The 113,960-nt window shown below is 70.4% G+C and carries 100 protein-coding genes and 4 pseudogenes (2 of these 104 cut by a window edge); 57 read left to right on the top strand and 47 right to left on the bottom strand.

All coding sequences use genetic code 11. The features are described 5' to 3' along the window. On the bottom strand, positions 1-2,764 hold part of the coding region annotated (locus ABZ624_RS03540) for a type I polyketide synthase (RefSeq protein ID WP_360082091.1) (this coding region is incomplete at its 3' end). 6,199 nt of the annotated region lie to the left of the window's left edge; 2,764 of 8,963 annotated nt are visible. Between the two features lie 258 nt (positions 2,765-3,022). Here ABZ624_RS03540 and ABZ624_RS03535 point away from each other — a divergent pair. The 3 genes from ABZ624_RS03535 to ABZ624_RS03525 all read left to right on the top strand — a co-directional run bounded on the left by ABZ624_RS03535 (position 3,023) and on the right by ABZ624_RS03525 (position 6,292). Beyond that, positions 3,023-3,415, top strand: a complete 393-nt coding sequence (locus ABZ624_RS03535; protein WP_351249016.1) for a nuclear transport factor 2 family protein — start codon at positions 3,023-3,025, stop codon at positions 3,413-3,415. A gap of 48 nt (positions 3,416-3,463) precedes the next feature. Next, a complete protein-coding gene (locus tag ABZ624_RS03530; RefSeq protein ID WP_360082089.1) occupies positions 3,464-4,642 on the top strand; it encodes an acyl-CoA dehydrogenase family protein in 1,179 nt (392 codons plus the stop codon). Positions 4,643-4,813: 171 nt separating this feature from the next. After that, positions 4,814-6,292, top strand: coding sequence for an NAD(P)/FAD-dependent oxidoreductase (locus tag ABZ624_RS03525; protein ID WP_360082087.1), 1,479 nt, complete (start codon positions 4,814-4,816; stop codon positions 6,290-6,292). Positions 6,293-6,518: 226 nt separating this feature from the next. Here the strand turns inward: ABZ624_RS03525 and ABZ624_RS03520 are convergent, their stop codons facing one another. Beyond that, positions 6,519-7,775, bottom strand: coding sequence for a cytochrome P450 (locus tag ABZ624_RS03520; protein WP_360082085.1), 1,257 nt, complete (start codon positions 7,773-7,775; stop codon positions 6,519-6,521). Between the two features lie 120 nt (positions 7,776-7,895). Then, positions 7,896-8,357 carry a MerR family transcriptional regulator gene (locus ABZ624_RS03515; protein ID WP_360082082.1) on the bottom strand — a complete coding sequence of 154 codons (462 nt, stop codon included), beginning with the start codon at positions 8,355-8,357 and terminating at the stop codon, positions 7,896-7,898. Positions 8,358-8,416: 59 nt separating this feature from the next. Here ABZ624_RS03515 and ABZ624_RS03510 point away from each other — a divergent pair, with 59 nt between their 5' ends. Beyond that, positions 8,417-9,361, top strand: coding sequence for an NAD(P)-binding domain-containing protein (locus ABZ624_RS03510; protein WP_360082080.1), 945 nt, complete (start codon positions 8,417-8,419; stop codon positions 9,359-9,361). 154 nt (positions 9,362-9,515) lie between these two features. Here ABZ624_RS03510 and ABZ624_RS03505 read toward each other — a convergent pair whose 3' ends face one another. Continuing rightward, the gene (locus tag ABZ624_RS03505) at positions 9,516-10,010 is read right to left on the bottom strand and encodes a flavin reductase family protein (protein ID WP_360082078.1); all 495 of its coding nucleotides are present in this window, start codon (positions 10,008-10,010) and stop codon (positions 9,516-9,518) included. 162 nt (positions 10,011-10,172) lie between these two features. On the opposite strand from ABZ624_RS03505, the gene ABZ624_RS03500 reads away from it, so the two are divergent. Then, positions 10,173-11,765: an aminotransferase class III-fold pyridoxal phosphate-dependent enzyme gene (locus ABZ624_RS03500; RefSeq protein ID WP_360082076.1), complete on the top strand. Its 1,593-nt coding sequence runs from the start codon at positions 10,173-10,175 to the stop codon at positions 11,763-11,765. 14 nt (positions 11,766-11,779) lie between these two features. Further along, positions 11,780-12,541, top strand: coding sequence for an alpha/beta fold hydrolase (locus tag ABZ624_RS03495; RefSeq protein WP_360082074.1), 762 nt, complete (start codon positions 11,780-11,782; stop codon positions 12,539-12,541). An 88-nt stretch (positions 12,542-12,629) separates the two neighbouring features. Here ABZ624_RS03495 and ABZ624_RS03490 read toward each other — a convergent pair whose 3' ends face one another. After that, complete coding sequence (locus ABZ624_RS03490; protein WP_360082072.1) at positions 12,630-15,191, bottom strand: BTAD domain-containing putative transcriptional regulator; 2,562 nt, start codon at positions 15,189-15,191, stop codon at positions 12,630-12,632. Between the two features lie 466 nt (positions 15,192-15,657). On the opposite strand from ABZ624_RS03490, the gene ABZ624_RS03485 reads away from it, so the two are divergent. The 6 genes from ABZ624_RS03485 to ABZ624_RS03460 all read left to right on the top strand — a co-directional run bounded on the left by ABZ624_RS03485 (position 15,658) and on the right by ABZ624_RS03460 (position 22,775). Next, positions 15,658-16,056 (top strand): nuclear transport factor 2 family protein, encoded by a 399-nt coding sequence (locus tag ABZ624_RS03485; RefSeq protein ID WP_360082070.1) that lies wholly within the window; start codon positions 15,658-15,660, stop codon positions 16,054-16,056. A gap of 213 nt (positions 16,057-16,269) precedes the next feature. Then, on the top strand, positions 16,270-18,090 hold the full coding sequence (locus ABZ624_RS03480; RefSeq protein ID WP_360082068.1) for a fatty acyl-AMP ligase: 1,821 nt from the start codon (positions 16,270-16,272) through the stop codon (positions 18,088-18,090). Further along, complete coding sequence (locus ABZ624_RS03475; RefSeq protein WP_360082066.1) at positions 18,087-19,091, top strand: beta-ketoacyl-ACP synthase III; 1,005 nt, start codon at positions 18,087-18,089, stop codon at positions 19,089-19,091. Before ABZ624_RS03480 ends, ABZ624_RS03475 begins: the two co-directional genes overlap by 4 nt. Positions 19,092-19,135: 44 nt before the next feature. Then, the gene (locus ABZ624_RS03470) at positions 19,136-20,713 is read left to right on the top strand and encodes an acyl-CoA carboxylase subunit beta (protein WP_360082064.1); all 1,578 of its coding nucleotides are present in this window, start codon (positions 19,136-19,138) and stop codon (positions 20,711-20,713) included. Next, a complete protein-coding gene (locus ABZ624_RS03465; RefSeq protein ID WP_360082062.1) occupies positions 20,710-20,940 on the top strand; it encodes an acyl-CoA carboxylase epsilon subunit in 231 nt (76 codons plus the stop codon). The genes ABZ624_RS03470 and ABZ624_RS03465 overlap by 4 nt, the downstream gene beginning before the upstream one ends. 80 nt (positions 20,941-21,020) lie before the next feature. Then, entirely contained in the window at positions 21,021-22,775 is a 1,755-nt protein-coding gene (locus tag ABZ624_RS03460; RefSeq protein ID WP_360082060.1) for a biotin carboxylase N-terminal domain-containing protein, read from the top strand. Positions 22,776-22,940: 165 nt separating this feature from the next. Here the strand turns inward: ABZ624_RS03460 and ABZ624_RS03455 are convergent, their stop codons facing one another. After that, on the bottom strand, positions 22,941-23,864 hold the full coding sequence (locus ABZ624_RS03455) for an NAD(P)-binding domain-containing protein (protein WP_360082058.1): 924 nt from the start codon (positions 23,862-23,864) through the stop codon (positions 22,941-22,943). Positions 23,865-24,326: 462 nt separating this feature from the next. Between ABZ624_RS03455 and ABZ624_RS03450 the strand changes: the two genes are divergently transcribed. Together ABZ624_RS03450 and ABZ624_RS03445 are read left to right on the top strand one after the other, a co-directional pair. Next, positions 24,327-24,674 carry a helix-turn-helix domain-containing protein gene (locus ABZ624_RS03450; RefSeq protein WP_351248982.1) on the top strand — a complete coding sequence of 116 codons (348 nt, stop codon included), beginning with the start codon at positions 24,327-24,329 and terminating at the stop codon, positions 24,672-24,674. Between the two features lie 245 nt (positions 24,675-24,919). Beyond that, a complete protein-coding gene (locus ABZ624_RS03445) occupies positions 24,920-26,059 on the top strand; it encodes an acyl-CoA dehydrogenase family protein (RefSeq protein ID WP_360082056.1) in 1,140 nt (379 codons plus the stop codon). Positions 26,060-26,137: 78 nt separating this feature from the next. Here the strand turns inward: ABZ624_RS03445 and hemA are convergent, their stop codons facing one another. Beyond that, the gene (gene hemA / locus ABZ624_RS03440) at positions 26,138-27,379 is read right to left on the bottom strand and encodes a 5-aminolevulinate synthase (protein WP_360082054.1); all 1,242 of its coding nucleotides are present in this window, start codon (positions 27,377-27,379) and stop codon (positions 26,138-26,140) included. Between the two features lie 245 nt (positions 27,380-27,624). Here hemA and ABZ624_RS03435 point away from each other — a divergent pair, with 245 nt between their 5' ends. From ABZ624_RS03435 to ABZ624_RS03415, 5 genes are all read left to right on the top strand, one after another. Further along, positions 27,625-29,208, top strand: a complete 1,584-nt coding sequence (locus ABZ624_RS03435) for an AMP-binding protein (protein ID WP_360082052.1) — start codon at positions 27,625-27,627, stop codon at positions 29,206-29,208. 8 nt (positions 29,209-29,216) lie between these two features. After that, a complete protein-coding gene (locus tag ABZ624_RS03430; protein ID WP_360082050.1) occupies positions 29,217-30,749 on the top strand; it encodes a long-chain fatty acid--CoA ligase in 1,533 nt (510 codons plus the stop codon). Positions 30,750-30,985: 236 nt separating this feature from the next. After that, positions 30,986-31,513 (top strand): GNAT family N-acetyltransferase, encoded by a 528-nt coding sequence (locus ABZ624_RS03425; protein WP_360082048.1) that lies wholly within the window; start codon positions 30,986-30,988, stop codon positions 31,511-31,513. An 84-nt stretch (positions 31,514-31,597) separates the two neighbouring features. Then, positions 31,598-32,254, top strand: coding sequence for an SUMF1/EgtB/PvdO family nonheme iron enzyme (locus tag ABZ624_RS03420; RefSeq protein WP_360082173.1), 657 nt, complete (start codon positions 31,598-31,600; stop codon positions 32,252-32,254). A 321-nt stretch (positions 32,255-32,575) separates the two neighbouring features. Continuing rightward, positions 32,576-33,814, top strand: a complete 1,239-nt coding sequence (locus ABZ624_RS03415) for a hypothetical protein (RefSeq protein WP_360082046.1) — start codon at positions 32,576-32,578, stop codon at positions 33,812-33,814. Here the strand turns inward: ABZ624_RS03415 and ABZ624_RS03410 are convergent. From ABZ624_RS03410 to glyA, 7 genes are all read right to left on the bottom strand, one after another. Beyond that, positions 33,798-35,615 (bottom strand): asparagine synthase-related protein, encoded by a 1,818-nt coding sequence (locus tag ABZ624_RS03410; RefSeq protein WP_360082044.1) that lies wholly within the window; start codon positions 35,613-35,615, stop codon positions 33,798-33,800. The two genes, ABZ624_RS03415 and ABZ624_RS03410, sit on opposite strands and share 17 nt — an antisense overlap. A 1-nt stretch (position 35,616) precedes the next feature. After that, the gene (locus ABZ624_RS03405; RefSeq protein WP_360082042.1) at positions 35,617-36,240 is read right to left on the bottom strand and encodes a lasso peptide biosynthesis B2 protein; all 624 of its coding nucleotides are present in this window, start codon (positions 36,238-36,240) and stop codon (positions 35,617-35,619) included. A 239-nt stretch (positions 36,241-36,479) separates the two neighbouring features. Next, positions 36,480-37,088 carry a sarcosine oxidase subunit gamma family protein gene (soxG, locus tag ABZ624_RS03400; RefSeq protein ID WP_360082040.1) on the bottom strand — a complete coding sequence of 203 codons (609 nt, stop codon included), beginning with the start codon at positions 37,086-37,088 and terminating at the stop codon, positions 36,480-36,482. After that, positions 37,081-39,939 carry a sarcosine oxidase subunit alpha family protein gene (locus tag ABZ624_RS03395; protein WP_360082038.1) on the bottom strand — a complete coding sequence of 953 codons (2,859 nt, stop codon included), beginning with the start codon at positions 39,937-39,939 and terminating at the stop codon, positions 37,081-37,083. Before ABZ624_RS03395 ends, soxG begins: the two co-directional genes overlap by 8 nt. After that, a complete protein-coding gene (locus ABZ624_RS03390; protein WP_360082036.1) occupies positions 39,936-40,232 on the bottom strand; it encodes a sarcosine oxidase subunit delta in 297 nt (98 codons plus the stop codon). The genes ABZ624_RS03395 and ABZ624_RS03390 overlap by 4 nt, the downstream gene beginning before the upstream one ends. Before the next feature lie 10 nt (positions 40,233-40,242). Then, a complete protein-coding gene (locus ABZ624_RS03385; protein WP_360082034.1) occupies positions 40,243-41,463 on the bottom strand; it encodes a sarcosine oxidase subunit beta family protein in 1,221 nt (406 codons plus the stop codon). Then, the gene (gene glyA / locus ABZ624_RS03380; protein ID WP_360082032.1) at positions 41,460-42,764 is read right to left on the bottom strand and encodes a serine hydroxymethyltransferase; all 1,305 of its coding nucleotides are present in this window, start codon (positions 42,762-42,764) and stop codon (positions 41,460-41,462) included. Before glyA ends, ABZ624_RS03385 begins: the two co-directional genes overlap by 4 nt. 96 nt (positions 42,765-42,860) lie before the next feature. Here glyA and ABZ624_RS03375 point away from each other — a divergent pair, with 96 nt between their 5' ends. After that, positions 42,861-43,541, top strand: coding sequence for a GntR family transcriptional regulator (locus tag ABZ624_RS03375; protein WP_360082030.1), 681 nt, complete (start codon positions 42,861-42,863; stop codon positions 43,539-43,541). 237 nt (positions 43,542-43,778) lie between these two features. Here the strand turns inward: ABZ624_RS03375 and ABZ624_RS03370 are convergent, their stop codons facing one another. Beyond that, positions 43,779-44,486 (bottom strand): SGNH/GDSL hydrolase family protein, encoded by a 708-nt coding sequence (locus ABZ624_RS03370; RefSeq protein WP_360082028.1) that lies wholly within the window; start codon positions 44,484-44,486, stop codon positions 43,779-43,781. Between the two features lie 223 nt (positions 44,487-44,709). On the opposite strand from ABZ624_RS03370, the gene ABZ624_RS03365 reads away from it, so the two are divergent. Beyond that, positions 44,710-45,933 carry a glycosyl hydrolase family 28-related protein gene (locus ABZ624_RS03365; protein ID WP_360082026.1) on the top strand — a complete coding sequence of 408 codons (1,224 nt, stop codon included), beginning with the start codon at positions 44,710-44,712 and terminating at the stop codon, positions 45,931-45,933. Positions 45,934-45,982: 49 nt separating this feature from the next. Here ABZ624_RS03365 and ABZ624_RS03360 read toward each other — a convergent pair whose 3' ends face one another. The 5 genes from ABZ624_RS03360 to ABZ624_RS03340 all read right to left on the bottom strand — a co-directional run bounded on the left by ABZ624_RS03360 (position 45,983) and on the right by ABZ624_RS03340 (position 49,062). Further along, a complete protein-coding gene (locus tag ABZ624_RS03360) occupies positions 45,983-46,492 on the bottom strand; it encodes a DinB family protein (protein WP_360082024.1) in 510 nt (169 codons plus the stop codon). Positions 46,493-46,610: 118 nt separating this feature from the next. Continuing rightward, positions 46,611-47,048: a TIGR03618 family F420-dependent PPOX class oxidoreductase gene (locus ABZ624_RS03355; protein ID WP_360082022.1), complete on the bottom strand. Its 438-nt coding sequence runs from the start codon at positions 47,046-47,048 to the stop codon at positions 46,611-46,613. A gap of 94 nt (positions 47,049-47,142) precedes the next feature. Continuing rightward, entirely contained in the window at positions 47,143-47,667 is a 525-nt protein-coding gene (locus tag ABZ624_RS03350; protein ID WP_360082020.1) for a transglycosylase SLT domain-containing protein, read from the bottom strand. 353 nt (positions 47,668-48,020) lie between these two features. Continuing rightward, complete coding sequence (locus tag ABZ624_RS03345; protein ID WP_360082018.1) at positions 48,021-48,821, bottom strand: thioesterase family protein; 801 nt, start codon at positions 48,819-48,821, stop codon at positions 48,021-48,023. A 118-nt stretch (positions 48,822-48,939) separates the two neighbouring features. Next, positions 48,940-49,062 (bottom strand): hypothetical protein, encoded by a 123-nt coding sequence (locus tag ABZ624_RS03340; protein WP_360082016.1) that lies wholly within the window; start codon positions 49,060-49,062, stop codon positions 48,940-48,942. 163 nt (positions 49,063-49,225) lie between these two features. On the opposite strand from ABZ624_RS03340, the pseudogene ABZ624_RS03335 reads away from it, so the two are divergent. Then, positions 49,226-49,363: pseudogene (locus ABZ624_RS03335) on the top strand (LuxR C-terminal-related transcriptional regulator); the annotation flags it as partial. Between the two features lie 105 nt (positions 49,364-49,468). Next, a complete protein-coding gene (locus ABZ624_RS03330; protein ID WP_360082014.1) occupies positions 49,469-50,092 on the top strand; it encodes a histidine phosphatase family protein in 624 nt (207 codons plus the stop codon). A gap of 98 nt (positions 50,093-50,190) precedes the next feature. On the opposite strand, the pseudogene ABZ624_RS03325 reads toward ABZ624_RS03330, so the two are convergent. Further along, positions 50,191-50,554 (bottom strand): annotated as a pseudogene (locus tag ABZ624_RS03325) (hypothetical protein); the annotation flags it as partial. A 101-nt stretch (positions 50,555-50,655) separates the two neighbouring features. On the opposite strand from ABZ624_RS03325, the gene ABZ624_RS03320 reads away from it, so the two are divergent. From ABZ624_RS03320 to ABZ624_RS03305, 4 genes are all read left to right on the top strand, one after another. Beyond that, a complete protein-coding gene (locus ABZ624_RS03320; RefSeq protein WP_360082012.1) occupies positions 50,656-51,084 on the top strand; it encodes a hypothetical protein in 429 nt (142 codons plus the stop codon). 599 nt (positions 51,085-51,683) lie between these two features. Continuing rightward, positions 51,684-52,391 (top strand): hypothetical protein, encoded by a 708-nt coding sequence (locus ABZ624_RS03315; RefSeq protein WP_360082010.1) that lies wholly within the window; start codon positions 51,684-51,686, stop codon positions 52,389-52,391. 155 nt (positions 52,392-52,546) lie between these two features. Beyond that, positions 52,547-52,801, top strand: coding sequence for a helix-turn-helix domain-containing protein (locus ABZ624_RS03310; RefSeq protein WP_360082008.1), 255 nt, complete (start codon positions 52,547-52,549; stop codon positions 52,799-52,801). 212 nt (positions 52,802-53,013) lie between these two features. Beyond that, the gene (locus tag ABZ624_RS03305; RefSeq protein WP_360082006.1) at positions 53,014-53,451 is read left to right on the top strand and encodes a hypothetical protein; all 438 of its coding nucleotides are present in this window, start codon (positions 53,014-53,016) and stop codon (positions 53,449-53,451) included. Between the two features lie 71 nt (positions 53,452-53,522). Here the strand turns inward: ABZ624_RS03305 and ABZ624_RS03300 are convergent, their stop codons facing one another. Together ABZ624_RS03300 and ABZ624_RS03295 are read right to left on the bottom strand one after the other, a co-directional pair. Continuing rightward, on the bottom strand, positions 53,523-53,915 hold the full coding sequence (locus tag ABZ624_RS03300; RefSeq protein WP_360082004.1) for a hypothetical protein: 393 nt from the start codon (positions 53,913-53,915) through the stop codon (positions 53,523-53,525). Continuing rightward, complete coding sequence (locus ABZ624_RS03295; RefSeq protein WP_360082002.1) at positions 53,915-56,410, bottom strand: DUF4132 domain-containing protein; 2,496 nt, start codon at positions 56,408-56,410, stop codon at positions 53,915-53,917. The genes ABZ624_RS03300 and ABZ624_RS03295 overlap by 1 nt, the downstream gene beginning before the upstream one ends. A gap of 167 nt (positions 56,411-56,577) precedes the next feature. Between ABZ624_RS03295 and ABZ624_RS03290 the strand changes: the two genes are divergently transcribed. Next, on the top strand, positions 56,578-56,853 hold the full coding sequence (locus ABZ624_RS03290) for a hypothetical protein (RefSeq protein ID WP_360082000.1): 276 nt from the start codon (positions 56,578-56,580) through the stop codon (positions 56,851-56,853). A 278-nt stretch (positions 56,854-57,131) separates the two neighbouring features. On the opposite strand, the gene ABZ624_RS03285 is transcribed toward ABZ624_RS03290, so the two are convergent. Beyond that, entirely contained in the window at positions 57,132-57,884 is a 753-nt protein-coding gene (locus ABZ624_RS03285) for a transcriptional regulator (RefSeq protein WP_360081998.1), read from the bottom strand. A 121-nt stretch (positions 57,885-58,005) separates the two neighbouring features. Between ABZ624_RS03285 and ABZ624_RS03280 the strand changes: the two genes are divergently transcribed. The 3 genes and pseudogenes from ABZ624_RS03280 to ABZ624_RS03270 all read left to right on the top strand — a co-directional run. Continuing rightward, on the top strand, positions 58,006-58,554 hold the full coding sequence (locus ABZ624_RS03280) for a DUF2231 domain-containing protein (RefSeq protein WP_360081995.1): 549 nt from the start codon (positions 58,006-58,008) through the stop codon (positions 58,552-58,554). A 74-nt stretch (positions 58,555-58,628) separates the two neighbouring features. Next, positions 58,629-59,105: a hypothetical protein gene (locus ABZ624_RS03275; protein WP_360081992.1), complete on the top strand. Its 477-nt coding sequence runs from the start codon at positions 58,629-58,631 to the stop codon at positions 59,103-59,105. Between the two features lie 45 nt (positions 59,106-59,150). Further along, positions 59,151-59,500, top strand: a pseudogene (locus tag ABZ624_RS03270) (GTP cyclohydrolase I); the annotation flags it as partial. Between the two features lie 20 nt (positions 59,501-59,520). Here ABZ624_RS03270 and ABZ624_RS03265 read toward each other — a convergent pair. Beyond that, positions 59,521-60,435 carry a GNAT family N-acetyltransferase gene (locus ABZ624_RS03265; protein ID WP_360081990.1) on the bottom strand — a complete coding sequence of 305 codons (915 nt, stop codon included), beginning with the start codon at positions 60,433-60,435 and terminating at the stop codon, positions 59,521-59,523. A 41-nt stretch (positions 60,436-60,476) separates the two neighbouring features. Beyond that, positions 60,477-60,740 (bottom strand): hypothetical protein, encoded by a 264-nt coding sequence (locus tag ABZ624_RS03260; protein WP_360081988.1) that lies wholly within the window; start codon positions 60,738-60,740, stop codon positions 60,477-60,479. Positions 60,741-60,903: 163 nt separating this feature from the next. Here ABZ624_RS03260 and ABZ624_RS03255 point away from each other — a divergent pair, with 163 nt between their 5' ends. Further along, positions 60,904-61,662: an IclR family transcriptional regulator C-terminal domain-containing protein gene (locus ABZ624_RS03255; protein ID WP_360081986.1), complete on the top strand. Its 759-nt coding sequence runs from the start codon at positions 60,904-60,906 to the stop codon at positions 61,660-61,662. Between the two features lie 99 nt (positions 61,663-61,761). Continuing rightward, positions 61,762-62,943 carry a PP2C family protein-serine/threonine phosphatase gene (locus ABZ624_RS03250; RefSeq protein WP_360081984.1) on the top strand — a complete coding sequence of 394 codons (1,182 nt, stop codon included), beginning with the start codon at positions 61,762-61,764 and terminating at the stop codon, positions 62,941-62,943. Between the two features lie 115 nt (positions 62,944-63,058). Here the strand turns inward: ABZ624_RS03250 and ABZ624_RS03245 are convergent, their stop codons facing one another. Beyond that, positions 63,059-63,484 carry an ATP-binding protein gene (locus ABZ624_RS03245; protein WP_360081982.1) on the bottom strand — a complete coding sequence of 142 codons (426 nt, stop codon included), beginning with the start codon at positions 63,482-63,484 and terminating at the stop codon, positions 63,059-63,061. A 195-nt stretch (positions 63,485-63,679) separates the two neighbouring features. On the opposite strand from ABZ624_RS03245, the gene ABZ624_RS03240 reads away from it, so the two are divergent. From ABZ624_RS03240 to ABZ624_RS03230, 3 genes are all read left to right on the top strand, one after another. Then, the gene (locus tag ABZ624_RS03240; RefSeq protein WP_360081980.1) at positions 63,680-64,447 is read left to right on the top strand and encodes an IclR family transcriptional regulator; all 768 of its coding nucleotides are present in this window, start codon (positions 63,680-63,682) and stop codon (positions 64,445-64,447) included. A gap of 44 nt (positions 64,448-64,491) precedes the next feature. Beyond that, entirely contained in the window at positions 64,492-66,024 is a 1,533-nt protein-coding gene (gene glpK, locus ABZ624_RS03235; protein WP_360081978.1) for a glycerol kinase GlpK, read from the top strand. 66 nt (positions 66,025-66,090) lie between these two features. Then, positions 66,091-67,335 (top strand): DUF2993 domain-containing protein, encoded by a 1,245-nt coding sequence (locus ABZ624_RS03230; RefSeq protein WP_360081976.1) that lies wholly within the window; start codon positions 66,091-66,093, stop codon positions 67,333-67,335. Between the two features lie 291 nt (positions 67,336-67,626). Here the strand turns inward: ABZ624_RS03230 and ABZ624_RS03225 are convergent, their stop codons facing one another. Then, the gene (locus ABZ624_RS03225; RefSeq protein ID WP_360081974.1) at positions 67,627-68,472 is read right to left on the bottom strand and encodes an SDR family NAD(P)-dependent oxidoreductase; all 846 of its coding nucleotides are present in this window, start codon (positions 68,470-68,472) and stop codon (positions 67,627-67,629) included. Positions 68,473-68,556: 84 nt separating this feature from the next. On the opposite strand from ABZ624_RS03225, the gene ABZ624_RS03220 reads away from it, so the two are divergent. Then, on the top strand, positions 68,557-69,063 hold the full coding sequence (locus ABZ624_RS03220) for a MarR family transcriptional regulator (RefSeq protein WP_360081972.1): 507 nt from the start codon (positions 68,557-68,559) through the stop codon (positions 69,061-69,063). A gap of 113 nt (positions 69,064-69,176) precedes the next feature. Beyond that, the gene (locus ABZ624_RS03215) at positions 69,177-69,734 is read left to right on the top strand and encodes a pyridoxamine 5'-phosphate oxidase family protein (protein ID WP_360081970.1); all 558 of its coding nucleotides are present in this window, start codon (positions 69,177-69,179) and stop codon (positions 69,732-69,734) included. A gap of 216 nt (positions 69,735-69,950) precedes the next feature. On the opposite strand, the gene ABZ624_RS03210 is transcribed toward ABZ624_RS03215, so the two are convergent. Then, a complete protein-coding gene (locus ABZ624_RS03210) occupies positions 69,951-70,790 on the bottom strand; it encodes an MBL fold metallo-hydrolase (protein WP_360081968.1) in 840 nt (279 codons plus the stop codon). A gap of 146 nt (positions 70,791-70,936) precedes the next feature. Beyond that, positions 70,937-71,272, bottom strand: a complete 336-nt coding sequence (locus ABZ624_RS03205; protein WP_360081966.1) for a hypothetical protein — start codon at positions 71,270-71,272, stop codon at positions 70,937-70,939. A gap of 143 nt (positions 71,273-71,415) precedes the next feature. On the opposite strand from ABZ624_RS03205, the gene ABZ624_RS03200 reads away from it, so the two are divergent. Both ABZ624_RS03200 and ABZ624_RS03195 read left to right on the top strand, forming a co-directional pair. Then, positions 71,416-72,159 (top strand): beta-phosphoglucomutase family hydrolase, encoded by a 744-nt coding sequence (locus ABZ624_RS03200; RefSeq protein ID WP_360081964.1) that lies wholly within the window; start codon positions 71,416-71,418, stop codon positions 72,157-72,159. Then, positions 72,156-74,552, top strand: a complete 2,397-nt coding sequence (locus ABZ624_RS03195; protein ID WP_360081962.1) for a glycosyl hydrolase family 65 protein — start codon at positions 72,156-72,158, stop codon at positions 74,550-74,552. Before ABZ624_RS03200 ends, ABZ624_RS03195 begins: the two co-directional genes overlap by 4 nt. 44 nt (positions 74,553-74,596) lie before the next feature. Here the strand turns inward: ABZ624_RS03195 and ABZ624_RS03190 are convergent. Together ABZ624_RS03190 and ABZ624_RS03185 are read right to left on the bottom strand one after the other, a co-directional pair. Then, positions 74,597-74,707: pseudogene (locus tag ABZ624_RS03190) on the bottom strand (sugar ABC transporter substrate-binding protein); the annotation flags it as partial. 91 nt (positions 74,708-74,798) lie between these two features. Then, the gene (locus ABZ624_RS03185) at positions 74,799-76,187 is read right to left on the bottom strand and encodes an AMP-binding protein (RefSeq protein ID WP_360081960.1); all 1,389 of its coding nucleotides are present in this window, start codon (positions 76,185-76,187) and stop codon (positions 74,799-74,801) included. Between the two features lie 336 nt (positions 76,188-76,523). Here ABZ624_RS03185 and ABZ624_RS03180 point away from each other — a divergent pair, with 336 nt between their 5' ends. From ABZ624_RS03180 to ABZ624_RS03125, 12 genes are all read left to right on the top strand, one after another. Continuing rightward, positions 76,524-77,591, top strand: coding sequence for a glucose-1-phosphate thymidylyltransferase (locus ABZ624_RS03180; protein WP_360081958.1), 1,068 nt, complete (start codon positions 76,524-76,526; stop codon positions 77,589-77,591). Continuing rightward, positions 77,588-78,667, top strand: a complete 1,080-nt coding sequence (gene rfbB / locus ABZ624_RS03175) for a dTDP-glucose 4,6-dehydratase (RefSeq protein ID WP_360081956.1) — start codon at positions 77,588-77,590, stop codon at positions 78,665-78,667. Before ABZ624_RS03180 ends, rfbB begins: the two co-directional genes overlap by 4 nt. A 49-nt stretch (positions 78,668-78,716) precedes the next feature. Continuing rightward, positions 78,717-79,610 (top strand): dTDP-4-dehydrorhamnose reductase, encoded by an 894-nt coding sequence (rfbD, locus tag ABZ624_RS03170; protein ID WP_360081954.1) that lies wholly within the window; start codon positions 78,717-78,719, stop codon positions 79,608-79,610. Further along, positions 79,607-80,206 (top strand): acyltransferase, encoded by a 600-nt coding sequence (locus tag ABZ624_RS03165; RefSeq protein WP_360081952.1) that lies wholly within the window; start codon positions 79,607-79,609, stop codon positions 80,204-80,206. The genes rfbD and ABZ624_RS03165 overlap by 4 nt, the downstream gene beginning before the upstream one ends. A 268-nt stretch (positions 80,207-80,474) precedes the next feature. Beyond that, positions 80,475-81,647 carry a hypothetical protein gene (locus ABZ624_RS03160; RefSeq protein WP_360081950.1) on the top strand — a complete coding sequence of 391 codons (1,173 nt, stop codon included), beginning with the start codon at positions 80,475-80,477 and terminating at the stop codon, positions 81,645-81,647. Beyond that, positions 81,644-82,414 (top strand): WecB/TagA/CpsF family glycosyltransferase, encoded by a 771-nt coding sequence (locus ABZ624_RS03155; protein WP_360081948.1) that lies wholly within the window; start codon positions 81,644-81,646, stop codon positions 82,412-82,414. Before ABZ624_RS03160 ends, ABZ624_RS03155 begins: the two co-directional genes overlap by 4 nt. After that, positions 82,414-83,673 (top strand): nucleotide sugar dehydrogenase, encoded by a 1,260-nt coding sequence (locus ABZ624_RS03150; protein WP_360081946.1) that lies wholly within the window; start codon positions 82,414-82,416, stop codon positions 83,671-83,673. Before ABZ624_RS03155 ends, ABZ624_RS03150 begins: the two co-directional genes overlap by 1 nt. 3 nt (positions 83,674-83,676) lie before the next feature. Further along, on the top strand, positions 83,677-84,792 hold the full coding sequence (gene wecB / locus ABZ624_RS03145; RefSeq protein ID WP_360081944.1) for a UDP-N-acetylglucosamine 2-epimerase (non-hydrolyzing): 1,116 nt from the start codon (positions 83,677-83,679) through the stop codon (positions 84,790-84,792). A 51-nt stretch (positions 84,793-84,843) separates the two neighbouring features. After that, a complete protein-coding gene (locus tag ABZ624_RS03140; RefSeq protein ID WP_360081942.1) occupies positions 84,844-85,671 on the top strand; it encodes a Wzz/FepE/Etk N-terminal domain-containing protein in 828 nt (275 codons plus the stop codon). Further along, positions 85,634-87,121 (top strand): oligosaccharide flippase family protein, encoded by a 1,488-nt coding sequence (locus tag ABZ624_RS03135; protein WP_360081940.1) that lies wholly within the window; start codon positions 85,634-85,636, stop codon positions 87,119-87,121. Before ABZ624_RS03140 ends, ABZ624_RS03135 begins: the two co-directional genes overlap by 38 nt. After that, positions 87,118-88,059, top strand: coding sequence for a hypothetical protein (locus ABZ624_RS03130; RefSeq protein ID WP_360081938.1), 942 nt, complete (start codon positions 87,118-87,120; stop codon positions 88,057-88,059). Before ABZ624_RS03135 ends, ABZ624_RS03130 begins: the two co-directional genes overlap by 4 nt. Before the next feature lie 11 nt (positions 88,060-88,070). After that, positions 88,071-88,862, top strand: coding sequence for a glycosyltransferase (locus ABZ624_RS03125; protein ID WP_360081936.1), 792 nt, complete (start codon positions 88,071-88,073; stop codon positions 88,860-88,862). A gap of 3 nt (positions 88,863-88,865) precedes the next feature. On the opposite strand, the gene ABZ624_RS03120 is transcribed toward ABZ624_RS03125, so the two are convergent. Next, the gene (locus tag ABZ624_RS03120; protein ID WP_360081934.1) at positions 88,866-89,765 is read right to left on the bottom strand and encodes a glycosyltransferase family 2 protein; all 900 of its coding nucleotides are present in this window, start codon (positions 89,763-89,765) and stop codon (positions 88,866-88,868) included. Beyond that, a complete protein-coding gene (locus tag ABZ624_RS03115; RefSeq protein ID WP_360081932.1) occupies positions 89,762-91,777 on the bottom strand; it encodes an O-antigen ligase family protein in 2,016 nt (671 codons plus the stop codon). Before ABZ624_RS03115 ends, ABZ624_RS03120 begins: the two co-directional genes overlap by 4 nt. Before the next feature lie 70 nt (positions 91,778-91,847). On the opposite strand from ABZ624_RS03115, the gene ABZ624_RS03110 reads away from it, so the two are divergent. After that, positions 91,848-92,504, top strand: coding sequence for a hypothetical protein (locus tag ABZ624_RS03110; protein ID WP_360081930.1), 657 nt, complete (start codon positions 91,848-91,850; stop codon positions 92,502-92,504). A gap of 26 nt (positions 92,505-92,530) precedes the next feature. Here ABZ624_RS03110 and ABZ624_RS03105 read toward each other — a convergent pair whose 3' ends face one another. The 8 genes from ABZ624_RS03105 to ABZ624_RS03070 are packed head-to-tail and all read right to left on the bottom strand — an operon-like array spanning position 92,531 to position 103,657. Beyond that, complete coding sequence (locus tag ABZ624_RS03105) at positions 92,531-93,577, bottom strand: glycosyltransferase (RefSeq protein WP_360081928.1); 1,047 nt, start codon at positions 93,575-93,577, stop codon at positions 92,531-92,533. Further along, positions 93,574-97,185 carry a DUF4082 domain-containing protein gene (locus ABZ624_RS03100; RefSeq protein ID WP_360081926.1) on the bottom strand — a complete coding sequence of 1,204 codons (3,612 nt, stop codon included), beginning with the start codon at positions 97,183-97,185 and terminating at the stop codon, positions 93,574-93,576. Before ABZ624_RS03100 ends, ABZ624_RS03105 begins: the two co-directional genes overlap by 4 nt. Then, positions 97,182-98,315 carry a DegT/DnrJ/EryC1/StrS family aminotransferase gene (locus ABZ624_RS03095; protein ID WP_360081924.1) on the bottom strand — a complete coding sequence of 378 codons (1,134 nt, stop codon included), beginning with the start codon at positions 98,313-98,315 and terminating at the stop codon, positions 97,182-97,184. Before ABZ624_RS03095 ends, ABZ624_RS03100 begins: the two co-directional genes overlap by 4 nt. Next, positions 98,312-99,001 (bottom strand): acetyltransferase, encoded by a 690-nt coding sequence (locus tag ABZ624_RS03090; protein WP_360081922.1) that lies wholly within the window; start codon positions 98,999-99,001, stop codon positions 98,312-98,314. Before ABZ624_RS03090 ends, ABZ624_RS03095 begins: the two co-directional genes overlap by 4 nt. Then, positions 98,998-100,137: a DegT/DnrJ/EryC1/StrS family aminotransferase gene (locus ABZ624_RS03085; protein WP_360081920.1), complete on the bottom strand. Its 1,140-nt coding sequence runs from the start codon at positions 100,135-100,137 to the stop codon at positions 98,998-99,000. Before ABZ624_RS03085 ends, ABZ624_RS03090 begins: the two co-directional genes overlap by 4 nt. Continuing rightward, the gene (locus ABZ624_RS03080) at positions 100,134-101,108 is read right to left on the bottom strand and encodes an NAD-dependent epimerase/dehydratase family protein (protein ID WP_360081918.1); all 975 of its coding nucleotides are present in this window, start codon (positions 101,106-101,108) and stop codon (positions 100,134-100,136) included. Before ABZ624_RS03080 ends, ABZ624_RS03085 begins: the two co-directional genes overlap by 4 nt. 30 nt (positions 101,109-101,138) lie before the next feature. Continuing rightward, positions 101,139-102,218, bottom strand: coding sequence for a Gfo/Idh/MocA family oxidoreductase (locus ABZ624_RS03075; protein WP_360081916.1), 1,080 nt, complete (start codon positions 102,216-102,218; stop codon positions 101,139-101,141). Beyond that, positions 102,218-103,657: an exopolysaccharide biosynthesis polyprenyl glycosylphosphotransferase gene (locus tag ABZ624_RS03070; RefSeq protein ID WP_360081914.1), complete on the bottom strand. Its 1,440-nt coding sequence runs from the start codon at positions 103,655-103,657 to the stop codon at positions 102,218-102,220. The genes ABZ624_RS03075 and ABZ624_RS03070 overlap by 1 nt, the downstream gene beginning before the upstream one ends. A gap of 277 nt (positions 103,658-103,934) precedes the next feature. Between ABZ624_RS03070 and ABZ624_RS03065 the strand changes: the two genes are divergently transcribed. The 3 genes from ABZ624_RS03065 to ABZ624_RS03055 are packed head-to-tail and all read left to right on the top strand — an operon-like array spanning position 103,935 to position 107,125. Next, positions 103,935-104,783 carry a glycosyltransferase family 2 protein gene (locus ABZ624_RS03065; protein ID WP_360081912.1) on the top strand — a complete coding sequence of 283 codons (849 nt, stop codon included), beginning with the start codon at positions 103,935-103,937 and terminating at the stop codon, positions 104,781-104,783. A gap of 27 nt (positions 104,784-104,810) precedes the next feature. After that, complete coding sequence (locus tag ABZ624_RS03060; protein ID WP_360081910.1) at positions 104,811-106,070, top strand: MFS transporter; 1,260 nt, start codon at positions 104,811-104,813, stop codon at positions 106,068-106,070. 32 nt (positions 106,071-106,102) lie between these two features. Beyond that, a complete protein-coding gene (locus ABZ624_RS03055; RefSeq protein ID WP_360081908.1) occupies positions 106,103-107,125 on the top strand; it encodes a TolB-like translocation protein in 1,023 nt (340 codons plus the stop codon). A 120-nt stretch (positions 107,126-107,245) separates the two neighbouring features. On the opposite strand, the gene ABZ624_RS03050 is transcribed toward ABZ624_RS03055, so the two are convergent. From ABZ624_RS03050 to ABZ624_RS03035, 4 genes are read right to left on the bottom strand one after another with little or no spacing between them, the layout of a single operon-like run. Further along, on the bottom strand, positions 107,246-108,919 hold the full coding sequence (locus tag ABZ624_RS03050; protein WP_360081906.1) for a glycoside hydrolase family 13 protein: 1,674 nt from the start codon (positions 108,917-108,919) through the stop codon (positions 107,246-107,248). A 42-nt stretch (positions 108,920-108,961) separates the two neighbouring features. Beyond that, positions 108,962-109,795: a carbohydrate ABC transporter permease gene (locus ABZ624_RS03045; RefSeq protein WP_360081904.1), complete on the bottom strand. Its 834-nt coding sequence runs from the start codon at positions 109,793-109,795 to the stop codon at positions 108,962-108,964. After that, on the bottom strand, positions 109,792-110,847 hold the full coding sequence (locus ABZ624_RS03040; protein WP_360081902.1) for a sugar ABC transporter permease: 1,056 nt from the start codon (positions 110,845-110,847) through the stop codon (positions 109,792-109,794). Before ABZ624_RS03040 ends, ABZ624_RS03045 begins: the two co-directional genes overlap by 4 nt. Before the next feature lie 10 nt (positions 110,848-110,857). After that, positions 110,858-112,156, bottom strand: a complete 1,299-nt coding sequence (locus ABZ624_RS03035; RefSeq protein WP_360081900.1) for an ABC transporter substrate-binding protein — start codon at positions 112,154-112,156, stop codon at positions 110,858-110,860. Between the two features lie 240 nt (positions 112,157-112,396). Here ABZ624_RS03035 and ABZ624_RS03030 point away from each other — a divergent pair, with 240 nt between their 5' ends. Beyond that, a complete protein-coding gene (locus ABZ624_RS03030) occupies positions 112,397-113,458 on the top strand; it encodes a LacI family DNA-binding transcriptional regulator (RefSeq protein ID WP_360081898.1) in 1,062 nt (353 codons plus the stop codon). Between the two features lie 25 nt (positions 113,459-113,483). Here ABZ624_RS03030 and ABZ624_RS03025 read toward each other — a convergent pair whose 3' ends face one another. After that, a protein-coding gene (locus ABZ624_RS03025) for a nitroreductase family protein (protein WP_360081896.1) crosses the window boundary here: on the bottom strand, positions 113,484-113,960 show its 3' portion. Its footprint extends 168 nt past the window's final position; only the last 477 of its 645 coding nucleotides appear in the window; its start codon lies beyond the right edge, outside the window; it ends in the stop codon at positions 113,484-113,486.

Genomic DNA, 113,960 nt, shown 5'->3' with positions numbered 1-113,960 from the left:
CCGTGCCTTGGTCCGGTCGTGCGCCGGAGTCCGAGGTGGCGTCGGGCTCGGCGCCGGGTGCGTCGGAGGCCACCGGGAGGGCCCTTCGCGCGCTCGTGTCGAACCAGTGCCGCTCACGCTGGAAGGCGTACGTGGGCAGCTCGGCCCGGCGCGCGCCTGTGCCCGCGTACGCGGCGGTCCAGTCGACGTGTCCGCCCCGTACGAACACGGTCGCCAGCGCGCCTACCAATGTGCCGGGCTCGGACCGGCCCGCCCGCAGGGCGGCGACGGCGGCGGCCCGTTCGGGGTCGAGGACCGCATCGGCGACCATGGCCGCGCACACGCCGTCCGGGCCGAGTTCGAGGTACGTGGTGACGCCCTCGGCCTCCAGCGTCCGTACCGCGTCCAGGAAGCGCACCGGGCGTCGGACCTGGTCCACCCAGTACTCCGGGGAGCACAGCTGCTCGGCGCCGGCCGAGCGGCCGGTGACGGTGGAGACGATGCCGATGTCCGGCGGGCGGAGGTCCAGCGTCTCCACGACCGCCCGGAAGTCCTCCATCATCGGCTCCATGAGCGGCGAGTGGAAGGCGTGGGAGACGGTGAGGCGCTTGGTCCGGTGCCCCGACGCGGCGAGCCGGGCGGCGACGTCGGCTGTGGCCTCCTCCTCGCCGGAGATCACCACGGCTTCGGGGCCGTTGACGGCGGCGACGGCGACCTCGTGCTCGCGACCGGCCAGCAGCGGCAGTACCCGGTCCTCGGCCGCCGCGACGGCGATCATGGCACCGCCGGCGGGCAGTGCCTGCATCAGCCGGCCGCGGGCGACGACGAGCGCGCAGGCGTCCGCCAGCGAGAGCACCCCGGCCACATGGGCGGCGGCGATCTCGCCGATCGAGTGCCCGGCGAGGAGGTCGGGGCGTACGCCCCAGGACTCGGCAAGGCGGAACAGCGCGACCTCGACGGCGAACAGGGCGGGCTGTGTGCAGGCGGTGTCGTCGAGTCCGGCGCCGGAGGCGATGATGTGGGCGACATGCCGTTCGAGGAGCGGGTCCAGCTGGGCGCAGACGTCGTCGAAGGCGGTGGCGAACACGGGGTAGGCGGCGTACAACTCGCGGCCCATGGCGATGCGTTGGCTCCCCTGGCCGGTGAACAGGACGGCGAGGCGTCCGGGCCTGGCGCTGCCGGAGACGACGTCGGGGGCGGGGCGGCCGGAGGCCAGCGCGTCGAGGCCGCGGAGCAGTGCGTCACGCACGGCGTCACGGCTCGGGGTGTCTTCCCCGGGGCCGCCGCTGCCGGCGGCTTCGCCCGGACCGCCGGTCGTGGCCGTCGCGTGGCGGGATGCGTCGACACCCGGCGTCAGCACGACGGCCCGGTGGTCGAGGACCGCTCGTGTCGCGGCGAGCGACCAGCCCACGTCGACCGGGTCCTGGGCGGGTTCCGTCTCCCGTACGGCGTCACCCAGTCGTGCCGCCTGGGCGCACAGCGCGTCGGCTCCCCGCCCGGAGACGATCCACGGCAGTACGGCCGGGAGTTCGGCCCGCTCTCCCGGCACCGGGTCGGCCGAGGGCCCTTCGCCGACGACGACATGGCAGTTCGTGCCGCCCATGCCGAAGGAGCTCACGCCTGCGAGCAGCGGTCGGTCCGGGTGCGGCCACGGCGTCACCGCGCGCTGTACCGCCAGGCCGAGCGCGTCGAAGGGGATCGCCGGGTTGGGCCGTTCGAAGTTGCGGCTGGGCGGCAGCTCCCGGTGGTGCAGGCTGAGGAGCGCCTTGAGCAGGCCCACGATGCCCGCCGCGCCTTCCAGATGGCCGACGTTGGTCTTGGCCGAGCCGATCAGCAGCCGGTCCCCGCCGGACCGTCCCGCGCCCAGTGCCGCGCCGAGCGCCGCCGCCTCGATCGGGTCGCCGACCGGCGTTCCGGTGCCGTGCGTCTCGACGTACTGCACGCTGTGGGGGTCGATGCCGGCCTGCTCGTACGCCTGCCGGAGCACGCTCTCCTGCGCGTCCTGGCTGGGTACGGTCAGCCCGGGCGTGGCTCCGTCGCTGTTGACCGCGCTGCCGCGGATGACTCCGTAGACGCGGTCGCCGTCCGCGAGGGCGCGGTCCAGGGGCTTGAGGATCACCGCGCCGCCACCCTCGCCGGGCACGAACCCGTTCGCCCTGGCGTCGAAGGCGTAGCTCTCGCCGTCCGGGGACAGGCCACCGAACCGCTCCTCGGTGACGGTGTGTTCGGCGAGAAGGTTGAGGTTCACTCCGGCGGCGATCGCCGTCTCGGCCTCGCCGGACCGCAGGCTCTCGCAGGCGAGGTGGACGGCGACGAGCGACGAGGACTGCGCGGTGTCCACGGTGAGGCTGGGCCCGCGCAGGTCGAGGTGGTACGAGACCCGGTTGGCGATGACTCCGCGGTTGAGGCCGGTCATCGTGTGCTGGGTGATCGCCGCGGCGCCGTGCTGGTAGAGCAGGCTGGTGTAGTCGTCGCGCAGGGTGCCGACGTACACGGCGGTACGGCTGCCGGCGAGCGTCGTGGGCACGATGCCCGCGTCCTCCAGCGCCTCCCAGGCGAGTTCGAGGACGAGCCGCTGCTGCGGGTCCATCGCGGCAGCCTCTCGGGGCGATACCCCGAAGAACGCGGCGTCGAATTCGCCGACGGAGTCCAGGAATCCGCCGCGGCGGCCGCCCGGCCCCTCGGTGACGGCGCTCCTGCCCGCGCGCAGCAGCTCCCAGAACGCCCGGGGCCCCGAGACCTTCGGCAGTCGGCAGGACAACCCGACAACAGCGATTTCCTTCATGGCCGAGCGATTCCCTTCTTCGCCGACTCAAGTCGACAACCACAGCCCAAGTAATTTCGGGAATGTGGTCAACAGTCTGACTATGCGGGGCCCAGTGGTCAGTAATGTGCCGGTAACTCCCCTCTGACCAGCATCGCGGTGAGCTGCCCGTTGCCTGGCGATGAGCCCCCGGTGAAGAGCGTTCGGCTACCTTCGGGCCACGTTCAACCGCCACGCCCAACCGCCGGCCTCTACAGCGAAAGTGGGAGCAGCCTCGACATGGCAAACACTCTCGAAAACACCGACCTCGCCAGCGACCCGGAAGAGCACGGAAAGCTGTATGTGCAGGCTTTCAATTCCGGTGACATCGAGACGCTCGACCGTATGTACACCGATGACGCGATCTCCGTCTGGGAACCGGGAAATCCGCTGTCCGGGCAGGCACGCAAGGACGCACTGCGGGAGTTCATCGCGCTGAAGCCGAAAATGACCGCCAGCCTGCGCGAGTCGCACGTCACCGGTGACACGGCGCTGCTGGTCGTCGACTGGACGATCGACGTGACCGACCCAGAGGGCGAGCAGCACCTGTCGGGCACCGGCCTGGACGTGCTGCGGCGCGGCCGGGACGGCAAGTGGCGCTTCGCCGTGGACAACCCCTTCGGCGAGGGCTAGTCCGGGCGATTGCCGCTCAGTTACCAACCATCGGAAAGAGGAGAGACGATGACGACGCCCGACGTCGAAGTGGCGTCCGTACTGGACGCGGTGAAGGCGATCGTTCCGAAGCTCCGGGAGAACGGCACCGAGGCCGAGGACCGGCGCTGGATACCCGACGAGAGCATCGAACTGCTTGAGAAGGCCGGTGTGTTCCGGCTGGCGGTGCCCCGCAGGTTCGGCGGGCTCGAGGCCTCGCTCGCCGACCAGATCGCGGTGGTGGAGGAGATCTCCCGGGGCTGCGGCTCGACGGGGTGGGTGGCCGGGGCCTGGGTGCAGGGCGCCTGGGTGGCCTCGCTCTACCCGGACGAGGTGCAGGAGGAGATCTTCGCGAACGGTGATGTCCGTATCTCCGGAGGGCTCGCTCCCACCGCGACCGCCACCCCCGCCGACGGCGGCTATGTCCTCAATGGCAGCTGGAACTTCAACACCGGCTGTCGCGGCGCGCAGTGGAACTTCGTGGCCGCGATCGTGGAGCACCCGGACGGGACGCCCGAGCCGGTGTACGCGCTCGTACCGATGGACGAGCTGGACATCGCCGACGACTGGCATGTCTCCGCGGCCATCGGCACCGGGAGTTTCACCACGACGGCCACGAACGTGTTCGTCCCGGCGCGCCGTGTCGCCGGCGCGGCCGAACTGGTCACCGGCACCACCGGTGACCGCTCCAACTCCGGTGCGAGTGGCCGCAATTACGGGCTGATCACCTATGTGTCGGCCGTGTCCCTCGCCGTGTACCTCGGCATCGCCGAGGGTGCGTACGAGTCGTTCGTCGCGCGCGTTCCGGGGCGGGGCATCACGTACACGAACTGGACCGACCAGGCCCAGCACCCGCTCACCCAGATCAAGGTGGCCTCCGCGGCCAACCGGATCACCGCGGCGAAGGCTCTCGTCGACGGCTATGTCCAGGTCCTGCAGCAGCGTGCCGACGCCGGGGAGCACCCGTCGGTGGAGGACAGCGTCACGGTGCGCGGCCGGTCCGGCTTCGCCATCCAGCTGGCGAAGGAGGCCGTCGAGGAGCTCCACGATGTCACCGGCGCTTCCGCGCTCGCCCGCAAGGAGCCCTTCCAGCGCTTCTACCGGGACATGGAGGGTCTTTCGCGCCACGGGATGATGACGCCCTACACCAACCTCGAACTGCACGGACGTTTCCTGCTCGGGCTCGACCCGGACACGCTCTTCCTCTGACGTCCTCGGTTCCGCCGCCGCACCCCGTACACCGCACGTCATCCATGCACGTACTCATCCGATCCATGCACGTACTCATCCGGCACGATCCGCGGACGGCTTCACAGGGCGACCGCCCCTGGGAGCCGTCCGCGCACAGCATCTGCACACCGGAATCCTGATGGGGGAATTGTGAACAACAGCACCAACCGGCCCGCTCGTAGTGCACCGGCACACGCACTGCCCCGGCGCAGGGTTCTGAAGGTCGCGGGGGCGACCGCGCTCGCCGCGTCGGCGGGAGCGGTCGGCGCGAACCTCGCGTCGGCAAGCGGCTCCTCGGACGACGCCGCTTCGAAGGGCTCGTACGACGCGATCGTCATAGGCGCCGGTTTCGCCGGCGTGACGGCGGCCCGTGAACTGCGGGCCAAGGGTCTGAGGCCGCTGATCCTCGAGGCGCGCGACCGGATCGGCGGGCGCACCTGGACGGCCGACTTCAACGGGGTCGACGTCGAGATGGGCGGCGAGTCCGTCGACGAGAAGCAGCCGTACGCCTGGAACGAGGTCAAGCGTTACAGCACCGAGCTGGCGACGGGCCTGGGGGCGGACCGCTACTACTTCCCCAAGGACGGCGGGTTCGCCCCCGTTCCGACCGCAGATGCCATTCCGCGGCTGAAGAGCCTCTTCAGCCCGATGTTCGACGGATCCAAGGACTACTTCCCGCGCCCGTACGAGCCGCTGTACCGGGCGGACCTGCTGCAGGAGCTCGACAAGCTGTCGATGCGTGACCGCCTCAACCAGCTCAGGCTCTCACCCGAGGACGAGAGCTGGATCAGCGGCGCCACGGGCGGGCTGTCCGGCGGCTCCAGCACGCGCGGGGCGTTCACGATGCTCGCGCAGTCGTGGGCCCTGTCCGGGTACACCTTCGAGGGCTACCTGAGTATCAACACGTACCACCCGAAGCTGGGCACCGGCCAGCTGATCCGGAACATGCTGAAGGACGCGTCGGCCGAGCTGCGGCTCGCGTCGCCGGTCACCAAGATCGAGCAGAGCAACGGCCGGGTGCGCGTCACCATCCGCAGTGGTCAGGTCTTCACGGCGCCGGTCGCCGTCCTGGCCGTGCCGGTCAACGTCTGGAAGACCATCTCGTTCAGTCCGGCGCTGCCCAGCGAGTACCAGAGCGTGTCCAAGGCGGGCATAGGCGTTCCCAACGTCCAGAAGCTCTGGCTGCACGTCAAGGGCAACACCGGCCTGTTCGCGACGAACCCGGCGGAGGGCACCAGGCTCGGCGCGGTCCGCCCGCACGCGGCACTCCCCGACGGCGGCACGCTGATGTTCGGCTTCGCGTACGACCCCACGCTCGACTGCTCGGACCGTGCCGTGGTCCAGAGCGAGCTGCGGAAGATCGTGCCGGAGGCCGAGGTCGTGGCCGTCAAGGCGCAGAGCTGGGCAGCCGATCCGTTCTCCCTGGGCGGCTGGGCGTGCAGGCATCCCGGGACGCTGACCGGCCCGTTCCGCGCGATCCAGCAGCCGCAGGGCAGGATCGCGTTCGCCGGCAGTGACATCGCCAACGGCTGGAGCGGCTACATCGACGGGGCGATCGAGTCGGGCTTCACCGCGGCGAAGCAGGCGGTGGCCATCGCCGCGGGCACGACCGCGGCGGCGGCCCGGTAGCCGCCGGCCTTCTCATCGTCACCGGGCAACCGGTCGCCGACGTGGTCGGCGACCGGTTGCCCGTGTGCCTCCCGCCGCTTTCCCCACTGTGGCCGGGCCCTGGACCGCTCGACGAGATACGGGCCGTCGGTCTCGGCCGAGCAGTACGAACGGGTCCGCGGCTACAGCCGCGGGGCGCCCGCCGGAACCGTCCGGCGGGCGCCCCTGTGCGCGGGAAGCAGCCAGGTCACCTGCGCGCGGCCGTGAGCCCGAGGTGGACCGGCAGCTCCTGGTGGCCGTTGGAGATGAACGACTCCAGGGGCAGCAGTGCGTCGGCCGGCTTGGCCAGGGTGAGACCCGGGAACCGCGCGAACAGCGCCGGCAGGGCGATCTCCGCCTCCAGGCGCGCGAGCGGCGCGCCGACGCAGTGGTGCACGCCGTGGCCGAAGCCGATGTGGTCACGACGGGTGGCGCGCGTGACGTCGAAGCGGTCGGCGTCCTCACCGTGCACGAGCGGGTCCCGGCCGGAGGCGGCAAAGGAGATGATCATCGCGTCGCCCTGGGGGATGGTCACGCCGTCGGCGATCTCGATGTCCTCCACCGCATAGCGCATGGGCAGATTGGCGAAGGGGGCCTCGAGCCGCAGCGTCTCGTCGATCACGTCCTCCCACGATGCCGCGCCGCTCCTGACCAGCTCCAATTGCTCGGGGTGGCTGAGCAGGGTGTAGACGGCCTGGTCGAGCAGGTTGGCGGTGGTCTCGTGCCCGGCGGTGAACATCAGCAGGACGGTGTCGACCAGCTCCTGCTCGGACAGTCCGGCGCCCGCTTCGTCGTCACGGGCCGAGATCAGGGCGCTGACGAGGTCGTCCGCGGGCTCGGCGCGCTTGAGGGCGATCAGCTCGACCAGGAGCTCGTATCCGCGCATCGCGTAGCGGGCCGCGTCCTCCGGCGAGTCCTGGCTGGTCATCCAGGCACCGATGACGCCCAGCAGCTCATCGCGTATCCGGTCGGGAACGCCGAGGAGTTCGGAGATCACCTGAGTGGGCAGGGCATAGGCCAGTTCCATGCGCAGATCGACGGGCTGCCCCTGGCCCTTGGCCTCGATCTCGTCCAGGAGAGCCGCCGTGATCGCCTCGATCCGCGGGCGCAGGGCCTGGGTTCGGCGCGCGGTGAAGGCCTTGGCGACCAGCTTGCGCAGCCGCCGGTGTTCGTCGCCGTAGGCCGTGATCATGTTCCGGTCGGCCATCCACATGGCCATCGACCAGTTCTTGGCCAAGTCCCCCTCACCGTTCTCCCAGGCGGGCCAGTGGCGGTAGGCGTCCCGGGACACTCGGGGATCGGTCAGCAGCCGTTTGATCAGGGCGGTGTCGGTGACCGCCCAGACGACGACGCCTCCCGGCAGTTCCACCTGCGTCGCGGGTCCCCTCTCCCTGAGCAGAGCCGCTTCGCCCTGGATGTCGCGGCCGGCGGGGTCCATGGTGTACGGGCAGGATTGACTGGTCATTGCTGACTCCCACGGGATGAGCGACCTGGATTCCCCGGAAGACGCCGGGGCTCGTCCAGCGTAGGGACGCACCTGTAATCGCCGGCTCACCAGCCGCTCTGCGCCCCCGGCCGACCGCGGTCATGTCGCGGCGAGTTGTGTCCCGAGCGCACGGCAGTGACGATTCTGCAGTGACCCCAGAACCCGTCCGGACACCGGCTGGCCCACTGGCGAGCGCTCCGGCGACCGCAGCCGCAGCGGTGTTTCGATCACGGAGTCCAGCATGGCGAGCGCCGATCCCAACTCGCTGATCTCACCGCTGATGCGGGTGCGCTCCTCGTCCAGAATGGCCCGCAGCTCGGGCCCGTGCACGGCGTGGTCCGCGTGCTCCCCGACCAGCCAGGGCAGCACGTCGGCGATCGTGGCGGTGCTGAGCCCGGCGGCCAGCAGCACGCGGATGCGGCGCACGGTCAGCACATCGGCCTCGCAGTACTCGCGATACCCGCTCGGCCGGCGCAGCGGACGCAGCAGCCCTTGCTCCTCGTAGTAGCGCAGCGCCCGATGGCTGATGCCGGTCCGCCGCGACAGCTCACCGATGCGCATGTGACCTCCACCACACAGGATTGACTCTCGCATCGACGTGAGGGTCTAGCTTTTGAGACATGGTGGATCATCAACTCCCTTATGACGAACGGCCCTTGCCCGTCACCGTGCTGGGGCTCGGTCCGATGGGCCAGGCCCTCGCCGGAGCATTTCTGGACCATGGCCATCCCACAACCGTGTGGAACCGCACGCCGTCCAAGGCGGACTCCCTCGCTGCACGGGGCGCGGTACGCGCGAGTTCGGTCGCCGAGGCGGTCGCGGCGGCACCGCTGACGGTGGTGTGTGTGATCGACTACGCGGCGGTGCACGCGATCGTCGACCCCGCGGTCGGCGCGCTGCAGGACCGTACGCTGGTGAATCTGACCGCCGACTCCCCCGACCAGGCCCGCGCCATGGCCGCGTGGGCCGCAACGCACCGCATCGACTACCTCGACGGCGCCGTCATCACCCCGACCGACACCATCGGCGCGCCGGGCGCCGCGATCCTCTACAGCGGTCCCGAAGACGTGTACGCGCGCCATCGCACGACGCTGGAGGCGCTCGGCGGAACGGGCCTGCACCTCGGGACGGATCCTGGCCGGGCGGCGGCGTTCGACGTGGCTCTGCTGGACATCTTCTGGACCTCCATGAGCGGTGTGGTCCATGCCTTCGCCCTGGCGCGGGCGGAGGGCATCGAGCCCACCGCGCTGGCCCCGCTCGCCCAGGCCGGCATGGGGGCACTGCCGGGCATCGTCGGCGGCTACGCGGAGCGGATCACGTCCGGCGAACACCCTGGCGACCGGTCCAGCATTCGGTCCGCGTCGGCGGGGATGGGGCATGTCGTACACACCGCCCGTGCGCTCGGGATCGACACCGGCGTGCTCGGCGCCGCCTGGGACATCGCGCGCCGTGCGGTGGACGCGGGCCACGGGGGCGAGGGATTTTCCCGGATTTCGGAACTGCTCATGAATGACACGAATCACCTCCCGGTCGGACGTCCTGGGAAATTATCCCAGGTGCCCTGACCCCTCAAGTACTTACTTCAAGGTTCGCGGCGCACACCCGGCGGTCATCGTCCGGTCATCGGCAGACATGGAAACGGCCCCCGGTAGCGAGTGGAATTCACCCGGCACGAGGGCCGTTCCCGTTGTCCGGCACGTCATCAGTTGTTCAGCAGTGTCAGGATGCCGTTCGCCGGTACTTTCCGTCGAAGAACAGCAGCCCGTCCTCACCGGAACCCCGGGACGAGCTCAGCACCGTCCCGATGAAGATCGAGTGGTCTCCGGAGTCGTGCGACTCGGTGAGCTCGCACTCCAGCCAGGCCAGCGCCCCGTGCAGGAGCGGAGCTCCCGTGCGGGGACCCGGCCGCCAGTCGACCGTGTCGAACTGGGCGGGTCCCAGGGGACGTTCCTTGTCTGCGAAGTACCGTGCCAGTGGCTCCTGGTCCGCCCCCATGATCGACACGGCGAAACGCCGCTCGGACGAGACGGACGTGTGCATCACGGCACTGTGGGACACACAGCAAAGCAGAAGTGGCGGCTCCAGGGATACCGAACTGAACGCGTTGGCCGTCATGCCATGGATGTGCTCACCGCCGACGGTGAGCACGATGACACCGGTCGCGAACCGGGACATCACCTCGCGCATCGAGGCGGGCGCAAGAGTTGGCGTCATTCGCCCGTTGCTGGACATGCGGCCAACGTATCCACGCCCCGGGCCGGACTGCCCATCGCAAGGTCATGCATCGCTAACCGAACCCGCCCGCCCTCGTCTCGCTTACCGCTCCATGACCGCACACTGGCACGCGAATTCACGCGCGCCCCCTATGGTCGGCCCATGGCCTCACAGACTTCTGAGCTCGAACTCGCCGATCCGATGATGCTGCAGTGGCTGTCCATGCTCGGCGTCGACGTCGAGTACGTGCAGGGCGAGGGAAACACGCTCCACTACATCGACGACAAGGGCGAGCGGATATCCGTTCTCGACTACGCGGGCGGCTACGGCGCACTCATTCTCGGGCACAACCACCCGGAAATCGTCACGGCCGCCAAGGAATTCCTGGACGCCCGCACGCCGGTGCTGGCACAGGCGTCCCGGCAGCCCGCGGCGAGCAGTGTCGCCACGACTCTCAACACCATCCTGCACCGTGAATTCGGCGTCGACGAGCCCTATTTCGCGGTGTTCTCGAACAGCGGCGCAGAGTCCGTCGAAGTGGCGCTCAAACACGCCGAGTTCGACCGGATCCTGAAGATCCAGGCGCTCGTCCAGGAGATCTCCGCGCACGTCGACGCCGCGCGCGCCGCGGTCCAGGACGGCACCGCGAAGGTCGCGGAGTCGGCGTACGTCGTGCTGGGGATCGCCGCGGCCGACCGTTCGAGCGACGTCCGCGGCTTCGAGCGGCTGGCCGCCGGCCTCCAGCGGGAGAACGCGCAGCGCACGGCCCGGCCCCCGCTGTTCCTCACGCTGGAGGGCTCCTTCCACGGCAAGCTGGTCGGAAGCGTCCAGCTGACACACAACGCCTCGTTCCGTACGCCGTTCACGGCGATGGCCCCGCAGGCCCGGTTCATTCCCTTCGACCAGCCCGAAGCCCTCGCCAAGGTCTTCGAGGAGCAGCGGGGCACCGTCTTCGACATGGTCGTGGAGGCCGGCGAGATCAAGGTCGTGAAGCGGGACTTCCCGGTGTTCGGCGCGTTCGTCTTCGAGGTGATCCAGGGCGAGGGCGGCATCAAGGTGGTCGACCGGGAACTCGCCGCCGAGATCGAGCGGGCCTGCGCGACGGCCGGCTGCCCGATCGTGATCGACGAGATCCAGAGCGGCATGGGCCGCACCGGCGCCTTCTTCGCCAGCTCCCTCATCGGGCTGCGGGCGGACTACTACACCCTCGCCAAGAGCCTGGGCGGTGGCATCGCCAAGACGGCCGTGACCCTCGTACGCGGCAGTCGGTTCCGCCCCGAATTCGACCTGGTGCACAGCTCGACGTTCGCCAAGGACACCTTCTCCTCCACGCTTGCCCTCAAGGTGCTGGAACTCCTCGAGGCTGAGGACGGCCGGGCATACCGGCTGGCGCGGGAATGGGGCGAGCGGCTGACCGCCCTGTTCCGGGCGCTGCGCGAGGAATTCCCCGATGTCGTCAAGGACGTGCGGGGGAAGGGGCTGATGCTGGGACTGGAATTCCATGACCAGTCCGGATCGAGCGTGGCGGGAATCCGGGACGCAGCCGTCACCGACACCTTCGGCTATGTCATCTCCGGCTATCTGTTCCGCGCCCACCGGATCCGGACGTTCCCGACCGCCAGCGCCGTGAACACCCTGCGGTTCGAGCCGTCGGTGCTGCTGACCGAGGCCGAGGTGGACCGGCTCGCCGTGGCCCTGCGGGAGCTCTGCGAGATCCTGCGGGACCAGGACGAGCAGCGGTTCTCCGGTTCGTGACAGGGGGGCAGGTCATGCGTGGCGCATGGTTCCGGCGGTTCGGCACGGCCGACGCCGGGGCGCGGCGGCTGTTCTGCTTCCCGCACGCGGGCGGTGCGGCGAGCGCGTACCTCCGCCTGTCACAGGCGCTGCCACCGGCGGTGGAGGTGCTGTCCGCGCAGTACCCCGGGCGGCAGGACCGCCGGCTGGAGCCGGGGGTCGAGGACATCGGTGTGCTGGCCGATCTGCTCGCGGAGCAGGTGCGGCGGGAGAGCGGTGGGCGGCCGTACGCCTTCTTCGGACACAGCATGGGGGCGGTCGTCGCGTACGAGACGGCGCGTCGGCTGAGGAGAAAGGCGGGTTCTGGACCCTTCCATCTCTTTGTGTCGGGGCGCAGCGCACCGTCCACCGGCCCGCGTCGCAGCGACCAGTTGCTCGGGGACGCCCAGCTGCGCGCCGAGATCCGCAGGCTCGGCGGCACGGGCAGCCGGGTGCTCGACGATCCGGAGCTGATGGAGATGATCATGCCCGCGCTGCGTGCCGACTACCGGGCGCTCGCAGGCTACGCGTGGGAGCCGGGGCAGCCGTTGGACTGTCCGCTGACCGTGCTCGTCGGTGACGCGGATCCGGTCGTCACCGTCGAGGAGGCGGCCGCCTGGGAGGGCCTGTCCACGGCTTCGACCGCGGTACGCGTCTTCACCGGCGGTCACTTCTATCTCGACGACCGTACGCAGGACGTCGCCGAGGCGATCGTGTCCCGTCTGGGCGCCGGGGCGCGCGGCGAGTCGGCTGCCTGAGAGGCCGGAAACACCTGGTCCGAGTCACCCCCAGGGGGAGGACTCGGACCAGGTGACAACGTTTCCATCGACTGCTGCTACGGCCTTGCTAGATCCGCCCGGTGCCGGAAGAGAGCAGCGGGCCTCCCGAGGTCACACAACGGGAGCTGTGGTTCGCGGTGAAGAACCGCCCCGGTGCGCTCATGCTCAGCAGATTGCGGACGTACGTGCGCCGCTCGTCGGGCCGGTCACCCGCCGTGGCACACAACCGCTTGCGGAACCAGCGCGTCAGTCCCTTCTGTTCGCTGGGTGCGGGCGACAGCATGAAGTCGATCAGCTCGTCCACCGCGGCGTCCGAGAGCGCTTCCAGGGTGATCGTGGTGACATGACGCTTGCCTCCGCCCCACTCGGGCCGGCGCTCCAGCAGCTCCGGCCGGGCCGAGGCCACCACGAACACCGGCACCCGTGACAGATCGGCGAAGCCCGAGACGAAGTCCAGCAGACTGTCGTCGGCCCGGTGCAGATCGTCGACGACGAGGACGAGCGGCTTGTCGAGCGTGTTGCGGTCCAGGAACTGCTGCCAGGCGATCAGCTCCAGTTCCGGGTCGTGCAGGGCCAGTTCTCCCGCCTCGGGGTCGATGTACGGGGCGAGGCACTCCAGCAGCCGGCCCACCCGGGCCTCGTCGTCGACGAGCCGCCGCAGTGTGCCGACGAGCTTGTCCATCGCGGCCCGGGTCGAATCGCCCGGCTGGATCGAGCAGATGGCGCTGACCAGCTCACGCTGCACCGCGTGCACGGGGCTCAGGTCGGTCACGGCAGTGGACGACACCCGGACGCCCCCGGAGAGCTCGCGGAACCGGGCCAGATACGACCGGTCGCTGTTCTGACGCTCGAACTCGGTGAGGAAGCGCGTCTTGCCGGTGCCCGCGTCACCGAGGACGGTCACCAGGTGGGTGGTGGACCGGTGCCGGGTCCGCTCCACCAGACCGTGCAGCAGCTCCAGTTCGAACTCCCGCTCCACGGTGGGCATCGAGTCGTGTCCCATGCTCTCCTTGCTGACGTCCTGGACGGTCCACTCGCCGAGGTCGTCGCTGCGGGCGTAGGCGACCGAGGGCTCGGTGGCCCTGCGGGTGACGTCGCAGGCCCGTATCTCGCCCGCGCCGGCGTGCGAGAGCAGCGCGTGGCCCCGGTCGAACAGCGTCCCGGTGATGGACAGCGTGTCGCCGTCGGGCTGGTAGCGCACCAGCGCCTCTCCGGTGACGATGGCGGCGTGGAAGGAGAGGCCCTTGGCCAAGGATGGCGTGCGGGCGAGGGCACCGGAGCCCGCGCGGAGTTCTTCGCGGATGGTCACGGACGCCAGCACCGCGCGCTCGGCGGCGTCCTCGCACTCTCCGTGGGCTCCGAACAGCGCCATCGACACGGATCCGATGCTCGCGCTGACGGTCCCTCCGAAGTGCTCGATGCTCTCCCGGATCCGGTGGGCGACGTCCTCGAGCGTCTCGTCGATACGCAGGGGGTCGATGTCGGCCGCCTCCGGGCCGAGTTGGGTGCGCACCAGCAGGGCGCTGACGGACTTGCGCCGCCCGTTCCCGGTGACGGAGCGTGGCTCCACGGTCAACTCACGGTGTGGTAACGGTTCGTGAGAGCGTGCTACCGCCTCGTGCTGCTCGGCGATAGCGTGAGCCATGCCACCCGGGTCGTACACAGAGGTGGCATCGCCGACCTGTCCGCTCCTGAGCCCGGCTTCACGTACGTCGGCCGGCCCTTCGGGCCTGACGGCCGGGTGCGGCTCGGCGGAGGCCCGCGTCTCGGACGTGGAGGCCTTCGTGAAGGGCGTTTCTGCCACGGCGGGAGTCCGGTCGGTGGGTGGCGCCTGAGGTGCGCGGGGTGCGCTGTCACGTACGACCGCCGTTTCCCCGTGCCCCGCTCCCCTGGGCGGGATCAGGGACGGGTCGTGCGCGAGGATCGCTTGCTGCAACAGCTGGAGATCCCGGCCGGGCTCAAGGCCGAGTTCCTCCACCAGTGCGGTACGCACCCGGCTGTAGACGCTGAGCGCGTCCGCCTGCCGTCCGCTGCGGTAGAGCGCGAGCATCAGCTGGCCGGAGGACCGCTCCCGCAGGGCCATGCTCTCCACCATGGCCTCCAGCTCGCCGAGCACCGCGAGATGGCGTCCGCAGGCCAGCTCCGCCTCGAAGTAGTCCTCCATGGCGTCCCATTGGGCGTTCTGCGCGGCGGACAGCTCGGGCCAGTTGATGCCCGCCTCCACCAGGTCGGCGAGGACGGGACCGCGCCAGAGGGAGAGCGCGCCCTTGAGGAGCCGTGCGGCCTGTTCCGGCTCACCAGCCGCGAGTTCGTCCCGCCCGGCGTCCACCTGACGCTGGAAGCGGAACAGATCGATGTCGTTGGCGTCGACACTCAGCTTGTAGCCGGGCGCCTGGGTCACCAGAGCGGCGTCCGTCGACTCCCCCCTGGTCAGTACACGCCGTAGCCCCCAGACGGCGTTCTGCAGTATCTTCCGCGCGGAGATGGGGGCGTCGTCGACGGACCACAGCGCGTTCAGCAGTTGACTGGTCGCCACCACGCGGTTCGCCTGCAGCAGCAGATAACCGAGAGTCGCTCTTTGCTTGGTCCCGCCTAGCGCCAGGGAGCAGCGGTCGTCGAACACTTCCATAGGCCCCAAGATCTGAAATTGCACAGCTTCCCCCTAGTGCGGTACAGAATCATGCAACCATAACATTCGGCATGAATTGGGTAGAAGTGAGGGAAATGTCGGAGATGACGCAATTAAGGACGCCATAAAGAGAGATGTGATCAGTCCACGAAGGACGAACGGGATCCCCTCGCATCCGCTCCCCCCACGGCCTCTCCAGCGCCCCACGCCTCGGCGACATTCCCGACCGGCCCTCAGGTATGGGCCAACTTCAGGGTAAGTACTGACTTTGAGGAAAGCAATTGGCATGGCCGAAACTCGCCGGGGGTGCGATCGAGCGGACAGCACCCACCCACAGGTAACCCTTGGCTCACCATTGATCCGCAGAATGCCAGGTTACCGGTCCGTGACCGGGGCACGAAGATCCTCTGCGATGCTCTACGACAGCCTTTGCACGGTTCACCGGAGAGTTGGGAGCAGTTACCGCATGAGTGGCAGCCTCGGTTTCGAAATCCCCGAAGACCCCCACCAGCAGAATGATCTCTTCGTCCGCATTTTCAATGAGGGCGACGGGGCGTTGTACGACTCGATGTACACCAGCGACGCGATCTCCAACATCTCCGGCAGCCCGCTCACGGGCGCCGACCGTACGCAGTTCTTCAAGGACTTTCTGGCCCTGGGTCCGAAGATCAAGTCCAGGGTGCTGCAGACCTACACGACCGGCGACACCTCACTGCTCATCGTGGACTACAGCCTGGACATCCCGAGTCCGGACGGCGAGGTCACCCACGTCGACGGGACGTGCACCGACGTTCTGGTCCGGGACGAGAACGGCGAGTGGCGCCTCGCGATCGACCGTCCCGTGGCGGACGTTCACGCGGCATAACGCCTTTGCATTTCGTCCTCTCCGCCCCTGTACCGGCGAAGTAATTCCCGCCGGTGCAGGGGCTTCTTGTCGATCCCTCCAGAACACACGGTTACCGCGCCATGAGTAAGTTTTGGAGAGTGCATACGGATCTCCGGGTAAGGTCGCTCCGGCAGCTTGAGATCCAGCACCGCACCGCTGTTGCACCGCACATTCCACGGAAAGGGCGTGCCCATGGATCACATATCCGAGGCCGTGCTGGCGAGCACGGCCGCACCCGACGGCCACATGGCCGAGATTCGCACCCTTCCCGACGCACTGCGGCTGCGCAGCGTGAAGCAGCCCGACGAGACGGCGTATGTGTTTCTGCGCAATGGCGAGGAACCGGAAGAGTCCCTCACCTATCGGGAACTCTACGACGACGCGCGCGTCCGGGCCGCAGCGCTCGAGTCGGCCGGGCTGACCGGAAAGAGCGCGGTGCTGCTCTACCCCTCGGGGCTGGAATTCATCCGCGCCCTCCTCGGCTGCATGTACGCGGGAGTGGCCGGCGCTCCCGTCCAGGTGCCCCGGCGCCGCCAGGGCGTCGAGCGGCTGCGCCGCATCGCCGACGACGCCGGCACGTCCACGGTGCTCACCACGGCGGAGGTCAAGCGCGATCTCGAAGAGCGGTTCGGCGGTCTGCCGGAACTGGCCGGACTGACCCTCCTCGACACCGGGACACTCGCTCCCCCGCCGTCCGACGTCCTCGTCTCGTACGCCCTGCCGGCCGCCCACCCCGACGGCATCGCGCTGCTCCAGTACACCTCCGGTTCCACCGGGGACCCCAAGGGCGTGATGGTCACGCACGCCAACTTCCTGAGCAACGCGGTGGAGACGGACGAGCTGTGGCCGTGTGAGCCGCGGGGGACGTTCGTGTCCTGGCTGCCGCTCTTCCACGACATGGGGATGCTGTTCGGCGTGGTGCTCCCGCTCTGGGCCGGTGTGCCGTCGTACCTCATGGCGCCCGACGCCTTCATCCGCCGACCGGCCCGCTGGCTGGAGGCGATCTCCCGGTTCCGCGGCACCCACGCGGCGGCCCCCAGCTTCGCCTATGAACTCTGCGTCCGGGCCGCCGAGGAGGGCAGGACGGCGGACGTGGGCGACCTCTCCAGCTGGCGGGTCGCCGCCAACGGCGCCGAACCCGTCCGCTGGGGGACCATCCAGGCCTTCGCCACGGCATTCGCTCGGTACGGCTTCGACCCCCGTGCCATGGCACCGGGATACGGACTCGCCGAGAACACGCTCAAGGCCACCGGCAGCCCGCAGGACCGCGAGCCCTCCGCGCTGTGGCTGTCCGCCCGCGCTCTCGGAGAAGACCGCGTCGAGATCGTGGACGAGGTCACCGAAGGGGCAACCCCTGTCGTCAGCAGCGGTGTTCCCGTCCTCGGCACGCGGGTGCGCGCCGTGGACCCGAACACCCTGGAGCCCTGCCCGCCCGGCCGGGTCGGCGAGATCTGGATCAGCGGGCCGTGCGTCGCCGACGGGTATCTCGGCAGGCCCGGCCTGAGCCGGGAGACATTCCGCGCCCGTATCAGGGGCGGTTCGGCCGGGACCGCGGAAGAGACCTATCTGCGCACCGGTGACCTGGGCTTCGTACACCAGGGCGAGCTGTATGTCACGGGGCGGCTCAAGGACGTCATCATCCGCCGGGGCCGCAACTACTACCCGCAGGACATCGAGTTGTCCGCGGAGTCGTCGGTACCCGGGCTGCACCCCAACTGCTCCGTCGCCTTCTCCGTCGACGACGGCACGCAGGAACGGCTCGTGGTGGTCATCGAGGCCGACGGCAGGGTCATGCGGACGCCGGGCGAGCGGAGGCTGCGCGAGCGCGTGCGGGAGGCGATCCGCGAGAACCACCGGCTGGACGCCGACGACATCCTCGTCGTGCGCCGGGGCGCGCTGTCCAAGACCTCCAGCGGCAAGGTGCAGCGCCGGGCCTGCCGACAGCGGTACGAGGACGGCTCGTTGGGTGCCTTCGCCATGGCCTCGGCCGGATCCGAGCAGGTGCAGCGATGACCGCGAAGGCGTTACGCACGGCGCGAGGCCCGGCCGGCTCCCGCATCCTGGGCATCGGCGTCTACCGGCCGACCAGGGTGGTGGACAACGACGAGGTGTCTGCCCGCATCGACTCCTCCGACACCTGGATACGCCGGCGCTCGGGGATCGCCACGCGGCGCTTCGCCGGGGAGGAGGAAACGGTCGTCACCATGGCGGCCGAGGCGTCCGTCAAGGCCCTGGCCCACGCGGGTGTCGACCCGGCGGTCGTGGGCATGGTGCTGCTGGCATCGATGTCCCATCTCGAGCAGGCGCCCGCCGCCGCGCCCCGGGTCGCCCATCTGATCGGCTCGGGCGCCGCCGCGGCCACCGACATCGGCGCCGCCTGCGCCGGATTCTGCTACGCGCTGGCCCTGGCCGACTCCCTCGTACGCTCGGGTTCAGCCGGCCATGTCCTGGTCGTCGGGGCGGAGAAGATGAGCGACATCATCGACCCCGAGGACCGGGGAACGGCATTCCTGTTCGGCGATGGAGCGGGCGCGGTCGTCGTGGGTCCCGCCGAGACGCCCGGTATCGGCCCGGTCGTCTGGGGCTCCGACGGGGAGCGGCACAGGCTCATCGCCCACGACCGGAGCTGGCTGGCCACCCGTGACGGCTCCACTCCCTGGCCGGTGCTGCGCATGGCGGGCCCGGAGGTGTTCCGCTGGGCGACCCGCAGCGTGCCGGAGGTCTCCCGGCAGGCACTCGACGCGGCGGGCATCGACGCCACCGATCTCGCCGCGTTCATCCCTCACCAGGCCAACGCGCGGATCGTGGACTCGGCGGCAAAGGCGCTCGGACTCCCCCCGCATACCGCCGTGGCCAAAGACATCGCCGAGTCCGGCAACACGTCGGCGGCCTCGATTCCGCTCGCCATGGACAGCCTGCTGTCCCACGGCGCCGCGCCGTCCGGCGGCCACGCACTCCTCGTCGGTTTCGGCGCCGGCCTGGTGCACGCGGCCCAGGTGGTGACCCTGCCATGACTGATACCGAAGAATCCGCGCACACCGCACGTACAGGAGAGGCGATGCCGGGCGAAGGCGGCGGTACGACACAGGAGCGGATCGCCGAACTGGCGCGGCGCAGGGCCATTGTGGCCGAGCCGTACGACGCCAGAGCGGTCGAGCGCCAGCGCGCCAAGGGGAAGCTGACCGCACGCGAGCGCGTCGAGGCGCTGCTCGACCCGGGGTCGTTCGTCGAACTGGATGCCCTGGCCCGGCACCGCAGCCACAACTTCGGCATGGAGCGGGAGCGTCCCCTCGGCGACGGCGTGATCACCGGCTACGGCACGGTCGACGGCCGCCAGGTCTGCCTCTTCGCCCAGGACTTCACCGTCTTCGGCGGCTCCCTCGGCGAGGTGTACGGCGAGAAGATCGTCAAGGTGCTCGACTTCGCGATCCGTACGGGCACCCCGATCATCGGCATCAACGACTCGGGCGGTGCGCGCATCCAGGAGGGTGTGGTGTCCCTGGCGCTCTACGCCGAGCTGGTCAAGCGCCATGTGGAGGCATCGGGGGTGGTCCCGCAGATCTCCCTGATGACCGGCCCGTGTGCCGGAGGGGCCGTCTACGCGCCCGCGATCACCGACTTCGTGGTCATGGTCGACGGCATATCCCACATGTTCGTCACCGGCCCCGAGGTGCTGCGCACGGTCACGGGCCAGGCCGTGGACCGGGAGGCACTGGGCGGCGCCCGCAGCCACAACACCGTCTCCGGTAACGCCCATTACCTCGCGCCCGACGAGAAGGACGCGTTCGAGTACGTGCGGCAACTGCTCGGCTATCTGCCGTCGAACAACATGGAGGACCCGCCCGTCTATGCGGGCAGCGGGCAGAAGAACGTCGTCACCGAGGCGGACCTGGCGCTGGACAGCCTGATCCCGGACGATCGCAACCAGCCGTACGACATGCTGCGCCTCGTGCACACCGTGCTCGACGACGGTGAACTGCTGGAGGTCCAGCCGCTGTTCGCCCGCAACATCATCTGCGGGTTCGGCCGTGTCGAGGGCCGCAGCGTGGGCGTCGTCGCCAACCAGCCCACCTTCATGGCGGGCGTGCTCGACATCGACGCCAGCGAGAAGGCGGCCCGCTTCATCCGCATGTGCGACGCATTCCACATCCCGATCCTGACGTTCGTGGACGTTCCGGGATTCATGCCCAGTCTCGAACAGGAGCAGGGCGGGATCATCCGCCGTGGCGCGAAGCTGATCTACGCCTACGCGGAGGCGACCGTCCCCATGGTCACGGTGGTCACCAGGAAGGCGTACGGCGGCGGATACGGCGTCATGGGCTCCAAACACCTGGGCACCGACGTCAACCTCGCCTGGCCGACGGCCGAGATCGCGGTGATGGGCGGCGAGAGCGCGGTGAGCGTGCTGCACAGGCGCACGCTCGAGAAGTCCGGTGACCCGGAGGCCGAGAGAAAGCGGCTGCGCGCGGAGTACGAGAGCGCGCTGTGCAATCCGTACGTCGCGGCCGAGCGCGGCTATGTCGACGTGGTGATCATGCCGCACGAGACCCGGCAGCAAGTGGCGAGCGCCTTGTGGGCGTTGCGCGACAAACGCGTCACCCGGCTGCCCCGCAAGCACGGGAACATCCCCCTGTGAACCCGGCCGCCGGCAGTGAGGTGCACGTGGTCCGCGGGCGTCCGACGCCGGAGGAGCTGGCGGCCGCGCTGGTGGCCCTGCGCGCACTCGCCGCCCAGCGCGCCGGACAGGGCCCCTCGCCCGGCGAGCCGGATGGGCGCCGCCGACGGTACACGTCCGGGCTGCGGGCCCAGCCGACGCAGCGCGGTCCCGGGGTCTGGCGCCGAAGCGCCTGGGGGCAGCCGTAGTCCCCCCGGGCGCAGTCAAGCCACAGCCACGCGAGCCACGGAGCCCGCGATCATCAGGACACGAAGGGAAAAGGATCGTCGTGCGCAAGGTGCTCATCGCCAACCGTGGCGAAATCGCTGTCCGCGTTGCCCGTGCTTGCCGTGATGCCCGGATCGCGAGCGTAGCCGTCTACGCCGACCCGGACCGGGACGCTCTGCATGTCCGCGCGGCCGACGAAGCGTTCGCCCTGGGCGGTGACACCCCGGCCGCCAGCTACCTGGACATCGCCAAGGTGCTGCAGGCCGCCAGGGACTCCGGCGCGGACGCCATCCACCCCGGATACGGCTTCCTCTCGGAGAACGCCGAGTTCGCCCAGGCCGTCATCGACGCCGGCCTGACCTGGATCGGCCCCCCGCCCCAGGCCATCCGCGACCTGGGCGACAAGGTCGCCGCCCGCCGCATCGCCCAACGCGCCGGCGCCCCCCTGGTCGCCGGCACCCCCGACCCCGTCTCCGGCGCCGACGAGGTCGTCGCCTTCGCCGAGCTGCACGGCCTGCCCGTCGCCATCAAGGCCGCCTTCGGCGGCGGCGGACGCGGCCTCAAGGTCGCCCGCACCCTGGAGGAAGTGCCCGAGCTGTACGACTCCGCCGTCCGCGAGGCGGTCGCCGCCTTCGGCCGCGGCGAATGCTTCGTCGAGCGCTATCTCGACAGGCCCCGCCATGTGGAGACCCAGTGCCTGGCCGACTCCCACGGCAACGTCGTGGCCGTCTCCACCCGTGACTGCTCCCTTCAGCGCCGCCACCAGAAGCTGGTGGAGGAGGCCCCGGCGCCGTTCCTGTCCGCGGCGCAGAACGCCCAGCTGTACGCCGCCTCCAAGGCCATCCTCAGGGAGGCCGGCTACGTCGGCGCCGGCACGGTGGAGTTCCTCGTCGGCATGGACGGCACCATCTCCTTCCTCGAGGTCAACACCCGCCTGCAGGTCGAACACCCGGTCACCGAAGAGGTCACCGGCATCGACCTGGTCCGCGAGATGTTCCGCATCGCCGACGGCGAACCCCTCGGATACGACGACCCGCCGGTGCGCGGACACTCCTTCGAGTTCCGCATCAACGGCGAGGACCCCGGCCGCAACTTCCTGCCCGCTCCCGGCACCGTGACCGCCTTCACCCCGCCCACCGGCCCCGGTGTCCGCCTGGACGCCGGTGTCGAGTCCGGCTCCGTGATCGGGCCGGCCTGGGACTCCCTGCTCGCCAAGCTCGTCATCACCGGCACCAGCCGGGAGCAGGCGCTGCAGCGCGCCGCGCGTGCGCTGGCCGAGTTCCAGGTCGAGGGCATGGCCACCGCCCTCCCCTTCCACCGCGCGGTGGTCGCCGATCCGGCCTTCACCGCCGAACCGTTCCGGGTGCACACCCGCTGGATCGAGACCGAGTTCGTCAACGACATCAAGCCGTTCGCCGCGCCCGCCGCCGAGGACACCGAGGACGCGCCGGGCCGCGAGACGGTCGTGGTCGAGGTCGGCGGCAAGCGCCTGGAGGTCTCCCTGCCCTCCTCGCTCGGCATGACTCTGACCCGTACCGGCCCGGCCGGCGGCGCCCGGCCCAGGCGCCGGGCGGCGAGGAAGCCCACCGCCGCCGCTTCCGGCGACACCCTCACCTCCCCCATGCAGGGCACCATCGTCAAGGTCGCCGTCGAGGAGGGCCAGGAAGTCAAGGAAGGCGATCTCGTCGTCGTCCTGGAGGCGATGAAGATGGAACAGCCGCTGAATGCCCACCGCTCCGGCACCATCAAGGGCCTCGACGCCGAAGTCGGCGCCTCCCTCTCCTCCGGCGCCACCATCTGCGAGATCAAGGAGTGAGAGCGGGTCAGGCCGTCCGCGGCGTGCGGCGCGCGGATCGGGATGCCCGCGCCCTCGAAGTCCAAGGACTCCTGGCACACAAGAACGCCTGGCACGGGAAGGGGCTCTCCGTGCCAGGCGTGCAGGGCGGCCCACAGGAGGATGACGGCCGGCCGACCGCGCCCCTTACTCGGGGTTCTTGATGACCTCGATCATTCCGGCGATGGCCTCGTCGCCGTGGCCGTCGGCCACCCGCTTGGCGAGGAACTCCCTGATCGGGATCATGAGGTCGGGCCGGATGCCCTGGGCCTTGCTCGCCTCGACCAGCTTCGCCAGGCCCACCGCGTTGAGGTCGGTGGTGGAGAACGCCGTGCCGTACTGGCCCGCGTCGACCATCTGGGCCGCGCCCTTGACGCTGGGCAGCACCACATGGGTGATCCACGCCTCGGCGTACGGCGCTAGCGCCGCGGCCGGGACCTTCTCGCTGCCGACCAGGGCGTAGCCATGCAGCGCGCTGGCCAGGGAGGACCACAGGATGCCCAGCAGCGCCAGGTCGTAGAGCGAGGCGATGCCCGCGTCGGTCCCGAGGAAGACGCTGTTGCCGCCGAGGACCTTCAGCGTCGACTCGTGGGCCTCGAAGGTGGCCTGCGAGCCGCCGTAGAAGAGCAGCGTCTGCGGCAGCCCGACCGCCGGGGGGACCGTCATGATGTAGCCGTCAAGGTACTCGGCGCCGACCTCGTCGGCCCACTTGGCCGCGTTGCGGGCGTCCGCGGGGACACCGGAGGTGAGGTTGACGATGACCTTGCCGGACAGCGAGTCCTTGACCGGGTCGAGGATCGTGTACAGGGCGTCGTAGTCGACGACACAGATCACCAGGATGTCGCTGGCGGCCACCGCCGCGGCGACGTCGTCCGCGCGCACCGCGCCCTGCTCGACGAGTGCGTCCGCCTTGCCGGCCGAGCGGTTCCACACGGTTGTCCGGTGACCCGCCTTGAGGTACGCACCGGCCAGCGCGGCTCCCATCATGCCCAGACCTAAAACTGATACAGGTGCACGATTCGCATCGGCCACCACAACCACGCTCCTTCTGGCATTTATCTTGGCTTGCATACGGGTGCACCTCGGCAACGGCCGTCATGGTGCCCCCTGTTAAGTACACCCTTGGAAAGCTATACCGATACCTGCGGCCGCTCAAGTACTTACTGCAAAGTACGTACCCGAGCCACCCCGCGCGGTAATCAGCGGGGAATCAAATGCCCCAGGGGGCCTTGATTACCGGAGAATTACCGGGCACGGAGGGAGTTCCATCGCTCTCCCCGACCGGCCCCGATAGAATCGGCGCGGGTTTGCCGGAGGGCGGTCGCCTCCCCCACTCCACGGTGTCGAGGGCGCGGGTCCGCGACCGCGGAGCGATCCGTCTCGGCCATGCACCCCAACCCGAAGGGCCGGATCCAGCCGACCCCGAACCGCAGGCCGCCCCGGTCAACGACCCTGCGTTACCATGGAGTTACACGTGCGACCGGAGTTCGCACGGGCCATGAAGCGCCTTTTGTCAGCTAGCGGAGTGGGAGCATGAGCGTCAGAGTCAGGCCGACGCACTGCGGACTGGACGCCGCGGTCGAAGTCATCAGCGGCAAGTGGAAAGTGGTCATCCTCTGGGCGCTCGCCCAGCAGGACCGGCGCTTCGGGGAGTTGAGGCGGCTCATTCCGGGCGTGAGCGAAAAGGTCCTGTTCCAGCACCTTCGGGAGCTGGAGGCGGACGGTGTGGTCCACCGCGAGACGTACGAGGCTCCCCCGGTGCGCGTGGAGTATTCGCTGACGCCGCGGGGCTTCGCTCTCAACGAGGCTCTCAAGCCACTGGGCGCCTGGGGCCGTGAGTACCTGCCCGAGAAGGCGGAACCGGTGCCCGAGAGCATTTGATCCGCTCTCCCATTCGTGTTCGGAATTCAAGGCCCGGCGTCGCAGATATGCGGCGCCGCTCTCATTGGCAGGTCATTCACAGGTCCCCATCCGGCGAAATGGACCAGGGGTTACCCGGCCGTGACCGTGGCCGGAGTTTGCTCTGCGAGGATCAGGACGGGCTCGCGCGAATCCCCGTGTATGCAAACGACCGAGGAGCCTGAATGGTGACCACTGAAACTGACGTCACATCCGTACTGAAAGCTGTGCGGGACATAGTCCCCAAGCTCCGCGAGAACGGCCTCGAGGCCGAGAACCGGCGTTGGCTGCCCGATGAGAATCTCGAACTCCTGGACAAGGCCGGCGTGTTCCGCATGGCTACCCCTCGCGAGTTCGGCGGCCTCGGTTTCTCCCTGCAGGAACAGTCCAAGGTGCTCGCCGAGATTGCGCGCGGCTGCGCCTCGACCAGCTGGGTTGCCATGGTCTGGGTGTCCAGTGCCTGGATGGTGACGCTCTATCCCGGCGAGCTGCAGGAGGAGATCTTCGCGAAGCCCTCCGTCCGTGTGTCCGGCGGCTTCAGCCCGACCGGCACGCTCACCCCCACCGAGGGCGGCTACACACTCAACGGCAGGTGGGGGTTCAACTCCGGCTGTCACGGCGCGGACTGGAACATGATGCTCGCCTTCGTCGAGCGTCCCGACGGGACCCTGGACGACGCCATCGCCATGGTCCCGATCTCCGAGTTCTCGATCGATGACGACTGGCACGCTTCCTCGCTGGCCGCCACCGGCAGCGCGACGGCAACCGCCGAGGACGTCTTCGTGCCGGCGCACCGGGTGGTCATTCCCTCGGAGGCGGCCGCGGCGATCGAGGCCGGGATCGAACTGCCCCCGCCGCCCGCCGGACGGGGCTACGGCCTCTACAGCTTCCTGTTCTCGCAGGCCGTCTCCACCTTCATCGGCATCGCGCGCGGGGCGTACGAGTTGTTCCTCGAGCGGCTGCCGGGACGCGGCATCAGTTACACGTCCTGGACCGAGCAGAAGGAACACCCCCTCACTCAGATCCAGGTGGCGACCGCGGCCAGCAAGATCGCCGCGGCGGAGGCCCTCGCGGCCGAGATGTACCGGACCCTCCAGGAGCGCGCCGACGCCGGTGAGGAACCGTCGCTCCAGGAGCGGGCCGCCGTACGCGGCCACAGCGCCTACGCGGTCCAGCTCGCCAAGGAGGCGGTGGAGATCCTCTACAACGCGAGCGGCGCCTCGGTCATCAAGCGCGACGTTCCGCTACAGCGGTTCCACCGCGACATCCAGGGGCTGTCGCTGCACGGCTGGATCCTGCTGAGCGCGAACCTCGAGGTCTACGGCCGTGTCATCCTCGGCATGGACCCCGACACCCCGCTGCTCTGAGCCCTCTGCACCGGCCAGGCAGACGCCCCCGCGCCGGAGTCCTCCTCCGGCGCGGGGGCGCCCCCCTGCCTCTACACGTCAGCCGATGGCCTGGGAGGACGGCGATGCCGACGCACGCGGAATGTCGACGGTCTTCCAGATCCGGTCGAGCGCCTCGACGAACTCCCGTACCGCGGTGGCGCTGTGCACGGCGCCGGGAGCGACGCGGAGGATCTCCTCCCCCGCCCGCACGCTCGGCGCGTTGATCGCCTGGACATAGCTGCCGTGGCGGCTGAGCAGGAGCTCGGACGCCTGCTTGCACTTCTTCTCGTCACCCACGAACACGGACACGATGTGTGAGTTGTCCGAGACGAAGGGGATCTCCCGCTCCCTCAGCAGCCCGTGCATCAGCTGGGCGTTGCTCCAGAGCTGGTCGCGCTCCTCCTCCGAGCTCCGCAGGTGGCGCACGGCGGCCAGCGCGCCCGCCGCGATCGCCGGCGGCAGCGAGGTGGTGAAGATGAAGGCCCGCGAGAAACTCCTGACGGCGTCGACGACCGCGGCGGGTCCCGCGATGTAGCCGCCGGCCGTGCCGAATCCCTTGGCGAGGGTGCCCATGATGACGGTGAACTGGTCGGCGATGCCGAGCCGCGCGGCGATACCGGCGCCCTCGGGGCCGTACATGCCCACCGCGTGCACCTCGTCGAGGAAGGTCATCGCTCCATGGCGCTGTGCGATCTCGGCGATCTCGGCGAGCGGTGCGACGTCGCCCGACATGGAGTAGACGGACTCCGCGACGATGAGCTTGGGGCGGGTGGGGTCCGCCCGCGCGATCAGCTCCTCCAGGTGCTTGACGTCGTTGTGGCGGAAGATGTGCTTCTCGGCGCCGCTGTGGCGGAGCCCGTCGATGATGGAGGCGTGGTTCAGCTCGTCGGAGAAGACGACACAGCCCTCCATGCGGCCCGCGAGTACGGTCAGGGCACCGTCGTTCGCGGTGTACCCGGAGCTGAACAGCAGCGCCTCCTCCTTGCCGTGCAGATCCGCCAGCTCATTTTCGAGGAGCACGTGGTAGTGGTTGGTGCCCCCGATGTTGCGGGAACCGCCGGATCCGGCCCCGAATGTGTCGATGGCTTCCTTCATCGCATCCAGCACGAGCGGGTGCTGCCCCATGCCGAGGTAGTCGTTGCTGCACCAGATGCTTATTTCGGAGGAGTCGCTGTCGCTCTTGGTCCGTGCGCTTGCGGCGGGAAATCGTCCGACCAGGCGCCCGATCTCCAGGAACTCTCGTTTACTGTCCGCGAGTTCGGCCATCTGGCGCGAAAAGATCTCCAAGTGCTGAGTCATGACGTCTACTCACTCTCTTCTTGCCGTACGGTATCGGGGGCCGACTGTGCTGAGCTTCTCGTTTTCCCGGAAAGCTATCTCCGTGCCGTCAAGCGCCGGGTAACCCGCAGACCACCGGCGGGGGTCCCGTCCAGCGGCGGGTAACCCGCAGTTCACCGGGTTCAGTTACTGGCGGAAGAGCGAACTCCTCGGCGGCTGCAGTTGAATTCGGTAAACGGCCAGCCTGACGGGAGTCCGCGGTGAGCATGAGGAACGTGGGTCGCAATTACGTCCGTGAGATCCTGAGAGAGCTGTCCGTCAACCCCGGGCGGGTGGCGCTGTGGTGGCAGGGCAAGCCTGTCACCGCCGGCGAGTTCATCTACTCGGTGACGTCCGCCGCACAGATACTGGACCGCCGCCGGAGCGAGCTCGGCGCAGCGAAAGACGGCCGGACGGTCGTCGGCCTGCTGACCGTCACCAACACGCCCGCCACCCTGATCCTGCGGTACGCGGCGAACCTCATCGGCGCGATGGTGGTGCATCTGCAGACCGCCAACGCCGTCGACCCGCTGGACCGCATCAGCACCGACGCCCGCCGCGGGATTCTCGCTGCGACCGGAACGACCCTCCTGGCCACGGACGGGGAACACCTCGTCCTCGCACGGGAGTTGTGCGCCGGGATGACCGATGCGCCGCACCTCGTCGGTCTCGGGGCTCTCGGCGACGACGTGCTCGACCTGACCGACATTCTCGATCTCAACGCGGACGGCGGGGGCGGCCCCGGCGACACACCGGACGTCGAGATCGCGGCGGACGATCCCGCCACCGTGACCTACACCAGCGGAACCACCGGCGCCCCGAAGGGTGTCACCGTCTCCTTCGGCGTACGGCAGACAGCCGTCACGGGGCTGCCCAAGGACGCGCGCACGGTCTATCTGTCCACACTGCCGCTGAGCCACACCAGTGGCGCGGTCGCCGACATGGCGTTGGTCTCCGGGGGCACGGTGGTCCTGCACGAGGGCTTCGACCCGGCCGAGGCCCTGGCGTCGGTCGAGGCCCACCGGGTGTCGCGGATGACGGTCTCTCCCCCGCAGCTGTACATGCTCCTCGACGCGGCGGCTTCCGGCGCTTTCGACCTGTCGAGCCTCAGGACGCTGACGTACTCGGGCTGCCCCGCCTCGCCGACGCGGCTGGCCGAGGCGGTGAAGGTGTTCGGTGACGTGCTCACGCAGACCTACGGGACCACCGAGGTGGGACCCATCAGCGAGCTGGGTCCGGCCGACCACCATGACGCGAGCCTGCTCTCCACAGCCGGGCGCCCGACGGCGGCGGAGGTCCGCATCCGCGACCCGTACGACCACCGCGACCTGCCCCCCGGCGAGGTCGGGGAGGTCTGCGTCCGCTCGCCGTACGCGATGCTCGGCTACTGGGGCGCGCCGGAGCTCAGCGCGCGCACCATCCGTGACGGCTGGCTGTACACCGGCGACCTGGGCTGTCTCGATGAACGCGGGTACATCCACCTCCAGGGGCGGCTGGCCGATGTGATCAAGACCAGGGGTATCAAGGTGCATCCGACGGCCGTCGAGAACGCGTTGCTGGCCCACCCGGACGTGGTTCAGGCGGCTGTGTTCGGCGTCGCGGACGAGGACCAGGTCGAGCATGTCCACGCGGCGGTGGTGCTGCGGGCGGGGGCGGCCACCAGGGCGGACGAGTTGCGCGACCAGGTGAGCCGGGAGCTCTCGGCCAACCACGCGCCGGTGGAGATCAGGTACTGCGACGGAATTCCGCTCGGTCATACCGGCAAGCCCGACAAGGCGGCGCTGCGCGCTGACGCCTGGGGGCGCAGGTGAGCGTCCACATGTCGCTGGCGTACGTGCTCGCCGAGTCCGCCGAACGCCGGCCGGACCATCCGGCGATCGTCTTCGGCCGCGAGAAGCTGCGGTACCGGCAGCTGTGGCACGACGCGAGGCAGTACGCCGCCGTGCTGCGCGCCGAGGGCTACGGGCCCGGTGACCGGATCGCGCTGCTGCTCCCCAACACGCCGCACTTCCCGAAGGCGTACTTCGGCGTGCTCGCGCTGGGTGCGGTGGCGGTGCCCGTGCACGCCCTGCTGAAGGCCGACGAGATCTCCTACGTCCTCGGTGACTCCGAGGCGAAGGCGCTGGTGTGCGCCGAGCCCCTGCTGAACGAGGGCGCCAAGGGCGCTGAAGCGGCCGGGGTGCCGCTGCTGACGGTCATGGAGGAGGTGGGCAGCGGCGGTCGTACCCGTCTCGATGCGCTCGCCCGGGACACCGCACCGCTGGACCGCCTGGTGCCGCGCATGCCGGACGACGTCGCGGTCGTCCTCTACACCTCGGGTACGACGGGCCGGCCCAAGGGGGCGATGCTCACCCATCTCAATCTGGTCATGAACGTCGGCACCACGATGCTGTCCCCGTTCGACCTGGGCCCTGACGACGTACTGCTCGGCTGTCTGCCGTTGTTCCACACGTTCGGGCAGATCTGCGGGATGGCCACCTGCTTCCGGGCGGGCGGGACGCTGGTGCTGACGGAGAGGTTCGACGCCGCGGGCGCGATCGACCTCATGGTGCGGCACGACTGCACGGTGTTCATGGGTGTCCCCACGATGTACATCGCCCTGCTCGCGGCAGTCGGGGACGCCCGGCAGCGCCCCCGTCTGGACCGCGCGTTCTCCGGTGGTTCGGCGCTGCCCGTGACGGTGCTCGAGGAGTTCGAGGAGACCTTCGGCTGCCCGATCTACGAGGGCTACGGCCTCACCGAGACGTCTCCGGTGGTGGCGTACAACCAGAAGGCATGGCCGTGCAGGCCCGGCACGGTGGGCAGACCGATCTGGGGCGTGGACGTGGAGATCGCGAGGGCCGACGTGGAGGGCCGGATCGAGTTCCTCCCGGCGGGTGAGCTGGGCGAGGTCGTCATCCGCGGCCACAACGTGATGGCCGGGTATCTCAACCGGCCGCAGGCGACGGCCGAGGTACTGGTCGACGGCTGGTTCCGCTCGGGTGACCTCGGTGTGAAGGACGTCGACGGCTATCTGTCCCTCGTCGACCGGAAGAAGGACATGGTGGTCCGCGGCGGGTACAACGTGTATCCGCGCGAGGTGGAGGAGGTGCTGATGCGGCATCCGGAGATCGCGCAGGTCGCCGTCATCGGCGTGCCGCACGACCGGCACGGCGAAGAGGTCTGCGCGGTGGTGTCCGTGCGGCCCGGGGCGGTGCCCGGCGCGGCACTGGCCGGGGAGATCGTGGCCTGGAGCAAGGAGAGACTGGCCGCGTACAAGTATCCGCGGGTGGTGGAGTTCGTCGACGCCTTCCCGCTCGGCCCCAGTGGCAAGGTCCTCAAACGCGAGCTGGCGGCGCGGTTCGGCCGCTGACGACGACGCGGACGGTGACGGCACCGGGGCGGCTCGGGCTCCGGCGCCTCGGGAGTGAGAGGGCGGCGCCGTGTGCGCCGAGGAGTACATGCAGCAGCTCGGTGTGCAGCCCCTGGCTCGCGATGTACGGACAGCTGGGTTCTCGCCGGCCGCAGATCGTCAGCGTCCAGCGGAGCGGGAAGCACAGGTCGCCTAGCACTGCGTTCGGCAGGCGGCTGCCGTGCAAGGATCGGCGGGTGAATGATCTGCGTTTCCGGCCGGCTTCCCGCGCCGACCTTTCCACCCTCGTACGCCTGCGTGACGATGCTGCCCGATGGATGAACTCCCGTGGCACCACCGGCCAGTGGCAGCCCGGCGAACTTGGCGAAGACCACTTCCGCCGGATCATGAAGGACGGAGAGGTCTGGATAGCGGAAGTCAGCGGCCGTACGGTCGGGGCCTGGGAACTGTGGTGGGAGGATCCGGACGCCTGGGGCCCGCGGCCCCCGATGGCGGGCTATGTGCATCGCCTGATGGTGGACCATGCCGCCACCCTGCCGGGGACGGGACGGCTGCTTCTGCGGGCCGCTGAGCGGCGCGTGGCCGAGGTGGGCCGTACCCTGACCCGCCTCGACTGCCTGGCGGGCAATGATCGTCTGACCGCTTACTACCTTGACGCCGGCTACCAGGTCGTCGGCCACACGGAAGAGAAGCCCCAGCCAGGCGGCCTCACCAAGTCGTTCACGCTCCTCGAAAAACCCGTGAGGTGCAGCCCGTCGGCGTAGCCGAGGGCGCGAACGCTGTGGGCGGGACTGCCCGCGCGATGGCGCCGGTAGGGTGGTCCGGTGGACACGGGGGCGCAAAACAAGATGGTTGCCGTCCCGCCGGGACGGGTGACGTTGTCGGACCGGCGGACGCAGAAGAGCTGGACGGTCGAGGTCGCACCTTTCTGGATGGCAGCGGTGCCGGTCACTCAGTCGCTGTACGCGCACGTCACCGGTCAGCGGCCGAGCACGGCCCGGGGGGACCGGCTGCCGGTTGAGGGCGTTTCATGGTGGGACGCGGTCCGGTTCTGCAACATGTTGTCCCGTCATGAGGGGCTGACACCCGCTTACCACCTCCATTCCGACGAAGAGGCGGTCGAATGGAACACTTCTGCCGATGGGTACCGGCTGCCGGCCGAGGCCGAGTGGGAACACGCCTGCCGCGCCGGTACCACCGGCCCTCGGCACGGCCGGCTTGACGAGATCGCCTGGTACCACGGCAACTCGGACGGGCACATCCAGCCCGCGGGGATCAAACAGCCCAACGCCTGGGGTCTGCACGACATGCTGGGCAATGTGTGGGACTGGTGCTGGGACGTCTACGACGCCGAGGTGTACGGCTCCTACCGCGTACTCCGTGGCGGTGGCTGGGCCGACGAGCACTGGAGTTGCCGGGCCTCGGTGCGGCGGCGCAGCCACCCGACCTTCCGGATCGACGACGTGGGGTTTCGTATCGCGCGCTCACCGAGATCCCAGGCATGACAGCTGCTCCTGAAACGATCAGCAAGCGCCGCTGACGTCGAAGGCGGGGGGTCGACGGCGAGGTCGCGATGTCCGCCTGGTGAGCCGGGTGGCTGCCGGGAAGGTCCCACGTCCGGGGGCTCCGGATGGCGGCCCGGTCGATCACCACGGACGATGGTGCTCGAACCCCCGGCACGGCGGCAGATCTCCTGCGGGCGCGCTGCACATGTACAGGCACGACCGGCGGCCTCAGGAGGTGATCGGGTGCGGACTCCCCCCAGGCCCCACTCCGGCTTGCGCCCGAAAGCGGTACGGCCCTCGCTGAGGAGCTGGCGGTCACGGGTGTCTCTGGGAGTGATCGAGCTGGTCCTCCTCGGGACGACGGTGCTGCAGGCTCGGTTCGGCCTGGAGGACTTCGCCCATGCTCTGACCTTCCCCGGCCGGGTCACCGGTGCGGTTCTTCTCGCGGTCTCGTTCACCACGCTGGTGGGTGCCGTCGCCGTCCTGGACCACTGGGTCCAGCACCGCTTCGCCTACTCCGGCCTGGTCGCGCTGATCGGCACGTTCACGGCCTTGCTGACCAACACCATGCTCTTGGTCGAGACGTTGAAGGACGGTGACTCCACGGCCTACCAGTCGCTGTTCGGCGCGCTCACGGCGGGTTCGGCATGGGCTGCCTTCGCCGTGTGGCGGACGTCGGTCATGGTTCCCGCGCCCAAGCGGGTGGCCATCGCGGTGATCGTTCCCTCGCTCATCGCCGTCGCCAATTTCGGCTACCAGAACCTGTACCAGCCGTACGAACGGGAAACCAGGCCCGTCATCACGTTGTCCGTGGGGAAGGCAGTGCTGAGCACGGACCGCAAGGCGTTCGCCGTACCGGTCGACATCACCCTCCAGAACCGCGGCGACAGGAGTTTCTATGTGCTCGGCTCCGAATTCCACGCGATGGCCCAACGCGTGGCCATCAGCCCCACGGACCGGCTCCGCCAGCAGTGGCGAGCCGATGCCGATCAGTGGTCCAAATTCTCGGAAGTGAACCCGCTCTCCCGCAGGGAGATCCACCAGCCCGGCGATCTGCTGGCGGCACAACCGTGGATGCCCTATGGACAGTGGATCGAGTCGAGCGACACCTTCGCCACACAACTGGTGGTGGAACTGCCCATCACCACGAAGTACGAACAGGTGACGTTCTATGCCACCGCGGACCTCGCGCGCAAGGACCGGCTCGTGCTGCAGCCGCCGCTCCATTACCTGACGAAATCCTGGGGCGGGAAAGAGGTCCCCGAATGGGTGAGGAAACAACAGGCGAAGGACAACGGCTCCGACTTCCTTGTCTACCGTGCCAGGGTGCACGAGAACAACGCGATCGACGAGCACACGAGGGATCCGCGTTTCGTCACCGTCTACTGGAGGTTCGGCACGCACGGCGTGACGGTGGCGGCGTCCATCGCGCGCGAGGGCGAGGAGGGCCGTATCCCCAGCCCTTCGGAACAACGCGAGGTGACGGGCCGGTACGGCCTCATCGACCTCATCACGGGCCCGTACGTGCGGAACCTGTGGGACATCAAGAGCCAGCGCTGACGGGCAGCGCCGCACCGGGCCCGCCGGCGCGCCGGTCCAGTCGCTCCAGCCAGGCCACCAGGGCGAGCGAGCTGTTCATTCGATCCCACGAGTACGAGTCCCCTATGCCGAGCTGCGCCTCCCGCACGGCCCGGCACAGCGTTTCGACGTCGAACATCTCCGCGATCAGCGGATGCCGGGCGGAGCGGCACAGGTCGACGAGTTCGTCGCCGTGTGTCCGCAGGCCGCGGGCATAGAGGTCGTTGAAGGGCACCTTGACCGCCCTGCCGCGGATAGGGGCAGGGAGCAGGTCCGCCATGGCTTCGCGGAGCACAGCCTTCGGACGGCCCGGCCGGAAGGTGGCTGCGGCGGGGAGGCGGCTCATCGTGGCGACGACCTCCGGGTCGAGGAAGGGGTGTGAGAGGAAGAACCCGTCCTGCCGCGCGCGATGCCAGGACAGCGGGTCGGGAGCGGCGACGTAGTTGGCGGCGTCGTACAGCGACTGTTCCGGTCTGCGCCCGAACACGAAGCGGCTCTCCGCGATGACGGCCTCCCGGTAGCCGTGAGCCCGCGCGAATCCGGGTCGCAGCCATCGGGGGCGGTTGAAGGTGCCGAGGCCGCCGAGGACCGTTCCGCCGCGGACCAGTGCGGTGAACCGTTCGGCCATGAGAGGAAGAGCCGGCTGGACCACATAGGCGTACACGACGTCCCGCAGGCCCCGCTCGCTCCCTGCGGCCCAGGCACGTGCCTGCTGGGTCATCTGCCGTAGCCGGCCCGTACGGGCGAGCCTGTGCAGCTGGAACGGGTTGGCGTCCGCGAGCGGATCGGCTCCGCAGCCGGTCAGAAGGGTGTCACAGCCCAGTTCCGCGGCCTCGCAGTGGAGTCTGCTCCAGAACGGGGCGCGGAAGGCGTGCGCGTGAGGCTCGTCCGCGTCACCCGCGTGGTGTTGGAAGTCGTCGAAGTCGGCCACGTCGTCGGCGTTGACGACGACCGGGCGGGCTGCGGGTGCGTGCCGCCGGATCTCCTCCATGGCGATGGCGAGGTACGGCTGTTCCGCGGCCAGTTCTCCGCGCGAGAAGCGCCCGGCGAGCAGGACGAGGTCTCCGGGGCCGCCCCGTCCCTCGGCCAGCAGGCGGGCGGCGAGCAGCGCGACGCTGGTGGAGTCGGTGCCGCCCGAGACGTGGCATGCCGTGGTCGTGCCCATACGGCGTCCGACGGCGTTCTCGAGCGCCAGGCGCAGCTCCTGCGCGGCCTCGGCGAGGTGGGGCCCGGCAGCCGCCGGCGCGAGCGGGGCGGTGGCCCGGCGGACGGGCCGCCGCATACGACTGCGCAGCTGCCCGGTGAGGGAGAGCTCCACCACCTCTCCGCCGAGGACGCGGTGTACCCCGGTGAACGGGGTGAGGTGCGTGTGCGGTTGGGCCATGTTCCCGGTGAGGTACCGGCAGAAGTAGCGGGGTTCCAGCTCTGTGGCGTTGCCCAGGCTGCGGGCGGAGGTGCTCACGGCATTCACGCGGCCATGGGACGCCCTGACGAACAGCGGGATGCGTGCCTGCTCGTCGCGCATCAGGAGGATGCGGTCGTGGCAGACCACAACGGCCGCGTAGTCGCCGGCCGGCAGCGGCGGGACGGCTCCCTGGCGGCCGAAGGCGTCGAGGAGACCGTGTGCGCCCGCCGTGCGGTTGCGGGCCGAGCCGACCCAGCCGACGACGGCCGCGGTGCCGGCCGGCGAGGAGACCGTCGTCGCAAGCCCCTGACGCGCCATGGCGTCGGCGATCCGCAGCCTCGGTGCGCCGCCGGCCCATTCGAGGCGGAGCGCATCCATGTCACGGTCCCCCGCAGTCGATCGAGAGCACGGGGGTGAAGGCGTGCCCGCGCGGATCGGCGTCGGGGATGGACAGGCCGGCCGAGGTGGTCCAGGCGTGCAGGGCGAAGGGGTGTTCGCGCACTCCGACGTGGAGTGCGGCCTGCAGGCCGTACCGCCGCAGCAGGACGAAGGCCGTCACGGCCTCGGACTTGCAGTCACCGTTGACGAACCAGCTGCGGCGGCTGTGTGTCTGCACCGCTCGTTTCAGCCGTAGGGCTTCCTGCGCGGAGGGGAGGTCCGCGCGGTGGTATGCCGGGGCGGCCAAGGACAGCAGCCGGAGGACACGCCCGAATCCGATGGTCCGGATCAGCAGGTGCACTCCACGCAGCCAGAGCCCGACGCCGGCGTCCGCATGCTTCTTCCGGCGGCCCGTAGCGCACCGGGCCCGCACGAGAACGGTGATGAGCTCGGCGCGTTCCTCGGGGCTTCCCTCGGCGAGCTTCTGGACGTCCGCCGCCGCCATCCCGAGAAAACGCGTCCGTTTCCAGTCGGCGATCAGTGCGCCGTCGGACATCCGGGTGACACGGCAATGCGGTGGCAGGATCCTCGCCATGGCTTCCACGGCATCGGTGTCCTCTGCCACCGCACATCCTCCAGAGTTCCGCCACGGACGGTGTCAGGACTGGTATCCGTGGCCGTCGTAGAGTCCGCCGCTGAAACCCCGGATCAGACGGCCGTTGCCGAGAAGGACCAGCTGATGCGGCATACGGCGCCGCAGCAATCGTAGAAACATCGCCTACCTCCAGAATCGGGCAGGACCGATCAACTTCAGGCTACGCCTCCGCGCATGGCCCGCAACCGGGCTGCCACGTACGGGGCGCATCAGGGCACCTCCGGGCCGCGGTACTCGCTCATCGCGTCGATGAGCCAGCGCGCCAGGTAGTCGGCGAACGAGGAGCGCGGGAACAGCCGGTACGTCGGCTCGTCGTCGACCTGCCAGAGCAGTACCGCGACGGGGCCCACCGTGGTCGACACCGCCCGGCCGGGTCCGAAGGTCCGGGGATGCAGGTCCAGCGGGCAGCCCTTCTCCAGGACCTGTCGGGCGGCCGGGCCGCTCAGTTCCAGCGTGGTGCGGTTCGCGGAGACGTCCACGACCGAGCCTGGGGCTTCGGCGAGCGCCTCGCGCAACTCGGCGGCCACAGCGGTCGCTTCGGTCTGGGACAGCACGAGCCATTCGTCGGGGCCGAGCCAGACGACCGTGTGGGAGCCGGATGTGGTGGTGTGGCCGCACCGGCGAGGGAGCGGCGCGCTCAGGGTCTTCTCGATGCGGGCCGCCGCTTCGGAGGCGGGGTCGACACGCAGGTTCACCATGGTGACGAACGGCCACTCGGTCAGCGTGACGCCGCGGGCGCCGGTGACGGCGGCGGCGCTCATCCGCGCCGCCAGGTGTGCCAACGGGCTTACCCGTGCGTCGATCATCGGCTCAGCCATCTCGCCGGGTCCCTTCGGGGTCGTAGAGGACGAAGTCGGTCACCTCGACGGGCACGAGGTTCTCTCCCACCGGAGCGAGCAGGGTCTCGCCGATCCTCGCCCGTCCGTCGGCTACGAGGGCGAGGGCGAAGGGGCGGCCGAGGGCCTGGCTGTGGTAGCTGGAGGTGACGTGGCCGAGCATGGGCACCGGCCCGGCCTGGGGGGTGACGGGCACGTCCGGTGCCACCAGCTGGGTGCCCTCGGGCAGCCGGGTCGTGCGGTCGTTCGGCAGCAGGCCGACCAGCTGTTTGCGGTCGGTGCGGGAGGTGTCGGCGCGGGAGTGGGACCGCTTGCCGATGAAGTCCTTGTGCGGGGAGACCACCCAGGACATGCCGGCGTCCTGCGGGGTGACGGTGCCGTCGGTGTCCTGGCCGACGATGATGTAGCCCTTCTCGGCCCGCAGGACGTGCATGGTCTCGGTGCCGTACGGGGTGATGCCGTACGGCTGTCCGGCCTCGTGCACCTGCTTCCAGACGGCCAGGCCGTACCAGGCGGAGACGTTGATCTCGTAGGCGAGTTCGCCGGAGAAGGAGATCCGGCAGATGCGGGCCGGGATGCCGGAGGCCAGGGTGGTCTCTCGGAAGGCCATGAAGGGGAACGCCTCCGCCGACAGGTCGGCGTCCGGCGCGAGTCGGGCCACGACCTGGCGCGACTGCGGGCCCACCACGGCGATCGTCGCCCACTGTTCGGTCACCGAGGTGCAGTGGACGTCGAGTTCGGGCCACTCGGTCTGCAGCCACTCCTCCAGCCAGTCCAGGACCGCGGCGGCGCCGCCGGTCGTGGTGGTCATGAAGTAGCGGTTGTCGTCGAGGCGGAGGGTCACACCGTCGTCGAAGATCATGCCGTCGGGCTTGCACATCACGCCGTAGCGGGCCGTCCCGGGCTTGAGCTTCTTGAAGGCGTTGGTGTAGACGCGGTTGAGGAACTCGCCCGCGTCCGTACCCCGGATCTCGATCTTGCCGAGGGTTGAGGCGTCCATGACCGCCACGCCCGCGCGGGCGGCGCGGCACTCGCGGGCCACGGCCGTGTCCATGTCCTCACCGGGCCGGGGGTAGTACCGGGGGCGCTTCCACTGCCCGACGTCCTCGAACACCGCGCCGTGCGCGACGTGCCAGCTGTGGATGGACGTCGTGCGCTCCGGATCGAACAGCTCGCCGCGCTCCCGCCCGGCCAGGGCGGCGAAGGACACCGGTGTGTACGGCGCCCGGTAGGCCGTGGTGCCGATCTCTCCCAGTGACCCGCCGAGGGCTTCGGCGATCACACCGATCGCGTTGACGCCGGAGGTCTTGCCCTGGTCGTTCGCCGTACCTAGGGAGGTGTAGCGCTTGACGTGTTCGACGCCGCGCATGCCGGCGCCGGTGGAACGCCAGACGTCGGCGACGGTGACATCGCGCTGGAGGTCGACGAAGTGGGTGTCCCAGGTGCCGGGTTCGCCCTCCGGGGCGGGGACCAGCCACAGGGCACGCGTCGGGCCTGCGGGCCGGGCATCGCCGGGCGACGGTACGGAGACCGGGAAGCCGGCGTCCGTCGCCGCCTGTGCACCGGCCCGCGCCCCCTCGGCCAGGCAGCCGTCGAGGTCGTACGTCCCCCGGGCCGCACCGATGACGTGCTGGTCCCGCACGGCACCGTCGGGGACGAAGGCGACCAGGTCCTCGTCCCAGCGCAGCCGGCCCTGGCGCTGGCTGTGCAGGTGCACCACCGGGCTCCATCCGCCCGAGACGGCGAGCAGGTCGCAGCCGAACGACGCCGCGGCACCCGTGAGTTGGCCTTCGGCGTCGAGAGCCTGCACGGTCACGCCGGTGAGCCGGCCGTCGCCAGCGGTGTCGACCACCGCGCTGCCGGTCAGCACCCGCACCCCGGTCGCCATGGCGACCTCGGCGGCTCGGGGGGACAGCCCGGGGCGGGCGTCCACGACGGCGGCGATGTCGATGCCTGCGGCGTGGAGGTCCGCGACGGTGTCGTAGGCGCTGTCGTTGGTCGTGCTGACCACGGCCCGCGAACCGGGCGCCACGGCGTACCGGTTGAGGTAGGAGCGTACGGCCGCGGCGAGCATCACCCCGGGGCGGTCGTTGCCCGCGAAGACCAGCGGACGCTCGTGCGCGCCGGTCGCCAGGACGACCTGGCGGGCCCGTATGTGCCACAGGCGCTGACGCGAGACACCCTCGGGGGCGGCGGCTCCGAGGTGGTCGGTGCGCCGCTGGAGAGCCAGCACGTAGTTGTCGTCGTACGACCCGAAGGCCGTGGTGCGTTGCAGTACGACGGCCTCGGGAGCGGCGTCGAGCACCGCGCGGAACCCGGCGACCCGTTCGAGGCCGCCCTGCGGGCCGGAGAGCAGCGAACCGCCGGGCTCGGACTGGTCGTCGACGACGATCACGCGGGCGCCGGAGCCGGCGGCAGCGGCGGCGGCCGCGAGCCCTGCCGGTCCGGCGCCGACGACCAGGACGTCGGTGTGGACGTACTTCTTGTCGTAGACGGCGGGGTCGGGGTTCGGGTCGAGCCGGCCCATGCCGGACAGGGTGGTGGCGGACAGGCCGTCGTAGAGCTCCACGGTCGTCGCCGGGAGCATGCCCTCCGAGCACGGGCCGTCGAGCTGCAGCAGGGCGTTGGGCTCCTCGACGCCCCCGGCGACCATGCCGCGCGGGCGGCCGCGGTAGAGCGACGGGGCGACTTGGATGATGCCGTTCGCCAGCATGGCCGAGGCGACGGTGTCTCCGGGGTGGCCGGTCAACTCCCGCCCGTCGACGGTGAAGCGCAGCACCGTGCCACGGTCGATGCGGCCTCCTTGCCGGAGCCTGAACTGCTGGTCGGTCATCGGGTTCCTCCGGCCTGGGGCAGTTCGGGGCGGGGTTCGTCGAGCCGGTAGACGGCGAGCACCTCGTGGCTGGCGGTGTCGCGCAGGACGTTGAACCAGCGGCGGCAGCCGGTGCTGTGCACCCACCGCTCCGCGAAGGGGCCCTTGGGGTTGTCGCGGTAGAAGACGTACTCGGCCCACTGCTCGTCGGTGAGGTCCGCGGGGTCGTCGGGGTGGGCGACATGGGCCTGTCCCCCGTAGTGGTACTCGGTCTCGTCACGGGGACCACACCACGGGCAGCTGATCAGCAACACGCTGTCCTCCTCAGTGGGCCACGGCTGCCGCGCCGTGCTCGTCGATCAGGGCGCCCGTCGAGAAACGGTCGAGGGCGAAGGGTGCGTTCAGCGGATGCGGCTCGCCCGTGGCGATGGTGTGCGCGAAGGTCCAGCCGGCGGCCGGGGTTGCCTTGAATCCGCCGGTGCCCCAGCCGCAGTTGACATACAGGTTCTGCACGGGAGTGGCGCCGATGATCGGCGAGGCGTCCGGGGTGACGTCGACGATGCCGCCCCAGGTCCGCAGCACATGCGCCCGCGCGAAGACGGGGAACAGCTCGACGGCGGCGGCCATCTGCTGCTCGATCACGTGGAAGGAGCCGCGCTGCCCGTAGCCGTTGTACGAGTCGACGCCCGCGCCCATCACCAGCTCGCCCTTGTGCGCCTGGGACACATACACATGTACGTGGTTCGACATGACCACCGTCGGGTGGACCGGCTCGTGCAGCTCGGAGACCAGCGCCTGCAGCGGATGGGACTGCACCGGCAGGCGGAAGCCCGCGCGCTCGGCCAGCACGCTGCTGTGCCCGGCCGCCGCGAGGCCGACCCGGCCGGCGAGGATGCGGCCGCGGTCGGTCTCGACACCCACGACGCGGTCGCCGTCCTTGAGGAAGCCGGTGACCTGGCAGCCCTGGATCAGGTCCACGCCCAGCTCGTCGGCCCGGCGGGCCAGCGCCCAGGCGACATGGTCGTGCTTGGCGATGCCGGCCCGCGGCTGGAAGGTTCCGCCGAGGACCGGGTAACGGGTGCGGGGCGAGACGTTGAGGATCGGGCAGATCTCGGCGACCTCGTCCGGCTCCAGCCACTCGGCGTCGACTCCGTTGAGGCGGTTGGCGTTGACGCGGCGCACGCCCTCGCGGACGTCCTGGAGGGTGTGCGCGAGGTTGAGGACGCCGCGCTGGCTGAACAGGAAGTCGTAGTCCAGCTCCTCCGGGAGCGCCTCCCACAGCTTCAGCGCGTGCTCGTAGATCGCCGCGCTCTCGTCCCAGAGGTAGTTGGAGCGGATGATGGTGGTGTTGCGGGCCATGTTGCCGCCGGCGAGCCAGCCCTTCTCCAGGACGGCGACGTTGGTGATGCCGTGGTTCTTGGCGAGGTAGTAGGCGGTGGCCAGGCCGTGGCCGCCCGCGCCGACGATGACGACGTCGTACGAGGAGCGCGGCTCGGGGTTGCGCCAGAGGAAGTCCGGGTGTTCCGGAAGCGGCTCGGCGGTCATGCCGCGTCTCCGTTCAGGTGCGGGTAGAGGGGGAAGGCGGCGGCGAGCTTCCCGACCCTGGCGCGCAGTTCGTCGTCGGGCTGTCCGCCCTTCAGGGCCTCGGCGATGATGTCGGCGACCTCACGGAACTCCGTCTCGCCGAAGCCGCGGGTGGCCAGGGCGGGCGTACCGATCCGCAGTCCCGACGACACCATCGGCGGACGTGGGTCGAAGGGCACAGCGTTGCGGTTGACGGTGATACCGATGCGGTGCAGCCGGTCCTCGGCCTGCCGGCCGTCGAGCACGGAGTCGCGCAGGTCGACGAGGACCAGGTGGACTTCGGTGCCGCCGGTCAGCACCGTGATCCCGGCCTCGGCCACGTCGTCGGCCAGCAGCCGTCCGGCGAGGATGCGGGCGCCGGCCAGGGTGCGCTGCTGCCGCTCCTTGAACTCCTCCCCCGCCGCCACCTTGAAGGCCACCGCCTTCGCCGCGATGACATGCTCCAGCGGGCCGCCCTGCTGGCCCGGGAAGACCGCGGAGTTGATCTTCTTGGCCAGGGCGGCACGGCTGAGGATCACACCGCCGCGCGGGCCGCCGAGGGTCTTGTGCGTGGTGGTCGTGACGACGTCGGCGTACGGCACCGGGCTCGGGTGCAGGCCCGCGGCCACCAGGCCCGCGAAGTGCGCCATGTCCACCATCAGGTAGGCGCCCACCGCGTCGGCGATCCGCCGGAACGCGGCGAAGTCCAGCCGGCGCGGGTAGGCCGACCAGCCGGCGACGATCATCCTGGGCCGGTGGGCGAGCGCGAGCTGCTCGACCTCGTCCATGTCGATGCGCAGGTCGGACGCGCGCACGTGGTAGGGCACGACGTGGTACAGCTTGCCGGAGTAGTTGAGGCGCATGCCGTGGGTCAGATGGCCGCCGTGCGCCAGGTCGAGGCCGAGGATCGTGTCGCCGGGCTGGAGCAGCGCGAACATCGCGGCCGCGTTGGCCTGGGCGCCCGAGTGCGGCTGTACGTTCGCGGCCTCGGCACCGAACAGTTCCTTCACCCGGGCGATGGCCAACTGCTCGATGGTGTCGACGTGTTCACATCCGCCGTAGTAGCGGCGGCCCGGGTAGCCCTCGGCGTACTTGTTGGTCAGCACCGAGCCCTGGGCCTCCATCACGGCGGCCGGGGCGAAGTTCTCGGAGGCGATCATCTCCAGCGTGGACTGCTGACGGCGCAGTTCGGCGTCGACGGCGGTGGCGACGTCCGGGTCGAGTTCGCTGAGCGGGAGGGAGAGGGGGGATGCGAGCGGGGTGGACGACGGGTTCGTTGCCATCTGTGCACCATCCTGAGAGCCAACTAATGGGCAACTGATATATCAGCCTCTGCGGTAAGGTATGGGAGCTCGCCAGGACAGGTCAAGGGGACATCCATGCAACAGGTGGCGGCCGATTCCAGGAGCAGAGAAGCCGGGGGCGAGGAGCTGTCCCTCGCCGAACGCGCCTACCGGGCCATCCGTGACCGGCTCGTCATGCTCGAGATCCGCCCGGGTGCGCCGATCAACGAGGAGCAGCTGGGCCAGTCCCTCGGCGTCGGACGGACGCCGGTGCGCGAGGCGCTCAAACGGCTCCAGTACGAGCGCCTCATCACGACGTACCCCCGACGCGGCACCTTCGCCACCGACGTCAACATCACCGACCTGGCCCACATCTCCGAGGTGCGTCAGGAACTGGAGCCCCTGGCCGCCGCGCAGGCCGCGCGGCGCGCGACGGCCACGGACCGCGCGAACCTGACGGCCCTACGGCGGCAGCTGACGAGCGCGGATGCCCGTGGGCGCGACGCCGCCGCACTCATGCACCTGGACCTCCAGGTCCATCGCGCCATCTACGCCGCCACGCACAACCCGTACCTGGAAGACACCCTCGTCCGCCACGACAATCTGGCCACCCGCATCTGGTGTCTGTTCGTCGACCGGCTGTCCGACATGGCCGGCCACGTCGAAGAGCACGGACCGCTGATCGAGGCGATCGTCACCGGCGACTCCGACAAGGCGGCACGGCTCGCCCGGAGCCACGTCGAGGGTTTCGAACGGGCCATCCGCGACGCCATCTGAGCTTCGCCCGGACAGGCCCGGGCGTCCGCCGGCGACGTACCCGACTACGGCATCGTCGCCGGCCGGGAAGCCGCCCCCGAGGACGTCGGCCACCTCCGCCGGGGATGCCGACGGCGAGTGGGTGACGCCGGCGCGACCGGACCTACTGCGCGGTCAAGTCGAGGAAAATCTCCGCCAACTGGGCCGGCTCAATCGACTCAACCGACTCAATCCGCCGACCGCATACTGATACGGGCACTATCCCAACAGCCGGGACAGTTCGGGGGTGATCCGGTCGGCCAGGTAGGCGTGTCCCGCGTCTGTGGGATGGACGCCGTCACTGCCGATGAACTGGTGGGCGGATCCGGTGAACCACGCGCGCCGCACCGCGGACAGATAGGGCAGGGGCACTTCGTCCGCCGCAGCCGCGACGGCATCGTCGACCGGTCGCGAGCCTACCGGCTGCGGGTCGGAGTAGATGGGCCCGATGACCAGGATCCGCGCGTGGGGCAGGCCTGCGTGCAGACGACGGAGGGTGTTCACCGCGGCGGCCCTGGTTCGTGTCGGATCGACGTCGTTGCGGGATCCTTCGACGATCACCACGTCGGGCGCCGTGGCGACCGCGTCGTCGACCCGTTGGGGGTAGGACCGTCGGCCCGGCTGCGTGCCGGCGGTGGTATAGCCCGTGCCGCCCTCCCCGTCGAGAGTCAGCGTCAGTCCCAGCCGGGCGGCGACCAGCGCGGGCCAGCCGTGCGGTCCGTTGCCGCCCTGGTCACTGCCGCCGGCGATGCTGTCGCCCAGGACGAACAGCCGCAACCTCGACGTGGTGGCGTTGACAGCGGTGCTGCCGGCTCTGGCGGGGGCGCCGGGCAGACATGTCAGCACGGCCATCAGCATGACGACCAGCGTGCGTCCGGGCTGTCGTATCGCCCTGGCCGAACGCTGCGAACGCGAAGATGTCGCCATGGCCTGAGGTTAAGGCGCGAGCAGAAGCGTCACCAGTGCAATACGTCCGGTCGGGGCGCTACCGTGCAGCCACCTCGGTGCCCGCGGCTCCCCGCCCCCGAACCGGACGATTTCCGTGTGTGACACCTCGTCGGCGCCAGGAAGTGCACCCCTCTTTTGATATGTTCGGATTATGCACTGTTGAGGTGATATTGGGTGTGCCGTTGGGAGTGAGCCGACCGGGATGCTGAGAGAATCGGGCGCCGCTTCCGTACGGCCGTCGACCATCAACGTGGCCGACCTGGGAGCTGTGGGCGACGGGCTAACCGACGACACCGGGGCCTTCGAGCTCGCCTATGCCGTCGCCGCCGCCCGGGTCAGAGACGGTGTCGGTCGCCTGGTGATCGAGATTCCGGCCGGTGACTTCCTGATCAGCCGGCCGCACGCGCTGCTGAACGGTGTGGCGCCGCCGCGGCCTGCGAACGGACTGCGTTTCCGCGGGGCGGGCAAGCGTATGACCACCCTCGTCTTCCGCCCGAAGACCGGACCGGGCTCCTTCTTGTGCCGCAATGAGGACTGCTGGTCCAACCTGTCCTTTGAGCGCATGCGGTTCCGCTCGACCACCCCGGGCGCCTCCTTCTTCATCTCCTACTCGACGGGGCAGGCGCAGGACTACCGCTTCTCGGAGTGCGAGTGGACGGGAGAATGGGAGTACGGCCTCGCCCTGGACGGCACGAACAACAACTCCGAGATGCGCTGGGAGGCGTGCCAGATCGGAGGCAGCTACCGCCGGGCCTTTCTCTACTCGGGCCTCTCACGGCGCGGACAGACCAACCTCAACGACCAGGACCAGTTCCTGAACTACTGGTTCACGGACATGAAGGTCGAGTACGAGTGGGGTAACTTCCTGGAGTTCCCCTACGGCGGCTCGATCACCTGCCGCGGCGGCTCCTACGTCATCAAGGGCCAACGCCCCCGGACCACCCACGAATACGGGAGCACCAGCACGTTCTTCCGCTTCCCTGTGGCACAGCACTACGACGCCGTCCAGCGCTTCCACGCCGAGGACATCCGCTTCGAGGTACGCAACCCGAACGTGGTGATCATCGACTGCGTGTGGAGCAGCGGAACGGTCCACTTCAACGACTGCGACGATACCGCCGGCGCCGGCAAGGACTTCTCCGCCGACGTGCGCACGCATCGCTACACGGTAGGGCCGCGCGGTCCGCTGATCCGTTATGACTCCTGCCAGTTGGTGGGCCGTCACCAGTACCGCAGGGCCGAGTCCCAGATGGCACTGCCCTCCGTGGTCCGCTACGACACGTGCCTGCTCCGTAGCCATCCGGCGAGCAGGTTCGTAGTGACCGGCGGCTCGGCCCCGCCCGCCTTCGTCACGTTCGTCACCTGCATCGACCAGCCGGACAGCAGCGGCGTCGAGGTGCCGCCGCCGAACACGGACGACTCATGAGGACGCCCGGTTGGAGGGTGTGCTCAGCAACTGGTCACGGGCGCTCGGGTCAGGCGCCTACCGTGCCGTCCACTCCCTCGCGGAGGAAGTCCGCGTGGCCGTTGTGGCGACCGTACTCCAGGATCATGTGGAGCATCACCATCCGCAGGGACACGTCCTCGCCCCAGCGCGGTTGGTACCCCGCGAGGTCCAGGGACTCGGCCTCGCGCTCGATGCGGCGCGAGTGCTCGACCTCGGCCTCCCACGCCGCGAACGCCTCCTCGGCGCTCGCGTCCGTGGTGTCGTACGCGGCCTGGAAATCGAACTCCTTCTCCGACCAGACCATCGGGGCGGCGTTGTCGTCGAACACCCGGCGGAACCAGGCCCGTTCGACCTCGGCCATGTGGCGGACCAGAGCGAGCAGGGACAGGGTCGACGGCGGGCTCGACCGCTCCTTGAGCTGCTCCTCCGTCAAGCCCTCGCACTTCATCGCCAGGGTCGCCCGGTGGAACTCCAGGAACGCCCGCAGCGTCTCACGCTCCGTACCGAAAGGGGGCGGACCGATGCGTTCGACAGTCACGGTGGGTTCCTCTCGGTGACGAGCTGGGGCGTCGAACGTACACCGTCCCCCTTTCAGGGCCTCGTACGGGGCTGTCGCCGGCGATGGATCATGCCTCGGGCGGTTCGCGTGGTACGCCTCAAGAGGGGATGACTCCCGGCCGGAACGGTTCGACGCCGACGATGTGGCGCACCCGGTCCGGCTCGACCAGGACATGCACCCGCTGCTCGCCCTCGACAAGCCAGGGGTACCCGTTCAGGCCCAGGTACTTGAGGGCCAGCCGGTCCATGCCCCGCTCGGCCTCCTCACCCTCCACGAAGCGAACCGCGCGGCCCGAGATCTGCACCCGGTCGTAGGGGTTCTCGGCGTCGGCGTGCGAGAGATGGACGCGGGAGTCGTTGCGGAGGTTCTCCTCCTTGATCCGGCCGACCGAGGTGTTGAACACGATCAGCCCGTCCTCCAGTCCCACCCACATCGGAGTGACATGAGGCGCCCCGTCCGGCGTCACCGTGGCCACGTACCAGAAGTTCGGTTCCTCCAGCCGCCTGCGCACCTGCTCGTTCAACTCCACCGCCATGACCAGCCCCTCCGTTGATCGCTCCTGCACAACCACCTTGCCACAGCAGAGCAATTGACAGTGCGCCCACCACGGGGGCCCGTCCAGGGTCTTCTCAGTAGGCGGAGTTGACGTTGTCGATGGAGCCGTAGCGGTGCGCGGCGTAGTTGGCGGCGGCGGTGATGTTCGCCACCGGGTCGGTCGCGCTGTGGGCCGTGCCATCGACGTGGTAGGCGTTGAAGGTGGGGTCGATCACCTGCAGCAGGCCCTTGGACGGGGTGCCCTGCTGCGCGTTGACGTCCCAGTTGTTCTGGGCGTTGGGGTTGCCGCCGGACTCACGCATGATGTTGCGCTTGAGACCTTCGTAGCTGCCAGGGATGCCCTTGGCCTTCATGATCGCCAGGGACTGCTTGATCCAGCCGTCGAGATTGCCCGCGGTGCCGGTGGTGCCCTTGGGGTCGGTATGGCTGCCGGTGGAGAGAGCCGCGACCTTGTGGGCGGCGTTCGTCTGCGGCGCTTCGGCGGCCTGCGCGGACGCCGGCATCAGGGTGAGCGCAACGGTGGCGGCGCCGGTGGTGGCGATGCCGGTCAGGGCGAGGGTACGCAGGCGGGCAAGGCGGCGGGTGGTGATCGCGGTCATGAAGGGGTCTCTCCTGTGGGGACGTCGTAGAGGCGCCGGCCGGGTCGGTCGCGGCCTGTAAGGCGTCGGGGCGAGGCCCCGTGCTGCAGGGCACGGCGGGCAGGCCTGGGGATGTAGGCCCGGTGCGTCCCGCGGCTCCGGCAACGAGAGACATGGTTATCGGGGGGCGGAAACGGGCGCAAGGATGTGACGTACTACCCGACTACGGAGCAATGTCCCTATTTCGCCGTTCTGGCGGGTTTATGCCCAGCTTGTGGCGGCGTGGCTCTACGATCGGCGGTAGGACGTGACATGGCTCTCGTGGGGGGCGTCACCCCCAGCGCCCACCCAGCGCCCACCCAGCGCCCGTCGTCTCAGCCGCGCGGGGCCACGTACAGGCTCTGGGTACCGCGGCCGAGCGGTCCCTTCTCGTCGTGCAGGGCGGACTCGGCCAGACCGATGCCCGCGCCGTCCACCGACGTCCGGGCGTCCAGGCAGACCCACTCGCCTTCGGGATGGCGGTGCAGGCTGACAGTGAGATCGGCATTGACGAAGACGTAGCGGTGGAAGTCCAGCTCAGCACTGACGCCGTTGCCCGAGTCGGCAGCAGTCAGCACCCGGCTGAGCGGCATGATCTCCTCCCCCGCGATCAGGGGGACCCTCATCCGCATCCACGCGGTGGCCGGGCCGGCCTCGAGGAACGAACCGGCGGCGAAGCGTACGTCCATGGCGGTGTGGTAGCCCTGATCCCACGGGACCGGGAAGAACGGTTTCAGGGGTGCGGCCGAAGGCCCGGGGACCTGCCGGCCCGGCGACACCTGCGGTACCGAGTCCGGCACGGTCTTCATCAGCAGAACCGTCGCCCGCATCACTTCCTGGCCGCCGTCGGGTGTCAGTACCGCCTCCACGAGTTCGACGTTGCGCCCGGCGCGCAGCACGCGTGTGGTCACGTTCAGCGGCCGTATCGGGACCGGGCGCATGATCTCGTAGGTGAGCCGGGCGACCCGCGTGTCCGGCCGTCCGCCCGGCCGTTGCTCGACGGCCAGAGCGAGCAGCGCGGCCGGCGGGCCGGCGTGCTGGGAGTCGGCGTCCCAGGGACCCCGGGTGTAGACGGTGGGCAGGAACCGGCCGTCGGCCTCCCGCTCGTAGAAGGCCTCGGCTTGCGACGTCGGCACGACTGCCCCTTCCTGCCGCTCGGACTCCCGACGCCGTCATATTACTAAGCGCTTGTTCAATTCGCGGGGAACTTCCCCTCACCGTTCTGCACCTCTGGGCGACGCTCGATCGGGATGCTCACCGGTCCGCGGGGGTCAGGAGGCAGCGGATCTTGTCGAGCATGGGGTCCGGGACGAAGCCGGTCTGTGCGCACAGCGTGCCGAGTTCCTTCACCGCCCGCTGTTCGTCGCCGGGCTTCACGGTGAACGTGAGGAAAGGTGCCGGCGCGCGGCTGGGCAAGGAACCGGGGTGCGGATATGTCCGGCTTCTCGTCGAGGACGGCGTGGCGGCGGGCCAGGGCCCGGCCGTCGCGGATGCCGAGCGCGGGAAGAGCCTCTCAACGCGGGTCTGTACGGCATGGATCGCCACGGTGAAGGCGCATCTGAACCAGATGATGGCCAAGCTCGGCCTCAGCAGCCGGGCGCAGGCCGTGACGGTGGCGTACGAGACCGGTCTCATCCGTCCCCGTCGCGTACCGCACGCCGACAGCGCACGACTGTGATCCGCAACCGGCCGGATGACGTCTGACCAGGGCCCGCCGGAACCGGCACCCGAGGGGGCGGCGTCCATCGACGCACAAGATCGCTCATGGCGCGAAGGAGTCGAGATGACCGGCACGGCCACCCGTTACCTCTATCTGGCCCGGCACGGCGAGGCGTCGCCGGACGAGAGCGGGCTGACCGAGGGCGGCCGTCGGCAAGCCACGCTGCTCGGCCAGCGCCTCCGGAACATCCCTGTCACCGCCGTCCACCATGGTCCGCTGCCCCGGGCGGAGCAGACCGCGCGTCTCATCGGCGACCAGCTGAAGAACGTCCCTCTGCAAGTCTCGGAAGTTGCCGGAGACTACGTTCCCTATGTGCCGGCAAGGGAGGAACTCCCGCAGGAGTCAGCAGACCTGTTCCTCCGCTTTCTCGCCGGCGCCACTGATGAGGAGCGGGAGCGCGGACCTGCGCTGGCCCGCCGGGCGCTGGATCTGTTCGCCGGTCCGGTGGAGGGAGAAGAGGAGCGGCACGAACTGGTCGTCACCCACAATTTCCTCGTCGCCTGGCTCGTCCGGGACGCCATGCATGCGCCGAAGTGGCGTTGGCTCGGCCTCAACCACGGCAACGCCGCGCTCACCGTGATCCGCTACGCGCCCGGCCGACCGGCCTCCGTCCTCGTCTCCAACGACATGCGCCATCTGCCCGCCGAACTGCGCTGGACCGGCTTTCCCCCCGACTTGCACATCTGAAGGCGCGTCAGACCAGGGACGGGAGCCGGAAACCTCGTCGGGTCCGAGAGGACATCCGGCGGCGGGACACCGGCGCAGGTGGTCGACCGGGCCGGAGCTCAGCCCTCCCACGACCGGTCCGCCACCTCGGGCAGATCCGCCGCGTGCTCGCGGATCCAGCGTGGTGGCGCTGCCGGGTGTCCTCCATGTGCTGGCGTACGGCCGCCGTCCGCACGGCGAGGCCGGGACGCGGTCGATGACGTCCACCACGCGCACGGTCAGTTCGGGCAGGTGACGGCGCAGCAGCTGTGCCGCTGCCGGCACCTCCTGGGCGGGTACGCCCCCGGCGCAGGCCAGCACCACATCGGATTCACGCGAGCCGTCTTCGCTGCCGGCCCATTCCCAGATGCCTGCGCCGCGTGCACAGTGGACCTTCGCCTGATCCATCGACAGGCAGTCGAAGCACGGTTGTTTGCCGGCGACGGCGCCGTTGCCCCTGCCGAGCGGCGACGACTCCTGATACGGCCGAGGGGTGCGGGGGGCCGGTGCCGCCTCCTCCACCCGTGCGGCATATGATCACGGGCATGTCCGTCCTCCACGAGCGTTCCGCCCTCAGTCAACTGGCCCACGGTGAGCGGCTCTTGGGCTACGGCACCGTCGTTCCCGCCAAGAGCGCCAAAGGCATCAGCCCGACCATCGGCCGGTCGCTCGGGAACCAGCTGGTCAACAGCATCGGCGCCCAGTCCGGCGGAGCCGGCACCATCGCCGCGCAGATGCCGGGCACCTCCGGTTCGCTGCTGCTGCGCGTGACCGACCAGCGCATCGGACTCGTCAAGCCGCTCGACGGCACCCCGGTGTGGGAGGTGCCGCGGGCCTGGGTGACCCGGGTCGAACGCCGGCCGCGGACACAGCTGATGGCCCGCTTCCGGCTGCACTACGCCGACGGCTCCTGGCTGGCTTTCCTCACCATGCGGCGCCGCACGATCGAACAGTTCCGCTCACTCATCGGCTGACTCCGTCCTCACTGAGGCAGGCTTCCTCGATCAAGTAAGCACGGTACGACTGTCAGCCGGCCTTGGCCGGGAAGAACATGCTGGTAGACGCCCCATCCTGGGGGCAGGAAACGGGCGGGATCCTCTCCGGTCACCCCAGCCGTCCACGCCGCGCCCGACCGAGTCAATATGACCTGGACCACATCTACAGGTCTTCCGCCGCTGCCGGTGGAGGCGTAGGTTCCACTTACCCCGCGACGGCGCCTCCAAGGCGCTGGTCCGCCAGTCCCGGGCGGCGGACCAGCGGGGGCCAAATCTACCCACATCTGCGACGGGGCCACCGCCGCGCTGAACCGGTCCGACGGGCCGGGGCCGACCTGAGTGCCTGCACAAGAACGGCCGAGTGCCCTCGTGCGGGAACGGCCGGGCGAGGAGCTGGTGGCCCCTCGCACGTGAGCCAGGTGACCAGCACGCCATGTGCTTGGTCAACGGCCGCGAGGAGCAGCCCCCTCTCCTGCCGAAGCGAGCAGAGCACGAAGGAGTCCTTGGTATCCGGCGGGCATCCGCCTGCCCCGGTCCCGGCCACGGCGCCACTCCACCGACCCGGCATGATGATCACCATGACTTCGATCGCCCAGACCCCGATAACCGGCCTGGACCTCACAGGTTTCACCGAGCGTGAGCCCGGTCTGTGGACCGATGCGGCGGGGCTCGTCCTGTCGGTCCACTTCTTTCCCCTCGCCCCGGACTTGCCGGCCGCGCTCCACGAGCAGGAGCGGCTGCGGTACGGGAGCGCACAGGGCGCGGCCGGGTCCGGGGGCGGCCTCATCGAGGCGGTGGTGGGCAGCGTGGACGGCGTCCCGGCGCTGCGCCAGCTCATCAAGATGCCGTTGCAGAGCAGGCAGGGACAGGCTTTCATCGGCAGTTGGACGCTGCCGAAGGACCGCTGCAGCACCGTGGTGAAGGTGCAGGCTGCCGAGGGCGCCACGACCGGCCTGCGGGAGGCCATGGTGATGAGTCGGGTGGGGCCGGCCGACTACTTCCAGCCCCACCCGTACGCCGGAGGCGGACAGTTCGGCGGTCTGCCGTACCACGTGGCCGACCTGGAGCAGTGGGATCCCGAGTTCCCCGACCACCCGCTCACCTTGGTGCGCGCCGCCCTGCGCCGGATCACGCCGACAGTCACCCTCCACGATCAGTTCAAGACCCTGCCGCCGTACCCCGGCCCGACGCCACCCCACACCCACCCCGGGCCGCCTGCGGCCCCCTACGGCGCCCCGATCCCGCCCGCACCTCGACGCGGCTGGTTCCGCCGCAAGAGCGGCTAGACAGGGCCTGGGTCCACATCTGACGGACGCCATGGACAGGTGGGTCTCCCGTCGGTATCTTCCTCGGGTCCGCCCACCTGGACCAGGCGCTACTGCTCCATGAACTGGTCCCAGCCGCCCGGTGTGGACCGCTCTTCCGGGAGCGGGGCACCGCGGTGGCCCTCGACGACATCGCGCGCCGCGCCGGAGTGGGCGCGGGCACCCTCTATCGCCGGTTTCCCGACCGCGGCGCGCTGATCCGGCAGGTCATCGTCGACGGCTTCGAAATCTGCCTGGCAGCGGTGCAGGCGGCCCGTCAGGAACCGGCCGATCCCGCAGGCGCGGTGGAGCGGCTGTTCCGGCGTGTGGTGGAACGGCGCGAACGCCTCGTGCTGCCCTTGATCGGCGGACCGGTCGCACATGATCCATGAGTGCAGGAACTCCAGCACTCCATCCGCGGCAGCGTCGAGGAGATCATCGCGGCCGGCCTGGCCGCCGGCGTCGTTCCGACCAGTCCGCACAGGCCGCACGGGTGGGTGCCGGCGAGACGCCCGGCAACGCCACCTACGTGTTCCCGTGACCCGGGGTCCTCGCCGCGCCTTCTACTGTAGGCAGCAGTACGAACATGAAGGGGGCGGAGGATATGACGACGTGGGCCCTGGTTGTCGAGACGACCTTGGGTGCCGGCGAGCGCAAGCACATGGAGGCACACGTGGTGGCGCACGTCTCCGGCACTCGCGCCGAGGCGCTCGCGGAGCTGGAACGGCGGGCCCGGAGCCACTCACCCGAGCATCCCAGAACTCCCAGGCGGCGTCGGCTCCTTCGGGACGGCGACGGTTTCCTCGTCGTCGTCGACGGGGCGTGGCAGTCCTTCGCCACGCGGTTCACGGTGGCGGAACTGCTGGAGGACTCCGACGCGCCCACCGCCCCAGAACCCGTGGAGGCGCCGACCGACCCCATTGCTTCACCGGATGAGGCGGTGGAGCGGGTCGAGGCGGTGGAGCAGGCCGAGCAAGTCGAGAGGTATGCGGACGGCGTGCCGGTCAAGCCGGCGTGGCTGGGGCGCGACGACCTGCCGTAAGCGTGCCGGCGTCGTCCGAAACACCTCTTCGTCGACGGCGGCTACGCCACCCGCTGAAAGGCGCCGGTCCTTCAGCCGCCGACGAGGGCGACGAGCTTGATGAAGACCAGGTCGGGGTCGGCGCTGAGATCCACGACTTCGTCGAGGTCCTCGACCTGGCGATCGCCGACCAGCACGAAGAATCCGTTGGCCAGGAAGGCGCGTTCAGCGATCGCGGCCTGGCGCTCCCAGTTGATCCGGCGGGGCTCGTGGAGACGGTAGCCGTTCAGCTCGGTCTCGGCGTCGTCGGGGCGGACGAGGCCGTTGAAGCGGTTGCCCGGACGGGCGTTGTACCGGGCCACCTCCTCCTGGACCCGCAGCCTGATCAGCTCCCGTACGGTCATCCGTTCCGGCAGCCCGGCGACCTCCCACTCGGTGACCGGTCTGCCCGTCGCGGTCTCGTCCCGGAACGTCACGGTGGCCATCAGGCACCTCGCTTGATCTGCAGGAGAATGGACTCGTCGGTGATCTTCGTGTCGGCGGCGAGCAGGAACGCCTTGCTGAGGATCAGGGAGAGCCGTTCGTCCTCGAACGGCAGGAAGACCCTGCCCTCTTCCTTGCCGCGTGACGGGACGATGCACAGGTAGCTGTCGTCCGGTTCCATCAGGATGTTGGACGAGCCTAGATGGATCTTGTACGTGCGCAGATCGCCACGGACGACCAGAAAGCGGCCCTGGATCGCGCACCGGTCGGCGATCTTCAGGCGCGGCAGGATCCGTGCCAGCGCCTCCCGGCGGATCTCGGCACCCGCCGTCAGCTCACCGAACGTGGCCGCCCGCCAGTACGCGGCACAACGCTCCTCGCCCCGGTCGGTCCAGTCGGGATCGGCAGCGATCGAGGTCACGCCCACAAAGAGATCCACATCACGCATCGCCTCGCTGAACACCAGCGGGGGCACCTCCGCCAGGGGCACTTCCCGCCAGCGCCGGCCGTCGCGCCGCTCGAAGCGCACCTGATCGGTCGCGGCGTGCTCGGGTGCGTAGCCGCCGTGGTCGTCCGCGGCGGGCTCGTGGTGGAAGCAGGCCCGCCACTCGCCGTCGCCGAACTCGGCCCGCGCCCTCCCGTCGTAGCCGCCGTCGTACCGGCCGAGGAAGTTGGCCTGCCAGCCGCGTTCCTTGAACAGCGCGTAGAGCTGCCGGTAGTGGACGATGTGGGCGGCGAACCGGTTGGAGTAGCCGCCCGTCTTCTGCTCCGCCGGGGTGAGCAGGTAGATCTCCCGGAAGGCCTGTTTGAACGGCTGCCGCAGGCACGTGGCGACGAGCTGCTCCCGCCACGCCCTGATTTCGTCGGTCGACGCCCGGATCGGATGCCACAACCGGACGCGTTCGGGCCGGCCGGGCGGCTCGGTCGTCGGTGCCATCGCCCGCCACTCGCCGTGCGCGTCCTCGAACTCCCAGATCAGGCCGCGAACGAGGGTCCCGGTGACCGGGTGGTCGCGGTAGTGGCGGCACCAGTCGTCGTACGGCCAGGCGCGTCCGGTCGACATCAGCGCCTCCACGCGTGACCGCTCGCCCGACAGTGTGCCCCGCACCTCCTTGGCCAGGGCCTTCAACTCCCTTAGTTCGGCCGGGAAGCCGTCCTTCAGGGCGGCCGGAGCCGTGCGGGAGGTCTTCCCGTCGGGCCGTGTATAGGTGAGCCGCACGGTCGCGGCTTCCTCGATCGCCACCCGTACCCGGTGTCCGCCCACCTGCCGCTCCAGGGAACCGTCCGGCCCCAGACCGTGGTCCGGCACGCTGCGCTCGATCAGCTGAGCCGCCGTGATGCCCTGCTTCCCGGCCGCCGTCACCAGAGCGGTGTCGAGTTGTTTGCGCAGAGCCCGGTGACTGATCCGGGACTGCAGCCGCCACAGGGCCTCCAGGGCGGCCGTATCGGCTGTCTCGGCCAGCGCGTTGATCGCCGCGCCCGCGAGCTTGAGGTCGTCGATCACGCCGGTTCCCACGCCGCCGGTTCGCAGAGCCAGTGCGCCGAGGTGCCGCACCGCGGCCGGGGCGCCGGTCAGCGCGGCCGCCCAGACGACGCCGCGTGCCAGGTCTCCGTCGTTCTGGTGGACGAGGTAGTGGTAGTGGTAACCGCCGCCGAGCCAGCCGGTGTGCGCTCCGCTTGTTCTGCTGCACAGCGGATCGCCCTCGGCCAGCGCCCGCAGGACGTCGGCCATGAGGTCCCGTGCCGCCGCCGCGGCCACGAGGTCGAGGCACGTCCGCCGCCACCTCTGCGCGGGACGCGGGCCCGACAGGCTCGCCAAGTGCCGTAACAGGTCGGCGAGTTCGCGCGCCGGGGAAATCTTGGCACGGTCGCTCAACGGGGCTGCCCAAGGGGTGTCGGCGGGGATCAGTCCCTCGGGGATGTGCGCCTGGTCCGCGCTCGCGAGCAGCGCGCGCAGGCGCCGGCCGAGCGACGCGCGCCCACGCGCCTCGACAGTGGTGTCCATGAGCTCCCTGTGCGCATGCCGCAGCCAGGGCATGACGGCGCGACGGCCGTCGGCGTCGAGCTGCTCGACGGCGTTCAGTACCAGCCGCAGTGAGCCGGCGAACCAGGAGCCCATGTCGTACTCGGTGGCGCGGAGCAGCATCACCGCGACCTCGTCGGGCGTCCAGCCCCGCACCCGGGAGATCAGCGACTCGATCTCGGTGTCGTACTGCCACAGGCTCGTGTCGTCGAAGCGGGCGGCCAGCATGAGGCACAGGACCGCGGCCCTCCCCTCCTCGTCCGTGCAGGCCGCTAGCCGGCCGTCGATCACGGCCTGGGTCGCCGCGCCCTCCGCCCTGGATCTGCGGCGCTCATGCCCCATGGCTCGCCGGAACTCGGTCCGTTGGCTTTCCAGGAGGTCGACGAGCCAGCGGACGCGGTCGAGCGCAGCGGACCGCACGTCGTCGAGCGGGTCGCCCCTGCGGGATTCGGCCATCAAGGCGTCGTAGAGCATGGCGGGATGATGGCAGGGGGCACTGACAATGCGATCAACCCCGGCGATCGGCAACTGCGCACCGAAACGGTCCCGCCGAAGCGCAATCCCGAAGCGCGCCGCTGACGTACAGAGAGTAGGGCGCAGTCTGGAAAGAAGAGGGTGCATCCATCATGCGAGTACAAGGCGTGAGGCGTCTCGTCGCGGCGTCCGCGGCCGGCCTGCTGATGGCCGGCGGCGCGGCGATCGGCGCAGCAGGCACGGCCGCAGCAGCAGCCCCGGCCGCACACACTGGTGTGATCACTGACCAGTGCTTCGGCCATGACGACTGGCGCTGCTTCGACCACGGCGGGTTCCGCTTCGACCACCGGGGCTTCTGCTTCCACCACCCCTGGTTCTGTTTCGACCACCGCTCCGACCACCGGTTCGACAACGGAGGGGTTGTGGTCATCGTGGTCCGCTAGCGGTCACCGCAGGCGATCGAGGGCGCGCCCACGGGCGCGCCCTCCGCCGCGTGCGTGTGCGCCGGCGACCTGGTGGGCGGCCGTCTACTACGGGAGTTGAGTACGCGCGCGGATGCTCGAACCCGTCACCGGGATCGTCTCGCGCCGGGCCGCTGCGGAGGGCGAGTACGCCTCGGCGCTCGCGGTGCGGGCGGCCCGTACCGCGCCGGCCCGGGCCGGGCTGGTTCCCTACGACGTGGATCTGCCCAGCCCGCCGGGGGCAGGCGGCCGGGTCGCCCTCAGTGGTCCTGGGTCGGCTGGTCCTCACGGTCGGGGTCGCTCGGGCCCAGCCGCACACAGCATTCCCCGGGCTCGGGGGCGAGGACGGCGTGGACTCCGTTGACCTGAAGGCCGTCGAGGTAGCCGCTGAGGAAAGCCTGGTTCATGCCGCACACCAGGTCGGGGGCCTTCGCTGCCAGCGGGTGGAAGGGGCAGTTGCGGAGCCGGAGCCGGGTGGGGCTCTCCCGGACCGGTTCGTAGCCGTACCGGTCCAGGAGCCGCTCGCACGCGGTCAGCCCGCGCTCGGGGCCCAGACGGCCCGGGCGGCTCTCCTCGCGCGCGGCCTCGCCCATCTGCCGACCTCGCTGGTCGGCCGTGCGCATGACCGCCTGCGTCGCGTTCTCGTCGGCACCTTCGGTCAGGACGGCGTCCAGGAGAAGGTCGGCCAGCAGTTCGTGTCGCCGGTCGGGGATGGTCACGGTGATCTGGGTGTCGGTGGGTTCGTACACCTTCGGCTGTCTGCCGACCTTGCGGAGGCCGCCCGGTGACTCGTAGCGGGCGCGCAGCAGGCCGGCGTCGACGAGTTTGTCGAGGTGGAAGGCGGCGAGCTTGCGGGATATGCCGACGCTGGCGGCGGCCTCGTCGCGGGTGACGGCACGGCGGGCACGCCGGATGAAGGTGAACATGCGCCTGCGCAAGTCCTCGTTCAGGACGCTGACGGAGCCGAGAGCGGTGTCGGCCGCGTCGGTCTGCGAAGTCGGGTCGGAAGCCACGAGAACACGGTAACTCCCACCTGGCCGGGCGCAACTGCCTTTTTAGCCCTCTGTTCTGCGCGTCTTGACGCGCTCTCTGAATAAGACCAACATCTATTGGTGAAACCACTGGGAGGTTGCGATGGTCAATGAGCCACAGCTCCAGGCGAAGCGTCCGGTCAGCGCCTCGCTCGCCGGCCCGTACGGCCACCCGTTCCACCCGATCCTGGTGACCGTGCCGATCGGCGCCTGGGTGGCCAGCCTGGTGTTCGACATCGCGTCCCATGTCGTGCACCGCCCCGGTTTCCTGACCCAGTCCTCGGAGTGGCTGATCGCGGTGGGGGTGATCGGTGCCCTGCTGGCGGCCATGGTCGGATTCCTCGACCTGTTCGCGATCCCCAGCGGCACCCCGGCCTTTGGCACCGCCCTGGTTCACATGACGCTGAACCTGCTGGTCACCGCCGCCTACATCGTCAACTTCCTATGGCGGTACGGCGACCACGCCGGCGGCGGAAGCGTCGGCATCGGGCGGCTCGTCCTGTCCGCACTGAGCGTGGCCACGCTGGGCGTCTCGGGATTCCTCGGCGGCAAGCTCGCCTACCGCTATGGCGTCCGGGTCGCCGACGAGAGCACCCAGGCCGAGGGCTTCGCCACCGACCGCAACCCGGGGAGCGCCCGTTCCGTCGCGTGACCCGGCCCGCGCACCCGCCCCGGCGGCCGGTGTCCTCCGGCCGCCTCCGACCCCGTCCTCACCTGGGAGTTCCCATGGACATCGCCGCACTGATCGCCTGGGTGGTCACCGCCCTGGGCGGCTTCTACATGCTCGGCACCTGGATCCAACGCGGCGGAATCCAGCAGCAGCAATCCGGCACCAGCCGCCTGCCCGCACCCGTCGTCTTCGGCCACTTCGCCCTGGCCGCGATCGGGCTGGTTGTGTGGATCATCTATGTCGTGGCCGACAAGAGCGCCCTGGCCTGGACGTCGTTCGGTCTGCTGCTGCCGGTCGCCCTGCTGGGATTCGTGATGCTCGCCCGCTGGATCCCCGTCTACCGCGACCGCGCCACGGCCGGCACGGCTCCGGCCGCAGGGATGGCTCCGGCCGCCGCGACGGCCGCCGGAGCCGAAGGGGTCGTCCCCGCCGAACGGAACTTCCCCCTTGCGGTGGTGCTGGCACACGGCCTGTTCGCCGTGGTCACCCTCGTCCTGGTCCTGCTCACCGCCCTGGGCATCGGAGGCAGCTGACATGAGCCAGCGGCCGCAGCACCGCGCCACCGCCCGAATAGACCTGAGAGCCTGCGCGGCACACCGGGGCGGACGGCCCGCGCGTACGCCGAACCGTTCAGCCCGCGTCCTTTCGGCCTGACCACCTTCCCCAACGACCAGGGTTACGACGAACTGGTCCTGGCCCGCCGCATTCCGGTCCGCTCTATGTGCGAGCACCATCCGCTGCCGTTCGTCGGCACGGCACACGTCGGCTACCTGCCCGGTGCAAGCAGGTCGCCGACCGGCTGCAGACACACCTGGAGCCAAAAGGCGTCGGCGTGGTCAGCACCATGCCCTCCACCCTGCTCGGCCTGCTGCGGTCCGACGCCCGTTCGCGGAGCGAGTTCCTGGCCCTCACCGGCGTGGTCTCTTGAGTGTAGGGAGAGTGGTCGCGTCAGGCCGCGGGGCGGGGAAGGTCGATGGAGCGGTTCTCTTCGACCACCTGGTAGCCGGCGCTCGTGTACAGGTTCATGGCCACCTCGTTGCCGCCCCACACGGTGAACATCAATGCCGAGTCGCCGGCTGCGAGCGTGGCCTGTTCGCCGGCCACCATCGCGGCCCGCCCGTACCCTTTGCCGCGGTGCCGCTCCTGGATGTACAAGGAGTAGCCGTAGGTGACCCCGTCCAGGTACCCGTGCTTCAACCATCCGGTGCCGATCTGCTCGCCCGCCGCCTCCAGCACCAGCAAAGTGGTGTCGGGCGTCGCCAGGCCCTCGGGAAGCAGTTCCGCGAAGTCGCGGTCGGACTTGCGTACGGCCTCCTCGGGGCTGAGGGCTCCCGCCCGGACGATGTCACCGGCGTAGGCGACCTTCTCGGAGGCCAGCCACTCGGGATATTCAGCGTGTGTCATCGGCCGTGCCGTGACACCGTCGAGTGGTTCCGGCGGGGAGCCGATGCGCCGCATTCTGAGCTGACCGCGGACGCCGTAGTCGTCGAACAGTTCGCCGGCGGGCTCGGTGAGCCGTATGTCCAGCAGACGTGCGCCGTGCTGCGCGCACCATCCCTCCGCCCAGTCCCGGGCGGCCCGCTCGTGCCCCCGGCCGGTGTGCGCCGCGTCCACGCGGAGGTCGCCGATGCGACCCGCGAGCGCGCCGCCGCGGTCGGTCACGACCACGGCGACGTGTCCCACGCGGTTTCCGGCGTCCGTGATCTCGGCGACGGTCCAGTCACCGATGCCGTCGCATGCCTTCTCCAGCATGCTCTCCGCCGCGGCAGCGGCGAGCCCGGCCGCCGTGTAGCGAGTGCGTAGCCGCCGCTCGAAGTCCTTCTGCCATTCCGTGGTGTCACCAAGGACGCTGAATTCTGTCACCTGATCACATTAGCCACCTTGTCATGGACCTGAACTGCCTTTTACAGCAGGCCCACCGCAGGGACCGCGACATTGAGGGGCCCGAAGCTGATCGGATCGGCGGGGCCGCCCAGGGCCCCGCCGGTGGATGCCCGGTCAGCGCTGTCACCCGCGGGCGGCGCCGGGAACCGCGCAGGGCCGGGGACCAGGCCACCGACCGGAGCGGAGCCGGCACGAGGAGCGGCTGCCGACGTGTCGGCCGCGTACACACCGAGGCCGCCGACAGCGAGGAGAGTGACAGCCGCGATCCGGAGAGACTTGATCATTGCGATCCTTCGAGGCGTTTCGTTTTCCCTTGGCACGTTCTCTGGGCACGACACTCGCCGATTCGAGGGGAGGATCGGCGTATCGACGCGCGGCCGGCCCCTCGGTGATTCCGGCGGTGATCCCTGCCTTGCCCGTGCCACGCGCCCGGCGCAGTCTGGTCCTATGAGCGCGCAGGACGGCCCCACGCTCATCACGTCCGTGCAGCGGGCCTTCCGTTTGCTGGAGGCGGTGAGCGCCCACGAGAACGGCGCACCGGCGAAACAGCTGGCGCGCGAGACGGGGCTGCCCCTGGCCACCGCCTATCACCTGCTGCGCACCCTGGTGCACGACGGATACGTGCGGAAACTGGACGACGGCGGCTTCGTCCTGGGCGACAGGCTGGACTCCCTGCACGCGGCGGGCGGCACCCAGACGCTGCTCAGCCGCATCCGCCCGACGCTCGCCGCCCTGCGGGACGAGCTGTCCACCGCCACCTACCTCACGTTCTACGAGGACGGTGAGATCAGGGTCGCCGAGATCGTCGACGGGCCCCGTACACCGCGGGTGGACCTCTGGGTGGGGTTCGAGGACGCCGGACATGCCACCGCCCTGGGCAAGTCGGTGCTGCGTGAGCTGGACGAGGAGGCCCGCCGGGACTATCTGTCCAGACATCACCGCCCTGACCTCACGCCACGGACGATCACCAGTCTTCCGGAGCTGCTGCGCAGGATCGAGTCGTCCCCCCTGGCGCCGGCCGTCACGGACCTGGAGGAGTACTCCCTCGGCACCGTGTGCGTCGCCGTGCCCGTCCACCGCGGCGGCACACTCGGCTCGCTCGGCGTCTCCCTGCCCGTGGAACGGCAGGCCCAGCTCCAGGAGATCCGGGCGCGTCTGCTTCCGATCGCGAGCCGTATCACCAGAAGCCTCTCACTCACTATCTGAAAATCCGCTCCTTGTGGCCGCCACGCCCAGCCCGTTTCCTTGAACGAAAGGGACATTCCGGGTGTGCACCCCCATACAGGCGAGGATCGCGGACCAAACATGACTCAGGCCCGACACCATGGCGGCGACCACCAGCCGAGGCTGTTCAGGAGGCGCGCAGCCGGCGTCTGGGGATCGGTCCGCCGGCGTGCCGCCGGTCAGCTGGCCCGCAAAATGCCCGTCCTGCCGGTTCTGGTCCTCGCCGTCGTCGTGCTCGTGGACATCGTCGGAGGGGCGGGCATGGTCTGGCTGCCGCTGCTGGCGGCCGGACCCGCGCTGGCCGCCGCCACCAACGGGCCACGCGGGGTGCTCTGTGCCGGTCTCCTCGCCACGGCGCTGGGCACGGCGCTGGGCACGGGGAACAGCGTTCCCGCCGGTGAGCTGATGGCCGTACTGTCCGCCCTGCTGGCCGTCACGGCGGCGAGCGGCCTGGCCAGCGCGTTGCACGGCCGGCGTGAGCGGGTACTCGCGGCCGTCCGCTCGGTCGCCGAAGCCGCCCAGCACGCCGTACTCCAGCCCGTCCCGGAGACCGTCGGGCCGTTCCGGGTGGCCGTCCGCTACAGCGCCGCGGCGGCGGAGGCCAGGATCGGCGGGGATCTCTACGCCCTGGTGCCCACTCCGCACGGCGTCAGGCTGATCGTCGGCGACGTGCGCGGCAAGGGGCTGCCCGCCGTGGGGACCGCCGCACTCGTGCTCGGGGTGTTCCGCGAGGCCGCCCATGACGAGCGCGATCTGCTCGCCGTCGTCGGCAGGATCGAGCGGAGCCTGGCCCGCAACCTGGGCCCCGACGACTTCGTCACCGCCGTGGTCGCCGGATGCCCCCGGTCCGGACATCTGGAGGTCGTCAACTGCGGACACGCGCCTCCGCTGCTGATATCCGCGTCCGGAGACGTCAGGGCGGTGGAGGCCACCCACCCCGCGCCGCCTCTCGGCCTGCGTGCCCTCTCGGGCCAGGCCCCTGGTCTGCAGCGGCTGCCCTTCGCGGTGGGAGAGCAGCTGCTGCTGTACACCGACGGGGTCACCGAGGCCCGCGACCACGCGCGTGAGTTCTATCCGCTCGTCGAGGGGGTGACCCGCCATGTCTCCGACGAGCCGGCCCGCACGCTCACCGCGCTGCACGACGAGCTGCTGGCGCATGTGGGCGGCCGGCTGCACGACGACGCCGCCCTGCTCCTGATCCGCAAGGAGACCGCGGACTACGGAGCGGCCCCCCTGCCGTCCCGGGTGCAGGCCGCGCTCTAGGTCAATACAGCTAGGCCCTGTCGTCGTCGATACAGCTAGGCCCTGTCGTCACATTCCCGTCGTCGTCACATTCCCGTCGTCGCCCGCCGGGCAGGCGGGAAGTCGACGACACGACCTAGACCGCGACGAGGTCGGCCCAGCGGGTGACCCCGCCAGGATGGACGCGTATGCCATGGCTGGTCGCAAGAGCGTGGATGATCGTCTCGCCCCGGCCGTGCTCGTCCGGGTCGGTCCCGGCACGGGACCCGCCCGCCGGGAGCGCGGCCCCCGCGTCGGTGACCTCGACGCGAAGAGTGCAGCCGCCGTCGCCGGGCACCCAGGACAACCGGAGTACGGCCGGGGGCCGGGCGTGCAGGAGCGCGTTGGTGACCAGCTCCGACACCACGAGCAAGGAGTCCTCGACGAGCTCCGGAAACACCCTCCAGTCGGCGAGGACCGCCGCAGCACGCCGGCGTACGGCCGAGACGGCGCCGGCGACGGGGGGCACCGGGCACACGTGTTCGCAAGCCGCCCGTAGCAGCGTGTTGAGCTGTGCCGTCATGGTCTCTCCCCATGGTGTGTGCCGCCGGTCCGATGCTGTGTCCCCACGCATACCGGCCTCGTAGCAAGGTATGAAGACAAATCGGGCTCGTCAATGAACGGCGGTCGGCATTACCGAACGCCCCTCCTTCCCTGCGACCCCGAAGCGCCGTCCGCCCGCGGAGCGAAGCATCCGCGGCGGTAATAGGCTCGCCTCATGGCCGGCCCAGTCCAGTCGATCGAACGGGCGGCGGCGATCCTGCGCCTGCTCGCCGGTGGGCCCCGCCGACTCGGGCTCGGCGAGGTGGCGGCCTCGCTCGGGCTGGCGAAGGGCACCGCACACGGCATCCTGCGCACGCTCCAGCACGTGGACTTCGTGGAACAGGACGCGGCGACCGGCAAATACCAGCTCGGAGCCGCCCTGCTGCACCTCGGGACCAGCTACCTGGACGTCAACGAACTCCGCTCGCGCTCCCTGAACTGGGCCGACGCCCTCGCCGCCCGCAGCGGGGAGGCGGTACGCCTGGGCACCCCCCTGGAGGGCAGCGTGCTCATCGTCCACCATGTGTTCCGGCCGGACGACACCTTCCAGACCCTGGACGTGGGCTCGCTGCTGCCCCTGCACGCCTCCTCGCTCGGCAAGGTACTGCTGGCGTTCGGGACCGCGACGACCGAGCCCGGCGACGGGCCGGGCCTGGATGCGTACACCCGCCACACGCTGGTCGATCGCGAGCGGCTCACCCGGGCGCTCGCCGAGGTGCGGGAACTCGGCTGGGCCGCCGAGATCCAGGAGATGAGCATGGGCGAGGCCGGGCTCGCCGCGCCGATCCGCGGCCACGGCGGCCTCGTCGTCGGGGCCATCGGCCTGTCCGGGCCGGTCGAGCGGATCTGCGACAGCCAGGGCCGTCCCCGCCCGAGCCTGATCACCCTGATCCGTGAAGCGGCGCGCGCGATCTCCCGAGACCTGGGAGCCGCCCGCTGGTAGGCCAGGACAGCCGCCCCTCGATCCGTCGGAAGGCAGACCCGATCATGGCTGAACGGTATGTAATGTCCATCGATCAGGGCACCAACTCGACCCGCTGCATTCTCTTCGACCACCGTGGGCGGCTGGTCTCGGTCGCTCAGAAGGAGCACCAGCAGCACTTCCCCCGGCCCGGCTGGGTCGAGCACGACGCCGTGGAGATCTGGCAGAACCTGTGCCGCGTCGTACCCGAGGCCCTCTCCGACGCCGGTGTCGACACGGGGCAGGTCGCCGCCGTCGGCCTGGCCAACCAGCGCGAGACGACCGTGCTCTGGGACCGGCGGACCGGCGCCCCGCTGGGCCGGGCGATCGTCTGGCAGGACACCCGCACCGCGCCGCTCGTCGAGGACCTCAGGAAGGACCCCGGCGAGGAGTTCTTCCTGCAACGGTGCTGTCTGCCGCCGTCGACCTACTTCTCGGCGCTGCGGCTCCGCTGGCTGTTCGACCATGTCAAGCGTCTGCAGCAGCGCGCCGTCGACGGGGAGGTGCTGTGCGGAACGATGGAGAGCTGGCTGATCTGGAACCTCACCGGAGGCACCGACGGCGGCCTGCACATCACCGACGCCACCAACGCCAGCCGCACCATGCTGATGAACATCCACACACTCGCCTGGGACGAAGAGCTGCTGGCCTTCTTCGGGGTCCCCCGCTCGATGCTGCCCGAGATCAGGTCGTCCGCCGAGACGTACGGCGACGCCCGCTCGCTGCTCCCGGGTGTCGCCCTCACCGCCGCCCTCGGCGACCAGCAGGCCGCGCTCTTCGGCCAGACCTGTTTCTCCCCGGGGGAAGCGAAATGCACATACGGGACGGGGAGCTTTCTGCTGCTGAACACCGGGGGCGACGTCGTGCGGTCCCGGCACGGGCTCCTCACCACCGTCGCCTACAAGATCGGGAACCAGCGGCCGGCGTACGCCCTGGAAGGGTCCATAGCCGTCACCGGCGCACTCGTCCAGTGGTTCCGTGACCGCCTGGGCCTGATCAGCAGCGCCCCGGAGATCGAGACACTCGCGCGGACGGTCGAGGACAACGGCGGCTGCTACATCGTCCCCGCCTTCTCGGGCCTGTTCGCACCCCGCTGGCGCAGCGACGCACGCGGGGTCATCGTCGGCCTCACCTCCTACATCACCAAGGGACACCTCGCGCGCGCCGTCCTGGAGGCCACCGGGTGGCAGACCCGCGAGGTCGTCGACGCCATGAACGCGGACTCCTCGGTCCCCCTGCAGCAGCTGAAGGTGGACGGGGGCATGACCGCGGACAACCTGCTCATGCAGTTCGTGGCGGACGTCCTCGACGTGCCCGTGGTACGGCCCCTGGTCGCCGAGACGGTCTCCCTCGGCGCCGCCTACGCGGCCGGCCTGGCTTCCGGTTACTGGCCGGACCTGGAAGTGCTGCGCCGCAACTGGCACCGGGCGGCGCAGTGGCTGCCCGCCATGGACCCCGGGCTGCGGGAGGCGGAGTACGACAACTGGCAGCGGGCGGTCGAACGCTCCCTGGGATGGGCCCGACCGCCCCGCTCAGCCGAGCCGGGCCCGCCGAAGTGACGCATTTCGCGCCTTACTTCAGGTAGGACTTGCGCACTGGGTGCCACTATGTGATCAAATCTACCGATGCGTACCCCCCACATAAAGACGCATCATGCTGCTCAGTCGGACGGGCCTCCCACCGAAGGGGTTCCATCCCCCCGGAATCCGTACGACGAACTTGCCTCGCTGGCAGACCATCCGCTGGACGATTTCCTCACCGAGGACAGCACGCCGGCCCGGCAGGAGGACGACGCCGAGGAGCCCTGGACACCCCCCAACCACCGGCGTGGCAGCCGCCGTCGCAACCGCGCCACCGGTCTGCCCACCCTGGTCCGGGGCCTCGCCTGGGTGCTCACGCTCGCCTGCCTCGTCACCCTCGCCGACCGCTGGGCGTTGCTGTACGCCGAGCACAAGGCCTCGGAACAGCTGAAGGACAAACTGCATCTCGCAGCCGCCCCCGAAGTACAGATCGGCGGCTTTCCCTTCCTCACCCAACTGGCCGCCCAGCGCCTGGACTCGGTCAGGGTGACCGTCCCCGACATCCCGGCCCACCGGGTCACCCTCACCCAGGTCACCGCCACCGCTCACGACATACGCATCGACGGCGACGGACCCACCGCGGTGCGCGGCGCACTCGTCCGGCAGGTGCACGGTCAGGTCCTGCTGTCGTTCGCCGACATGAACCGCGAACTCGGCGCGTCCCAGGTGGCTTTCACGGCGCACGGACCGGGAGGCGTCCGGGCCCGCGGCTCCCTGCACATGGCGGGCCGTGACCTGAGCGTACGGGCCGACGCGCGCATCCGGCTCGACGGGGACCGCGGCATCGCCACCTCCGTGGACGGCATACGGCTCGACATCGACGACCTCGCGACCTACCGGCCCGGCACCAGGCCCACCGAGGGCCTCCACCTGACCCCCGCGTCGGCAAGACAACTCACCCGGGAGGCAGAGAAGATCAAGGCCTTCCTGGCACTCCCCGAGATCGTGCACCGCCTGGGCGTCCCCGACAGCGCGGTGCGCGCCGCGCTCCACGACGAGGACAAACTCCATCAACTCACCGGTGCCCCACGCTTTTTGCACCAGATGACCCGCATCAACCTCGTGGACGCCGCACTCGCCCACCCCGCACTCCTCAAGAGGCTGGGCCTGGACCCGTCCCTGCTCACCGCACTGACCAAGCTCACCCGCCCCCAGATCGCCGACCGCTTCTCCTTCGCCTTCCAGCTCCCGAAACCGCCCGGGGGCTCCCTGCGCCTGCAGAGCGTGACGGTGGGCAAGGACGGCATCCGCGTCGAGGTGTCGGGAGCAGGACTGCTCCTGGGTCACTGACCGCGCTCTGCGAGCGGTACCGGTAGGGGTATCCCGGTGGGCTGCCATGCCCCCGATCGAAACCGGCGCGGGCCCCCGGCGCGTGGCCGCTCCCTCCCGAACCCACCTGGCACCCGCGCCATGATCATCGACGTCGCCCGCAGGCCATCGGGCAGGCCTCGCGGTTGTACTTCGCGGCGGACGGGTCACGACGGCCGGGCAGGCGTTCGGGCTGCCGGCGCCGCGGCGTCGCTCTGCCTGCGCTCGCCCTGGTGTCCTGGCAACCCCGGTCCGGCCACCCGGGCGGGCCTGTCAGGCGACCCAGGCGGCAGTGAGGTCCTGGATCGCGGAGCCGTCGACGTCGGCCAGCTTGGTGCCGACGAAGGTACGGGCCCAGTCGGAGGTCTGGATCCGGAAGGCGGGCCGGTCGGCGTTGAGCGCCTCCATGACCGCTTCCGCCGCCGCGGCCGGGGTCTGTGCGCTGCCGTCCAGGAACTGCTCGGCGGTACGGTCGATGTAGCGGCGCAGGGCGTCCGAGTAGGGGCCGGCGTCGATGTCGGCCTCCAGGTCGAAAGCGATGTTGTTCACGAACTCGGTGGCGACGGCGCCCGGTTCCACCACGGACACGCTCACGCCCAGCGTCCGCGCGACCGGGGCCAGGCTCTCCATGTAGCCCTCGACCGCGAACTTGGCGGCGCAGTACGCCTCGTTGAACGGCTGGCCGATGACGCCGCCCACGCTGGTGACGGTGATCAGGCGCCCGCCCGTGGCGCGCAGGTGCGGCAGCGCGGCCTTGGAGACGTGCAGTACGCCGAAGAAGTTGACCTCCATCACCCTGCGAACGTCTGCGACGGAGTCGTTCTCCAGTGTGCCCAGGTGGCCGGCGCCCGCGTTGTTGATGACGGCGTCCAGGCGGCCGTAGTCGGCGATCACGCCGTCGACGGCGGCGGCGACGGACACCTCGTCGGTCACATCGAGCTGACGGATGTCGAGTGCGACACCCGCTTCGGCGGCGGCCTTGCGCAGCGCCTCGGCGCGGGTGGTGTCGCGGAGGGTGGCCACGGTACGCCAGCCGGCCCGGGCGGCGGCGATCGCGGCGGCGAGGCCGATACCCGAGGAGGTGCCGGTGATGAGGACGGTGCGGGAGGTGACGGACATGGAGCGGCCTTTCCCTTGCTTATGTGCGTGCACACACAACATAGCTTTATGTGTGTGCACACGCAACCCCCCTATACTAGGCCCATGCCGAAGAAGCTGCCCCAAGCCGAGATGCCCGCCGCCGACTACGCCTTCTACGGGCTGGTCTGGGCCGGGACCGTGCTGACGGAGCGCGTCGACCGGGCCCTCAGCAAGGCGCACGGCCTCCCCGTGTCCTGGTTCGAGGTCATGCTGTGGCTGGCGTCCAGCCCCGAGCCCGTACCCGCCTCCGTCCTCGGCAACAGCACCATGCTCAGCCGCAGCCAGGTCTCACGGGTCGTGGACGCCCTCCAGGCCCGAGGCCTGGTGGCACGGACCCCGTCCGCGCGCGACGCACGGTCGGTCGAGGTCTCCCTCACCGACGAGGGCCACCGCGTCTTCGCGGAAGCCGACGCCACCCGCCGCGAGGCTCTGGCTCCGGTCTTCACCGACCTCCTCGACGAGCACGACATCGACTCCCTCGGAGTCGTGTGGCGGAAACTCAAGGCGGAAAAGGAACGGCTGGCGCGGGAACCCACGACCACACCCCGTTCGGCCCCGCCCGAACGGTGACCCGGCCCGGTCGAGGCCGCACGATCATCTTTCCCGCCTTGTGCGACCCGTCGGCGTGGCGACGTCCTCCGTCAGGGCGGTCGGTTTACATGGGAGGGAGGGAGGAGATCCGCATGCCACCACAGGGACCCGCCGAGCAGCCCACGTCCGAGCTGGATGCCCGCTACAGTTCCGCGCTGCATGCCCGCCCTGGTGCCGCGGACGTCACCGCCACGGAATGGGCCGAGGCCGAGCGGCAGATGACGACCGCCGAGATCTTCTGGGTGTCCACGGTGCGCGCGGACGGCAGGCTGCACGTCACTCCCGTGATCGCCGCCTGGCACGACGGGGTGCTGTACTTCTCCACCGGCAAGGGGGAACAGAAGGCGAAGAACCTCGCTCATGACAGCCACTGCGCGCTGACCACCGGCGGGAACTCGCTCGGTGAAGGGCTCGACCTCGTGGTCGAGGGCAAGGCCGAGCCGGTTACCGATCCAGCCGTGCTGGACGAGGTCATCGCGGCATATGAGACGAAGTACGGGCCGCACATCACCTCGCCCGAGGGCACCTTCCACGGCATCGGGGACGCGTTCCGAAGGGGTGACGTGGTGGTGTTCGCGGTGGCCCCCGCGACGGCGTACGGCTTCGGCCGGCGCGAGGGGGTCTACACCCATACGCGCTGGACGTTCTGAGCGGCGGCCGGTCTTCGGCACGCTGTCCGGCGGTGTCGGCGGAGATCATGTACTACGGCGGTGACATCGCGAACTCCTCCTCGCGGCCGCCCTTGTCGCCATCTGGCGCCCGCGTCCTCCCGTCACGTGCCGATGACGTCTCCGGCGTCGGTGTACGGGGCGGTGCAGGACTGGCGAACCGCCTCGGGGGCCCTGCGAGGCGGGAAGGCGGGGTGGTCAGCGGACCGCCGGCCGGTCGCTGTGGGGGGTGATACGCGCATGCTGTCCGCGGGCGCAGTGGACCAGCCGCTCTCCCAGCCCGAGCCGGTCGACCGCGGTGCGGAAGTCTTCGAGCGGCGAGCGGAAGACGGGATAGTCGTCGTAGTGAACGGGCAGGACGCGCGGGTAGCCGAGCCGGCGGGCGAGCTCGGCGCCCTGCGCGCCGTCCATGGTGACGACGAAGCCGCCGGGCAACCGGGTACCGCCCAGGTGGAGCACGGCCAGGTCGGCGTCGGGGAAGCGGCGTGCGATCCGGTCGAGCCCGTCGTAGAGGAGGGTGTCGCCGGAGACGTACAGCCGCAGGGAGACCGGTCCGCCGGGGGAGCCGAACTCCAGCATGCTGCCCATCACAGGCGGCAGCAGCCGGCGCACCCCGGGCTGCAGGGAGTGCCGGCCCGGCAACGCCGTGATCCGGACCTGGGAACGGCCCTGTCGCAGGGTGCAGCTTTCCCAGGTGCGCAGGCCGCCGGCCCGGTGGAATCCCTGCCAGGTGCGCAGCTGGCGGGCGGCGTGCCGGGTGGTCACGATCGGCACCGAGTGATCCAGGTGCCGCCTGGCCTCGCGGTCCCAGTGGTCCCCGTGAAGGTGGGAGAGGACCACGGCGTCCAGCGGCGGCAGGTCGGTCACGTCCACGGCGGGCTCGGTCAGCCGCGGGCTCGTCAGCCCGTATCCGAGGTGGGCGCGTTCGCCTCGGTGCAGGAAGTTGGGATCGGTGAGCAGGACCAGCTCGCCGTACCGCACGAGGACGGTCGCGGTGCCGATGAAGTGCAGGTCCAGGGCGTCGTCCAAGGCGGCCATGGCGGGTCCTTGCCCGACGGGACGAGACCCGTCTGTCGACGGGAACGGACCCACCCGGAGTACCCGCGGTGGCTCCGCATACGCCTCCTGCGCAGGGCTGCCACGGGACGTCACCGTCCGGACACGGCTTGCCCGGGCGTGCCGGATCACTCCGGGTGGGCCACTGCGTCCCTCTGCAGCTGCACGGACGCCAGGAGGCTCAGCGCCGGCTCTGCCTGGCGCAGCGCCTTGACCGCCGCGACCGAGGCGATGTCCCCGGTGAAGCCGACGGCGGCCAGCCGGGAACGGACCCAGCGGGCGCGCAGCTGCGTTTCGGTGGCTGCGGCGGTGGACTCGACGAGTGCGGCGGCGCGTTCCAGGCCCGGGCGCTCTTCGGGGGACGCCTCGGCCAGCGCCTGGCGGAGGGCCGCCGAGACCAGGTCGGAGTCCCGGACGAGCAGTACGGCGTCGTGTTTCTTGGTCAGCCCCGTGAATGCTTTCATGTGGATCACTGTGCCTGTCACGTTCCCGGTCCGCCAAATCACTTGAGGAACCTCAGAGGCTTCCTCCACCGAGTGGGTGCCTTCCGGCCTGCCGGGCGGTGTCCTGCCGCCACCGGCCGCACCCTCCTTCTAGCCTCGGCGACATGCTGGGGCTTCCTGCTCACGTCCGTGCCTGCCTGTTCGACCTCGACGGGGTGCTCACCCAGACCGCGCACGTGCACGCGGCCGCCTGGAAGGAGATGTTCGACGGCTATCTCCGCGAACGCGCCGCCCGCGAGGGGACCGCGTTCGTGCCCTTCGACGCGGTCGACGACTACGACGAGTACGTGGACGGGCGCCCCCGTGAGGACGGGGTGCGCACGTTCCTCGCGGCACGCGGGGTACACCTGCCCGAAGGGTCGCCGGACGACCCTCCGGAGGCCGAGACCGTGAACGGACTGGGCAACCGGAAGAACAACCTGGTGCTGCGGCGGATCCGCGAGGACGGGGTGGAGCCCTATGAGGGCTCGGTCCGTTTCGTTCGCGCGGTGCGGGAAGCCGGCCTGCGCTGCGCGGTGGTGTCGTCCAGCGCGAACTGCCGGGACGTCCTGGTGGCAGCCGGGATCGAGGACCTGTTCGACGAGCGGATCGACGGAGTGGTGGCACACGAGCGTCGGCTGCGCGGCAAGCCCGCTCCGGACACCTATCTGGAGGCGGCGCGCGGGCTGGGCATGGACCCGGACGAGGCGGCCGTGTTCGAAGACGCCCTGGCCGGCGTCGAGGCGGGCCGGGCGGGACGATTCGGCGTGGTCGTGGGGGTCGACCGGGTGGGCCAGGCGGAGCAACTGCGGGCGCACGGGGCCGATGTGGTGGTCCGGGACCTGGCCGAGCTTCTGGAGTCACGGTGATCACTCATCCCAGTTACACGGTCGAGCCGTGGTGCCTGCGCGAGACCGAGCTGAACCTCGATGTGCTCGCCCAGAGTGAATCGGTGTTCGCGCTGTCCAACGGGCACGTCGGGTGGCGCGGGAACCTCGACGAGGGAGAGCCGCACGGACTGCCCGGCGCCTACCTCAACGGCGTCTACGAGCGGCACCCGCTGCCGTACGCGGAAGCGGGCTACGGGTATCCCGAGTCCGGCCAGACGATGATCAACGTCACCGACGGCAAGGTCATCCGGCTGCTCGTCGACGACCACCCGTGCGATCTGCGCTACGGCCGGCTGCTGGCGCACGAGCGGGTTCTGGACTTCCGCTCCGGTGTGCTCAGCCGGACCGCGCGATGGACCTCGCCCGGCGGCCGTACGGTCCGGATCACCTCACGGCGACTCGTGTCCTTCACCCAGCGCGCGGTGGCCGCGGTGGTGTACGAGGTGGAGCCGGTCGACGGGCCGACCGCGGTGGTCGTACAGTCCGAGCTCGTCGCCAACGAACAGCTGCCCCGCTTCGAGGGCGACCCCCGTGTCGCCGCGGTGACCGGGTCCCCGCTCGTGCCCGAGGAGCACTTCGCGCAGGAGACCCGGCTGCGGCTCGTCCACCGCACCGGCCGCAGCGCGCTGCGCGTGGGAACGGCGGCCGACCACCTCGTCGAGGGGCCCGAGAGCACGCAGTGGACGGTGCACAGCGAGCCCGACGTCAGCCGGCTGACGGTGACCGCGGACCTGGTGCCCGGACAGCCGCTGCGGCTGGTGAAGTTCGTGGCGTACGGCTGGTCCGGGGAGCGCTCGCTGCCGGCCGTGCACGATCAGGTGGACGGGGCGGTGGCGGCCGCGGTCAGCACCGGCTGGGACGGACTGGCCGCCGCGCAGCGGGCGTACCTGGACCGCTTCTGGGCCGGCGCGGACGTCGTGGTGGAGGGCGACGCGCAGATCCAGCAGGCGGTGCGGTTCGCCCTGTTCCATGTGCTCCAGGCGGCGGCGCGCGGCGAGAACCGGGCGATTCCCGCGAAGGGCCTGACCGGTACCGGGTACGACGGGCACTCCTTCTGGGACACCGAGTCCTATGTGCTGCCCGTCCTGACGTTCACCGCGCCGGAGGCCGTCGCGTCGGCGCTGCGCTGGCGGCACCGGACGCTGCCGGCGGCGCGGGAACGCGCGCGCCAACTCGGGCTGGCCGGCGCGACGTTCCCCTGGCGGACCATCGACGGCGCCGAGTGCTCCGCCTACTGGCCCGCCGGGACGGCCGCCTTCCACGTCAACGCCGACATCGCGATGGCCGTCGTCCGGTACGTCATGGTGACCGGGGACGAGGACTTCGAGCGTGCCGAGGGGCTCGACCTCCTCGTGGACACCGCGCGGCTGTGGCGCTCCCTCGGTCACCATGACGCGGAAGGCGTCTTCCACATCGACGGGGTCACCGGCCCCGACGAGTACAGCGCCTTCGCCCGGGACAACCTGTACACCAACCTGATGGCCCGGCAGAACCTGCTGGCCGCGGCGGACGTGGCGGCACGTCATCCGGACCGGGCCGGGGAACTCGGTGTCGACGACGAGGAGGCCGCGGTGTGGCGGGACGCGGCGGCCCGCATGGCGCTGCCGTACAACGCGTCTCTCGGCGTCCATGAACAGTCGGCCGGTTTCACCACCTTCCAGCGCTGGGACTTCGAGGCGACCCCACCCGAGCACTACCCGCTGCTGCTGCACTACCCCTACTTCGACCTGTACCGCAAGCAGGTGGTGAAGCAGGCCGACCTGGTGCTGGCGATGATGGAGTGCCCGCACCTCTTCACCGAAGAACAGAAGGCACGCAACTTCGCCTACTACGACGCCCTGACCGTGCGCGACTCCTCGCTCTCGGCGTGCTGCCAGGCGGTGCTCGCCGCCGAGACCGGACACCTGCGGCTGGCCTACGCCTACCTCGGCGAGGCCGCGCTGATGGACCTGGACGATCTCGAGCACAACACCCGTGACGGGCTGCACATCGCCTCCCTCGCCGGAACGTGGATCGCCCTGGTCGCGGGCTTCGGGGGGATGCGCCGATACATCGGCGAGGACGGGAAACCGGACCGGCTGGCCTTCACACCGCGCTTGCCGGAGGCGCTGGCCAGGGTGGCGTTCACCGTGCTGGTACGCGGACGCAGGCTGAAGGTGGACATCGGCCGGTCCCGTACGCGCTACCAGCTGGTGGAAGGCGAACCGCTGCTTCTGCTGCACCACGGAGAGCCGACGACGGTGACCACCGACGCGCCGGTCGACCGCCCGACGCCCCCCGCACCGGGCCGCCCCGAGCCACAACAGCCGCCGGGCCGCCGTCCGGTGGGCCTTTCCGCCGGGGACGAGCCGCGGGCCGAGACACCGGCGTAGCAGCGGGTGCGCACCTTCGGCGAGGCCGTCAGGGGTGCGCAAGCTGTGCCCAGTCCGCCGCTGGTACGGCCGTGGGCGGCGGCCAGCGCCGCCATCCACGGCTTGAGCTTCGGGTTCTGCTTGACCTGCCGGGTCTGGACGGCCGCCGTGGGGGCGCGCCGGGTGGGGTGAAATCGCGTTCTACGGCGTTGCGGCGGCAACGACCTGCCCGGGCCGGCACCTGGGCCGGCCACCGGTCCCTGCGCGTCACGGGCCAGACGGGGCTTCGTGGTCGGTCCGCCGCGGGGCCTCCTCGATGCGGCCGGTCACCACCAGGTTGCCGTCCGGGGTGCGCTGTGCAAGGTCGCCGGTGCGGAAGTAGCCGTCGGGGGTGAAGGCGCGAGCGTTGCGGTCGGGTGCCCGGTAGTAACCTCGCGGGGTGTACGGACCGCGGGCGAGGAGTTCGCCGGGCTCCCCCTCGGGCACGTCCTTGCCTTCGGCGTCGACGATCCGGATCTCGTCGTCGGGCGAGAGTGGTCGGCCCTGCGGGGTGAGCATGGTCTCGTCGGGATCGGCGGGCCGGGTGAGGGTGAGCGGCCCCTCAGCCGTGCCGAAGACCTGCTGCAGGCGACAGCCCCATGCGGGGCCTGTCCGTTCGGCGGTCGCCCGGTCCAGGGGTGCGCCGCCGATCTGCACGAGACGCAGACTGCTCACGTCGGCCCGGACCGTGGGAGGTACATCGAGCCAGAGCCGGGCGACGGCGGACACCACCGACGTGAGGGTGACCCGCTCCCGCTCGATGACCGGAAGGCATGCGGCGGGTTCCGGGTTCTCGGCCAGGACGACGGTGCCGCCGACGGAGAGGGTGCCGACGATGCCGGGGCAGCCGAAGGCGAGGTTGGACTCGGCGGGCAGCGCGGCGAGATACACGTCGTTCTCGGTGAGCGACACCAGTTCGGCGGCGGCCCGCGCCTGGTAGGCGTAGTCGTTGTGGGTGCGCGGGACGAGCTGGGGCGCCACGGCGGTATCGCCGGAGAGCAGGAAGAACGCCACCTGGTCGGCGCCCTGCGCGAGCGCCGGCCCGGGCGGGGCGTCGACGGAGCCCAGCGGGAAGTAGTGGCAGCCCGACGGGTCGGTCCTGAGGCCGCCGTACGGGGACGCGGCGCCCGGTGTCTCAAGGGTGAACACCCGCCTCAGGAAGGGCCCTCGGGCCGCGATGTCCGCGGCCATCGCCGTATGGTCGAAGCCCTGGTACGTCGAGGGGCCGACGTAGCCGGCGGCCTCGGTGACCCGCACGAGGTGGGACACCTCGGACGCGCGGTGTGTGACCGGGCAGAAGACGGGCACCGCGCCGGCACGCATCAGCGCGAACACGGTGACGACGAACTCGGGAACGTTCGGCAGCTGCACGACGACCCGTTGCCCGGCCCGCAGGCCGCGCAGCCGGAATCCGGCGGCCATGCGGTCCACGCGCCGGTTGAGGTTCGCGTACGTGATGCGGGTACCGCCGTGCACGAGTGCGGTCCGCGGTCCGTACTGCAGGGCCCAGTCGCGCAGCAGGTTGTCCAGCGTGTAGCCACGCCAGTGCCCGGCCGCCCAGTAACGGTCGACGAACTCCTCGGGCCAGGGCGTACAGCCGTCGAGCATGGATGTCATTCGCTTTCCTCTGCACCGCTGTCCTGACCTTGGCGATCCAATCTGTCAACGCCCCGGTACACCATGCGCTTTCTGCACCATGGACGCCGAACTCCCTCGGCAGAAAGTCCAACGAGCGCCACAGGCCAGGAGGCGTCGGTCTCGGACCGACGCCCGCGTTCAGTCGTCGAGGAGCCGCCATGCGGTGAGGGCGAGCGTGGCCGGTATCAGGCCGGCGGTGTCTCCTGCCGCACCCCGGTGGCCCTCAGGTGGCGTTCAAGCCACGCACTGGCGGCGGTCCGCCGAGGTGTGCGGAATCCCTCCGTCGGCAAGTCCGGCGTAAGTAGGGTGATGCGCATGAAGGCACTTTTGTTGTCTGGTGGCTCAGGTACCCGTTTGCGCCCCATAACGTATACATCGGCGAAACAACTTGTACCGGTCGCGAACAAACCGGTGCTGTTCTACGGCCTGGAGGCCATCGCCGAGGCCGGCATCACCCAGGTGGGGATCATCGTCGGGGACACCGCGGAGGAGATCCGCGAGGCGGTCGGCGACGGTTCCGCGTTCGGCGTCGACGTCACCTACATCCGGCAGGCGGCGCCGCTGGGGCTGGCCCACGCGGTGCTGGTCGCCCGTGAGTTCCTGGGCGAGGACGACTTCGTGATGTACCTCGGCGACAACTTCGTCGTCGGCGGCATCACGGAACTGGTGGACACCTTCCGCACCGAGCGGCCGGAGGCGCAGATCCTGCTGACGAAGGTGCCGGACCCGACCGCGTTCGGCGTGGCCGAGCTGGACACGGCGGGCCGGGTGATCGGCCTGGAGGAGAAGCCCAGGCATCCCAAGAGCGAACTGGCGCTGGTGGGCGTGTATCTGTTCTCCCCGGCGATCCATGAGGCCGTGCGCGCGATCCAGCCGTCCTGGCGCGGCGAGTTGGAGATCACGCACGCCATCCAGTGGCTGATCGACGCCGGGCGGGATGTGCGATCCACCACGATCTCCGGGTACTGGAAGGACACCGGGAACGTCACCGACATGCTCGAGGTCAACCGCTCGGTGCTGGAGACCCTGGAGCGCAGGATCGACGGCACGGTCGACGCCGCCAGCGAGATCATCGGGCGGGTGCGCGTCGAGCCCGGGGCCAAGGTGACCGGCAGCCGGATCGTGGGCCCGGCGGTCGTCGGCGCGAACACCGTGATCACCGACTCGTACATCGGCCCCTTCACCTCGATATCCGATGACTGCCGGATCGAGGACAGCGAGATCGAGTACTCGATCGTGCTGCGCGACTCCTCGCTGAGCGGCGTCCGGCGGGTGGAGGCCTCCCTCATCGGCCGCAATGTCGAGGTCACTCCCGCGACCCGCAAGCCTGCTGCTCACCGTCTCGTCCTCGGCGACCACAGCAAGGTGCAGATCTCGTCATGACGGCCTCTTCCTCCTCTCCCGCCCGCCCGGCCCGAAGTCCCGCCCGCCCGGCCCGAAGTCCCGCCCGCCCGGCCCGGATCCTGGTGACCGGCGGTGCCGGTTTCATCGGCTCGCACTACGTCCGTACGCTGCTCGGTCCGGCCGGCCCGGGTGATGTGGCGGTCACGGTGCTGGACAAGCTCACCTACGCGGGTAATCCGGCCAACCTCGACGAGGCGCGTGATCACCCGGGATTCTCCTTCGTCAGGGGCGACATCTGTGACACCGGACTGGTCGACGAGTTGCTCGCCGTACACGACCAGGTGGTCCACTTCGCCGCCGAGTCGCATGTGGACCGCTCGATCCTCGGCGCCGACGCGTTCGTCCGGACCAACGTCCTCGGCACCCAGACACTGCTGGACGCGGCGCTGCGCCACAGCGGAGACACGAGACACGGAAGACCGAGGACTTTCGTGCACATCTCGACCGACGAGGTGTACGGCTCCATCGACTCCGGCTCCTGGCCGGAGACGGACCCGCTGCGCCCCAACTCCCCGTACGCCGCCTCCAAGGCGTCCGCCGACCTGATCGCCCTGGCCTATCACCGTACCCACGGCCTCGACGTGCGGGTGACCCGCTGCTCCAACAACTACGGGCACCACCACTTCCCCGAGAAGGTCATCCCGCTGTTCGTCACGAACCTGCTGGACGGCGAGAAGGTCCCGCTGTACGGCGACGGCGGCAACGTCCGCGACTGGCTGCACATCGACGACCACGTCCAGGGCATCGAACTGGTGCGCACGAAGGGGCGCGCCGGTGAGGTCTACAACATCGGCGGCGGTACCGAGCTGTCCAACAAGGAGCTGACCGCTCTGCTGCTGGCGGCCTGCGGCGCGGACTGGGACACGAGTGTCGAGTACGTCCCCGACCGCAAGGGACACGACCGGCGCTACTCGGTGGACTGCGGCAAGGCACGTGCGGAGCTGGGCTACGAGCCCCGCAAGGACTTCGCCACCGGCCTTGCGGAGACGGTCACTTGGTACCGCGAGAACCGCGCCTGGTGGGAGCCGCTGAAGGAACGCGCGGCGCTCCGGTGAACCCTCCCCGGCCGCCTTCGGACGCCAAACGGACGACGAGCGGAGGGCAATGACCACCACTTGGCTGATCACCGGCGCCGCCGGAATGCTCGGGCGGGATCTTCTGACGCGGCTCCGCCGGGACGGCGAGGAAGCCGTCGGCCTCGCCCGTGGCAGTCTCGACATCACGGACGCCGATACGGTGCACGGCACCATCGACGCGCACCGGCCGCGGATCGTGGTCAACTGCGCCGCCTGGACGGCCGTCGACGACGCCGAGGCGCGCGAGGCGGACGCCCTGCGGATCAACGGCGACGGGCCCCGGCACCTCGCCGAGGCGTGCGCGAAGACGGGGGCCAGGCTGATCCAGGTCTCGACGGACTACGTGTTCGCGGGCGACGGCACCCGTCCGTACGCCGAGGACGCCCCGACGGCACCGCGCAGCGCGTACGGACGTACCAAGCTGGCGGGGGAACAGGCGGTGCTGGCGACACTCCCGGACACGGGGTACGCCGTGCGTACGGCCTGGCTGTACGGGGCGGAGGGCGGGAACTTCATCGACACGATGATCGGGCTCGAGTCGGTGAAGGAGACCGTCGATGTGGTCGACGACCAGCGCGGACAGCCCACCTGGACGGTGGACCTCGCGGACCGGCTGGTCCGGCTCGGGCAGGCCGCCCTCGCCGGTACCGCGCCCGCCGGGATCTACCACGGCACCAGCGGTGGGGAGACCACCTGGTACGGCCTGGCCCAGGAGATCTTCCGGCTGCTCGGCACGGACCCCGGACGCGTGCGGCCGACCACCAGCACCGCCTTCCCGCGGCCCGCTCCCCGGCCCGCGTACAGCGTCCTGGGACACGACCGCTGGCGCCGGGCCGGAATGGAACCGATCCGTCCCTGGCGGGAGGCGCTGCAGGCGGCGTTTCCTGCTCTGCTCGACGAGAAGAAAGGTTCAACCCGGTGAACTCCAGGATCCAGCCGACCGCGCAGGTCGACGAGACGGCCACGATCGGTGACGGGACGACGGTCTGGGATCTGGCCCAGATACGGGAGGACGCCCGGCTGGGCGGCGGGTGCATCGTGGGCCGGGGAGCGTATGTCGGTCCGGGCGTGCGGATCGGCGCCCATGTGAAGCTCCAGAACTACGCATTGGTCTACGAACCCGCGGTGCTCGGTGACGGGGTGTTCGTCGGCCCGGCGGCGGTGCTCACCAACGACCGCTCCCCCCGGTCGGTGGACCCGCGGGGCCGGCTGAAGCGCGGCGGTGACTGGGAGGCCGTGGCGGTGGTGGTGGGCGAGGGGGCGTCGCTGGGGGCGCGTTCGGTGTGTGTGGCGCCGGTACGGGTCGGTCGTTGGGCGCTGGTCGCGGCAGGTGCCGTGGTGACGCGGGACGTGCCGGACTTCGCGCTCGTGGCGGGCGTGCCGGCGCGCCGGATCGGCTGGGTCGGCCGGGCCGGCGTCCGGCTGGTCGGGCGGGAGGGCGAGCCGGGCGGATGGGAGTGCCCCGAGACGGGCGCGCTGTACGACGAGAAGGACGGCGGACTCGTCGAGCGTGCTTGACTCCTGATTCTGCCAAAACACCGACCCTCGAACACGTGCAGGCATAACGTGTGTGCGAACTGTGCAGACCGGGCACAGTGAGCACACAGACCAGTGCCCAGGGGGGTTACCGGGTGGGGACACCTGTGTCCGCAGCGAGGAGTGACGACCGCTCCGGCGCCTGACGTCCGACGTCCGACGCCTGTCTTCCGCCGTCTGGCCGTCCGTGCCGCGGCGCTCGCAAGTCTGTGCACAAGGGGACCCACAGGGGGGTTGGTGTGTCCGAACGATGACCATCACACGTCTGGCGGCGCTCGGTCGTGAGGAGCCGAAGCTGCTCGCCCTCGCCCAACGACTGCTCGCCGTCGCCGAGTCGGGGCTTCCGTCGATGCTGCTCCCCGGGGGCGAGGCCTTCGCCTTCACCCTGGCCGGGCGGAAGGCACCCGACGGATCCTGGGCCCTGGAGCGGCGCGGGACCAGCACCCGGTACGCGGCCATCACCGCTCTGGGCGTCCATTTCCTCCCCGAGGACCGCCAGCGCGCGGTGCTCGGCGGGCGTACCGCCCAGGAGTTCACCGGCCTGCTGGTGGAGTCGCTGCCCGCGGTGACCAACCTCGGCGACGCGGCGCTGATCGCCTGGGCCGCCGCCGAGACCGGGCACCCCAAACTGTCGGACGCCGTCGCGCGGGTCGAAGCCCTGGACGAGGACGGCCGGCCGCAGTACACCGTCGAGGCGGCGTGGGTGCTGTCCGCCCTCGCGGCGGCCCGCGGCTCGGTCGATGTGGAGAGACGTTTCACCACAGCTCGTGACCGTCTGCTGCGGGCCCGGATCGGGGACAGCCCGCTGTTCCCGCATGCCACCGGACCCGGTCTGCTGCCCTGGTACCGGGCACACGTGGGCTGCTTCGCCGACCAGACCTACCCGCTCCAGGCCCTGGCCCGCGCACACGCCAGCGGTGACGGAGACGACGATCCGGAGGCACTGGCCGCGGCGGAGGCCTGCGCGGCGCGCATCTGCGCCCTGCAGGGCGACGGCGGGCAGTGGTGGTGGCACTACGACGCCCGCACCGGTGGTGTCGTGGAGGGCTACCCGGTCTACAGCGTCCATCAGCACGCGATGGCGCCGACCGCCCTGTTCGATCTCGCCGACGCCGGCGGCACCGACTTCGGCGCGTCGCTCCGGAGGGGCCTGGGCTGGATGACGGACGTGCCCGAACTGGCCGAACGCCCGGACGGAAAGGAGCCGTTGATCCTCGACGGGCTCGGCGCCACGTGGCGCAAGGTCTACCGGGGCGATCCGAAGAAGGCCGTACGGGCCGTCCGAGGACTCGGCACCCGGATCGCTCCGAACCTCCGGCTGAAGCCCCTGGACCGGGTGTACCGCCCCGTGTCCGTGGACCGCGAATGCCGGCCGTACGAATTCGGCTGGATGCTCCACGCCTGGCAGGGAGGCCGGACATGAGCGCGCGTCAGTCCCTGTTCGGGGTCGAGCTGGACCCGCTGACCATGGACGAGACCGTACAGCGCTGCCTGGAGGCGGTGCGGGACGGCAGACAGCTGGAGATCGGCGTGGTCAACGCCGCGAAGCTGGTGACCATGCGACGCGACCAGCGGCTCGCCCAGGCCGTGGCCGGCTGCGATCTGGTCCTGGCCGACGGGCAGGCCGTGGTCTGGGCCGGCCGGTTACTGGGTGCGCCGTTACCGGAACGGGTGGCCGGTATCGACCTGTTCCTGCGGCTGCTGGCCGAGGCGGAGTCGGCGGGCGTGTCCGTGTACTTCCTGGGCGCCAGGCAGGAGGTGCTGGAGCGGATGCTGCGCCGGGTGGCCGACCGCTTCCCCCGGCTGAAGGTGGCCGGCAGCCGCAACGGCTACTTCGACGACTCCCAGCAGGAAGCCATAGCCGGCGCCGTCGCCCGCAGCGGCGCCCGGATGCTGTTCCTCGGCATGACCTCGCCGAAGAAGGAGATCTTCACCGCCGCCTACGGCGCACGCACCGGCGCCCGCGTCGTGCACGGAGTCGGCGGCTCCTTCGACATCCTGGCCGGTGTCACCAGACGGGCCCCCGCATCCTGGCAGCGGTGGGGACTCGAATGGCTCTACCGCGCGCTGCAGGAGCCACGCCGCCTGGGCCGGCGCTATCTCACCACCAATGCTGCCTTCGTCCTCATGACGGCGCGCGAGTTCATCCGGCTCACCCCGCCGCCCGCTTCCGCGAACAGGAGTCACTGATGCGCGTCGTCGTGGTCGGACAGGGATACGTCGGCCTGCCACTGGCCATCCGCGCCGCCGAGGTCGGACACGAGGTGGTCGGCTACGACGTCGACTCCCGGCGGATCAAGAGCCTTGCCGCCGGTGAGTCCTTCGTCGAGGACGTCTCCTCGGAGCGGATCCGCGCGGCACTGGACAACGGTGCCTACCGCCCGAGCGAGTCGGCCCGCGACTGCGGCGGTTTCGACGTCGCCGTCGTCACCGTCCCCACCCCGTTGCACGAGGGCACTCCCGACCTGCGGTACATCAAGGAGTCGGCGCTCACCCTCGCCCGCTACCTGCGCCCCGGGGCCACCGTCGTCCTGGAGTCGACGACTTATCCCGGCACCACCCAGGATCTGTTCGCCCCGGTCCTGGAGGAGGGCTCGGGCCTTACCGCCGGTGCCGACTTCCACCTCGGCTACAGCCCGGAGCGGATCGACCCCGGAAACGCCGTCTGGGGCTTCCAGCAGACCCCGAAAGTCGTGTCCGGGGTCAATGAACCGTCCCTCAAAGCCGTTCAGGACTTCTACGCCCAACTCGTCGACACCACCGTGCCGGTGAGCTCACCCAAGGAGGCCGAGCTCGCCAAGCTGCTGGAGAACACCTTCCGCCATGTGAACATCGCGCTGGTCAACGAGATCGCCATGTTCGCCCACCACCTGGACATCGACGTCTGGCAGGCCATCGACGCCGCCGCCACCAAGCCCTTCGGGTTCATGAAGTTCACCCCCGGACCGGGCGTCGGCGGTCACTGCCTGCCCATCGACCCCTCGTACCTGTCCTGGCGGGTGCAGCGCGAACTCGGCCAGAGCTTCCGCTTCGTGGAACTGGCCAACGACATCAACAACCACATGCCCGAGTATGTGGCGCGCCGCATCAGCGACCTGTTCAACGAAAGACGTCGTTCCGTGAACGGCTCGCGCATCCTGCTGCTCGGTCTGGCGTACAAGAAGAACACCGGCGACGCCCGTGAGTCGCCCGCCCTGCGCATCTCCCATCTGCTGCTCGACATGGGGGCCCAGGTCAGAGCGGCCGACCCGCACGTCGTCGAGAGCCTGCCGGTGGACACCCGGCTGGTGCGGGTCGAGCCGGTGCCCGAGGAGCTGGCGGCGGCCGATGTGGTGGTCCTGCTCACCGACCACGACAGCTTCGACTACGAACTCGTCGCGGAACACGCCCCCTTCGTCCTCGACTGCCGCCGACGGCTGCCCTCCGGACCCACCATCGAGGTGCTCTGAGCCATGCCGCGCATCGTCTGCGTCGCCGGGGCGCGCCCCAACTACATGAAGATCAAACCGGTGATGGACGCCCTGGAGCGCCGGGGCGCCGAGGTGGTCCTCGTGCACACCGGTCAGCACTACGACCCGGCCATGAACGACGTGTTCTTCGCCGACCTCGGCATCCGGCCGCCCGACCGCTTCCTCGGGGTCGGCTCCGGCACCCACGCCCAGCAGACCGGACGTGTGATGACCGCGTTCGAGCCCCTTCTCGGCGAGGTGTCCCCGGACCTCGTCGTGGTGGTCGGTGACATCAACTCCACCCTGGCCTGTGCCCTGGTCACCGCCAAGGCCGGACCGCTGCTGGCGCATGTCGAGGCCGGCCTGCGCAGCCGCGACTGGAGCATGCCGGAGGAGGTCAACCGCGTCGCCACCGATCGCGTCAGCGACTACCTGCTGGCCCCCTCGCCCGACGCCGCCGAGAACCTGCGCGCGGAGGGGTACCGGAACGACCAGATCCATCTGGTCGGCAACGTCATGATCGACACACTGCTGGCCAACCTGGAACGGGCCAGGACCTCGGACGTCCTTGGCCGATACGGCCTGACCAGAGGTGAGTTCGGCCTGGTCACCCTGCACCGCCCCGCCAACGTGGACGATCCCGAGGTCCTCGCCGGGCTCCTGAAGGCCCTGGGCGAGATCGCCGGCCGCTGCCCGCTCCTGCTGCCCGTGCACCCACGCGCGGCCGGACGGCTGGCCGGCCTGGGTGTCCCCGCAGGCGTCCGGCTCGTGCCGCCCGCCGGATACCTGGACTTCATCGCCCTGCAGGACGCCGCCCGCCTCGTGCTGACCGATTCCGGCGGCATTCAGGAGGAGACCACCGCGCTGGGTGTGCCGTGTGTGACCCTGCGGGAGAACACCGAGCGGCCCATCACCGTCGAGCAGGGCACCAATGTGCTGGCCGGCCGGGATCCGGCGCGCATCGTGTCCACCGTGCACCGGGTGCTGGACGATCCGCCCGCACCGCGCCGGCCCGAACTGTGGGACGGTCGCGCGAGCGACCGCATCGCCGACGTGCTGCTGGAGGGAGGCACCGCGCGCACACGGCCGAGGCCCACGGACCGAACCTGCCCCGAATGATCCGCTTGCCGCATATGCTCGTCGCACGTCGGGTCGCGAGGGGGGACCACCATGGATCTCGCTGAGATCTTCCGGGTCATGCGCAGGCGCTGGTACGTCCTGCTGCCCGGCCTGCTGCTGACGGCCGGACTGACGGTCGCCGTGGCCCTGCTGGTTCCGGTGACCTACCAGTCGCAGAGCACAGTGGTCCTCCTGAACTCCCAGAAGGCCACGGTGGCCTACGACGGCAACCCCTTCCTCAGCACCCAGACCTCGCTCACCGGGATGGCCGACAGCCTGGCCCGCAATCTCGACTCCGACGTCTCCGTCCGGGAACTCAAGTCCCGTGGCGCCACCGGCACATTGGAGGCCAAGCTCGCCGACAACGCCCAGGGCCCGCTCATGTGGCTCACGGCCACCGGCACCGACAAGGCCGCCGTGCTGGCCTCGGACCGCATCCTCACCGCGTATGCCGGACAACGGCTGGAGCAGTTCCAGAAACAGCAGTCGGTCGCCCCGAAGGCCATGATCCGCATGACGACCGTCGTGGCCCCGCAGAACCCGGTGGCGCAGACCAAGACCCGGCTCGAGTACCTGGTCATGGCCGGGTGCCTGGGGCTGGTGCTGAGCCTGGCCGCCGTCTTCTACGTGGAGGCGCGCCGCCGGTCGCACGAGCCGGCGCGACCGGTCACCGCCGCCACGTCCGCGACCGGGGAACCGGCGACGGACGGGACGACGGCCCTCCGGCCGCCGCCCGCCTGGTCGCGGTCCGCCGGGACCGGGCCCGCCGCGGAGCCGGGGGCCGGACGGCCCGCCATGGCCGTGGCACCCGCCGCCGAGCCGCTCGACGAGGAGTCGACTCATGGACAGCGTTCGCACACCGGACAGCGGGACCGCTGAGCCGACCGACACCCCCGCTCCCGCCTCCCTCGGCCGCAGGGTCCGCTCCGCGGCCCGCTGGAGCCTGATCAACACCGTCGTCATGCGCCTCGCCACCTTCGCCACCGGCATCGTGCTGGCGCGCTTCGCCCTCGGGCCCGCTCAGTGGGGCGTCTACGGCATCGCCCAGACCGTGCTCCTGGTCCTGCTCTCCGCGAACGAACTGGGCGTCAGCCTGGCCATCGTCCGCTGGGACGGCGATCCCCGCCGCTTCGCGCCGACGGTGCTGACACTGGCCACCGCGTCCAGCGGCGTGCTGTACGCCGCCCTCTTCGTCTCGGCACCTGCGGTGGCAGGGCTGCTCGACTCGCCCGAGGCCTCGGGCGTACTGCGCGTGATGTGTCTGTGTCTGGTGATCGACGGGGTGGCCCAGGTGCCCGCCGGCTTCCTGACCCGGGAGTTCGCCCAGGGCAGGCGGATGGTCATCGACGGGCTCAACTTCGTCCTCAGCACCTCCGTGACCCTGGTGCTGGCCTTCGCCGGCTGGGGCGCGATGAGCTTCGCCTGGGGTGCGGTCGCGGGCAACGCCGCCGCCCTCGCCGGCTGTGCCCTGGCCGCCCCCGGCACCCTGCGGTTCGGCTGGGACTCCGGACAGGCCCGCGCCCTGCTGAGGTTCGGGCTCCCCCTGGCCGGCGCGAGCCTCCTCGCTCTCGCCGTCGTCAACGTGGACACCCTGGTCGTCGGCTCCACCCTCGGCCAGGTCTCCCTGGGCTTCTACGTCCTGGCGTTCAACATGTCCGGCTGGCCGGTGCGCATCATCTCCGAGGCGGCCCGGCGGGTCTCGTTCGCCGGCTTCTCCCGCCTCGCCGGCTCCCCGCAGGCCCTCGCCCAGGGCTTCTGCCGCGCCCTGGGTGTGCTGGTCACGGGCACCGTCCCGCTGTGCGTGCTGCTCGGCGGCCTCGCCGCTCCGGTCGTGCATCTCGTGTACGGCGGCAGGTGGCTGCCCGCCGCCGACGCGCTGCCCTGGCTGATGGCCCTCGGCCTGGTCCGCATCGGCTGCGAACTCGCCTACGACTGCCTCGTCGCCACCGAGCAGCGCCGCGCCCTCATCCTCGTCCAGGGCCTCTGGGTCGTGGCCCTCGTCCCCGTCCTCCTCGTCGGCGCGCGCCTCGGCGGCATCGTCGGCGTCTCCCAGGGCCATGTCCTGGTCGCCGTCGGCCTCGTCGTGCCCGCGTTCGTCTACGCCCTCGGCCGGGCCGGGATCGGCCTCGGCCACATCGCCAGGGCCTGCGTCTGGCCCTTTCTCGGAGGGGCCGTGATGACCCTGCTGGTCCTCGCCGCGAAGCGGCTCCTCGGCGACGGCACCCCCGCCCTGTTCGTCATGGGCACAGCGGCCCTGGCCTGCTACGCGGTGTGTGTCCTGCCCAGCCGCCGGTTGCTCCTCGGCTCCCGGACACCGGAGACCGTATGACCGGGCTCGGCCGCCGGCTCGCCGTCCTGGCCCTCGTGCTGTGCGCCGCCTGTTCCCCGTCGCGCGGCGACTGGGCACCGCCGGATCGGAGCGAGGCCCCCAGCACGGCTCCCTCCACCATCGCGCCACCCGGGGAAGCCGGTTTCCCGGACGCCCGCACCACCGGCCCCCGTGTCCCCCTCACGCCGCGTTCCACGGGGAACATGAGCGTCACGACCAACGGCATGGTCATCAAGGGCTGGGACATCACCGGATCGCTCGACATCTACGCGAACGACGTGACCATCGTCGACAGCAAGATCACCTCCACCAACTGGTGGGGCGTCAACCTGCGTCCCGGCTACGGCGGACTCCGGATCCTGCACAGCACCGTCACCGCCGTGCCCGGCAAAGGCCCCGACAACGGCGGCGTGGACTATGCCGTGTCCAACATGAGCACCAGCTCCGTCGAGGTCGGCTGGTGCGACGTTTCCGTCTTCGGCAACGCGCTCTCCATGGGTCAGGGCCACATCCACGACAACTACGTCCACGACCTGGTCCCCTTCCGCAACAACGGCGGCGAGTGGCAGCACACCGACGCGGTGATCAGCGGCGGCAGCAACAAGGGCAGGCTTGTCATCCGTCACAACACCCTGCTCAACCCCGTCGCCGTCGGCCAGGGAGCCTCTGCCAGCCTGGGTCTGTTCGCCGACTCCGGCCCCGTCTCCCGTACGGTCATCGACCACAACCTGCTGGCCGGTGGCGCGTACTGCCTGTACGGGGGTGGCGACGGCGCCACCGGGATCGAGGTCACGAACAACGTCTTCTCCACCCGCTACCACCGCAACTGCGGTGTCTACGGCGCCGTCACCGCCTGGAACGCCGCCGGCACCGGCAACGTCTGGCGCGGCAACCGGTTCTCCCACGGCAGCCCGATCACCCCTGAGCCGGCCGGCTGAGGAAGAGGATCATGCGACGCATCGCCCGCGCCCCCTGGGAGCTCCTCAAACGCACCTTCGGCTGGCTCGTCCTGTTCGAGCTGCGCAACAAGGTCGTCCTCGGGGCCTCCGCGCTGCGGCTGCGCCGCTTCGAAACCGCCGAGACCCGCCGGCTCGCGGCTGCCGCCGCCCCCCTCCCCTTCGCCCTGGTCGTCACGGTCATCGCCACCCACCGCCGCCCCGACGAGCTGCGGGCGGCCGTCGGCTCGGCCCTGGCGCAGACCGTCCGCGACCAGGTCGTGGTGGTTGTCGACGACGGTGCCGGACTACCTGAACTCCCGTACGATCCAAGGCTGTTCGCGGTCTCGCTGACGCGGAACACGGGCGTGGCCGGTGTTGTGCGCAATGTGGGCATCCGCCTCACCCGCTCGCGGTACGTGGCCTTCCTGGACGACGACAACCTGTGGGAACCCGACCACCTGGAACGGGCACTGGCATTCCTGGAGTCCCCCCACGGGCCCGACGGCGTCTACACGGCGCTGCGCCGCGTCCTGCCGGACGGGACCGAACGGGACATCCTGTCCGTGCCGTTCGACCGCCGCCGGGCGGCCAGGGAGTCCTTTCTGGACACCAACGCGTTCGTCGCGCGGCGGGACGGTTCGCTGTACTTCAGCCGTCTGCGCCGGACGCCGGAGGTCCTTCCGCGGGAGGACTGGGAGCTCGTCTACCGGTACAGCCGCAGCCACAGCGTGCGGCATGTGCCGCAGGCCACCGTGCGGTATCTGGTGAATCCCGGGAGTTTCTACACGACGTGGGCCGACTGAGCGTCACGGCCCCGGAGCGGCCCGCAGCGCGCCCGGCTTGAGCAGGGCGGCCGCCGCCGCGCGGCTGGCCCTCCTGCCGAGAGCCGCTCGCGACGCCTCGCGCAGGAACACGGCACCTCTGAAGCACGCCGTCGCGGCGGCCCCGTGGCGCCGCCCGTACAACCGCACGCGGTTGAGCGTCAGCAGAGTCCAGAGCCGGGGCGAGACCTGGGAGTCACCGCCGAGATGGACGGCCTCGGCCGTCGGTTCCAGCTGCGTGGCGTAGCCCCGGTCCCGTGCGCGCAGACAGTACTCGGTCTCCTCCGAATAGAGGAAGAAGGACTCGTCCCACGGACCGCAGGCGGCCAGGCAGTCCGCGGAGACGGCCATGAGCGCGCCGGTCGCCCAGTCCGCGCGTGTCGGCCGTCGGTACGCGGCGGGGTCGGTGACGAGTTCACTCCCGTGCGGGAAGCGCCCGGCCCGGCGGTTGCCGATGACGGCCTCGCCGAGGGCCCGGGACACGCTCGACTCGCGGCGCAGTGAGTAATGGGGTGAGTCCCGGCCCTCTTCGTACAGGAGGGGTACGGCGATCCCCACGCCGTCGCCGAGACTGTCGACGAGACGTCTGGCGCAGTCCCGCCGCATACGGATGTCGGGGTTGCAGATGAGGACCGCCCCGTACGCACCGGCGGCACCCAGCGCCGCGTTGATGCCGGCGGCGTACCCGGCGTTGCGGCCGGTCTGGACGATGGCCGCGTCGGGGGCCAGCGCACGGAGCACCTCGACGGTGTCGTCGGCGGAGTCGTTGTCGGCGACGACGAGCCGCCAGTCGAGGCCGGCCATGCCGTCCCCGAGTGCGGCGAGGAACCCGGGGAGCACCGCGGCGCTGTTCCAGGTGACGACGATGACGGCGACAGGGCTCAACGGGACTCCATGAGGTGGGGAAGCCGGTCTTCGGAGGTGGGGCGGGGGGCCGGGACGGCAGCGGCAGCCGCCTCGCGCCGGACGAAGCCCAGACAGCTGCACCCCGCCCCCAGCATCAGGAAGAACATGCCGGCGAACATCGGGAAGCTCAGTGAGTCGAAGGTGGCGCTGATGACCAGGGCGACCACCGACGAGGCGAAGAACGCCTGCCCCAGTTCGCGGTCGGACTCGGTGCGGGCCAGCCGCCGGAGGGCGCCGCCGTGGTGGATGCCGGTGATGAACAGCGTGAGCAGGGCGCCGAGCCCGAGCAGGCCCGTCTCGGCCAGGGCCAGCATGTACTGGTTGTCGGTGAAGAAGTACAGGTCCGGAGTGAAGGTGCCGAAGCCCCGCCCGAACAGCGGGTGCTCCTTCAGATAGGGCACGATCGCGCTGTACTTGACCGTACGGGCCTGGGTGCTGCTGTCGGAGTTGGACAGGAACGACGCGAACAATCCCGTGATCGTGCCGATCAGCCCGGGGACGAGCACCTTGAAGACGGCCACGGAGGCCGTCATCACGCCGATCGCGGCCCAGCGTCGGGCCGGCCTCCAGCGCGGCACCATCACCAGGGCGACCAGCAGCAGCCCGATGATCGAGGTCCGCGACACGGTCAGGGGCAGCGCACCGGCCATGAGCACCACCGGTGCCCAGCGGCGCAGCACGTGGCGGTGACGGCGTACGGGATCGAAGGCCTGCTGGATCGCGAAGGGCAGGAGGATCGCCAGCATGCCGGCGAACTCCAGCGGCTGGGCCGTGGTGGCCCGGGGCCGGGTGAAGGCGCCGCGGTCCATGACACTCACCTGCGCCACACTGGTCTGGAGCCCGGGGATGTGGAGGGAGTCGGCGATGTTGGTGGCGGCGAAGAAGTCGTAGAAGCCGATCGCGGCGACGACGGACCCCAGGACCACCACCCGGCGCATCAGCACGTCCAGTCGTGCGCGGTCCTGCACACCCGCCGATGTCAGGACGACCAGTGACACCCACACCAGGAACCCGATGAGCCCGCGGTCGGCCCCGAGAACCTCCTCGTGGGAGCTCTCCCGCGTCGCGTCCGCGACATACGCCGCGAGGACGGCCAGCCCGAGTACGCACATCGCGACCCGGGCGAGCCTGGTACCCGGCGCGGGAAGGATACGGCCGCCGAGCCAGGTCGCCAGGTACCACAGCAGTCCGAGCAGGGCGAAGACGTTGGCCGGGGTGCCGACGCCGCCGAGCGCGGGCAGGGCCAGGTTCGACGGAATGAAGAAGGCGAGCGCCAGGTAGCCGGTGAGGATCGTGGTGGCGTCCACCCGTCGGCTCAGCGGTCCTGCTCGTACCCGCTTCCGTTTTCGGGCCTCCCCCCGTCGTGGGCTCGTGTGGCGCCGGCGGCGGACCACCGCGACGCCTTCCATCAGGATCGACAGCAGGAACGCGCTGACGACGCCCAGGATGACGACAGCGGCGATGTCCTGGTAGCGGCTCTTCGACCTGGCCACCGGGGTCTGCGGCAGCACGACGGGAGCGGTCTGCACGAGATACGCGGGCGGGACCTTGGCGGCGGCCTGCAGGGCGTCGAGTTGCTCGCCGGCGAAGGTGGTCAGGGTGGTGGTCTCCTTGAGCACCTTCGCCCGGTCGGTTCCGGTGACGCCGAGCACGAGCAGCGGGCTGTCGCTCTGCGGTGCGAAGCCTGCCGTGTACGGATCGGTGACGCCTCTGCTGTGCAACTCCTTGGCGGCGTCGTTCGATTCGAGGGTCCTGATCAGCACGTCCGCCGTGACGATGAGCGAACCGCCCGCGTTCGAGAGGGGGTTGCCGAACGTGGGGGCCAGCCGGGCGACGGCCGAGGAGTCCAGCAGGGCGACCGAGCTCTGTGACTGGTAGGAGACGGGGACGGTCACGTACAGATACGCGCCGCCGAGCAGACTGAGCAGGGTGAAGGGCACCATGACATACCAACGTCTGCGCAGAATGGCCCATATCTCACCGAGACTCATGAACCGTCCCTCCGTTCGGTGGCATCCCACCGCATGCCCTGCCAGTATCGGGGCGACGGAAGGAGCTCACATGTCGCCGGGGAACGTCGCCGATGGGCTGCTCCGCCGCTGGTACGTCGTGGTGGCCGCGCTGCTGCTGACGGCCGCCGGGGCGTACCACGTGGTGCGACCCGCTCCCCGGTACGCCGGCTCCGCGGTGGTCGTCCTCAAACCGCCGGTGACGCAGAACCAGCCCAATCAGCTCACCAATCTGCAGCCGCCGCTCGCCGTGGTGTCCTATGCGGTCGTCCAGCAGCTGCAATCCCCTGCGGGTGCCGCGGAGTTGCGTGCCGCAGGCGTTCAGGGGAGCTACCGTCTCGTCCCGCGCAACAGCGGCACCAGTGCGACACCGCGCTATCTGATCCCCTCGCTGCAGGTGCAGTCGCAGGCGTCCGGCGCCGACGCCGCCGTAGCGGCGGTCCGCCGCGTCATCGACGTCTACACCCGGCATGTCGACCGGTTGCAGACGGCCCAGGGAGTCCCGGCCGGGTCGCGGATCACCGCCTCGGTGCTGACCTCCCCGAGCGCCGCCCAGGTGCGGGGCGACAGGAGCCGAGGTCTGGCGGGCATGGCCCTGCTGGGCGCGGCCGGCGGCGTTCTCGGCGCGTTGTGGCTCGACCGGTACGCGCTGAGTCGCCGTAACGTCTCTCCCGGCCGTCACGCCGGTCCCGTTTCCGTGACCCACTGAGCTGTGCTGACGAGCCATCAGGACCATCAGACGCCACGGCGCTTCCACGACTCCCACCACAGCCGCTCCCGGCCGCGCTCGGCCACGGCCGACCACACCAGCGGCTGCAGCCAGGGCATGACCTTCGGGCCGATCCGCCTGCGCAACCGCAGCGCGCGGTACTCGGGCAGCGCCGTGTATCCCGGCAGGCACCGCGCGGCGAACGCCACACACTCGTCGACCGGGACGGCGCCCGTCCGCCCCCGGTCGTAGGCCCGGTACGCCCGGCGCAGCGCGAAGCGGGCGAGGCGGGTGTGGACCTCGTCGGCGAGGCGGTCGGCGTGGGGCAGCCGGTCGGCACACTTGGCGAGCACCGAGTCGAAGGCCAGGAGGCGCTGGCGCAGGTCGTCGAGCTGGCCGCCGAAGTCGGTGGTGGACATGTTCTCGCCGTGGACGCGGTAGAAGGCCTGGTCGGCGCCGCGTATGTAACCGACGTCGGCGTGTGCGGCCAGCCGCATCCACATCTCGATGTCACCGGCGTGCGGAAGGGCCGGATCGTAGCCGCCGACCGTGCGCTGGAGGCTGGTGCGGACGACGACTTCCGGCGAGGTGATGCACCCGGTGCCCTCGCGGAAGCGCCGCTCCAGCCACCACTGCCCGGGATAGACGACCGAGCCGGTGCTGTGCGTCCGGGCCGGTGGCAGCGGACCGCCGTGCTGGAAGCGCAGCGGGCGCCCGTAGGCGAACCCCGCCCCGGGATGGGCGTCCAGCAGCGCGGCGGCCCGCACCAGCGCCCCCGGGACGAGCCGGTCATCGGCGGACAGGAGCGCGACGTAGTCGCCGTCGGCCCATTCCAGGAGGCCCTCGTTGTAGGTGGCGATGTGGCCCTTGTTGGTCGCGTGGACGCGGACTTCGATACGGGGGTCGGAGGCGGCCAGCTTGTGCGCGGTCTCCGCCGAGTCGTCGGGTGAGGCGTCGTCGATGACGAGTACCCGGACGTCGACGCCGTCCTGCTCGTCCAGGACGCTGCGTATGCAGTCGGCGAGGAAATGGCCGTACCGGTAGCAGGGGATCACAACGCTGACGGTGCTCATCGATGCAGGGAGCCAATCTTCTCGCGGACGGTCTCGCCGGTCAGGGTCCAGTCGCGGGACCTCACCGTGTGGTGGTGCCGGTCCCGGGCCGTGATCGTGACCGTGAACCGTGTGCCGTCCGGCAACGGGGCCGACAGGTGGACGGACACCTTGCGGGTGGCCCGGTCGTAGGAGGTGACGAGGGTGACGTGGAGCTTCCTGGCCGCCTCGGAACCGCTCAGGACGGTCAGGGCCGCCTTGACGGACGACAGCTTGGCCGAGGCGGGCAGGGCCAGGACGAGGGCGTCCGTCGCGTCGGCGGTGTGCGTCACCGAGGGCGCGGTCACCTCCGAGGCCTTGGCCGTCGACAGGGACGCACTCGGGTTGTCGGCGGTGAAGACCGGACCGACCCAGTAGTTCGCGGAGCCGTAGGAACTGTTGGGGAAGGCCGGGTCGGTGCCGTACCGGTAGAGCCCGTTGTGGTGCGCGGCGGTGTCGGCGGTGGCGGTCAGCGGATAGGACTGGTGGGCTGCCGCGAAGTAGCCGCCGTCCACCGCGTAGTTGCCGTGCGGTGCGTGGTAGGAGACGACGTACGGGGTGCCCGCGGTGACGGCCACCGGGGTGGCGAAGGTCAGCTGCTGCCGGCCCGAGGCCGTCTCGCCGGTGAAGGTACCGGTGGCGAGCAGCGTGCCGTCGTCGGTCCACAGGCTGCCGGTGTGCGTGCCGGTGTTGCCGGTGCCCTTGTAGAACGTGACGCCGGTGATCCAGCCGTCCGCCGAGGAGGTGAACCGGGTGCCGAGCTCCACGGAGTTGGTGTCACCGGTCATGTCGGTGCCGGCCGGCACGGTGGAGGAGCTCCACAGCGTGCAGGGGCAGGTGACCGCGGGCGGTGTGGAACTGGTGGTGAAGGACCAGGTCGCCGGGTCCGCCATGGCGTTGCCCCACAGGTCGGAGGCCTGGACGGACGCGGTGTAGGTGGTGTGGAGCTGCAGCTCCGTCGACGGTGTGAAGGTCGCCTTGTCGGACGCGGGGAGCGTCGTGGTGCCCGGCACGGTGGTGCCGTCCGGGCCTTTCAGGGTGAAGGTCAGGTTGTCGGCGTCGGCGGCCGAGCTGAGGACGGCCGACACCGGTGCCGTGATCGACACGCCGGTCGCCCCGGACGTCGGGGAGGTGGAGGTGACGGTGGGCGGGGTGGTGCTGGCCGTCGAGGTGTCCAGTACGACGTCGACCCAGTAGTTGCTGCCGGGGGACTGTGTGGACGGGAACGCGCTGGTCGAGCCGTAGTGGTAGACGCCGTTGCCGCCGTCGGTGCCGGACTTCAGCGCGGTGAGCGGGGCCAGGCCGGCGTCGCTGTCGGAGAAGTAGCCGCCGTCGTAGGAGTACCCGCCGTTGGGGGCGAAGTAGGAGGCGATGTAGGTGGTGTCGGCCTTGACGCTGACCGGGGTGGCGAAGTTCAGCTGCTGCCAGCCGGAGGCCGTCTCCTTGGTGAAGGTGCCGGTGGCCAGGCGGGTGCCGGAGGCGGTCCACAGGCTGCCGGTGTGGGTGCCGGTGTTGGCGGGTGACTTGTAGAAGCGGACGCCGGTGATCGAACCGGCCCTGGTGGTACGGAACTTGACGCCGAGCTCCACCGAGCTGCCGTCGCCCGCGTTGACGGTGCCGGGAACGGCCGAGGCCGGCCAGACGGTGCAGGGGCAGGTCTGCGGGCCGACGGTCACCGGTACGGTGGTGACCGCACCGGTGTTGACGCTGTCGTCGACCGCGCGGACCTCGACGGATGCCGGGCCCGGGGTCGTCGGGGTCCAGCTGTAGCTCCAGGACGCCAGGCCGTTCGCGGCCTTCCAGGTGGTTCCGCCGTCCGTGGACACCTCCACGCGGGCCACCACGCCTCCGCCCGAGTCGGTGGCCGTACCGGTGATGGTGACCGGCTTCAGCGCCGGGACGGTGATCCCGGGGGCCGGGCTCTTCACGGTGACGGCCGGACCCGTGGTGTCGGTGGAGGCCGTCGCGGTGACGAGGTTGCTCTGCGGGGTCAGCGGCCCGACACCCATGTCGGCGAGGATGTTCACGGTCGCCTGCTGCATCCGGGCGTCCTCGGTGACCACCGTGTCCTCGGGGTTGTACGTGGGGATGTTGGTCAGGCCCCACGACCACTGCACGGTCCCCGCCCCGAACACCAGGGCCCCGGAGTCCTGGTCGCGGAACTCGACGAGGTTGTGTGTCGCCGTGCCGTTGCCGTACACGTTGCCCCAGTCCGTGCGGAGCTTGCCGTCGGTGATGTCCACCGTCGTGGACGACAGGTCGATCGCTCCGGCGGGTCTGGTGCTGTTGTCGAGGTCGCTGTCCCACTCGTAGCCCAGGGTGCCTGCCGGGAAGGTGGCGGTCTGACCGGAGGTGAGGTTCGCGACGGAGGTGCTCCGCCACAGCCGGTTCCTGCCGTAGGAGCCGGGGACCGTGATCGCGTCGCTGCGGTAGCCGTTCACCTGGAACATGGATCCGGTGAGGATGTTCGGCGGCTGGTAGACCTGCCCGTAGTGCGTGCTGGTCGGGTCCATCCAGGTGCCCGTCCAGATGCCGCTGGGGTCGGCGACGCCGTTGTTCTGCGCCATCTTGGTCATCTTGTAGCAGACCAGGGTCCGGTTCGCCGTGCCGGCGCCGTCGGTGCTCGGGGCCAGCCGCGTCTTCCAGAAGACCTCGTTGCCGCTGAAGAAGGCCTCGCGGACGCCTGCCTTCCGGGCCGCCAGGACGTTGGAGTACTGGCTCTGCGTCCAGTACTCGTCATGGCCGGAGGACATGTACACCCTGTGCTTCTTGAGCAGGGTGGCGCCGTTGGCCGACACGTCCACGCCGGACAGGTAGCTGACGTCGTAGCCGTTGCGTTCCAGCCAGGACAGCATCATGTACTCGGAGCCGTAGATGCCGTTGTCACCGCCGATGTCCAGCGGCCGGTTGTAGCTGACCTCGTAGGCGCGGCCGTCCGGTGCCGGCCCGGCGCCGCCGTAGAGGTCCTGGCCGCCGTAGTCGTTGTAGGCCTGCCAGGTCTGGTCGCTGGTCTGTACGACGATGTCGGAGGTGCTGGAGTCGTTGCGGACGACGAACGGGTACGGCATCAGTCCGTCACCGTCCGTCTGCGTGAGGTTCGCGATGTACAGGCCGGACACGGCGTTGCCGGGCACCGTCCAGGTCGCGGTCACGGGCCAGTTGCCGCAGTCGACCAGGCCGGTGCTGCTCTTGGTGGTGCAACCGGCCGGCTTCGTCGTGTAGTCGGCCGGGTAGGTGACGGCCGCCTGGGCCGCGGTCGACATCTCGCGCGCGCCGTCGCCGCCGTACCAGCCCAGGCGGTAGATCTCGATCTGGTAGGTGACCTTCGACTGGACCTTGAACTGGACGGTGTCCCCCGCCTGGACGCTCTCCTTGGTGGAGAACCCCTGGATGTCACCATAGGCGTTGGGCGAGAACCAGTCGGACTTCGGACTGCCCGGTTTGGAGTTCTCGCACACGACCGGGTTCGAACCCGCTCCGCACGGATCGGATGCCGCCTGGGCGGGCACGGCCTGTGGGAGCACCGCCCATATCAGTGCCGCCACGACGGCGAGGCGGACGCCCCGGATCCGTCTGCTCCATCTGTTCATGTGTACCTCTCAGCGCTTTCGAGCGCGTCGGTGAGCGTGTCCACGACGCGCTGCTGCTGGTCGGCGGTGATCTGCGGGTAGAGCGGAAGCGACAGGATCCGGTCGGCCGCCCTCTCGGCGTTCGGGAAGTCGCCCCGGGCGTGGCCGAGATGGCGGTACGCGGGCGTCAGGTGCACCGGGGCGGGGTAGTGCACGCCCGCGCCGATGCCCTCGGCGTTGAGCTTGCCGACGATGTCGTCGCGGTCCGCGCCGGCGAGCTGGACGACGTACAGGTGCCATACGTGGACGTTGCCGGGTGCCGTCGTCGGGAGCACGATCCGGCCGGTGGCCGCCAGGTCGGCGAGCAGTGCGTCGTAGCGGGCCGCGGCTGCGCGCCGGGCCGCGTTGCCGTCCGCCAGCCGGGCCAGCTTGGCCCGCAGGACGACGGCTTGCAGCCCGTCGAGGCGGCTGTTGAACCCGGGTATGTCGTGGCGGTACTTGGCGACGCCGCCGTGGTTCGCGATCGCGCGCACCAGGCCGGCCAGTTCCTCGTCGTCGGTCAGCACCGCGCCCGCGTCGCCGTAGGCTCCCAGGTTCTTGCCCGGGTAGAAGCTGGTGGCCGCGATGCCGCCACTGCCCGGCGAGCGGCCGTCGCGGGTGGCGCCCTGGCACTGCGCGGCGTCCTCGACGACCCGTACGCGGTCAGGTAGTTGGCGGGCCAGGTCCGTCACGTCGGCCAGCTGACCGTAGAGGTGCACCGGTACCACCGCGCGGGTGGCCGGGCCGACCGCGTCCAGCGCGGCCCGGGGGTCGAGCAGGTGGGTGTCGGGCAGGCAGTCCGCCAGGACGGGTCGCGCACCGATTCTGGCCACCGCGCCCACGGTGGCGATGAAGGTGTTGGCGGGCACCACGACCTCGTCGCCGGGCCCCGTCCCGACGGCACGCAGGGCGAGTTCGACGGCGTCGGTTCCGTTGGCGACGCCCACGCAGTGCGCGACACCGGCGAAGTCCGCGTACTCGCGCTCGAATCGGCGGACCTCGTCGCCGCCGATGAACGCCGTGTCGGCCAGGACCCGTTCGAATCCGGCCCGTACCTCCTCGGCGACCTCCGCGTGGGCCGCCTTGAGGTCGACAAGCGGAATCTGGTTCATAGGACGGGTCCCCCCATGGTGTGCGTCGCGAGTTCGTCGAGCGCGGGCGTGTCCGCCGCGCGCAACCGCCGGGCCGGGTTGCCCGCCCAGACCTCGCCCGGCGGCACGTCGCCGAGCACGGAGCTGCCCATCCCCACCAGCGACCAGGCGCCGACCTCCGTGCCCTCCCTGACCAGGGCTCCGGAGCCCAGGTAGGCGCCCCGCGCCAGCCGCACTCCCCCGCCCAGGCGGACGCCGGACGCGAGGGTGACGTAGTCCTCGACGACGTCGTCATGGGTGAGGACGGCCTGCGGCATCACCGCGACATGCGCACCCAGCCGTACGGCGGCGGTCAGGACGCAGTGTGCGAGCAGGACCGAGCCGGGGCCGACCCGGGAGGTCGACGACACCGCCGCCGTCGGGTGGATCACGGTGGCGTAGCGGTCCGGGGGCAGGGCGAGCCTGCGGACCAGACGGGCACGGGCCGCGTAGTCCCCGGGGTTGCCCACACAGATCACCACCCGGGCGCCGGGCAGGTCGTGGACCAGGTCGCAGCCGCCGAGGACGGGCACGCCGTCCACCTCGGTGCCGTGCAGGGCGGAGTTGTCGTCGAGGTGCCCGAGCAGCTCGGCATCGCCCGCGTCGCGTACGGCCTGTGCGGTCTCCCGGGCGAAGCCGCCCGCGCCGACGATCAGCAGCCCGTTCACCTTCGGGCCGGTTCGCGCAAGGCCGCCACGACACGGTCCTGCTGGGCCTCGGTCATCGTGTGGAACAGGGGCAGGATCAGTGAGTCACGGCTGATCCGCTCGGTGGCCGGCAGCGGCGCGCAGGGGTGGTCCGCGTAGGCGGGTTCGAGGTGCGCGGCCATGATCCCGCGCCGGGCGGAGACTCCGGCCTCGGCGAGCGCGCCGAGCAGGTCGTCCCGGCCGACGGGGAAGTCCTCGTCCAGGAGCACCCAGTACGACTGGAAGTTGCTCTGTCCGTGCGCGGGGTCGCGTACGGGGGTGAGGCCGGGGACGTCGTGCAGCAGCGTGTCGTAGCGGGCCGCCAGCTCCCGGCGGCGCGCGATCATCGCGTCGAGTCTGCCGAGCTGGACGAGGCCGACCGCGGCCTGGATGTCGGTCATCCGATAGTTGAAGCCGACCTCCAGGTAGCTCTCCAGGACCGGCTTGGTGCTCGCGTGGCGCTCGGCCGCCGAGGCGTTCATGCCGTGTTCGCGCAGTCTGCGCAGCCGGGCCGCCCACTCGGCGTCGTCGGTGGTGATCATGCCGCCCTCGCCCGTGGTGAGGACCTTGCGGGGGTGGAACGACCAGGCGGCGAGCAGCGCGCCGTGCCCCACCGGCTTGCCGCCCACGGTGGAGCCGATGGCGCAGGCCGCGTCCTCGACCAGAGGCAGATCCCAGTCGGCGCAGGCGGTGCGCAGGGCGTGCACATCGGCCGGTACGCCGCCCTGGTGGACGGCGAGGACGGCCTTGGTACGGGGGGTGCGGACCGCGTCCACGGTGGCCGTGGTCAGGTTGCCGGTGGCGAGGTCGACGTCGGCGAACACCGGCTCGGCGCCGACGTATCGTACGGCGTTGGCGGTGGCGATGAACGACAGCGAGGGTACGACGACCTCGTCGCCGGGGCCGAGGCCCAGCGTGACGAGCGACAGGTGCAGGGCGGTGGTGCAGGAGCTGACCGCGATGGCGTGCTCGGCGCCCACCCGCTCGGCGAATGCCCGCTCGAAGGCGGCGACCCGGGGGCCCTGGGCGACCCACCCGGACAGCACCGCGTCGGAGGCGGCCCGGGCCTCCTCCTCGCCGAGCCAGGGGATCATCACGGGGATGCGGTCGGTACTCACTGGGCCGCCTCCCGCTCCGCCCGCCACCACTCCACCAGGTCCCGAAGCCCCGTACGCAGATCGATCCGCGCCGTGAACCCGAGCCGCTCGGCGGCCTGCCTGGTGTCCGCGAGCCTGCGGGTCACCCCGTTCACCGCGCGGGCGGGCCCGTGCACGGGCTCCAGGCCCTCGGCCCCCATCGCCTCCAGCAGGCCGTCGGCGAGCTCGCGCAGCGAAGTCTCCGTGCCGCTCGCGATGTTGAACACCTCGTCGGTGAGATCCGGCCCGGCGGCCAGGACGTTGGCCCTCGCGATGTCACGCACGTCGACGAAGTCCATGGTCTGCGTGCCGTCGCCGAGGATCAGCGGCGGCTCGCCCGCCTGGATGCGCTCCATCCAGCGGATCAGCACCTCGGTGTAGAGACCGTGGATGTCCATCCGGGGGCCGTAGACGTTGAAGTAGCGCAGCGCCACGTAGTCCAGTCCGGACATGGCGTGGAAGCTGCGCAGCATGCCCTCGTTGAAGGCCTTCGCGGCGCCGTAGAAGGTGTCGTTGTTGTAGGGGTGGTGGCGCTCGGTCGTCGGGAACGTCTCGGCCATGCCGTAGACGGACGCCGAGGAGGAGGCGATCACCTTGGCCACCCCGGCCTCGGCCGCCGCCTCCAAAACGTTGAAGGTGCCGTCGACCAGGACCTCGTTGGCGAGCCTCGGCTCCTCCGCGCACTGGGTGATACGGATCGCGGCGAGGTGGAACACCAGGGATGCGCCCTCGGTGGCCTTCCGTACGGTGTCGGCATCCCGGATGTCGCCCTCGACGACCTCCACGACGCCGCTGGTCAGGGCCTGGGCGAGGTTGGCCCGCCGTCCGCGCACGAAGTTGTCGAGTACGACGATCTCGCGGGCGCCGCCCTCGGCCAGGAGGTCGACCAGGTGGGAGCCGATGGTGCCCGCTCCCCCGGTGACCAGGATCTTCTTGCCTCGTACGCTGCTCAAGTGCCGTGACCTCTCCGTGAATGGGGTGCGTCAACGCCCGGCGCGCAGACCGACGACCGCGCCCCGGAACTCCAGGCTCCGGGAGGCCGCCTCGAGAATGTCCAGCACGCGCAGGCCCGCCCGGCCGTCGGTCAGCGGCGCCCGGCCCGCTCTGATCGCGTCGGCGAACTCGTCGACCATGCTGCGCAGCGCTTCCTTCTCGCCGATGGCGGGCGCGACCATGTCTCCGGAGCGGTACGAGATGAGCATGTCCCGGCGCTCGTCCGCGCCGATCTCCTGCGGTGCGGCCAGGTCCACGCCCCGGTCGTAGATCGCCACGCGCTGCAGGGGGTTGAGGTCGTCCCAGATCAGGGTGCGTTTGGCGCCGCCCACCATGGTGGTCCGCACCTTGGTCGGGGACAGCCAGTTGACGTGCACGTGCGCGATGGCTCCGGTGTTGAGCTGGAGCGTCAGATAGGCCACGCAGGCCTGTCCGGCGCCGATCGGGTCGGCCCCGTGGGCGGCGACGGCGACCGGTTCGACGTGGTCGGGCAGGATGAAGTCGAGGATGGACAGATCGTGCGGGGCCAGGTCCCACAGGACGTCGATGTCCTTCTGGACGAGGCCGAGGTTGATCCGGACCGAGTCGACGAAGTGGATCTCGCCGAGGGCGCCGGAGCGCACCAGTTCCCGGATGCGGCCCACGGCGGGTGTGTAGCAGTAGGTGTGGTCGCACATGAGGGTGAGGCCGCGTTCTTCCGCTTCGGTCACCAGGCGCATGCCGTCGGCGTACGTCGCGGCGAGCGGCTTCTCCACCAGGACGTGCTTGCCGGCGCGCAGGGCGGCCAGGGCGATGTCGAGGTGGGTTCCGGCGGGCGTTGCGACGGCGACGGCGGCGACGGAGGGGTCGGCGAGGACGGCCGCGTAGTCCGCGGTGGCCTGGACCGTCGAATACCCGCCGAGGACCCGCTGGGCCCGCTCCACGTCCAGGTCGCACAGCCAGCGCAGCCGGAACCGCTCGCCGGCCTGGAAGTTGCGGACGAGGTTGGGGCCCCAGTAGCCGGCCCCGACGACCGCGACCCCCAAGGGCCCGTCCGTCCGCGTCACTTGGCTGCTCTTCGGTTGGTCCATCAGTACGCCCCCGTTCCTCGCACCACTGCGGAACCGGTGCGCACCAGGATCGACAGGTCGAGGCCCATCGACCAGTTGTCCACGTATCCGAGATCGAGCCGGACCGCCTCGTCCCAGGGCAGGTCGGAGCGGCCGCTGATCTGCCACAGTCCGGTGAGGCCGGGCTTCACCAGCAGCCGGCGCTTGATGTCCGGCGTGTACTCCTCCACCTCGTGGGGCAGCGGCGGGCGGGGGCCGACGAGTGACATGTGGCCCCGGACCACATTGATCAGCTGCGGCAGTTCGTCGAGCGAGCTGCGGCGCAGCACCGAGCCGACCCGGGTGATCCGGGGGTCTTCCCGCACCTTGAACAGCAGGCCGTCGCCGTTCTGGTTGAGGTGCTCCAGTTCCGCCCGCAGGGCCTCCGAGTCCGGCCGCATCGTGCGGAACTTGAGCATGGTGAAGTGGTCGCCGTACCGGCCCGCCCGCTGCTGTCTGAACAGCGCGGGGCCGGAGCTGTCCAGCCGGACGATCAGGGCGATCAGCAGCATGGGCAGGGCGAGGGCCGCGAGGAGCGCCGCCGCGAGCGTCCGGTCCAGGAGTTCCTTGGGCAGCCGGGAGATCCGGGACAGGTCCGGCGCCTGTATCCGCATCAGCGGCACCCCGTTGGTGGGCCGTACCGCCAGCCGGGAGGCGGTCACGTCGGTCAGCACGGGGGCGAGCACGAAGTCGACGCCCTGTACGGCTGCCGTCCAGGACATCCGGCGCAGGACGGAGGCGTCGGCGCCGGGCACCGGCAGTGCCACCACGGTGCTGATGCCCAGGGCCCGGATCACGTCGTTCATGTCGCCGAGGCCGCCGAGGAAGGGCATCCCCAACGTGCGTGTCCGGGCGGCGTTCTCCGGATCGCTCAGGCACACTCCGGCGACCTGCAGTTCCTGTGCCCCGCCGCGCCGTAGCACCGCGGACAGCTCCACGATGCCGTGTGACGGCCCGACCAGGAGCGTGGCACTCCGGTCCCGGCCGCGTGCCCATCGCCGGTGCAGCCGGCGGCGCAGGATGTACCGGACCGGCAGGGAGATCGCGGCGACCGGCACAGCAGCCATGGCCATGTCATGAAGGAGGCCCGAATCGTGTGTGAACAACCAGTAGGCGACCGCGGCCAGCGCCGGCAGTGCGACGGCGCCTCGAAGCACCCGTCGGTATTCCTCGCCGCCCAGGCCCAGGGCGCTGCGGTGGTAGGAGCGATGGACGAACATGACGACGATCCACGCCGGTGGCAGTACCAGAGCCACCGTCCAGCGGCCGTACGCCGCGTGGATCAGGAAGGCCGCGGCGACGCCCGCTAAGCCGTCCGCGAGCAGCAGGGCTATCCGGTACTTCTGCTCCCAACGTCTTCGGCGACTTTGTGGAATTCTGCGTTCCACAACCACATGCTCATGCGTGACCTCAATGGTCATGCCTACCCCCCACATGCGCGGCTGTCCCTGACCGAAGTGCCCTCGACACAGCGGCACTGGAAAGCGAGGGAGCTTCAGCGGTTCCCCAACCGCGCCATGCCCCCGGCATGCTGGTACTGCCCGTGCACGATCCGTTCATCGAGCCGAGCCGTGACATGCGGCGAGTTCCCCACCCAAATCGGCCCGGCGGTCCTCAATCTAGACCACGAGCCTCAGTCGCGGGAACAGTTGGACGAAACACGCATCGCATGAGCGATATTGGCTGCATACTGCCCCCGTGACGAGCATCGTGATCCCGGCTCACAACGAGGCACGAGTCATCGGGCGGCTCCTCGATTCACTGCTGGCCGATTGCTCCGGGGCCGAGACCGACATCGTGGTCGTGTGCAACGGCTGTACGGACGGCACCGCACGGATCGCGGCCGCACGCGGCCCGCGGGTCCGGGTGGTCGAGATCCCCGTCCCCTCCAAGCACGTCGCCCTGCGCACGGGGGACGATCACGCGCGCGGCTTCCCGCGCCTCTATGTGGACGCCGATGTCGTGATCACGAGCGCCGGCGTACGCGCGCTGACCGAGCCGCTGCACGACGACACCGCGGGCATTCTCGCCACCGCCCCCGAACGGCAGATCCCGCTGGCCGGCTGCGCCTGGCGGGTGCGTGCCTACTACCAGGTGTGGCAGCGCCTGCCGGCCGTACACCAGGGGCTGTTCGGCCGGGGCGTGATCGCGGTCTCCGAGGCCGGGCACGCCCGGATCGCCGCACTGCCGCCGCTGATGGCGGACGACCTGGCCGCGTCCCTGGCCTTCGCCCCCGAGGAGCGACGCGTGGTCGCCGCGGCCCGTGTCGTGGTCCACCCGCCGCGCACCTGGCGGGACTTGATCAAGCGGCGGATCCGGGCTGCGATCTCCACCGCCCAGGTCGAACAGCACCAGAGACCGGACGGAGCGTCGGCGCGCACGAGCAAGGCGGATCTGCTGGCCGTGCTGCGCAGGGAGCCGAAGCTGTTCCCCGGTGTCGTGGTCTTCGTCGCGGCAGCGGCCGTCGCCCGGCGAAGGGCCCAAAAGGCCATCCGGATAAGGGACTTCGGCACCTGGCTTCGGGACGAGAGCAGCAGGCAGACCTGATTCGTACCGCATCTGGAGTCCCTGATCATGTATCTCACCGACCGCGCCACGCCGCCGGGGGCGGACACCGAGCAGGGCCGAAGACGCGGCCCGGGGCCCGGGGTCGCCCCGGTCGTGCTGGTGCTGGGTGCGGTCAGCCTGATCACCGACGCCTCCTCGGAGATGGTCACCGCCGTCCTGCCGCTCTACCTGGTCACCACGCTCGGCTTCAGCCCGCTGGGGTTCGGCACCCTCGACGGCGTCTACAACGGCGTGAGCGCGCTGGTGCAGCTCGTCGGCGGCCACCTCGCCGACCGGGTGCGGGGCCACAAGCTGCTGGCCGGGCTCGGCTACGGCCTGTCCGCGCTGTGCAAGCCGCTGCTCCTGCTCGTGAGCGGCCTCGGCACGCTCGGTACGGTCCTGGCCCTGGAGCGGACCGGCAAGGGCCTGCGCACCGCCCCGCGCGACGCGCTGATCTCCCTGTCCACGCCGGCCGGGAACCAGGGCCGGGCGTTCGGCGTCCACCGGGCGATGGACACCACCGGCGCGCTGCTCGGCCCGCTGGCGGCCTTCCTCATCCTGCGCGCGGCTGCCGACGGCTACGACGCCGTGTTCGGTGTGAGCGCGTGTGTCGCCGCGCTCGGCGTGCTCGTGCTGGTGCTGTTCGTACCCGGCAGGGGCCACAGCGCGCCGGCTGCGGCGGACGGCAAGCAGCCCGTCCGCGTACGCGAGGCGCTGGCGCTGCTGCGCCTGCCGCGTCTGCGGGCGCTCGCCGGCTGTGCCGCGCTGCTCGGGCTGACCACCGTCAGCGACGCCTTCGTCTATCTGCTGCTGCAGCGGCGCGCGGGTGTCGGCGAGCAGTGGTTCACGCTGTTGCCGCTGGGCACCGCCGCCGTGTTCCTGCTGCTGGCGGTGCCCGTCGGCGGGCTGGCCGACCGGGCCGGACGGCGCACCGTGTTCCTCGCCGGGCACGGGGGTCTGCTCACCGCCTACGCCCTCCTGCTGTGGGCCCCCGCCACGCCGGCCCTTCCCTTTCTCGTCCTCGCCCTGCACGGCACGTTCTACGCGGCGACCGACGGTGTGCTCCCGGCCGCCGTCGCCGGCATCGTGCCCGAGCAGCTGCGCGCCAGCGGCCTCGCCCTCGTCGGTACCAGCCAGGCGCTGGCCCGGTTCTGCTGCTCGCTGGCCTTCGGCGCCGCCTGGACGGTGTGGGGAGACGGTCCGGCGCTGGCCGGATCGGCGGCCGGCCTGCTGTGCTGTGCCGCCGTCGCGGGCATGGTGCTGCGACCGACGGGCGGGACCCGATGACCACGCCGGCACCGAGGACCACCAGGATCCGGATGACATCGCTGCGCCGCCGCCTGCTCATACTCGTCGCGGCGGTCCTGCTCCTGGCGGGCCTGGCAACCGGCGTGGTCCTGCACGCCGCCGCCCGCGCGGACCGGGCGAACCGGCCGCAGTCGGGCGGTCCCGCGGTCAGCGCGGGCACGGTGACGCTCGGCCGGAAGGGCCGCCTGATGTTCCTCAACGCGGCCACCGGCCCGCACCGCACCGCGGTCGCCTCGGTCCCGGCCACCGACCCCAGGGGTGGGCGGACCGCCTCCGGCCTGACGTGCGCGCGGTTCTACGCGGCGGCCGGCACGGGTGTCTGCCTCCAGTCCAACCCCGGCGTCCTCAAGCAGAGCACCCGTGCGCTGCTCCTGGACTCCGATCTCCGTACCCTGCGCACCTTCCCGCTCGCTGGCACCCCCAGCCGTGCCCGGGTCTCGCCCAGCGGCCGCTTCGCCGCCTGGACCGTCTTCGTCTCCGGCGAGTCCTATTCGTCCGCCTTCTTCTCCACGCGGACCTCGATCCTGGACACCCGCACCATGCGGCTGACTCCCAGTCTGGAGACGTTCTCCGTCGTCAAGGACGGCAAGCCCTACCACGCCTCGGACATCAACTTCTGGGGCGTCACCTTCGCCTCCGACGACGACACGTTCTACGCCACCCTCAACACCGGCAACCGCACCTACCTGGCCCGCGGTTCACTCTCCCGGCGTACGGTCACCACCCTGGCCCAGAACGTGGAGTGTCCCTCGCTCTCCCCCGACGGGACCCGCGTCGCCTTCAAGAAGCGGGTCCTGTCCGGTGCCGCCCTCTGGCACGAGTACGTCCTCGACCTGAGCACCCTGCACGAGACGGCACTCGCCGAACGCCACAGCGTCGACGACCAGGCCGTCTGGCTCGACAACCGCACCGTCGCCTATGCCCTCCCGGCCAACGGCGAGGTCGGCAGCAGCGACCTGTGGCGCGTACCCGCGGACGGCACGGGAACCCCCCGCCTGCTGATCGCGGGGGCTTCCTCCCCCGCACCGCTCTAGGTCCTGAGGAGTTCGGCCGGCCTGCTGAAGCCGGCGTGACCGTCCGGATGTACGGGGCGCACCTCCGGTGGCCGGAGGCCGGAGGTGCGCCGGGTGGACGGCCGGAGTGGGTGCGCTGCTCTACACCGCGAGCCAGGCCGCTTGGTCGGGTGCGAGGCGGCCGTCCTCGATGGGGGCGCTCGAGACGAGGACCGAGGTGTGGGCGGGCAGGGGGCAGGGCTCGGGCGAGAGGTTGACCACGCAGGTGAAACCGGGGTCGCGGGTGAAGGCCAGGACGCCTTCGGGGGCGTCCAGCCAGGTGAGGGTGCCGTCGCCGAGCGCGGGGTGTTCGCGGCGCAGACGCAGGGCACCGCGGTAGAGCTCCAGCATCGACGTGGCGTCGCCCGTCTGGGCTTCGACGCTCAGCCCGGCCCACGCGGCGGGCTGCGGCAGCCAGGGCGCGGCGGAGGCGTCCTCGGGGCTGAAGCCGTACGGTGCCGACTCGCCGCCCCAGGGGATGGGCACGCGACAGCCGTCGCGGCCTCGGTCGGTGTGCCCGGACCGCTCCCAGACGGGGTCCTGGAGCACGTGCTCGGGCAGGTCCTCTACCTCGGGCAGGCCCAGCTCCTCGCCCTGGTAGATGTAGGCGCCGCCGGGCAGGGCGAGCATGAGCAGGGCCGCCGCGCGGGCGCGCCGGGTGCCCAGCGCGAGGTCCGCGGAGCCCTCGGGGCGGTACGGCTCGTTGGCGGTCCACCGCTTGACCGTGCGGCGGCCGTAACGGCTCGGGTGGCGCATGACGTCATGGTTGGACAGCACCCAGGTGGCCGGTGCGCCGACCGCGCCGAGCATGGCAAGCGAGTCGTCGATGACGGCGCGCAGGTCCTTCGCGCTCCAACTGGACATCAGGAAGTCGAAGTTGAACGCGGTGTGCAGGCCGTCCCGGCGGACGTACGCGGCGAGCCGTTCGGGGGTGTCGGCCCAGGCCTCGGCGACGAACGACCGGTCGCCGGGGAACTCGTCGGCCACCTTGCGCCAGGCGCGGTAGATGTCGTGCACCTCGTCGCGGTCCCAGTGGGGGTGGTCGACGTGCTGCCGGGGCCCCGACTCGGCCGGTTCCCGGGAGACGAGGGGGCCCAGCACCGCCGGCTCCCGGCGGGGCGGCAGGTCGGGCAGTTCGGGGTGCTTGACGAGTCCGTGGGCGACGTCGATACGGAAGCCGTCCACTCCCCGGCTGAACCAGAAGCGCAGGACCGACTCGAACTCCGCCCGGACGTCGGGGTGTTCCCAGTTGAGGTCGGGCTGCTGCGGGGCGAACAGGTGCAGGTACCACTCGCCGTCGGGCAGCCGGGTCCAGGCCGGGCCGCCGAAGCAGGAGACCCAGTCGTTGGGCGGTTCGGAGCCGTCGGGTCCGCGGCCGGGGCGGAAGACGTACCGCTCGCGTTCCGGACTGCCGGGGCCCGCCGCCAGCGCGGCCTGGAACCACGCGTGCTCGTCGGAGGTGTGGTTGGGCACGATGTCGGGGATGACGCGGATTCCGTGCCGGTGGGCTTCCTCGATGAGCCGCTCGGCCTCGGCCACCGTGCCGAACAGCGGGTCGATCGCGCGGTAGTCCGCTACGTCGTAACCGTGGTCCGCCATCGGCGACTTGTACCACGGGTTGATCCATATGGCGTCGATCCCGAGGGACCTGAGGTACGGCAGGCGGGAGCGGATGCCGGCGATGTCACCGACACCGTCACCGTTGGCGTCGGCGAAACTGCGGATGTAGACCTGGTAGATGACGGCGCTGCGCCACCACGGCGCGGTGCTGGACATGGTGTGGAGTGGGCCCTTCGAGAGTGCGGGACGGTGGGGTGTCTACTTGGCTGCGCCGGCGGTGAGTCCGGCGACGATACGGCGCTGGAAGACCAGCACCATCACCACCAGCGGGACGGTGACCAGGACGCCCGCCGCCATCTGGCTGCCGAACGGGGTCTCGAACTGGGTCGCGCCGGCGAACTTGGAGATGGCGACCGGCGCCGTCTGCATGGCGGACTTGTTGGTCATCGACAGGGCGATGAGGAACTCGTTCCAGGCGGCGATGAACGTGATGATCGCGGTGGTGAAGATGCCCGGCGCGGCGAGCGGGACGATGACCTTGCGGAAGGCCTGGCCGCGGGTGCAGCCGTCGATCATCGCGGCGTGCTCCAGCTCGTCGGGCATCTGCCGGAAGAACGTGGTGAGGTTCCACACCGCCAGGGGCAGCGCGAACGACATGCTCGGCACGATCATCGCCTGGTAGGTGTTGATCCAGCCGATGTCGGTGAACAGCTTCAGCAGCGGAACCACGATCGACACCACCGGGAACATCGACGTGGCGATGATCACCGTCAGGATCAGCCGCTTGAACCGGAACTCCAGCCGGGCCATCGCGTAGGCGGTGAACGTGGCCAGCAGCAGCGCCAGTGCCGTGGTGACACCGGCGACCACCAGGCTGTTGAGCAGCGCGCGGGTGAACCCCTGGGACGGGTCGAACACCGCCCGGTAGTTCTCGAACGACACCGGGGCGGGCAGCAGCGAGGTGTCGAAGATGTCGGAGGTGCGCCGCAGGCTGGAGACCACCATCCAGTAGAACGGGGCCAGACAGTAGGCCACCACCGCGGCGACTCCCAGGTACAGCAGCCGGGTGCGCCAGGTCGCCGTGCGGGTCATGCCGCCACCTCCGTCCGGCGCGGCGCGAGGATGCCCCGGAGCCTTGTCCGGTTCACCTTCCTGCCGTTGCGGTCGCCGACCAGGTCCGCGCCGAGCAGCCGGACGAAGGCGAGGGCGATGAGCAGGACGTAGAGGAAGAGGATCACCGCGTAGGCGGAGGCCGGTCCGAAGCGGACGTTGGAGGCCTCGTTCTGCGCCAGCATGGACAGGGTTTCCACCGAGTTCTTCTGCGCCCCGACGAGGATGTACGGCAGGTCGAACATGCGCAGCGCGTCCAGGCAGCGGAACAGCACCGCCACCAGCAGCGCGGGCTTCACCAGGGGCAGGGTGACGTGCCAGAACCGGCGCAGTGCGCCGGCCCCGTCGATGCGGGCGGCCTCGTGGACCTCCTTCGGGATCACCTGCAGGCCGGCCAGGACCAGCAGTCCGATGAAGGGGGCGGTCTTCCACACCTCGGCGACGATGACCGCGACCTTGGCGTGGAAGCCTTCGGTGGTCCACAGGATCTGGCGTCCGAGGATCGCGTTGGCCACGCCGTTGCTGTTGAAGATCCACCGCCACAGCAGCCCGGAGATGGCCGTGGGCACCGCCCAGGGCACGAGGATGCCCGCCCGTACCAGGGCGCGGCCCCGGAAGGCCTGGTGCATGATCAGTGCCATCGCCACGCCGATCACCGTCTCCAGTCCCACCGTGACGACCGTGAAGAACGTGGTGTTCCAGAAGGCGTTCCAGAACCGGTCGCCGTCGGCGCCGAGGATGTCGGCGTAGTTGTGCAGCCCGACGAACGGCTCGGCCGTGCGGATGAAACCGGTCCTGGGATCGAGGCCCTTGGGTCCGTAGAGCGACTCGTGCAGCGCCATGAGTGTCGGATAGAGCACCACGACGGCCAGCACCAGGAGCGTCGGCGAGACCAGCAGGGCCGCCATCCGGCCCGAACCGGCCGTCGCCCGGGGGTGCGTACGGCGGCGCGGAGGCACCGGCGCGGACGGCTGCCGGAGGGCGCTGCCGCATTCGTGCACCGGGGTGCCGGGCGGGATCGTCGTGTCCGTCATCGCCCGCTCCTCACTGCGCCGTGGACTTCTGCAGTGCGCTCTGCAGGTCCTTGAGCGCCTGGGCGCTGCTCTTGGCGCCGGTCAGCGCGGCGTACGCCTCCTGCTGTATCGCCGAGGTCGCGTCGCCGTACTGCACGACCCGCGGGCGGGGCACGGCGTGCAGGATGGACTGCTTGAGGACGGGCAGGTACGGATACTGCTTGGCCAGGGGGGCATCGTCGTACGACGTCGCGTACGGCGGGGCGAGCGAGGCGTCCTTCAGGAACGTGTTCGTGCTGTCCTGGCTGCTGAAGAACTTCATGAAGTCCAGGGCCGTGGCCTTGTTCCTGGCGAAGGAGGACAGGGCGAGGTTGTGACCGCCCAGGCTTGAGGAGCCGGGTCCGTTCAGACCGGGCAGCGGCGCGACCGCGAACTTGCCCGCCAGCTTGCTCTTTTCGGCGAGCGCGTACATGTAGGGCCAGTTGCGCAGGAAGACCAGCTTGCCGGACTGGAACGCCTGGCGGCCGTCCTCCTCCTGGTAGGTGACGGCCTCCTTCGGGATCGTGCCGTTCTTGACGGCGCCGACGAGGAAGTCCAGGCCCTTGCGGGCGCCGGGCGTGTCGACGTCCGGCCTGCCGCTCGCGTCGGTGACGACGCCACCCGCGGAGTTCACGGCCTCGGCGAAGTTGACCGTCAGACCCTCGTACTTCTGGAACTGACCGGCGTAGCACGACATGCCCTCGGCCCCGGGCAGTCGCTTCACCTTGGCGCAGTCGGCGGTCATCTCGGACCAGGTGGCCGGGGGCTTGGTGATGCCGGCCTTCTTCAGCAGGTCGGTGCGGTAGTACAGCAGTCCGCCGTCGGAGCTGGCCGGGACCGCGTACAGGCCGCCGCGGTACTTCGCCGTCTCCACCACCGGCTTGAGCATCTTCCGCAGCGGGAACCTCTGCTCGGGCAGGCGGTCGATCCACTGGTGGGCGGCGAACTCCGACGTCCACACGACGTCGAGGGAGAGCACGGTGTAGGCGTCGGACTTCGTCTCCGCGTTCTGGATCATCTGCTGCCGCTGCGAGTCCGCGTCCGTGGGCAGCTGGACGAAGGTGACCTTCTCCTTCGGGTGCAGCCTGTTCCAGCGGGCGATGACCTTCGGCACGACGCCGGAGGTGTCCTTTCCGGCGACGTAGGTGATGGGGCCACGGCCCTCGAAGGACGTGCCCCCGGCTGGCTCGCCCGAGTCACTGGCCCCGTTCGAGCCGCAGGCGGTGAGGAGGAGCCCGGCGGCGGCGAGCGGCGCCGAGCACCGGAGGGCTCTGGTGGTCCTGGTCTTCACTGTCTCTCTCCTGGTCGTGCGGGAACCGAAGGAATGAATCGACGCTGTCGAGACAACGCTTGCACGCTAGGAGTGCACTCAGGCGCAGTCAATCCGTAACTTGTCGGTAGCTCGAACATATCTGGAAGTGCAGATGGCCTATTTACTGGCAAAGTCCGACATGACGACGGCGTGCTGCTGTCGTGACAGCGCTGTCACGATGGATGGGATCGAGACCCGTCCCTGTGCTAACTTCCGCTCATGTCACCCGCTCAACGGCACCCCACGATGGCCGACGTCGCCGAACGGGCCGGCGTCTCCCCGTCCACCGTCTCGCGCACCCTGCGCGGCCTTCCGACCGTTTCACCACAGGTGCGCGCCCGGGTCGAACAGGCCGCCGCAGAGCTGAACTTCGCGGTCTCACGCCAGGCTGCGAGCCTCGTCACGGGAAAGACCGGGGTGGTGGCGGTGCTCGTACCGACGCTCAACTCGTGGTTCATGGGATCGGCGCTGTCCAGCCTGGGCCCCCTGCTGCGCGCGGCCGGCCGGGAACTGAACGTCTACGTCATCCCCGACATGGCCGAGCGCACCGCGTTCTTCGAGCGTCTCCCGGCCCGCCGGAACGCCGACGCGCTGCTCGTCTTCGGCTTCGACCTCACCGACGAGGAGACCGCACGCCTGGACGACCTCGGGATGCCGGTCATCTACGTCAGCCAGCACGCCGAGGGCCGGCCCAGTGTGTACGTCGACGACGTCGCCGGTGCCCTAAAGGCCACCCGGCACCTGCTCAACCTCGGGCACCGCCGGATCGCGTTCGCGCCGACCACGGGGGCCACCGGCTTCAGCTTCAGCTCGCGCGAACGCCTGCTCGGCTACCGGCAGGCGCTGGCCGAGGCGGGCATCCCCGTCGACGACGAACTCGTGGTCACCATGACGGCCGACGACACGCGGAACCTCGTCACCGGCATAGGACAGCTGCTGAGCCTGCGCGAGCCGCCCACCGCTCTCTTCGCCGAACAGGACGAGCTGGCCGTGGCCGTCATCCACACCCTGCGCCAGGCCGGCATCCAGGTACCCGACCGGATGTCCGTCATCGGCTTCGACGACCACCAGGTGGCGCAGTGGTTCGATCTGTCCACCGTCGCCCAGTCGCCGTCCGACATGGGCCGGCTCGCGGGAGAACTCGCCCTGCAGCTCATCGACGACACCACAGCCGACCACACCCGGCACATCATCCTGCCCACCCAGCTGATCCCGCGAGCCACCACGGCCCCTCGGGCGGCACCCCAGCACGACGACGAGACGGCACAGACACCCCCGTGAGATCCTGTCCGCGGCTGCATCCCGGTCAGGTGCCCTGCCAGCCGTCATGGTGCAGGACCTGCTCCAACGGCAGTCGCGGCCCCGGCCGGAAGGTGGCGCGCAGCGGGTACGCCGTCGGCAGCAGCGCGCCCTGGCGGACGGTGGGCGGCAGGCCCAGCAGCTCGGCGATCTCCTGCTCGCGGTCCAGATGGACCGTCGTCCAGGCGGTGGCCAGACCACGGCTGCGGGCGGCCAGCGCATAGCTCCAGGCGGCGGGCAGCAACGACGCCCACAGACCGGCCTGGTTGCCCGTCGGCAGCCGTCCGTCGGCCAGTTCGAGGCACGGGATGACCAGGACGGGAACCCGGTGCAGCCGGTCGGCCAGCAACCGTGCGGCGGTGAGCACGGAGCGTGTGGCCTCGGGCAGCTGCGCCGGCCGCTCCAGTGCGGCGGCGTTGCGGTCGTAGAAGGCGGCCCGGTACACCTCGGCGACCTCCGCGCGCACCCGCGGGTCGGTGAGCAG

The sequence above is a fragment of the Streptomyces sp. NPDC007205 genome (assembly GCF_040634095.1).
Classification (GTDB): domain Bacteria; phylum Actinomycetota; class Actinomycetes; order Streptomycetales; family Streptomycetaceae; genus Streptomyces.
This window is presented reverse-complemented; position numbering and strand designations above follow the sequence as displayed.

Bases quoted from the DNA above. Each gene is read 5' to 3' on its own strand.
- ABZ624_RS03535 (WP_351249016.1), top strand. From the start codon at position 3,023: ATGGCAAACACTCTCGAAAACACCGACCTCGCCAGCGACCCGGAAGAG.
- ABZ624_RS03530 (WP_360082089.1), top strand. From the start codon at position 3,464: ATGACGACGCCCGACGTCGAAGTGGCGTCCGTACTGGACGCGGTGAAG.
- ABZ624_RS03520 (WP_360082085.1), bottom strand. From the start codon at position 7,775: ATGACCAGTCAATCCTGCCCGTACACCATGGACCCCGCCGGCCGCGAC.
- ABZ624_RS03515 (WP_360082082.1), bottom strand. From the start codon at position 8,357: ATGCGCATCGGTGAGCTGTCGCGGCGGACCGGCATCAGCCATCGGGCG.
- ABZ624_RS03510 (WP_360082080.1), top strand. From the start codon at position 8,417: ATGGTGGATCATCAACTCCCTTATGACGAACGGCCCTTGCCCGTCACC.
- ABZ624_RS03505 (WP_360082078.1), bottom strand. From the start codon at position 10,010: ATGACGCCAACTCTTGCGCCCGCCTCGATGCGCGAGGTGATGTCCCGG.
- ABZ624_RS03500 (WP_360082076.1), top strand. From the start codon at position 10,173: ATGGCCTCACAGACTTCTGAGCTCGAACTCGCCGATCCGATGATGCTG.
- ABZ624_RS03495 (WP_360082074.1), top strand. From the start codon at position 11,780: ATGCGTGGCGCATGGTTCCGGCGGTTCGGCACGGCCGACGCCGGGGCG.
- ABZ624_RS03490 (WP_360082072.1), bottom strand. From the start codon at position 15,191: ATGGAAGTGTTCGACGACCGCTGCTCCCTGGCGCTAGGCGGGACCAAG.
- ABZ624_RS03485 (WP_360082070.1), top strand. From the start codon at position 15,658: ATGAGTGGCAGCCTCGGTTTCGAAATCCCCGAAGACCCCCACCAGCAG.
- ABZ624_RS03480 (WP_360082068.1), top strand. From the start codon at position 16,270: ATGGATCACATATCCGAGGCCGTGCTGGCGAGCACGGCCGCACCCGAC.
- ABZ624_RS03475 (WP_360082066.1), top strand. From the start codon at position 18,087: ATGACCGCGAAGGCGTTACGCACGGCGCGAGGCCCGGCCGGCTCCCGC.
- ABZ624_RS03470 (WP_360082064.1), top strand. From the start codon at position 19,136: ATGCCGGGCGAAGGCGGCGGTACGACACAGGAGCGGATCGCCGAACTG.
- ABZ624_RS03455 (WP_360082058.1), bottom strand. From the start codon at position 23,864: ATGCAAGCCAAGATAAATGCCAGAAGGAGCGTGGTTGTGGTGGCCGAT.
- ABZ624_RS03450 (WP_351248982.1), top strand. From the start codon at position 24,327: ATGAGCGTCAGAGTCAGGCCGACGCACTGCGGACTGGACGCCGCGGTC.
- hemA (WP_360082054.1), bottom strand. From the start codon at position 27,379: ATGACTCAGCACTTGGAGATCTTTTCGCGCCAGATGGCCGAACTCGCG.
- ABZ624_RS03435 (WP_360082052.1), top strand. From the start codon at position 27,625: ATGAGGAACGTGGGTCGCAATTACGTCCGTGAGATCCTGAGAGAGCTG.
- ABZ624_RS03430 (WP_360082050.1), top strand. From the start codon at position 29,217: ATGTCGCTGGCGTACGTGCTCGCCGAGTCCGCCGAACGCCGGCCGGAC.
- ABZ624_RS03420 (WP_360082173.1), top strand. From the start codon at position 31,598: ATGGTTGCCGTCCCGCCGGGACGGGTGACGTTGTCGGACCGGCGGACG.
- ABZ624_RS03410 (WP_360082044.1), bottom strand. From the start codon at position 35,615: ATGGATGCGCTCCGCCTCGAATGGGCCGGCGGCGCACCGAGGCTGCGG.
- soxG (WP_360082040.1), bottom strand. From the start codon at position 37,088: ATGGCTGAGCCGATGATCGACGCACGGGTAAGCCCGTTGGCACACCTG.
- ABZ624_RS03395 (WP_360082038.1), bottom strand. From the start codon at position 39,939: ATGACCGACCAGCAGTTCAGGCTCCGGCAAGGAGGCCGCATCGACCGT.
- ABZ624_RS03385 (WP_360082034.1), bottom strand. From the start codon at position 41,463: ATGACCGCCGAGCCGCTTCCGGAACACCCGGACTTCCTCTGGCGCAAC.
- glyA (WP_360082032.1), bottom strand. From the start codon at position 42,764: ATGGCAACGAACCCGTCGTCCACCCCGCTCGCATCCCCCCTCTCCCTC.
- ABZ624_RS03375 (WP_360082030.1), top strand. From the start codon at position 42,861: ATGCAACAGGTGGCGGCCGATTCCAGGAGCAGAGAAGCCGGGGGCGAG.
- ABZ624_RS03370 (WP_360082028.1), bottom strand. From the start codon at position 44,486: ATGGCGACATCTTCGCGTTCGCAGCGTTCGGCCAGGGCGATACGACAG.
- ABZ624_RS03365 (WP_360082026.1), top strand. From the start codon at position 44,710: ATGCTGAGAGAATCGGGCGCCGCTTCCGTACGGCCGTCGACCATCAAC.
- ABZ624_RS03355 (WP_360082022.1), bottom strand. From the start codon at position 47,048: ATGGCGGTGGAGTTGAACGAGCAGGTGCGCAGGCGGCTGGAGGAACCG.
- ABZ624_RS03350 (WP_360082020.1), bottom strand. From the start codon at position 47,667: ATGACCGCGATCACCACCCGCCGCCTTGCCCGCCTGCGTACCCTCGCC.
- ABZ624_RS03330 (WP_360082014.1), top strand. From the start codon at position 49,469: ATGACCGGCACGGCCACCCGTTACCTCTATCTGGCCCGGCACGGCGAG.
- ABZ624_RS03320 (WP_360082012.1), top strand. From the start codon at position 50,656: ATGTCCGTCCTCCACGAGCGTTCCGCCCTCAGTCAACTGGCCCACGGT.
- ABZ624_RS03315 (WP_360082010.1), top strand. From the start codon at position 51,684: ATGACTTCGATCGCCCAGACCCCGATAACCGGCCTGGACCTCACAGGT.
- ABZ624_RS03305 (WP_360082006.1), top strand. From the start codon at position 53,014: ATGACGACGTGGGCCCTGGTTGTCGAGACGACCTTGGGTGCCGGCGAG.
- ABZ624_RS03300 (WP_360082004.1), bottom strand. From the start codon at position 53,915: ATGGCCACCGTGACGTTCCGGGACGAGACCGCGACGGGCAGACCGGTC.
- ABZ624_RS03295 (WP_360082002.1), bottom strand. From the start codon at position 56,410: ATGCTCTACGACGCCTTGATGGCCGAATCCCGCAGGGGCGACCCGCTC.
- ABZ624_RS03280 (WP_360081995.1), top strand. From the start codon at position 58,006: ATGGTCAATGAGCCACAGCTCCAGGCGAAGCGTCCGGTCAGCGCCTCG.
- ABZ624_RS03275 (WP_360081992.1), top strand. From the start codon at position 58,629: ATGGACATCGCCGCACTGATCGCCTGGGTGGTCACCGCCCTGGGCGGC.
- ABZ624_RS03260 (WP_360081988.1), bottom strand. From the start codon at position 60,740: ATGATCAAGTCTCTCCGGATCGCGGCTGTCACTCTCCTCGCTGTCGGC.
- ABZ624_RS03255 (WP_360081986.1), top strand. From the start codon at position 60,904: ATGAGCGCGCAGGACGGCCCCACGCTCATCACGTCCGTGCAGCGGGCC.
- ABZ624_RS03250 (WP_360081984.1), top strand. From the start codon at position 61,762: ATGACTCAGGCCCGACACCATGGCGGCGACCACCAGCCGAGGCTGTTC.
- ABZ624_RS03245 (WP_360081982.1), bottom strand. From the start codon at position 63,484: ATGACGGCACAGCTCAACACGCTGCTACGGGCGGCTTGCGAACACGTG.
- ABZ624_RS03240 (WP_360081980.1), top strand. From the start codon at position 63,680: ATGGCCGGCCCAGTCCAGTCGATCGAACGGGCGGCGGCGATCCTGCGC.
- glpK (WP_360081978.1), top strand. From the start codon at position 64,492: ATGGCTGAACGGTATGTAATGTCCATCGATCAGGGCACCAACTCGACC.
- ABZ624_RS03230 (WP_360081976.1), top strand. From the start codon at position 66,091: ATGCGTACCCCCCACATAAAGACGCATCATGCTGCTCAGTCGGACGGG.
- ABZ624_RS03225 (WP_360081974.1), bottom strand. From the start codon at position 68,472: ATGTCCGTCACCTCCCGCACCGTCCTCATCACCGGCACCTCCTCGGGT.
- ABZ624_RS03220 (WP_360081972.1), top strand. From the start codon at position 68,557: ATGCCGAAGAAGCTGCCCCAAGCCGAGATGCCCGCCGCCGACTACGCC.
- ABZ624_RS03215 (WP_360081970.1), top strand. From the start codon at position 69,177: ATGCCACCACAGGGACCCGCCGAGCAGCCCACGTCCGAGCTGGATGCC.
- ABZ624_RS03210 (WP_360081968.1), bottom strand. From the start codon at position 70,790: ATGGCCGCCTTGGACGACGCCCTGGACCTGCACTTCATCGGCACCGCG.
- ABZ624_RS03205 (WP_360081966.1), bottom strand. From the start codon at position 71,272: ATGAAAGCATTCACGGGGCTGACCAAGAAACACGACGCCGTACTGCTC.
- ABZ624_RS03200 (WP_360081964.1), top strand. From the start codon at position 71,416: ATGCTGGGGCTTCCTGCTCACGTCCGTGCCTGCCTGTTCGACCTCGAC.
- ABZ624_RS03185 (WP_360081960.1), bottom strand. From the start codon at position 76,187: ATGACATCCATGCTCGACGGCTGTACGCCCTGGCCCGAGGAGTTCGTC.
- ABZ624_RS03180 (WP_360081958.1), top strand. From the start codon at position 76,524: ATGAAGGCACTTTTGTTGTCTGGTGGCTCAGGTACCCGTTTGCGCCCC.
- rfbB (WP_360081956.1), top strand. From the start codon at position 77,588: ATGACGGCCTCTTCCTCCTCTCCCGCCCGCCCGGCCCGAAGTCCCGCC.
- rfbD (WP_360081954.1), top strand. From the start codon at position 78,717: ATGACCACCACTTGGCTGATCACCGGCGCCGCCGGAATGCTCGGGCGG.
- ABZ624_RS03160 (WP_360081950.1), top strand. From the start codon at position 80,475: ATGACCATCACACGTCTGGCGGCGCTCGGTCGTGAGGAGCCGAAGCTG.
- ABZ624_RS03155 (WP_360081948.1), top strand. From the start codon at position 81,644: ATGAGCGCGCGTCAGTCCCTGTTCGGGGTCGAGCTGGACCCGCTGACC.
- ABZ624_RS03150 (WP_360081946.1), top strand. From the start codon at position 82,414: ATGCGCGTCGTCGTGGTCGGACAGGGATACGTCGGCCTGCCACTGGCC.
- wecB (WP_360081944.1), top strand. From the start codon at position 83,677: ATGCCGCGCATCGTCTGCGTCGCCGGGGCGCGCCCCAACTACATGAAG.
- ABZ624_RS03140 (WP_360081942.1), top strand. From the start codon at position 84,844: ATGGATCTCGCTGAGATCTTCCGGGTCATGCGCAGGCGCTGGTACGTC.
- ABZ624_RS03135 (WP_360081940.1), top strand. From the start codon at position 85,634: ATGGACAGCGTTCGCACACCGGACAGCGGGACCGCTGAGCCGACCGAC.
- ABZ624_RS03130 (WP_360081938.1), top strand. From the start codon at position 87,118: ATGACCGGGCTCGGCCGCCGGCTCGCCGTCCTGGCCCTCGTGCTGTGC.
- ABZ624_RS03125 (WP_360081936.1), top strand. From the start codon at position 88,071: ATGCGACGCATCGCCCGCGCCCCCTGGGAGCTCCTCAAACGCACCTTC.
- ABZ624_RS03115 (WP_360081932.1), bottom strand. From the start codon at position 91,777: ATGAGTCTCGGTGAGATATGGGCCATTCTGCGCAGACGTTGGTATGTC.
- ABZ624_RS03110 (WP_360081930.1), top strand. From the start codon at position 91,848: ATGTCGCCGGGGAACGTCGCCGATGGGCTGCTCCGCCGCTGGTACGTC.
- ABZ624_RS03105 (WP_360081928.1), bottom strand. From the start codon at position 93,577: ATGAGCACCGTCAGCGTTGTGATCCCCTGCTACCGGTACGGCCATTTC.
- ABZ624_RS03100 (WP_360081926.1), bottom strand. From the start codon at position 97,185: ATGAACAGATGGAGCAGACGGATCCGGGGCGTCCGCCTCGCCGTCGTG.
- ABZ624_RS03095 (WP_360081924.1), bottom strand. From the start codon at position 98,315: ATGAACCAGATTCCGCTTGTCGACCTCAAGGCGGCCCACGCGGAGGTC.
- ABZ624_RS03075 (WP_360081916.1), bottom strand. From the start codon at position 102,218: ATGGACCAACCGAAGAGCAGCCAAGTGACGCGGACGGACGGGCCCTTG.
- ABZ624_RS03070 (WP_360081914.1), bottom strand. From the start codon at position 103,657: ATGACCATTGAGGTCACGCATGAGCATGTGGTTGTGGAACGCAGAATT.
- ABZ624_RS03060 (WP_360081910.1), top strand. From the start codon at position 104,811: ATGTATCTCACCGACCGCGCCACGCCGCCGGGGGCGGACACCGAGCAG.
- ABZ624_RS03055 (WP_360081908.1), top strand. From the start codon at position 106,103: ATGACATCGCTGCGCCGCCGCCTGCTCATACTCGTCGCGGCGGTCCTG.
- ABZ624_RS03050 (WP_360081906.1), bottom strand. From the start codon at position 108,919: ATGTCCAGCACCGCGCCGTGGTGGCGCAGCGCCGTCATCTACCAGGTC.
- ABZ624_RS03045 (WP_360081904.1), bottom strand. From the start codon at position 109,795: ATGACCCGCACGGCGACCTGGCGCACCCGGCTGCTGTACCTGGGAGTC.
- ABZ624_RS03040 (WP_360081902.1), bottom strand. From the start codon at position 110,847: ATGACGGACACGACGATCCCGCCCGGCACCCCGGTGCACGAATGCGGC.
- ABZ624_RS03030 (WP_360081898.1), top strand. From the start codon at position 112,397: ATGTCACCCGCTCAACGGCACCCCACGATGGCCGACGTCGCCGAACGG.